At 46.1% G+C, this 115,343-nt stretch carries 111 protein-coding genes (2 of these 111 only partly in view); 84 read left to right on the top strand and 27 right to left on the bottom strand.

Annotated features, from left to right (window positions below; translation table 11 throughout):
- From gyrA to BLA28_RS06595, 15 genes are all read left to right on the top strand, one after another.
- Positions 1 to 932: the 3' end of a DNA gyrase subunit A gene (gene gyrA, locus BLA28_RS06660; RefSeq protein WP_009255039.1), read on the top strand. Its footprint begins 1,636 nt before the window's first position; the window shows 932 of its 2,568 coding nt (coding positions 1,637–2,568); the start codon falls outside the window, past its left edge; it ends in the stop codon at positions 930 to 932.
- Between the two features lie 96 nt (positions 933 to 1,028).
- Positions 1,029 to 1,739, top strand: coding sequence for a response regulator transcription factor (locus BLA28_RS06655; protein WP_044964901.1), 711 nt, complete (start codon positions 1,029 to 1,031; stop codon positions 1,737 to 1,739).
- Entirely contained in the window at positions 1,736 to 2,674 is a 939-nt protein-coding gene (locus tag BLA28_RS06650; RefSeq protein WP_071698911.1) for a sensor histidine kinase, read from the top strand. The genes BLA28_RS06655 and BLA28_RS06650 overlap by 4 nt, the downstream gene beginning before the upstream one ends.
- A 162-nt stretch (positions 2,675 to 2,836) precedes the next feature.
- Positions 2,837 to 3,526: an ABC transporter ATP-binding protein gene (locus BLA28_RS06645; RefSeq protein WP_044964904.1), complete on the top strand. Its 690-nt coding sequence runs from the start codon at positions 2,837 to 2,839 to the stop codon at positions 3,524 to 3,526.
- Positions 3,519 to 6,080: an FtsX-like permease family protein gene (locus BLA28_RS06640; RefSeq protein WP_071698910.1), complete on the top strand. Its 2,562-nt coding sequence runs from the start codon at positions 3,519 to 3,521 to the stop codon at positions 6,078 to 6,080. The genes BLA28_RS06645 and BLA28_RS06640 overlap by 8 nt, the downstream gene beginning before the upstream one ends.
- Before the next feature lie 188 nt (positions 6,081 to 6,268).
- Positions 6,269 to 6,427 (top strand): hypothetical protein, encoded by a 159-nt coding sequence (locus BLA28_RS33655; protein ID WP_009255034.1) that lies wholly within the window; start codon positions 6,269 to 6,271, stop codon positions 6,425 to 6,427.
- On the top strand, positions 6,428 to 7,324 hold the full coding sequence (locus BLA28_RS06635; protein WP_071698909.1) for an SPL family radical SAM protein: 897 nt from the start codon (positions 6,428 to 6,430) through the stop codon (positions 7,322 to 7,324). It abuts the gene before it with no gap.
- A 35-nt stretch (positions 7,325 to 7,359) separates the two neighbouring features.
- Entirely contained in the window at positions 7,360 to 8,232 is an 873-nt protein-coding gene (locus BLA28_RS06630; protein ID WP_069151416.1) for a serine hydrolase domain-containing protein, read from the top strand.
- Positions 8,233 to 8,270: 38 nt separating this feature from the next.
- On the top strand, positions 8,271 to 8,621 hold the full coding sequence (locus BLA28_RS06625) for an arsenate reductase family protein (protein ID WP_009255030.1): 351 nt from the start codon (positions 8,271 to 8,273) through the stop codon (positions 8,619 to 8,621).
- Positions 8,622 to 8,625: 4 nt separating this feature from the next.
- The gene (locus BLA28_RS06620; protein ID WP_071698997.1) at positions 8,626 to 9,363 is read left to right on the top strand and encodes a class I SAM-dependent methyltransferase; all 738 of its coding nucleotides are present in this window, start codon (positions 8,626 to 8,628) and stop codon (positions 9,361 to 9,363) included.
- 236 nt (positions 9,364 to 9,599) lie between these two features.
- Positions 9,600 to 10,406, top strand: a complete 807-nt coding sequence (locus BLA28_RS06615) for a helix-turn-helix domain-containing protein (protein ID WP_071698908.1) — start codon at positions 9,600 to 9,602, stop codon at positions 10,404 to 10,406.
- 102 nt (positions 10,407 to 10,508) lie between these two features.
- The gene (locus tag BLA28_RS06610) at positions 10,509 to 12,032 is read left to right on the top strand and encodes a glycoside hydrolase family 32 protein (protein ID WP_071698907.1); all 1,524 of its coding nucleotides are present in this window, start codon (positions 10,509 to 10,511) and stop codon (positions 12,030 to 12,032) included.
- 205 nt (positions 12,033 to 12,237) lie between these two features.
- A complete protein-coding gene (locus BLA28_RS06605) occupies positions 12,238 to 13,104 on the top strand; it encodes an ATP-binding cassette domain-containing protein (RefSeq protein WP_071698996.1) in 867 nt (288 codons plus the stop codon).
- Positions 13,101 to 15,287: a M1 aminopeptidase family protein gene (locus BLA28_RS06600; protein ID WP_071698906.1), complete on the top strand. Its 2,187-nt coding sequence runs from the start codon at positions 13,101 to 13,103 to the stop codon at positions 15,285 to 15,287. The genes BLA28_RS06605 and BLA28_RS06600 overlap by 4 nt, the downstream gene beginning before the upstream one ends.
- On the top strand, positions 15,280 to 16,005 hold the full coding sequence (locus BLA28_RS06595) for a hypothetical protein (protein ID WP_071698905.1): 726 nt from the start codon (positions 15,280 to 15,282) through the stop codon (positions 16,003 to 16,005). The genes BLA28_RS06600 and BLA28_RS06595 overlap by 8 nt, the downstream gene beginning before the upstream one ends.
- Positions 16,006 to 16,097: 92 nt before the next feature.
- On the opposite strand, the gene BLA28_RS06590 is transcribed toward BLA28_RS06595, so the two are convergent.
- The 3 genes from BLA28_RS06590 to BLA28_RS33650 form a co-directional block, all read right to left on the bottom strand.
- Positions 16,098 to 17,285, bottom strand: a complete 1,188-nt coding sequence (locus BLA28_RS06590) for a hypothetical protein (RefSeq protein ID WP_071698904.1) — start codon at positions 17,283 to 17,285, stop codon at positions 16,098 to 16,100.
- A gap of 11 nt (positions 17,286 to 17,296) precedes the next feature.
- Positions 17,297 to 17,764 carry an RNA polymerase sigma factor gene (locus BLA28_RS06585; RefSeq protein WP_069151432.1) on the bottom strand — a complete coding sequence of 156 codons (468 nt, stop codon included), beginning with the start codon at positions 17,762 to 17,764 and terminating at the stop codon, positions 17,297 to 17,299.
- 541 nt (positions 17,765 to 18,305) lie between these two features.
- Positions 18,306 to 18,461 (bottom strand): hypothetical protein, encoded by a 156-nt coding sequence (locus tag BLA28_RS33650; protein WP_016360057.1) that lies wholly within the window; start codon positions 18,459 to 18,461, stop codon positions 18,306 to 18,308.
- 238 nt (positions 18,462 to 18,699) lie between these two features.
- Between BLA28_RS33650 and BLA28_RS06580 the strand changes: the two genes are divergently transcribed.
- The 14 genes from BLA28_RS06580 to BLA28_RS06515 all read left to right on the top strand — a co-directional run bounded on the left by BLA28_RS06580 (position 18,700) and on the right by BLA28_RS06515 (position 32,022).
- Positions 18,700 to 18,912 (top strand): zinc ribbon domain-containing protein, encoded by a 213-nt coding sequence (locus BLA28_RS06580; protein WP_009255009.1) that lies wholly within the window; start codon positions 18,700 to 18,702, stop codon positions 18,910 to 18,912.
- A 241-nt stretch (positions 18,913 to 19,153) separates the two neighbouring features.
- The gene (locus tag BLA28_RS06575; protein WP_071698903.1) at positions 19,154 to 20,176 is read left to right on the top strand and encodes an ABC transporter substrate-binding protein; all 1,023 of its coding nucleotides are present in this window, start codon (positions 19,154 to 19,156) and stop codon (positions 20,174 to 20,176) included.
- Positions 20,177 to 20,205: 29 nt separating this feature from the next.
- Complete coding sequence (locus BLA28_RS06570; RefSeq protein ID WP_071698902.1) at positions 20,206 to 20,859, top strand: cyclase family protein; 654 nt, start codon at positions 20,206 to 20,208, stop codon at positions 20,857 to 20,859.
- 13 nt (positions 20,860 to 20,872) lie between these two features.
- Positions 20,873 to 21,766, top strand: coding sequence for an agmatinase (gene speB / locus BLA28_RS06565; protein WP_069410138.1), 894 nt, complete (start codon positions 20,873 to 20,875; stop codon positions 21,764 to 21,766).
- 23 nt (positions 21,767 to 21,789) lie between these two features.
- A complete protein-coding gene (locus BLA28_RS06560; protein WP_071698901.1) occupies positions 21,790 to 22,851 on the top strand; it encodes an ABC transporter substrate-binding protein in 1,062 nt (353 codons plus the stop codon).
- A gap of 133 nt (positions 22,852 to 22,984) precedes the next feature.
- Entirely contained in the window at positions 22,985 to 24,214 is a 1,230-nt protein-coding gene (locus tag BLA28_RS06555; protein ID WP_069151441.1) for a PucR family transcriptional regulator, read from the top strand.
- Between the two features lie 160 nt (positions 24,215 to 24,374).
- Positions 24,375 to 24,701, top strand: coding sequence for a P-II family nitrogen regulator (locus tag BLA28_RS06550; RefSeq protein WP_009255003.1), 327 nt, complete (start codon positions 24,375 to 24,377; stop codon positions 24,699 to 24,701).
- Positions 24,702 to 24,710: 9 nt separating this feature from the next.
- A complete protein-coding gene (locus BLA28_RS06545; protein ID WP_009255002.1) occupies positions 24,711 to 25,073 on the top strand; it encodes a P-II family nitrogen regulator in 363 nt (120 codons plus the stop codon).
- A 20-nt stretch (positions 25,074 to 25,093) separates the two neighbouring features.
- Positions 25,094 to 25,885: an ABC transporter permease gene (locus BLA28_RS06540; protein WP_044967398.1), complete on the top strand. Its 792-nt coding sequence runs from the start codon at positions 25,094 to 25,096 to the stop codon at positions 25,883 to 25,885.
- A 12-nt stretch (positions 25,886 to 25,897) separates the two neighbouring features.
- Positions 25,898 to 26,734, top strand: coding sequence for an ABC transporter ATP-binding protein (locus tag BLA28_RS06535; protein ID WP_071698900.1), 837 nt, complete (start codon positions 25,898 to 25,900; stop codon positions 26,732 to 26,734).
- A gap of 16 nt (positions 26,735 to 26,750) precedes the next feature.
- On the top strand, positions 26,751 to 27,914 hold the full coding sequence (locus BLA28_RS06530) for an iron-containing alcohol dehydrogenase family protein (RefSeq protein ID WP_081365578.1): 1,164 nt from the start codon (positions 26,751 to 26,753) through the stop codon (positions 27,912 to 27,914).
- Between the two features lie 37 nt (positions 27,915 to 27,951).
- Positions 27,952 to 29,319 carry an aspartate aminotransferase family protein gene (locus BLA28_RS06525; protein WP_071698899.1) on the top strand — a complete coding sequence of 456 codons (1,368 nt, stop codon included), beginning with the start codon at positions 27,952 to 27,954 and terminating at the stop codon, positions 29,317 to 29,319.
- 13 nt (positions 29,320 to 29,332) lie between these two features.
- A complete protein-coding gene (locus BLA28_RS06520; RefSeq protein ID WP_071698898.1) occupies positions 29,333 to 30,475 on the top strand; it encodes an iron-containing alcohol dehydrogenase in 1,143 nt (380 codons plus the stop codon).
- A gap of 62 nt (positions 30,476 to 30,537) precedes the next feature.
- Entirely contained in the window at positions 30,538 to 32,022 is a 1,485-nt protein-coding gene (locus BLA28_RS06515) for an aldehyde dehydrogenase family protein (protein ID WP_071698897.1), read from the top strand.
- A 6-nt stretch (positions 32,023 to 32,028) separates the two neighbouring features.
- Here the strand turns inward: BLA28_RS06515 and BLA28_RS06510 are convergent, their stop codons facing one another.
- From BLA28_RS06510 to BLA28_RS06505, 3 genes are read right to left on the bottom strand one after another with little or no spacing between them, the layout of a single operon-like run.
- Entirely contained in the window at positions 32,029 to 33,396 is a 1,368-nt protein-coding gene (locus BLA28_RS06510) for an ABC1 kinase family protein (protein ID WP_242880564.1), read from the bottom strand.
- Positions 33,397 to 33,426: 30 nt separating this feature from the next.
- Positions 33,427 to 33,624 (bottom strand): hypothetical protein, encoded by a 198-nt coding sequence (locus tag BLA28_RS34080; RefSeq protein ID WP_242880563.1) that lies wholly within the window; start codon positions 33,622 to 33,624, stop codon positions 33,427 to 33,429.
- Complete coding sequence (locus tag BLA28_RS06505) at positions 33,611 to 34,012, bottom strand: phasin family protein (protein WP_009254994.1); 402 nt, start codon at positions 34,010 to 34,012, stop codon at positions 33,611 to 33,613. Before BLA28_RS06505 ends, BLA28_RS34080 begins: the two co-directional genes overlap by 14 nt.
- Positions 34,013 to 34,216: 204 nt before the next feature.
- On the opposite strand from BLA28_RS06505, the gene BLA28_RS06500 reads away from it, so the two are divergent.
- From BLA28_RS06500 to BLA28_RS06485, 4 genes are all read left to right on the top strand, one after another.
- Positions 34,217 to 35,182 (top strand): carbohydrate kinase family protein, encoded by a 966-nt coding sequence (locus tag BLA28_RS06500; protein ID WP_044967463.1) that lies wholly within the window; start codon positions 34,217 to 34,219, stop codon positions 35,180 to 35,182.
- Between the two features lie 104 nt (positions 35,183 to 35,286).
- Positions 35,287 to 36,489, top strand: coding sequence for a cation:proton antiporter (locus BLA28_RS06495; RefSeq protein ID WP_069156483.1), 1,203 nt, complete (start codon positions 35,287 to 35,289; stop codon positions 36,487 to 36,489).
- A gap of 8 nt (positions 36,490 to 36,497) precedes the next feature.
- Positions 36,498 to 37,958, top strand: a complete 1,461-nt coding sequence (locus BLA28_RS06490) for an MBOAT family O-acyltransferase (protein WP_069156482.1) — start codon at positions 36,498 to 36,500, stop codon at positions 37,956 to 37,958.
- A gap of 48 nt (positions 37,959 to 38,006) precedes the next feature.
- The gene (locus BLA28_RS06485; RefSeq protein ID WP_069156655.1) at positions 38,007 to 39,056 is read left to right on the top strand and encodes a hypothetical protein; all 1,050 of its coding nucleotides are present in this window, start codon (positions 38,007 to 38,009) and stop codon (positions 39,054 to 39,056) included.
- 96 nt (positions 39,057 to 39,152) lie between these two features.
- Here BLA28_RS06485 and BLA28_RS06480 read toward each other — a convergent pair whose 3' ends face one another.
- Positions 39,153 to 39,491: a cyclic-di-AMP receptor gene (locus BLA28_RS06480; protein WP_009254987.1), complete on the bottom strand. Its 339-nt coding sequence runs from the start codon at positions 39,489 to 39,491 to the stop codon at positions 39,153 to 39,155.
- A gap of 177 nt (positions 39,492 to 39,668) precedes the next feature.
- On the opposite strand from BLA28_RS06480, the gene BLA28_RS06475 reads away from it, so the two are divergent.
- A complete protein-coding gene (locus tag BLA28_RS06475; RefSeq protein ID WP_034591210.1) occupies positions 39,669 to 40,418 on the top strand; it encodes a hypothetical protein in 750 nt (249 codons plus the stop codon).
- A gap of 1 nt (position 40,419) precedes the next feature.
- On the top strand, positions 40,420 to 41,568 hold the full coding sequence (locus tag BLA28_RS06470; RefSeq protein ID WP_169897206.1) for a lactonase family protein: 1,149 nt from the start codon (positions 40,420 to 40,422) through the stop codon (positions 41,566 to 41,568).
- Between the two features lie 68 nt (positions 41,569 to 41,636).
- On the opposite strand, the gene BLA28_RS06465 is transcribed toward BLA28_RS06470, so the two are convergent.
- Positions 41,637 to 42,920: an SDR family NAD(P)-dependent oxidoreductase gene (locus BLA28_RS06465; protein ID WP_069156480.1), complete on the bottom strand. Its 1,284-nt coding sequence runs from the start codon at positions 42,918 to 42,920 to the stop codon at positions 41,637 to 41,639.
- A gap of 200 nt (positions 42,921 to 43,120) precedes the next feature.
- Between BLA28_RS06465 and BLA28_RS06460 the strand changes: the two genes are divergently transcribed.
- The 4 genes from BLA28_RS06460 to BLA28_RS06440 all read left to right on the top strand — a co-directional run bounded on the left by BLA28_RS06460 (position 43,121) and on the right by BLA28_RS06440 (position 48,104).
- Positions 43,121 to 43,684, top strand: a complete 564-nt coding sequence (locus BLA28_RS06460) for a TetR/AcrR family transcriptional regulator (RefSeq protein ID WP_050018645.1) — start codon at positions 43,121 to 43,123, stop codon at positions 43,682 to 43,684.
- 229 nt (positions 43,685 to 43,913) lie between these two features.
- The gene (locus BLA28_RS06455; protein ID WP_069156479.1) at positions 43,914 to 45,920 is read left to right on the top strand and encodes an MATE family efflux transporter; all 2,007 of its coding nucleotides are present in this window, start codon (positions 43,914 to 43,916) and stop codon (positions 45,918 to 45,920) included.
- 239 nt (positions 45,921 to 46,159) lie between these two features.
- Entirely contained in the window at positions 46,160 to 47,194 is a 1,035-nt protein-coding gene (locus BLA28_RS06445) for a helix-turn-helix domain-containing protein (RefSeq protein ID WP_071698896.1), read from the top strand.
- A 28-nt stretch (positions 47,195 to 47,222) separates the two neighbouring features.
- Positions 47,223 to 48,104: a CPBP family intramembrane glutamic endopeptidase gene (locus BLA28_RS06440; protein WP_069156477.1), complete on the top strand. Its 882-nt coding sequence runs from the start codon at positions 47,223 to 47,225 to the stop codon at positions 48,102 to 48,104.
- A 7-nt stretch (positions 48,105 to 48,111) separates the two neighbouring features.
- On the opposite strand, the gene BLA28_RS06435 is transcribed toward BLA28_RS06440, so the two are convergent.
- Both BLA28_RS06435 and BLA28_RS06430 read right to left on the bottom strand, forming a co-directional pair.
- Positions 48,112 to 49,230 carry an acyltransferase family protein gene (locus BLA28_RS06435; protein ID WP_009254979.1) on the bottom strand — a complete coding sequence of 373 codons (1,119 nt, stop codon included), beginning with the start codon at positions 49,228 to 49,230 and terminating at the stop codon, positions 48,112 to 48,114.
- A gap of 234 nt (positions 49,231 to 49,464) precedes the next feature.
- Positions 49,465 to 49,995 carry a hypothetical protein gene (locus BLA28_RS06430; protein WP_009254978.1) on the bottom strand — a complete coding sequence of 177 codons (531 nt, stop codon included), beginning with the start codon at positions 49,993 to 49,995 and terminating at the stop codon, positions 49,465 to 49,467.
- Between the two features lie 237 nt (positions 49,996 to 50,232).
- On the opposite strand from BLA28_RS06430, the gene BLA28_RS06425 reads away from it, so the two are divergent.
- The gene (locus BLA28_RS06425) at positions 50,233 to 50,946 is read left to right on the top strand and encodes a hypothetical protein (protein ID WP_069156476.1); all 714 of its coding nucleotides are present in this window, start codon (positions 50,233 to 50,235) and stop codon (positions 50,944 to 50,946) included.
- A 612-nt stretch (positions 50,947 to 51,558) separates the two neighbouring features.
- A complete protein-coding gene (locus BLA28_RS06420; protein WP_009254976.1) occupies positions 51,559 to 52,065 on the top strand; it encodes a GNAT family N-acetyltransferase in 507 nt (168 codons plus the stop codon).
- A 130-nt stretch (positions 52,066 to 52,195) separates the two neighbouring features.
- Here BLA28_RS06420 and BLA28_RS06415 read toward each other — a convergent pair whose 3' ends face one another.
- Positions 52,196 to 53,860 (bottom strand): bifunctional metallophosphatase/5'-nucleotidase, encoded by a 1,665-nt coding sequence (locus BLA28_RS06415; RefSeq protein WP_069156475.1) that lies wholly within the window; start codon positions 53,858 to 53,860, stop codon positions 52,196 to 52,198.
- A gap of 184 nt (positions 53,861 to 54,044) precedes the next feature.
- Here BLA28_RS06415 and BLA28_RS06410 point away from each other — a divergent pair, with 184 nt between their 5' ends.
- The 6 genes from BLA28_RS06410 (at position 54,045) to BLA28_RS06385 (ending at position 58,290) form a co-directional block, all read left to right on the top strand.
- The gene (locus BLA28_RS06410; protein WP_069151456.1) at positions 54,045 to 54,860 is read left to right on the top strand and encodes an SIMPL domain-containing protein; all 816 of its coding nucleotides are present in this window, start codon (positions 54,045 to 54,047) and stop codon (positions 54,858 to 54,860) included.
- 14 nt (positions 54,861 to 54,874) lie between these two features.
- Positions 54,875 to 55,102: a hypothetical protein gene (locus BLA28_RS06405; RefSeq protein ID WP_044967484.1), complete on the top strand. Its 228-nt coding sequence runs from the start codon at positions 54,875 to 54,877 to the stop codon at positions 55,100 to 55,102.
- A 156-nt stretch (positions 55,103 to 55,258) separates the two neighbouring features.
- The gene (locus tag BLA28_RS06400) at positions 55,259 to 55,900 is read left to right on the top strand and encodes a non-canonical purine NTP pyrophosphatase (RefSeq protein WP_069156474.1); all 642 of its coding nucleotides are present in this window, start codon (positions 55,259 to 55,261) and stop codon (positions 55,898 to 55,900) included.
- A gap of 30 nt (positions 55,901 to 55,930) precedes the next feature.
- The gene (locus BLA28_RS06395; protein WP_069156473.1) at positions 55,931 to 57,085 is read left to right on the top strand and encodes an alanyl-tRNA editing protein; all 1,155 of its coding nucleotides are present in this window, start codon (positions 55,931 to 55,933) and stop codon (positions 57,083 to 57,085) included.
- A 271-nt stretch (positions 57,086 to 57,356) separates the two neighbouring features.
- The gene (locus tag BLA28_RS06390) at positions 57,357 to 57,929 is read left to right on the top strand and encodes a manganese efflux pump MntP (RefSeq protein ID WP_009254968.1); all 573 of its coding nucleotides are present in this window, start codon (positions 57,357 to 57,359) and stop codon (positions 57,927 to 57,929) included.
- Between the two features lie 19 nt (positions 57,930 to 57,948).
- Entirely contained in the window at positions 57,949 to 58,290 is a 342-nt protein-coding gene (locus BLA28_RS06385; protein ID WP_069156472.1) for an MmcQ/YjbR family DNA-binding protein, read from the top strand.
- On the opposite strand, the gene BLA28_RS06380 is transcribed toward BLA28_RS06385, so the two are convergent.
- Both BLA28_RS06380 and BLA28_RS06375 read right to left on the bottom strand, forming a co-directional pair.
- Positions 58,268 to 59,041 (bottom strand): sulfite exporter TauE/SafE family protein, encoded by a 774-nt coding sequence (locus BLA28_RS06380; RefSeq protein ID WP_069151460.1) that lies wholly within the window; start codon positions 59,039 to 59,041, stop codon positions 58,268 to 58,270. The two genes, BLA28_RS06385 and BLA28_RS06380, sit on opposite strands and share 23 nt — an antisense overlap.
- 3 nt (positions 59,042 to 59,044) lie before the next feature.
- Positions 59,045 to 59,473 carry a MarR family winged helix-turn-helix transcriptional regulator gene (locus BLA28_RS06375; RefSeq protein ID WP_009254965.1) on the bottom strand — a complete coding sequence of 143 codons (429 nt, stop codon included), beginning with the start codon at positions 59,471 to 59,473 and terminating at the stop codon, positions 59,045 to 59,047.
- Positions 59,474 to 59,978: 505 nt separating this feature from the next.
- On the opposite strand from BLA28_RS06375, the gene BLA28_RS06365 reads away from it, so the two are divergent.
- The 5 genes from BLA28_RS06365 (at position 59,979) to phoU (ending at position 64,555) form a co-directional block, all read left to right on the top strand.
- A complete protein-coding gene (locus tag BLA28_RS06365; protein WP_069156470.1) occupies positions 59,979 to 60,914 on the top strand; it encodes a phosphate ABC transporter substrate-binding protein in 936 nt (311 codons plus the stop codon).
- Between the two features lie 153 nt (positions 60,915 to 61,067).
- On the top strand, positions 61,068 to 62,087 hold the full coding sequence (pstC, locus tag BLA28_RS06360) for a phosphate ABC transporter permease subunit PstC (protein WP_009254963.1): 1,020 nt from the start codon (positions 61,068 to 61,070) through the stop codon (positions 62,085 to 62,087).
- Positions 62,088 to 62,135: 48 nt separating this feature from the next.
- On the top strand, positions 62,136 to 63,008 hold the full coding sequence (gene pstA / locus BLA28_RS06355) for a phosphate ABC transporter permease PstA (RefSeq protein WP_044967490.1): 873 nt from the start codon (positions 62,136 to 62,138) through the stop codon (positions 63,006 to 63,008).
- Positions 63,009 to 63,076: 68 nt separating this feature from the next.
- Positions 63,077 to 63,838 (top strand): phosphate ABC transporter ATP-binding protein PstB, encoded by a 762-nt coding sequence (pstB, locus tag BLA28_RS06350; protein WP_025482008.1) that lies wholly within the window; start codon positions 63,077 to 63,079, stop codon positions 63,836 to 63,838.
- A 54-nt stretch (positions 63,839 to 63,892) separates the two neighbouring features.
- The gene (gene phoU / locus BLA28_RS06345) at positions 63,893 to 64,555 is read left to right on the top strand and encodes a phosphate signaling complex protein PhoU (RefSeq protein WP_044967493.1); all 663 of its coding nucleotides are present in this window, start codon (positions 63,893 to 63,895) and stop codon (positions 64,553 to 64,555) included.
- A gap of 57 nt (positions 64,556 to 64,612) precedes the next feature.
- Here phoU and BLA28_RS06340 read toward each other — a convergent pair whose 3' ends face one another.
- Complete coding sequence (locus BLA28_RS06340) at positions 64,613 to 66,019, bottom strand: MFS transporter (protein WP_242878356.1); 1,407 nt, start codon at positions 66,017 to 66,019, stop codon at positions 64,613 to 64,615.
- Positions 66,020 to 66,250: 231 nt separating this feature from the next.
- Here BLA28_RS06340 and BLA28_RS06335 point away from each other — a divergent pair, with 231 nt between their 5' ends.
- From BLA28_RS06335 to BLA28_RS06295, 9 genes are all read left to right on the top strand, one after another.
- Complete coding sequence (locus tag BLA28_RS06335) at positions 66,251 to 67,186, top strand: ketopantoate reductase family protein (protein ID WP_069156468.1); 936 nt, start codon at positions 66,251 to 66,253, stop codon at positions 67,184 to 67,186.
- 386 nt (positions 67,187 to 67,572) lie between these two features.
- On the top strand, positions 67,573 to 68,016 hold the full coding sequence (locus BLA28_RS06330; protein WP_009254957.1) for a hypothetical protein: 444 nt from the start codon (positions 67,573 to 67,575) through the stop codon (positions 68,014 to 68,016).
- 20 nt (positions 68,017 to 68,036) lie between these two features.
- Entirely contained in the window at positions 68,037 to 68,483 is a 447-nt protein-coding gene (locus tag BLA28_RS06325; RefSeq protein WP_044967510.1) for a DUF2975 domain-containing protein, read from the top strand.
- Between the two features lie 10 nt (positions 68,484 to 68,493).
- Positions 68,494 to 68,730, top strand: a complete 237-nt coding sequence (locus BLA28_RS06320; protein WP_044967496.1) for a helix-turn-helix domain-containing protein — start codon at positions 68,494 to 68,496, stop codon at positions 68,728 to 68,730.
- A 12-nt stretch (positions 68,731 to 68,742) separates the two neighbouring features.
- Positions 68,743 to 70,353, top strand: a complete 1,611-nt coding sequence (locus tag BLA28_RS06315) for a DUF4153 domain-containing protein (protein ID WP_069156466.1) — start codon at positions 68,743 to 68,745, stop codon at positions 70,351 to 70,353.
- Positions 70,354 to 70,461: 108 nt separating this feature from the next.
- Complete coding sequence (locus BLA28_RS06310; protein ID WP_009254952.1) at positions 70,462 to 71,100, top strand: hypothetical protein; 639 nt, start codon at positions 70,462 to 70,464, stop codon at positions 71,098 to 71,100.
- A 114-nt stretch (positions 71,101 to 71,214) separates the two neighbouring features.
- Positions 71,215 to 71,793, top strand: coding sequence for an HD domain-containing protein (locus BLA28_RS06305; RefSeq protein ID WP_069156465.1), 579 nt, complete (start codon positions 71,215 to 71,217; stop codon positions 71,791 to 71,793).
- A gap of 163 nt (positions 71,794 to 71,956) precedes the next feature.
- Positions 71,957 to 72,469, top strand: coding sequence for an RNA polymerase sigma factor (locus tag BLA28_RS06300; RefSeq protein ID WP_044967825.1), 513 nt, complete (start codon positions 71,957 to 71,959; stop codon positions 72,467 to 72,469).
- Positions 72,456 to 73,391 carry an anti-sigma-V factor rsiV gene (locus tag BLA28_RS06295; RefSeq protein WP_069156464.1) on the top strand — a complete coding sequence of 312 codons (936 nt, stop codon included), beginning with the start codon at positions 72,456 to 72,458 and terminating at the stop codon, positions 73,389 to 73,391. Before BLA28_RS06300 ends, BLA28_RS06295 begins: the two co-directional genes overlap by 14 nt.
- A gap of 105 nt (positions 73,392 to 73,496) precedes the next feature.
- On the opposite strand, the gene BLA28_RS06290 is transcribed toward BLA28_RS06295, so the two are convergent.
- Both BLA28_RS06290 and BLA28_RS06285 read right to left on the bottom strand, forming a co-directional pair.
- Positions 73,497 to 74,567, bottom strand: coding sequence for a permease prefix domain 1-containing protein (locus tag BLA28_RS06290; RefSeq protein ID WP_069156463.1), 1,071 nt, complete (start codon positions 74,565 to 74,567; stop codon positions 73,497 to 73,499).
- Between the two features lie 13 nt (positions 74,568 to 74,580).
- A complete protein-coding gene (locus tag BLA28_RS06285) occupies positions 74,581 to 74,904 on the bottom strand; it encodes a PadR family transcriptional regulator (RefSeq protein WP_009254947.1) in 324 nt (107 codons plus the stop codon).
- Between the two features lie 216 nt (positions 74,905 to 75,120).
- Here BLA28_RS06285 and BLA28_RS06280 point away from each other — a divergent pair, with 216 nt between their 5' ends.
- From BLA28_RS06280 to BLA28_RS06255, 6 genes are all read left to right on the top strand, one after another.
- Positions 75,121 to 75,891, top strand: coding sequence for an ABC transporter ATP-binding protein (locus tag BLA28_RS06280; protein ID WP_069156462.1), 771 nt, complete (start codon positions 75,121 to 75,123; stop codon positions 75,889 to 75,891).
- A gap of 11 nt (positions 75,892 to 75,902) precedes the next feature.
- The gene (locus BLA28_RS06275) at positions 75,903 to 77,543 is read left to right on the top strand and encodes an ABC transporter permease subunit (protein WP_069156461.1); all 1,641 of its coding nucleotides are present in this window, start codon (positions 75,903 to 75,905) and stop codon (positions 77,541 to 77,543) included.
- Positions 77,544 to 77,545: 2 nt separating this feature from the next.
- Positions 77,546 to 78,538, top strand: a complete 993-nt coding sequence (locus BLA28_RS06270) for an extracellular solute-binding protein (RefSeq protein ID WP_044967816.1) — start codon at positions 77,546 to 77,548, stop codon at positions 78,536 to 78,538.
- Positions 78,539 to 78,610: 72 nt separating this feature from the next.
- Positions 78,611 to 79,717 carry a 2-aminoethylphosphonate--pyruvate transaminase gene (phnW, locus tag BLA28_RS06265; RefSeq protein WP_069156653.1) on the top strand — a complete coding sequence of 369 codons (1,107 nt, stop codon included), beginning with the start codon at positions 78,611 to 78,613 and terminating at the stop codon, positions 79,715 to 79,717.
- Entirely contained in the window at positions 79,714 to 80,502 is a 789-nt protein-coding gene (gene phnX / locus BLA28_RS06260) for a phosphonoacetaldehyde hydrolase (RefSeq protein WP_069156460.1), read from the top strand. The genes phnW and phnX overlap by 4 nt, the downstream gene beginning before the upstream one ends.
- A gap of 70 nt (positions 80,503 to 80,572) precedes the next feature.
- Positions 80,573 to 81,898, top strand: coding sequence for an MFS transporter (locus BLA28_RS06255; protein WP_141702882.1), 1,326 nt, complete (start codon positions 80,573 to 80,575; stop codon positions 81,896 to 81,898).
- Here BLA28_RS06255 and BLA28_RS06250 read toward each other — a convergent pair.
- Both BLA28_RS06250 and BLA28_RS06245 read right to left on the bottom strand, forming a co-directional pair.
- A complete protein-coding gene (locus BLA28_RS06250) occupies positions 81,834 to 82,706 on the bottom strand; it encodes a CPBP family intramembrane glutamic endopeptidase (protein ID WP_069156458.1) in 873 nt (290 codons plus the stop codon). The two genes, BLA28_RS06255 and BLA28_RS06250, sit on opposite strands and share 65 nt — an antisense overlap.
- Positions 82,703 to 83,299: a TetR/AcrR family transcriptional regulator gene (locus BLA28_RS06245; protein ID WP_069156457.1), complete on the bottom strand. Its 597-nt coding sequence runs from the start codon at positions 83,297 to 83,299 to the stop codon at positions 82,703 to 82,705. Before BLA28_RS06245 ends, BLA28_RS06250 begins: the two co-directional genes overlap by 4 nt.
- 453 nt (positions 83,300 to 83,752) lie before the next feature.
- Between BLA28_RS06245 and BLA28_RS06240 the strand changes: the two genes are divergently transcribed.
- A complete protein-coding gene (locus BLA28_RS06240) occupies positions 83,753 to 84,769 on the top strand; it encodes an RpnC/YadD family protein (RefSeq protein WP_141702881.1) in 1,017 nt (338 codons plus the stop codon).
- A gap of 116 nt (positions 84,770 to 84,885) precedes the next feature.
- On the opposite strand, the gene ilvD is transcribed toward BLA28_RS06240, so the two are convergent.
- From ilvD to BLA28_RS06220, 3 genes are all read right to left on the bottom strand, one after another.
- Positions 84,886 to 86,610 carry a dihydroxy-acid dehydratase gene (gene ilvD / locus BLA28_RS06235; protein ID WP_069156455.1) on the bottom strand — a complete coding sequence of 575 codons (1,725 nt, stop codon included), beginning with the start codon at positions 86,608 to 86,610 and terminating at the stop codon, positions 84,886 to 84,888.
- A gap of 334 nt (positions 86,611 to 86,944) precedes the next feature.
- Entirely contained in the window at positions 86,945 to 87,646 is a 702-nt protein-coding gene (locus BLA28_RS06225) for a FadR/GntR family transcriptional regulator (RefSeq protein WP_069156453.1), read from the bottom strand.
- An 18-nt stretch (positions 87,647 to 87,664) separates the two neighbouring features.
- Positions 87,665 to 90,046 (bottom strand): alpha-L-rhamnosidase-related protein, encoded by a 2,382-nt coding sequence (locus BLA28_RS06220; protein ID WP_069156452.1) that lies wholly within the window; start codon positions 90,044 to 90,046, stop codon positions 87,665 to 87,667.
- A gap of 307 nt (positions 90,047 to 90,353) precedes the next feature.
- Between BLA28_RS06220 and BLA28_RS06215 the strand changes: the two genes are divergently transcribed.
- The 5 genes from BLA28_RS06215 (at position 90,354) to nth (ending at position 93,218) form a co-directional block, all read left to right on the top strand.
- Entirely contained in the window at positions 90,354 to 90,866 is a 513-nt protein-coding gene (locus BLA28_RS06215) for an NUDIX hydrolase (RefSeq protein ID WP_141702880.1), read from the top strand.
- 31 nt (positions 90,867 to 90,897) lie between these two features.
- Positions 90,898 to 91,482: a hypothetical protein gene (locus tag BLA28_RS06210; protein ID WP_069156652.1), complete on the top strand. Its 585-nt coding sequence runs from the start codon at positions 90,898 to 90,900 to the stop codon at positions 91,480 to 91,482.
- 22 nt (positions 91,483 to 91,504) lie between these two features.
- The gene (locus BLA28_RS06205) at positions 91,505 to 92,287 is read left to right on the top strand and encodes an alpha/beta fold hydrolase (protein ID WP_069156451.1); all 783 of its coding nucleotides are present in this window, start codon (positions 91,505 to 91,507) and stop codon (positions 92,285 to 92,287) included.
- A gap of 39 nt (positions 92,288 to 92,326) precedes the next feature.
- Positions 92,327 to 92,473, top strand: coding sequence for a hypothetical protein (locus BLA28_RS33645; RefSeq protein WP_009254932.1), 147 nt, complete (start codon positions 92,327 to 92,329; stop codon positions 92,471 to 92,473).
- Positions 92,474 to 92,585: 112 nt separating this feature from the next.
- Positions 92,586 to 93,218: an endonuclease III gene (gene nth, locus BLA28_RS06200; protein ID WP_044967917.1), complete on the top strand. Its 633-nt coding sequence runs from the start codon at positions 92,586 to 92,588 to the stop codon at positions 93,216 to 93,218.
- On the opposite strand, the gene BLA28_RS06195 is transcribed toward nth, so the two are convergent.
- Positions 93,219 to 94,463 carry a RelA/SpoT domain-containing protein gene (locus BLA28_RS06195; RefSeq protein WP_069151486.1) on the bottom strand — a complete coding sequence of 415 codons (1,245 nt, stop codon included), beginning with the start codon at positions 94,461 to 94,463 and terminating at the stop codon, positions 93,219 to 93,221.
- A gap of 243 nt (positions 94,464 to 94,706) precedes the next feature.
- Between BLA28_RS06195 and BLA28_RS06190 the strand changes: the two genes are divergently transcribed.
- Positions 94,707 to 95,405, top strand: a complete 699-nt coding sequence (locus tag BLA28_RS06190) for a VanZ family protein (protein ID WP_069156450.1) — start codon at positions 94,707 to 94,709, stop codon at positions 95,403 to 95,405.
- 17 nt (positions 95,406 to 95,422) lie between these two features.
- Here the strand turns inward: BLA28_RS06190 and BLA28_RS06185 are convergent, their stop codons facing one another.
- The 4 genes from BLA28_RS06185 to BLA28_RS06170 form a co-directional block, all read right to left on the bottom strand.
- Positions 95,423 to 96,979: an ABC-F family ATP-binding cassette domain-containing protein gene (locus tag BLA28_RS06185; protein WP_069156449.1), complete on the bottom strand. Its 1,557-nt coding sequence runs from the start codon at positions 96,977 to 96,979 to the stop codon at positions 95,423 to 95,425.
- A gap of 103 nt (positions 96,980 to 97,082) precedes the next feature.
- Positions 97,083 to 98,318, bottom strand: coding sequence for an MFS transporter (locus tag BLA28_RS06180; protein WP_069156448.1), 1,236 nt, complete (start codon positions 98,316 to 98,318; stop codon positions 97,083 to 97,085).
- Positions 98,315 to 99,091, bottom strand: coding sequence for an alkaline phosphatase family protein (locus BLA28_RS06175; RefSeq protein WP_069156447.1), 777 nt, complete (start codon positions 99,089 to 99,091; stop codon positions 98,315 to 98,317). The genes BLA28_RS06180 and BLA28_RS06175 overlap by 4 nt, the downstream gene beginning before the upstream one ends.
- Before the next feature lie 67 nt (positions 99,092 to 99,158).
- Entirely contained in the window at positions 99,159 to 99,923 is a 765-nt protein-coding gene (locus tag BLA28_RS06170; protein ID WP_069156446.1) for a DeoR/GlpR family DNA-binding transcription regulator, read from the bottom strand.
- A 233-nt stretch (positions 99,924 to 100,156) separates the two neighbouring features.
- Between BLA28_RS06170 and BLA28_RS06165 the strand changes: the two genes are divergently transcribed.
- On the top strand, positions 100,157 to 101,293 hold the full coding sequence (locus tag BLA28_RS06165) for a metallophosphoesterase family protein (RefSeq protein ID WP_069156445.1): 1,137 nt from the start codon (positions 100,157 to 100,159) through the stop codon (positions 101,291 to 101,293).
- 192 nt (positions 101,294 to 101,485) lie between these two features.
- Here BLA28_RS06165 and BLA28_RS06160 read toward each other — a convergent pair whose 3' ends face one another.
- A complete protein-coding gene (locus tag BLA28_RS06160; protein ID WP_050018669.1) occupies positions 101,486 to 101,749 on the bottom strand; it encodes a helix-turn-helix domain-containing protein in 264 nt (87 codons plus the stop codon).
- A gap of 334 nt (positions 101,750 to 102,083) precedes the next feature.
- On the opposite strand from BLA28_RS06160, the gene BLA28_RS06155 reads away from it, so the two are divergent.
- From BLA28_RS06155 to BLA28_RS06110, 9 genes are all read left to right on the top strand, one after another.
- Positions 102,084 to 103,058 carry an ABC transporter permease gene (locus BLA28_RS06155; protein ID WP_069156444.1) on the top strand — a complete coding sequence of 325 codons (975 nt, stop codon included), beginning with the start codon at positions 102,084 to 102,086 and terminating at the stop codon, positions 103,056 to 103,058.
- A gap of 10 nt (positions 103,059 to 103,068) precedes the next feature.
- Positions 103,069 to 103,986, top strand: a complete 918-nt coding sequence (locus BLA28_RS06150; protein ID WP_044968907.1) for a carbohydrate ABC transporter permease — start codon at positions 103,069 to 103,071, stop codon at positions 103,984 to 103,986.
- A gap of 90 nt (positions 103,987 to 104,076) precedes the next feature.
- A complete protein-coding gene (locus BLA28_RS06145; protein WP_044968909.1) occupies positions 104,077 to 105,789 on the top strand; it encodes an extracellular solute-binding protein in 1,713 nt (570 codons plus the stop codon).
- A 99-nt stretch (positions 105,790 to 105,888) separates the two neighbouring features.
- The gene (locus tag BLA28_RS06140) at positions 105,889 to 108,228 is read left to right on the top strand and encodes a glycosyl hydrolase family 95 catalytic domain-containing protein (RefSeq protein ID WP_069156442.1); all 2,340 of its coding nucleotides are present in this window, start codon (positions 105,889 to 105,891) and stop codon (positions 108,226 to 108,228) included.
- A 228-nt stretch (positions 108,229 to 108,456) separates the two neighbouring features.
- Positions 108,457 to 110,865, top strand: coding sequence for an ABC transporter substrate-binding protein (locus BLA28_RS06135; RefSeq protein ID WP_069156441.1), 2,409 nt, complete (start codon positions 108,457 to 108,459; stop codon positions 110,863 to 110,865).
- Between the two features lie 6 nt (positions 110,866 to 110,871).
- Positions 110,872 to 111,759 (top strand): carbohydrate ABC transporter permease, encoded by an 888-nt coding sequence (locus BLA28_RS06130; RefSeq protein ID WP_069156440.1) that lies wholly within the window; start codon positions 110,872 to 110,874, stop codon positions 111,757 to 111,759.
- Between the two features lie 2 nt (positions 111,760 to 111,761).
- Positions 111,762 to 112,676: a carbohydrate ABC transporter permease gene (locus tag BLA28_RS06125; RefSeq protein WP_081329886.1), complete on the top strand. Its 915-nt coding sequence runs from the start codon at positions 111,762 to 111,764 to the stop codon at positions 112,674 to 112,676.
- 40 nt (positions 112,677 to 112,716) lie between these two features.
- A complete protein-coding gene (locus tag BLA28_RS06120) occupies positions 112,717 to 114,618 on the top strand; it encodes a hypothetical protein (protein WP_069156439.1) in 1,902 nt (633 codons plus the stop codon).
- Positions 114,619 to 115,043: 425 nt separating this feature from the next.
- Positions 115,044 to 115,343, top strand: the beginning of a protein-coding gene (locus BLA28_RS06110) for an endonuclease MutS2 (RefSeq protein WP_069156437.1). 1,671 nt of this gene lie beyond the right edge of the window; only the first 300 of its 1,971 coding nucleotides appear in the window; it begins with the start codon at positions 115,044 to 115,046; the stop codon falls past the right edge of the window.

Genomic DNA, 115,343 nt, shown 5'->3' with positions numbered 1-115,343 from the left:
AGGATTTCATTGCGGATCTGCTTATGACTACCACCCATCATTATGTGATGTTCTTTACCAATTACGGCAGGGTTTACCGGCTTAAAGCCTATGAAATTCCTGAGGCCAGCAGGACGGCCAGAGGAACGGCCATCATCAACCTGCTTCAGCTGAATCCGGGAGAAAAGATATCGGCCATTATTCCGGTAAAGGATTATGAAGATGATAAGAACCTTTTCATGGTAACAAGAAGAGGTATCGTGAAAAAAACTCCTGTCATGGAATACAGCAATGTCCGTAAGAACGGGCTTGCGGCAATTAATCTCCGTGACGATGATGAATTGATAGAAGTAAAGATCACCGATGCGGATACGGATCTTTTCCTGGTGACCAAGCACGGTATGTGTATCCGGTTCAAGGAAACCGATGTAAGGGCGACCGGAAGGATGTCCATGGGCGTTATCGGAATGAACCTGGACGACGGGGATGAAATTGTGGGAATGCAGCTGGACAGCCAGGGAGATTCCCTCCTGATAGTATCTGAAAACGGTATGGGCAAGCGTACTTATCTGGAAGAGTTCAGTGTCCAGAAGAGAGGCGGCAAGGGAGTAAAATGCTATAAGATCACCGAAAAGACCGGTTATGTGGTTGGCGTTAAGGCATGCAACGATGATCATGAAATCATGATGATCACCACGGAAGGAATCATCATCCAGTTAAGAGTGGAGGATATTTCCATATTGGGAAGAATCACTTCCGGTGTGAAGATGATCAACCTGGATAAGGGGATCAAGGTAGCGCAGGTTGCCAAGGTAAGGGAAAGAGTTTCTGACGGCAGCCAGGAATTTGAAAATCCGGATGACGCCATGGAGGATATTCCTGAAGAGGAAAGATATCCGGGGGCGGATGAAGAAGAAAATATTATTTTCCCTACGGAAACTGAGGAAGAATAAAGAGTCCTAAAAGAAAATTCACGGTTCATGAAGCCGTGCGGAATAAGCAGACAGCCGTAAAGGCAGTCTGCTTATTTCCTTACAGGGAGTAAAGATATGAAAAATATATTGATTGTGGAAGATGACAAAGCTCTTGCGGAAGGAATCGTGCTTGTTTTACGTCAGGACGGCTTTTCCTTCCAGTGCTGCCATAATGTAAAAGATGCAAAGAAAGTACTGGAAAAAAACATTTTTGATCTCATTCTTTTGGATATCAATCTTCCCGACGGAAGCGGACTGGATATATGCAGGGGGCTCAGGAAGGAAGAGAGGCTGGATCCTGTTATTTTCCTGACGGCTCTGGATACGGAGCTTCATGAAGTCACCGGTTTCCAGGCAGGAGCGGATGATTATATTACCAAGCCTTTTTCCCTGGCCGTATTAAGGGAACGGGTTATGGCGGCCCTGAGAAGAGGGGAGCGGCGAAGTTCCTCCGGGAAGGCTTCACCGGTACTTAAGGAAGGCCCTTTTACCATCGATTCGGAAAACCAGTCCTTTTTTATGGGAGACAGGGAAATCCTTTTAAGCAGGACGGAACAAAAGCTTTTGATGGTACTGATTAAAAATAAAAACCGGATTCTGGAACGGGATACTTTGATTGAAAAGGTATGGGGAAACGACGGGGAATTCGTGGATGAAAATGCCCTTTCCGTCACCATTAAAAGGCTAAGGGACAAGCTGGAGAAAGATCCCAGGAAGCCGGAGTATATCCAGACTGTTTATGGGATAGGATATCGTTTTCAGATAAATGAGGGAGAGTCACAATGACTGCGTATTTAATAAAGGGTTTCTACGGAAATCTGCCTGTGATTTTAATGTCGGTTACTGTAATTCTGCTTGCCGGGATCCTTATTTATGTGCTTGTCAGGCTTCACAGGGAATATGATATGCTGGATAAGATGCTGGACAGTGCAATCGAAGGAAATTTCCAGGAAAAAAGATTTGATGAATATATGCTCTCCAGGCTGGAAAGCAAATTATATCAATTTTTATCATCCAGTTCTCTGGGAAGAAAAAAGGTGGAGGAAGAAAGAGGGAAGGTGGAAGAGCTTATCGCCAATATATCCCACCAGACTAAAACACCCATCACCACCATACGTCTGTACGCGGGCCTGCTTGAGGAAAAAGATCTGCCGGAGGAAGAACATCTGCTGGCCAGACGGATTGCGGAGCAGAATGACAGAATGGCATTTCTCATTGAAAACCTGGTGAAGATGTCTAGGCTGGAAAACGGAATCGTTGCCGTACATCCTGTGAAGCAGGATATCGCAGTCCTTATGGAAAGCCTGGCCGGGATCTTTGAAAAAAATGAGGAAAGAAGAATCCTTTTTGATCCCTCTTACAGAAGTCAGGAACCAATCATTGCCTGCTATGATTTGAAATGGACGGTGGAAGCTATTTCAAATATCATAGAAAATGCTATAAAATATACGGATCAGAACGGAAAAATAAAGATCTCGGTCATTCCCTACCAGAGCTTTACAGCCATTGAGATAAAGGACAACGGGATCGGAATTGCCGAGGAGGAACAGGCCAGTGTGTTCCTTCGTTTCTTCCGTTCCGAGAAGGTGAATGATAAAAAGGGAGTGGGACTGGGATTATATCTTGCCAGAGAGATCATTACCAAACAGGGAGGCTATATCAGCCTTCAGTCAGAGGAGGGAAAGGGTTCCTGTTTCCGCGTTTTCCTTTCTGAAAGATAAGAAAGATGTGATGCATTTTTTAAGAAATTTCCGTATCTTTTAAGATTTCAGCCCAATTCTTTCAAAACTGTCATTATTCTTTTTTTCATGGAAAGAACATGGAAAGATTTATTTGTTATAGTTTAGTCAGATAAGAAAAACAGATATGCGGAGGAGAGAATAATGAAAATTCTGAAAACGGAAGATCTTAAAAAATATTACGGAAACAAAGAAAATGAGGTTCATGCTCTGAACGGAGTTAATTTTTATGTGGAGGAAGGAGAATTCGTTTCTATCGTAGGGACTTCGGGAAGCGGAAAATCCACGCTGCTTCATATGCTGGGAGGACTGGACCGGCCCACATCGGGTAAGGTTTTTGTAGACGGAAAAGATATTTTCAGCCTGAAGGATGAGGCGCTTACCATTTTCCGGCGCAGGAAAATCGGTTTTGTATTTCAGAGCTATAATCTGGTTCCGGTTCTGAATGTATATGAAAATATAGTCCTTCCCATTGAACTGGATGGAAATAAAGTGGATAAGGCCTATGTGAATGATCTGATTGAAATCCTGGGAATCGGGGAGAAGCTTCAGAATCTTCCGGGCCAGCTTTCAGGAGGACAGCAGCAGAGAGTGGCCATCGCAAGAGCGCTTGCGGCAAAGCCCGCTATTGTCCTGGCGGATGAACCCACAGGAAATCTGGATTCCCGGACCAGCCAGGATGTGCTGGGGCTTCTGAAGGTAACCGGTGAAAAATTCGGCCAGACTATCGTTATGATAACCCACAACCCGGATTTGGCACAGCTTGCGGATCGGATTGTCAGAATTGAAGATGGAATGATTCTGAACCGGAAGGAGTGTGAGGCAAATGCTTAAGGTGAAAAACAATAAGTGTATCAGCCGTCTTGCCGATAAATCCTTCCGTGCAAATAAAACCCGGAATATCATAGCTGTTATTGCCATAGCCCTTACCACCATTCTTTTTACCGCCCTGTTTACCATAGGCAGCGGTGCGGTGGAATCCTTTCAGTACAATACCATGCTTCAGGCAGGGGGGATGGCCCATGGAGCCATCAAATTTGCACCGCCGTCCATTTATGAGGACGTGAAATCCCATCCCCTGGTAAAAGAAACGGGATTTCGGATGGTGACTGCGGACAGCGTAGATAATCCGGAATTTTTGAAACGTCATGTGGAGATGTATTATGAGGATCAGACCTGTATGGATTTGAGCTTTATCTCCCTGAAGGAGGGAAGCATACCCCAGGCGGAAAATGAAATTATAATGGATGTGCCTTCCCTTGATCTGCTGGGTGTTCCCGCCAGAACAGGAGAAAAGGTAACGCTGCTTCTTACAGTAAAGGGAAAGCAGGTGGAACGGGAATTTGTCCTTTCCGGCTACTGGGAACCGATCAATCCTTCCATGAATGTGGGATTTGCCATCTGTTCTAAGGCATATACGGAAAAATATGCGGATGAACTGAAATATATTTATAATGAGGAACCGTATATGAGCGGATCCGTTATGTATGATCTCATGTTCAAAAGTACCCGCGGTATGGATAAAAGTATGGATATGCTGGTTCAGGATTTGGGATATTCCCTGGATGACAGAGATGATAATTATCTGGCTGCAAATGTGAACTGGGCTTATCTGTCCAACAGCATGGGGCAGGATCCTGTGACGATGATGACAATAGCGGCGGCTTTGGCGTTAATCATCCTAACCGGCTATCTGATTATCTATAATATTTTCCAGATTTCGGTTATACGTGACATCCGTTTTTATGGACTGCTGAAAACCATAGGAACCACAGGAAAACAGATCAAAAAGATCATCCGCAGACAGGGGCTGCGTCTTTCCCTCTATGGAATACCTATAGGCCTGGCAGTGGGATTTTTCATAGGAAAAGGGATCGTGCCTTATATTATGGCTATCAGTAATTACAATTCGGGAAAGGTAAGTGTTTCCCTGAATCCTCTCATCTTTGTGGGGGCGGCCCTGTTTTCTCTTTTTACGGTGGCTATCAGTACCAGAAAGCCCGGCAGGATGGCGGCAGCCATTTCTCCTGTGGAGGCGGTGAAATATACGGACAGCAATGCAGATATCCGTAAAAAGAACAAGAAATCCACCGACGGCGGAAAGATATATAAAATGGCTCTCTCCAATCTGGGAAGAAACAGGAAAAGAACGGTTCTGGTTATTGTATCCCTTTCCCTGAGCGTGATCCTCATGAACAGCGTGGTCACCATGACAGAGAGCTTTGATCTGGACAAATACCTTTCAACCTTTGTTGATACGGATTTTCTTGCGGCCCATGCCCAATATTTTAACAACGACTACAGAAGCAATGAGGAACGTGTTTCGGAAAGTATGATTCAGGCAATTGAAGAAGAACCGGGATTTGAAAAGGGAGGAAGGATCTTTTTTTATCAGGACGTTTCCGTGAAAATGCCGGAGCCCAATCCTATTCATCTGAATGAGAATGGCGCGGCAGTAAATGCGGAAGGAGAACACATTAATGTAGATGAGAACCTTTACCCAAGAGCAAATTTATATGGATTGGAGGAGCTTCCTCTCGCCAGAATGGATATTGTTGCCGGTGAAACGGATCCGGATATTTTAAAGGAGAAGCTGGACACAGGCGATTATATTATTGAGGGAGTGGATATAGACGATTATGGTAAGGTTTATGAAGACCGTATTCATTATGCCATAGGGGATAAGGTGACTATCCATAACAGCAATGGGCAGGAAAAAGAAGCGGAAGTGATCGCCCAGATAAAAATCAAATATTATACAAACAGTGTGCGGTACTCTGGTGTGGATTATGTTTTTTATACAAGCAGGGACGGCTATGAAAAGCTGGGCGGAGACATGGACAGTGTGATGAGTTATTTATTTCAGTGTGAAGATGAGAAGGAAGGACAGATGGAACAGTTCCTTGCCTCCTATACGGAAAATCAGGAACCTATGATGTCCTTTGAATCCAAAAGCAGATATCTGGATAATTTCCAGAGCCTGAAAGGGACATTTACACTGGTGGGCGGAGTTCTTTCTCTGATTATCGGGATCATAGGGATACTTAATTTCATAAATGCATGTATTACCAGCATTATTACCCGGAAGAAGGAATTCGCGGCGCTGAAGGCAATCGGCATGACAGAAAAACAGACCCGCAGGATGGTCTGCCTGGAAGGAAGCTATTATGCGGCAGGAGTGGTTTTATTCAGTCTGACGGTGGGAAGTCTCTTTTCTCTGGTGGTGATGGGGAATTTCGTGATATTCTGGTTTACAACGTACCGGTTTATCCTCTGGCCTATGCTTATCGTACTTCCCTTTATGGTAGTGATGGGATTAGTAGTCCCTTATCTGACTATCAGGGTTACTGACAAGGACAGCGTGGTGGAAATGCTCAGGGAAGAATAATGACTGACAGAAAGGGCGGATTTGATTCTGCTCTTTCTTTTTTTTACAGGAGCGCCGTATCAGCGGAGGGAGTATGTGATATAATATTTGGAATAACTTTCTAAAAAAGAATAGACAAAAACAGGAAAAAAGATTATAAAGGATATATTGAGGAGAATCCGTTTTAAGAATATTATGAGGAGAAATTTATGGAAAAGAAAAAGGCACTGCTTTGCGGCAGTGTATTAGTGTTATTTGCGGCTTTAATGGCTTTTGGATTTATGACTGCAGGAGAAAATGGTTCCTTTGGCGGCGATCTGCTTGAAGATGCCGTGGGTTTCTGCATGCAGTATGTGGGAGTGGCTTAATTGGAATATATACCTGCAAAAACAATTGTAACAAAGGCAAAATCCTCCCACTGGTTCGGAATCGACTACAACATGAATATATACAGGGGCTGCTGTCATGGGTGTATTTATTGTGACAGCCGTTCCGACTGTTACAGAATTACGGATTTCGATAAGGTGAGGGCTAAAGAGGATGCCCTGCGTATAATCCGGGATGATCTGCGTCGCAAGGTAAAAACAGGAGTGGTCGGTACCGGCGCTATGAGTGATCCCTATAACCCCTTCGAAAAAACAGAGGAGCTGACAAGGCATGCCCTGGAATTGGTGGATGCCTTTGGGTTCGGGACGGCAATCGCCACAAAAAGCGATTTAATTACACGGGATATTGATATTCTTTCGGAAATAAAGGAGCATTCCCCCGTTCTGTGCAAGATTACGGTCACCGCAGCGGAGGACTCCCTTTCTTCCCTGGTGGAACCGGGGGTATGTCCCTCCTCCGCCCGGTTTGAGGCCGTGAGAAGACTGAGTGAAGCGGGGATATTCGCAGGAATCCTTCTGATGCCTGTCCTGCCTTTCCTGGAGGATAATAAGGAAAATATAACGGCTATTGTCCGAAAAGCCCATGAGGCAGGAGCAAGATTTATTTATGCCGAATTCGGAATGACTCTGAGGGAGAATCAGCGGATCTGGTATTATGATAAGCTGAAGGAGATTTTCCCCGAAGAGGATTATGTTTCCCGGTATCAGAAAAGATATGGCTCCCGTTACCGATGCGGCAGTCCCAGGGCGGCGCAGTTATGGAAGCTTTTTCAGGCGGAATGTGAAAAATACGGTATCCTGTATGATATGAAAAGTATTATAAGGGCCTATAAAAGAGGTTATGAATGTACACAGCTGAGTCTGTTTGACGGGATATAAAAAAATAAGCTTTCAGCAAAAAGGAGAGGATAGATATGGATATCGGAATAATCCAGCAGAAAGCGGAAGAAATGCGGATACTGAATCTTGCGGTAATGAAGGATGGAGAACTCCTTTTAAAGAAAGACTGGGATGAAGAAATAAGAAGGAACCAGTATTCGGCAAGCAAGAGCTTCACCGGCATTGCAGTGGGAATTGCGCAGAAAGAAGGTCTTCTTGAGCTCAATGAAAAGCTGTGTGATATTTTCCGGGAGGAAATGCCTGAAAACCCTTCTGAAAATCTGTGCAGTGCCACGGTAAAGGATTTGCTGACCATGTGCCTGGGACAGGATTCGGGTTATTTAATGGGAGTACAAAGACCTCTCATGAAAGAGATGGACTGGGTACGCTATACGCTGTCCCGTCCTTTCACACAGAAGCCCGGAACCAGTTTTTTATATAATAATGCAGGGCCCTATCTTGCAGGTATTCTTGTTCAGAGAAGGTCGGGCTGTGATCTTGTAAATTACCTTATGCCCAGGCTTTTTGAACCCATGGGAATCAGAAGGCCTGTGTGGGAAACGGACCCTTACGGATATACTTTTGGGGCAGGAGGTCTGTTTTTATGCGTGACTGAGCTTTTGAAATTCGGACAGCTTCTCCTGCAGGAAGGAAACTGGGAGGGAAAACAGATAGTTCCTTCTGCTTATATCAGGGAAGCATCAAAGAAATATATTGATAACGAGAAGGATGGCTATGGTTATCTTTTTTGGCGCGGTCCTTATAATTCTTATCGTGCGGATGGCAAATACGGGCAGTTTTCCATTGTTCTTCCGGATAAAAATGCTGTGATTGCCATCAATGCGGAGTCCAGGGATGCGGATGCGATGATGGAATGCTGCATGGATATTATTGTCCCGCAATTATAACAGATGTAATTTATGATAATAAAAAAGGAGTAAAGAAAATGCTTTTTATAGAATACCCCAAATGCTCTACCTGTCAAAAAGCCAGGAAGTGGCTGGATGAAAGAAAAATAAGCTATGAAGACAGACATATAGCGGAGAAAAATCCTACGGTGGAGGAGCTTACGGAATGGTATGGCAGAAGCGGCCTCCCTCTTAAGAAGTTTTTTAATACAAGCGGCTTAAAATATAAGGAATTGGGCCTGAAGGACAAGCTGAAGGATATGAGTGAGGAAGAACAGATTAAACTGCTTGCCACAGACGGAATGCTGGTGAAGCGTCCTCTGATTGTTGCGGATGATTTTATCCTGACAGGGTTCAGGGAAAATGAGTGGAAAGAAAAAATGGAGTGATGCTATGAAAGAAAACAAATACGATGATCCGTTATTTTTTGAGAAATACAGCCAAATGGATCGTTCCAAAAAAGGGCTGGATGGTGCTGGGGAATGGAAGACATTGGAAAATATGCTTCCTGATTTTCAGGGAAAGAAGGTTCTTGATCTGGGCTGCGGTTATGGATGGCACTGTGAATATGCCGCTGACCATGGAGCCGCAGAAGTGACGGGAGTGGACATTTCTGAAAAAATGCTGGAAGAAGCCCGGAAATCCCATAAAAAAGGCAATACCACCTATATCTGCTGTCCCATAGAGGATATTGATTTTGAAGAGGCTTCCTTTGATATCATTTTAAGTTCCCTCGCCTTTCATTACATTGAAAATTATGAAGAGATTGTGGATAAGATCCATAAATTACTCAAGCCCGGTGGATATCTTGTTTTTTCTGCAGAACATCCGGTATTCACTGCGGAAGGGAGCCAGGACTGGTATTATGATGAAAACGGAAAGATTCTTCACTTCCCGGTAGATAATTATTACTACGAAGGAAAAAGAAATGCGGTGTTCCTGGGAGAACCGGTTACCAAGTATCACAGGACATTCACCACATATATTTCCGTTCTGTTAAAGAAAGGGTTCCGGCTCGTGGATGTAGAGGAGCCTCAGCCGCCGGAGGAAATGCTGGATACCGTTCCCGGAATGAAGGACGAAATGCGCCGGCCCATGATGTTTCTTGTATCGGCACAGAAAGAAAAATAAAGAAAAAAAGGGTACCTTCGCCGGAGGGTGCCTTTTTTGTAATGCAAGCTTCGCATATGCCATGATGCCTTCCGAAGATCAAATTTATAAATAGGATCCCCCGGAACACGCTGTTTTACGGGATTGCAACCTGTGGGTGACAAATTGCAATACGCTGATTTCTTGTAAAAAAGCAGATTATATGGAAAAATGAAGCTATAGAAAACAGAGCTACATTGTGGCAGACAGGAGATTATATGAAAAAATTTTGTGATAAGCTGATTCAGCTTCGCAGAGAAAAGGGCTACTCCCAGGAGCAGCTGGCAGAATATTTGGAGGTATCAAGGCAGTCGGTGAGTAAATGGGAGGCGGATAAAACCATGCCGGAAATAAGCAAGCTGATTGCAATATCCCAGCTTTTCCACGTATCGCTGGATTATCTTCTGATTGACAGCTGTGAAGACAGAGGAGATAAAAAATGGGAGCCTGCCAGTGAAACGGAAGAAATAAGGCGGACCATTAATGAAGTAAAAGATTATATAGGCTATCAGAAAGGATTTGAATATAAAAGCAGGGTAACGGTAGCCGGGATCCCCCTGATACACATTAAATTCGGCCGGTATACGGGCCGAATACGGATGAAGGATGCCGCGAAGGGGATTATTGCCGTCGGGAATATTGCAATTGGCGTGGTAAGCGCAGGTTTTTTTTCCATCGGTATTTTCAGCATAGGTATGTTATCTCTTGGCCTTCTGGTTTCACTGGGGATCGTTTCCATAGGATTATTAGCCATGGGAGTGGCTGCTATTGGAATCGTGGCAGGAGGCGTAACAAGCCTGGGTATTTATGCCACAGGTGTTGCAGCTGTAGGTAAGAATATAGCGACAGGAGTATCTGCTGTAGGCAGAACTGCCGTTGCCCGGCAGGGAGAAAAATTGTGGGGGTATAATATGACTGCTGTGGATGATGGGGTTACCAGGGAATGGGTTAAAAGCTTTCTTGTTACTTATAATCCCAAAGTACCCAAGTGGATTCTTGATTTTCTTACTCTTATGTATAAATAAAACAGCGAATGTGATATACTTTTTTTAACAGATGCTTGTTGGAAATCATTTTTTTAAGTTACAATTCGTGGCTCCATTGTAACTTTTTTTAGGAGGCAGGAAATGAAAAAGTATATTACAATTGATAAGAAATATCTTCTGATCCCTGTTTGTGCGGAAAAAGAACTGAAGACGATCAGCATCTCCTGCCAGGGAGAAAAAATATATGAATTTAATGTTCCGGTAAAGGAAAAGCCGGACGGACATTATGGTTTTCACTACTATGCTCCCGTTAATATGGAAGAATATAAGGGAAAAACTTTATTGATAGAGGGAAGTATTCCGAAAGCGTTTATGGACGCCATATCCCTTTCCGATACCGTACCGGAAAATCTCCAGTCCCGTCCCCTTCTTCATTTTGCACCCCGCACGGGCTGGATGAATGATCCCAACGGGCTGCTGTATAAGGACGGCGTCTATCATTTATATTTCCAGTACAATCCATTTGATACCCGCTGGGAAAATATGTGCTGGGGACATGCGGTGAGTAAGGATCTGCTTCACTGGGAGCAGAAGGAGACTGCGCTTTATCCGGACAGTGACGGCGTCATGTATTCCGGGAGCGGAATTGTTAATGAACAGGGACTTCTGGGCCTCCCTGAGGATGCTCATATCTATTTTTATACATGTGCGGGAAATAAATCAAAATGGAGCCTGGGGAAAACCTTTAATCAGAGAATCGCTTACAGTACAGACGGGGGAAATACCCTTGTAAAGCTGGAAGGAAACGCAGTAAAGCATATTTCCGGGGAAAACCGGGATCCCAAGGTCTATTGGCATGAAGAGAGCAAAGCTTATATCATGGTTTTGTATCTGAAAGACAACGAGTTCATGATTCTTCGTTCCAAGGATCTGAAAAACTGGAAAAAGACCCAGATTCTGACTCTGAAGGATTCCTGGGAATGTCCGGATCTCAGAAGGATTCCCGTGGAAGGCGGCGGAGAAAAATGGGTGTTCTGGAGCGCGGACGGTTATTATTTTCTGGGAGAATTTGACGGCTATGAATTTAAGACGGATGGTGTGAAGCTGGAGGCTTACCGGACTAAAATTCCCTATGCCGCACAAACCTTCTGGGGAACAGAGGATGTGATTACGATTCCCTGGCTGAGAACGAAAAATAAAGGAAAATTATATACGGGTGTAATGGGGATTCCAAGGAAACTGATCCTTGCCGAAACACCTGAGGGATTGAGGCTTAGACAGAATCCAGTTGAGGAATTCCGTAAAGCAAGGGTGAGTGTGTCAGTTTCCCAGGGTGAGGGAAAAGTTTTTTATATGATGCAGAAGGCAGGTGTTGTTGAAATAACCGTTCATATGCAAAGTCCCTGCGATTTTGTTGTCAATCTCTACGGTACCTCCATCACTTATATCCCTTCCTGCGGGAAAATGAATGTGGGGAAGGAAACGGTACAGTTCGGTAAGGAGCTGAATGATTTTTCTATTATTGCGGATGGGGAAATTGTGGAGATTACCGCGGACAACGGACTTGTCTATGCCGTATTTGAGATGGAATCGGACAGTAAATCAGGGAATGTGACGGTGGATATCGGCGGTAAGGCCTATGTCGATATTTACAGGGTGGAATGATAATAAATAAAACGGGAGCGTATCAGTCTGAAGATTTATTCATGCTGGCAGCTCCTTTTTTGTTTTGGATAGATTGTTTGATTTTGTTAAGAAATTCCGTTATATCTTTTTAAGAAATAGCAGCTATACTTGTAAGCAGAACAAAAGGAAATACAAATTTGCAGATAACAGCTTTGTCAGAATAAAAATATCAGAAAGGAATTTTATGAAAATTCATTTGAATCACTTAAGCATGACCTATCCCACCGGCAAACAGGCTTTGAAGGATATAAACCTGACGCTGGAAAGTCCGAGTCTCATAGGCCTGGTGGGGCCAAACGGCGCGGGAAAATCCACACTGATGAAGCTGCTTGTTGCAGGGCTTCTTCCTACAGGCGGTGATATTGCCATTGATGATAAGCCGCTGACGAAATGTGAAAAAGAGCTGAAGAAGAAGCTGGGCTATTTACCGCAGGACTTCGGTCTGTATGATGAACTGACGATATGGGAATTTCTGGACTATATGGCAGCGTTAAAGGGGATACGTAACAGCAGGCCCGTTATAGAAGAAGTTATTTTGGCCACTGGTCTGGAAGAAAAGAAAAAGGCGCGCATAAAAACGCTGTCCGGCGGACAGCGGCAGAGAGTAGGAATTGCACAGGCGCTGCTGGGGGAACCGGAATTCCTGATTTTTGACGAGCCTACTGTGGGTCTGGATCCGGAAGAACGTATCCGTTTCCGTAATTTTTTCTCTCAGACGGCACAGGATAAACTGGTACTGCTGTCCACTCATATCATTGAAGATATACAGTCTGTTTGTGACAGGCTTATTGTAATTGACCACGGGGAGATCCTGTTTATAGGCAAACCTGAAGAATTGATCCTGCAGGCCAGGGGACATGTAGGTGTTCTGCTGGAACACAACGGAGATAAAAAGGAGTCTGACCTGCGTATCATCTCCCGGGTGAATACAGCGGAGGGTGTGTTATGCCGGGGAGTGGCGGATGAGCTGCCAAAGGAGGCCCAAAGTGTGGAACCTACGCTGGAAGATGCCTATTTATATCTCATTACGCAGGAGGGTAAAACACAATGAAATTTTCTTCTCTCTTTCGTGTGGAGCTGGGACGGCTTTTTCGCAGCCGGCTGACATGGGCGGTGCTTGGTATTACCGTGGCGGCGCCGGCAGTGGGATTTACGTTCTATTGCCCTCTTTCCGGATCGCTGAACAGTACGGCTCTTGCCAATCCTGCACTGGGCGGTTCACTGGCAGGCGCTCTGATTTTTGCATTGCTTACCGTATTGGAACTGGATCGTGTTCACAGCAGCCATACTGATGTACTTACGGATTCTATGATTTCTCCTCTTGCAGCGGAAGTATGTCGGACTCTGGCATTGCTGACAGCCGCATCTGCAGCCGCTGCGGCAGCAATGATAATCTGGATGCCGGTCACGGCCTCATTAACCGGCGCTGTATTCCGGCCCGGACTGTGTGCGGCGGTATATCTGCTGGTGATGCTTCCCTCACTCTGGTTTTCCATCCTTTTCACAGCCGCTGTTTATCAGCTTGTACAAAGACTGGATATAACATTGGCAGCGTTCGTTGGCTTTTTTCTCTTAAGCCTGTCGGCCTGGAGAGAAAACTGGCTGCTGCGCTGGGTAAATCCCGCGCTGGCTTATCTTTCCGATGATTTCGGCAATAACCGCAGACTCATGTCCCTGGGATGGAACAGGCTGTTCTGGCTGTTGCTGCTGGGAGGGATCTGGTGCCTGTGCCTGCTGTGTACCCGCCGGTACGGCAGAGGAGCCTTCGGTTCTCTGCTTCGTAATGCGCGGATGATTTATCTTCCTGTCATCGGAATTATGCTGACGATAACAGGTGTACTGGTTTATGTAAAGCAGCCTTTTTTGGATCATAGTAAGAAGGAAATTGACTATGATGCACATTATAATTTTGACTATAATGAACATGTGACCTATTCCGCAATATCGGTAGATGCGCGTCCATCCCTTTTTACAGGTTTTTTTGAGGCAACGGCTTCCTATACTCTGCATAATGATTCCGGGCAGCCCCAGACCATTTCATTCTGGCTGAATCCCGGCTATAAGGTGAAGTCTGTTACGGCCGGCGGAAAGCCTGTTCCGTTCCGTGATCTTCAAAATGATGATATTAATAAGAAAACGATTGAACTGGATATTCCCGCCGATGAAAATATGGAATTATCGGTAGAATACGGGGGTTTTCCTCAGGAATGGAATATAATGTCTCTGTTTCAGGGGGAGTGTGAAATCAGCAGAGACTACATTTATCTGGCTCATCAGGATTTTTCACCCATGCCTCGTGATTTTTTTGAAAATACTTCAGAAGAGCCTCCTCTTACAGCCAAAATAACGCTGCCTGATGGATTGAAGCCGGTTTTATTCAGTACAGATACGGTGGAAGCGGGGAAGAGCGAAGCCGGATCTACCCAATGGATATTACATGCTTCGGGATGGAGCCTGATTCTTTATGCCGGTGATTATATTTCGGAGCATATTGATGCTGCCGGACTGAATGTGGAATTTTTCTACAGTGCCAAACATCGGAGGGTTATGGAAGAATGCAATGTCAATGATACGCTGAAGCAGGTATTTGAATACTGTACGGATCATTATGGATCTCTTTTCTTCTATGGAGAGGAAGGCATGCGCCTTATTGAGATCGGTGCTACAGGCGGCGGTTATGCTGCCGGAGGAGCCAGTGTCATGGGCGAGGACAGCTTCAGTGAAGCAGGGCTTAAGGATCCCCTGAAAGGTGCCGGCGGCAGTGAAGTTATGGCCCATGAAATCATTCACCAGTGGTGGGGGCTTGGCAATATGATCGAATCTTCCTATACCGGAGATCCCTGGTCCAGCGAAGGGCTGACGGTCTATACCACCTATCGGATGATGAAGGAACTTCACGGCGCAGACTACGCACAAAAGTATTATGTAGATGTGTGGCAGTCCCGGACAGATGATTATTATCAGGATTTTTACGTCCGGAATCCGCAGTTTCTGTCGGCTCTGCCGGAAAAGTATAAAGCCGATATAGCCAACAGCCAGTCTACCGTCCGGCAGTACTGCGAAATGCCTCTGAAAATACTGAAAGCGGAAAAGCTGGTGGGCGGAGAGGAAGCTATGGATCGAATCCTGGCAGGATTGTTTACCGGTGAGACGAATCCGTCCTATCCTTACCTGACCTGGCAGGACTTTCTTCAGGCCTGTAATCTTACGGAGGAGGATTTGAATCTTGAATAAAATATATCAATACGAATTGCGCAGGATCCTGCGCAGCAAATTCTTCTGGGGCCTGCTGGCGGTATGCTTGTTTTTTGGCTGGAATATTCTGCAGACATCCACTATAAAGGGTGTTGCACATACTGCCCCGTTCTCTCCATGGAGCTTCGGGGCATATATGGCGCGGATTATGCCTCTTCTGGGAGTGGCGCTGCTGTTTTTTCAATGGAACCAGTGCAATGAGAAATCCAGGCAGTTTGGGAGGCTTACTGATGCTGCTCCTGTAGAACAGGGAAAATATCTATTGGTAAAATGTGCTGCTGCGGTTACTGCGTGGCTGCTGCTGGCGCTGATCCTCACGGCCCTGGGTCTGGGCTTCCTGGTAATAATGTTCGGGAGAAATGTTCCTGTGGGAATGCTTTTGCTGACTGCTGTTATTACTCTTTTGCCTGCGCTTTTGTTGCTGGCAGGTATGGGACTTCTTGCAGGCAGGATACATTCCGGTCTTTTGTTTGGCTTGATGGCGCTTGCGCTGGGGGCAGGATTTATTCCTCTGCCGATGAATTTTGATCTCTATGGTTATTCTTTTTTTACGGAATATCCGTTAACTATGGAACTGCTGGATCCGGCATTTTCAATGCCGGGAGGTATGATTGTGTCAAGGGTTATCTTTCTTTTAGCAGGGATTGGTTTTCTTGTTTTTGCTGTATGGCGGAACAAAAAAGCTGTATCATTTTAAATTTAGTCATTAAATAAAAAGGGAGCAGCCCAAATAGGCAGCTCCCTTTTTCGGAATGATGAAAATAGTAATTTATTAATAAACCGTGTGAATTAAAACTTATAGCTTGCAGCATTTACAAAGGAAGTATCATCATCTTCCTGTACTTCTTCGTCTTTATAATCCTCAAATAAAGCAACATCCGCAGATACAAGTTCCACCGCATTTCTGATTTCAGGAGAACACCTCACAACGGCAATGTCCTCAAGACGGAGCCGGCTGCGGATGAGTTCCGGGGGAACATCTTCCGAAATTTCAGCTACGGCGCAATCAACGACATGCAGTCCGCCCGGCGTCTGCTCAAGCAGCTGTTTATCAATTCTTATATTACTTCTGTCAGAGATCATGGTACCTTTAATGACAAATATACTTCCGTATTCCACAGGAAATTCCGACAAATTACTGCTGTACTTTTCCGGTATATAAAGGGTGCCGGTAACCTTCAGATATTCCAGTTCGGGGAGTGCTTCCATGGACTGATCCGTCAGCGTGAGATCTCCGTTTTTATAGAGCTTTTTTCCAAACAGGCTGACTGTCCCGGAATCTAACTCGGTATTATCAGGAAGTATCCGGCATTCATCGGGTATAATCTGGATTTCCGTGTGCTCATCAAATAAAGACAGGCTCTGTTCAAACAGACATTCCATTACCATGGCTTTTTTACATAAAAAAGTTACGTTTTTTTGAATTAATGCGGCGAGATCGAGGGAAGCGTCCAGCAGCTTTACCATACCATTGATGAAATATGGGGTATCCTGGCGGGCCCGGAGAATAAAATATTTGTCGACGTCAACATCCTTCAGCAGGCATATGGCATTATCAGGATAGCTTTTCTGTGTACCGTTTACCTGAATTTTTGATACGGCATCAGAAAGTCCTTCAGGATAAATGAGTGATCCGTTTACCATTATTTTTTCATAGCTTTCCAAAGCTTTTCCGGCAGCAGGATGGATAAAAAGACTTCCTGAAACAAACAGGAAAGAATGCTCAGCCGCAAAGGCTTTTTCATTCATTTCAATGGAACCATTTTTTATTATTAAATTGATTCCATCGGGAACCTTAATTACGCAGGCTGTATTTATTTCCACCGGATATTTGGAGATAAGGACGGCTGATTTTTCAGACTGGATCACTGCAGCGGCATTAATTGCAATGGCAGAATACTGCGACAGCCTTTCCTCGGTAATTTCAGTCATATCACAAAGAGCCGTATTTACTGACAGTTTTTTCGTTTTTTCCATAATTGCACCTCTTATTTTTTTTGATTTTCCAGTTCGGGGTAATACATGCGCAGCTTCCGCCTTGCGCTGGCAAGGCGTGAGCGAATGGTGGAGGGCGGCAGCTTGTACATGGCGGACAGCTGTGTGGAGTCAAAACCCTCAAAATATCTTTTTATGAATAGAATCCGTTCTTCTTCCGGTAATTTTTCACACAGCTGCCGGACTTCAATCTGGGACAAATCGTCCTGTGTTTCCGTTTTTTCTTCTGCTTCCGGGCATGCCGACTCTCGTCTCACTTTATCAATAAAAATGTTGCGGGATGTTTTATACAGCCATGACCGGCATTGACGTTCATCCATGTCATCCAGGATTACAGCATGCTCCATGGCCCGAAGGAAGGTTTCCTGCACAATGTCTTCCGCCGCGGCTTTGTCGCAGGTCATTTTGGTGACATATCGAATCAGTTCCTGAAAAAACAGCTGATAAATTTTGGCTATCATAGGAGTCTCCTGACTGCGTTTGCTGTTGTATTAATATCATTGTAACTGATGTCAGAGAAAAAATGGTAAGTTTTTTAAAATGGCCAGGAAACACAGCAAAGATACAGGAAGGTAATGATGTTTTCTTTTCTTGAAATTCATATCCCTGATTTCTGTATTCCTTCTGCTGTGTTCGGCCTGCCGGGCAGAAGTAAAAAGGTAGTATTCATAAAATAGTTCAGGATTCATATCCGCCGCTCCTTTCACATAAAAGCTTGCTTATGATTGGTTACATATATATAACGAATGGGAAGGGGGAAGTGTTGATGTAAAATCTGAAATTTTGAAAAATTAGTGGAATAGACAGAAAGTCCTGGAATGGATCCCGATTGCACAGGGAAAAAGCATAGGCCATAAAAGGATCATACCGATCGGACATTTACGGGGATATGCTTTCAGGGTCAGAATTTTGAAATCATTTGACGGTGCTGTTTTGAAGAGTTTCCGTATTTTCGGAAAGAAAGTGTCAATGGAATATCATGAACATATGAATATATAGCCTTCATTCATTTCTGTCTGATTCTCCATGCCATTCCTCTAATGCATCAAGAACACCTTCTTTAACGGCCTTTTTTATAATAAAAAATAAAAAGCCTCCTATTACTGCGGCGATTAAAAGATAAATCAGGATAGTATATAAAACTGCAACTATTGACATATCTGTTTCCTCCTTTGTTAAAAATGAAAATTCCTGTTTTATTTATTAAGTAAAATTATAAAGGAAAACCATTGAAAAATATACGTTTTTAGAGAAAAATAAGAATTATTTAAGATTACTTTTCAGAGACTTCTGCTATAATATAAAAGGTTCCGAAGCCGGTACGGCATTGCATGGATATTGCAGCACTGCTTTACTGGCTGATAACAGACGACAATAAAATCTGAGAGGTATGAACATGGAGAAGAAACAATACATATGTCCCAAATGCGGCTGCCAGCAGTATGAAAGTGATCAGTTTCAGGCCACAGGAGGAAATTTTGCCAAGATTTTTGATGTGCAGAATAAGAAATTCATAACAATAAGCTGCCGTCAGTGCGGTTATACCGAGCTTTATAAAGGACAGGGTTCCGACGGATGGGATATTCTGGATTTCCTTATCGGTAACTGAAAGTAAGTATCCGATAAATAAAGAGGCCGTCAGTATGAAAAGAGACAGGAGGTGTATGCTGTTTCGGATCATGCTGACGGCTTCTTGTGCCTTCTGCACAAAATTTCATGTTCAGCGGCCATATTTACATTTTCTTATATGCAGGCTAGTATTTCATTAAATCAACAGAAAAAAGAAAACGGCAACGGCGCTTAAATGAATTCATTTAGGCGTCATTTTTTATTTCATGAGGAGAAAGCATATGATAAAAAAAGTTATGGCAATGGTTCTCATACTGATGCTGGCTGTTTCTATGACAGCCTGCGGAAACAGCAATATCACAGCGGCAGGAGCGGAAAGCAGAGAGAAAATTACGCTGGGAATCAATGACTGGCCGGGAAGCTACTGGTGGCTGGCAGTTGATAAGTTAGGATATTTTAAGGAACAGGGCATAGATGTGGAGGTACAGCTTTTCTCAAATTATACGGATGGATTAAATGCCTTGATGTCCGGAAAAATTGATATGTTCGTTCCGGCTCTTGCAGATATTATTCCGGGATATGTAAATGGGGCGGATATCAAAGTTATTATGGTGCAGGATTTCTCTGCAGGTGCGGATGGCCTGGTTGCATCCCCAAATATCTCATCAGTAGAAGAGCTGAAAGGCAGAAATATTGCAATTGAATTCGGCGGGAGTGATCATTTATTTCTTCTGAAGGCTCTTGAAAATGCAGGCTTAAGCGAAAAGGATGTCAATCTTGTCAATATGTCAACAGGAGATGCCTCTAATGCTTTTATAGCAGGGCAGGTGGACGCGGCGGCAGTCTGGGAGCCATCTTTATCCATGGCGCAGCAGGAAACCGGAGGAAATATTCTGGCGACCTCAGGAGATAAAGAATTTGAGGGCTTAATACCGGCCATTCTGGCAGTAAATGGTGATTCACTCAAGACAAAGAGGGAAGAAATGAAATCCGTAATGAAGGCATGGTACAGTGCAAGAGATGCCTATGATATAGATCCGGAGAAATTTGCGGAAGCGGTTGCAGGCGGAGCGGAAGTGACGGCAGAGGAATTTCTGGAATTGATGAAGGGCTGCGATGTCAGGACTATGGAGGACAATGCGGAAGCCTTTGCAGCCGGAGATACCTATGTGAGTTTACCATACTGTGCCAAGATGCTGGCCGGATTTTTACAATACAATGGTTTGATCGATTCTATGCCGGATAATTTTAATGATTTGTTTGACAGCTCTTTATTTGAAGAAGTTTATGAAGAAATGAAATAACGGGTCGAAGCGGAAAGGCTGGTGGAAGGATGCAGAAAATAAAAAAGATTGTAGATTTATCTCATGAACTAAAAAACGGTACCGTGGTGTATCCCGGAGATCCTGTTGTGGATATTACGGTGGCAACTGTAAAAGAAAAAGACGGGTATAACCTGTCAAATGTACATATAGGATCCCAGTCCGGTTCCCATGTAGATGCTCCCTATCATTTCAAAAATGATGGATTAACCGTAGATCGGATGGAACTCAGTTACTTTATGGGGAATGCCCTTGTCATAGATGCATCTGATAAAGGAGAATTTGAGGAGATTACACTGGAAGATGTAAAAAAGTATGACAGACAGATGGAAAAAGCAGATATTGTGCTGTTTCGGACAGACTGGTATCGATATGAGGGGCAGGATAAATTTTTCAGACACCCTTACTTATCGGCGGAGGCAGGAGCTTATCTGCTGGATCGGGGAATTCAGACATTGGCCATAGATGCCATCAATCTGGACAGAACCGGCGGAACTAAATTTCCGGTACATGAGATGTATGCGGAAGCAGGCGGCCTGATCGCGGAGAATCTGGCACATTTTGATAAGATAGAATTTGATGAACCATTTGTTATCTTTCTGCCGTTAAAGCTGACGGGAGTGGATGGTTCCCCGGTTCGGGCAGCAGCAGTTTCATTTGAATGAGGAGGTTACAAAAATGGAATACGAGGTACAGAAACATTTGCACTATGGAGGCATTCCCAGCTTTAATGCCTATCCCGTGACAAGAGAGCTGAAAAATGTAGATATAGCGGTTATGGGGGTGCCCTTTGACAGCGGAGTCACCAATCGTCCGGGGGCAAGACTGGGGCCGCGTGCTATCCGGAATATGAGCCAGCTTGCATGCTGCTTTTCCTATCCATGGAATTACAAAATAAGTGAAAAAGCCAATATTATCGATTATGGAGATGTGGGCTATTATGTAGGTCCGAAGACAACAGAGGTCATGCTGGAGGAGACTCACGATCATGCAAAGAAGATTTTAGATGCGGGCTGTAAACTGCTGACACTCGGCGGCGATCATACCATTCCCTATGGCATGGTGAGGGCGGCGAGCGAAAAATATGGCAGACTCGCGCTTCTGCATTTTGATTCACACCAGGACAGTACGCCAAGTACCGATGGAAATGTGTCCCATGCTAATTTTGCATACGATTTGCAGGCGGAGGGCTGTATTGATCCAAAGCATTCCGCCCAGGTATTTATCCGAACGGAAATGACGGAATGCGGCTATCATATTTTCTACGCTCAGGAGGCTGTATTTATGGATATGGAAACGCTGGCGGAGAAAATAAAGGCAGTTATTGGGGATATGCCGGTCTATCTTACCTTTGACATTGATGCGTTAGACCCTTCGGCAGCGCCTGGAACCGGTACTCCTGTCATTGGCGGCCCTTCCGCAGCACAGGTGAGGAAGCTTCTTTATTTATTAAAGGGGATTCATGTTGTGGCAGCAGATTTGGTAGAGGTGCTGCCGGCGTATGATCAGAGTGAGATTACGGCGTTGGCAGCTGCAGCTATAGCACAGGATTTAATGTATCTGATGGATTAGTCATCGAAGAATGGGAGGCTATTATGAAAAAGAAAATTGTGAGTTTGGCATTGGCAGTGGTATTGGCACTATCTTTATGTGCATGTGCAAATAAGGAGGCGGGAAACACGGCGGCGGCAGCGGATACATCAACTGCGGCAGGCAGCAGTGCTGCGGCTGAAGAAAATACCTCAAAGGAACTGACAAAGCTGTCGTTAGGAACCTCTCCATGGCCCACTAACATGTTCTTTTATCTGGCAAAGGAGAAAGGAATTTTTGAAAAGAATGGTCTTGATGTGACTATCCAGGAATTTGCGTCAACAACGGAAAGCTCCAATGCCTTCGTCGGCGGGCAGATAGATTTCTGTACCTATGCCTCATCCGAAACAATTGCGCCGTTTGCTCAGGGAGCGGAGTTTTCCGTCGTACTGGAAACGGATAAATCGAACGGCTGTGAGGGACTGGTTGCAACCTCTGATATCAAGAATATTACTGACTTAAAGGGAAAAACGATAGCAACCCAGCTGTACAGTGTGGATCACATGTTCCTGCTTACCTTATTGGAAGAAAACGGAATGAGTGAGAAGGACATCAAGATAGTGGATATGTCCATACAGGAATCAGGCAACGCTTTCGTAGCAGGCCAGTGTGATGCGGCATGTATCTGGGATCCCTATTTTTCACAGGCAAAGGAAGCCGGAGGTACAGAACTGTTTTCTTCAGCGGATAACCCGGATTTGATTACGGATGTATTGCTTGCATCAAAGTCACTCTGCACGGAAAATCCCGATGCCGTAACCGCAGTCATTAAAAGCTATTTTGATGCCGTTGCTTACTGGAAAGATAATCCCGACGAAGCCAATGCTTATATGGGAGAAAAGCTGGGAGTGGATGCGGAGGAATTTGCAAGTGAGATGAATGGCCTTCTTCTCCCGGATGCAAAGCAGGTTGTGGAAGCCTTTACGGAAGCGGATGATTTTACTTACTGGGGCTATACACAGAATACGGTCAGAGATTTTATGTACGAATTGGGTGTATTGGATAACAAAGACTTCAACTGTGGGGATATGATCGATGTAAGCTTTGTAGAAAAGCTTGCAGAATAGCAATAACTGGATAATTATAGGTTTTTCTTGACCTGTTTTCCGAAAAGTGGTACAAATAAGGAAAATGAAAGAAAAACCAAAGGCGGTTTTACCATCAGGTAGAATCGCCTTTTTGTGTTGATTGGATGATGATATGAACTGTGAAGATTTAATGAATATGGAATCCATCCGAAAAGGAATGAAGCTGATTGCAGGCGAAAAGGGAATAGACCGCACCATACGCTGGATATATTTTGCGGATTGTGTCCAGTGTCTTTCTGCTGATTTTAATGTGGCAGAACTGATACATGGGGAAGAGCTGGTTATCATTACAAATGAGAGTCTGACGGAGAATGACAGCAGGCTCATTGATATGATACGCGTCATGCAGGAAAAGAACATTGCCGCGCTGGCCGTTAATGAAGGACAGATATCAAAAGGCCTGGCCTCGTACTGCAATGAGGTGGAATTGCCATTATTTGAACTTTCGGTCAGTCTTCATCTGATTGATTTGTCTCAAATAGTGTGTAAGGCTCTGGTGGAGGAAGAGAGCTTTACCAATTCCAGGGAGAGAATATTGTCCACCATCCTTTATTCGGATAACCTGAATGTGGAAGAACTGCTGGAGCAGGCAAATTATCTCGGAATCAATCTTTCCGGAAAATACCGCTGCTTCCTGCTGCAGCTGCATCAGAGAGAAAAACTGCCCAATGATACCAGCCGCCTGGATGAAGGCTATATGATGGAAATGCGGGGAAGTATCAAGAAAATGGTTAAAAAGGAATTCCGTTCCCACGGGCTGGAACGGCTGATGGTATTGCCGCAGCTGGATTCAGTCATCGGGCTGATTCCGGGAGAATTTTTCAGCCATGATCTGCTGCAGATTATTCTGGAGAAAATTATCGGCAGGGTGGAAAGCAGCTATCATATTGATGTGAAAGCGGGCATCGGAACAAGCTATGAATATATTGAAGATTTTCGAAAGAGCTATCAGGAGGCAAAAAATACGCTGGCAATATCCAAAATTTCTGCTGATGAAAAAAAGGTGTATTTCTATGAAAAGCTGGGTATTTATTCTCTGATTGCCCAGATATCAAACGGAAAATTCCTGGATGATTATGTGGAAAGCAGGATCGGTGAGCTGATAAAAGCGGATCAGATGCAGGAAGGCGGTCTGTGTGAGACACTTGAGACCTATCTTGCCCATAACTGTAATGCAAACGCCGCAGCCGAATATTTGTTTATCCACCGGAATACCATGCGCTACCGGATGGATAAAATCAAGAGGATTCTGGATGATGACATCAATGATATGGAGGTTTTTCTGGAATTAAAGCTTGCCTTTGCGATCAAACGCTACAGGGAAAACAGGACAGTAAGGTAACATTGTGCGCAGCGCACAAGAATGATTATGAAGGAGTTCCATTGTAAATATAAATAGGGAAACATATAATAGGCTCATAAATAAAATATTTTTATGGGCGAAGGCGTCGGGATATGAATTCCGACGCCTTTTATTTTGGCTGAAAGGAAGGCGGAGAAGTATGAAGATGATAAAAGCGGTGGTCAGGCCGGAAAAATGTGATCAGGTGTTAAATGAGCTTTGTGGGGCAGGCTACAGGGCGGTAACGAGGTTTGGAATATTAGGAAGAGGGAAACAGCGCGGTCTGAAGGTAGAAGACGTGTATTATGATGAAATTCCGAAGGAAATGCTGATGCTTGTGGTGGAGGATGGGGATGTGAAAAAGGCGACGGATATCATAATTAAATTTTCGAGAACAAGTGATGAGGGTTCCTTTGGAGACGGAAAGATTTTCATTCTGCCGGTTGAGAAAGCAATTACCGTAAGCTCCGGTAAAAATGAATTATAGGAGGCGTGTATGAAGCAGGTAATGATTATAGTAAGGCCGGGCTGTTATTTTAAGACAAAGCAGGCGCTCAGCGATAACCGCTTCTTTGCGATGAGTACGAAGGAGGTTCTGGGGCGCGGGAAAGCGTTTGTCCATTTTACTTCAGGAGAAGGTAAGGAAACCTCTGCGGTAAATGAGGTATATGAGAACGCTCTTGTCGCCAAAAAATTAATTGAAATGGTGGTGCCGGATGAAGCGGTGGATTCGCTGATACAGCTTGTGCTTTCCGTAAACAGCCATGGGACGGAGGGCGACGGCAAGATATTTGTTCTTCCGGTTGAGGAAAGTATCCGTATTCATACGGGTGAGACAGGGGAAGATGCACTGGTATAAGAGGAAGGGCATGATTTTATATGAAAAGAGATAAAGGAGATTTCCGGTTAAGAAAAGAAATATCGCAGAGACGGTTTATCCTTTCGGCAATACTGACCTTTATAATTATTTTTGCAGGCTGGTGGGCGCTGTGTGCGAGCGGGAATGTCAGGGAACTGTTTCTTCCATCGCCGATAAAGGTCATCGGAGATATAGTGGCAGGGGCAAAGAACGGTTCGCTTTGGGTAAATATGGGATATAGTATTTTCCGAATTACCATGGGCTTTTTATTATCCGTTGCAATTGGGGTCCCTCTGGGAATACTGGCAGGAAGCTTCAAACCGTTAGAAGCAATTATTGCTCCCATCTGTGAGTTTATCCGTTATATGCCGGTGCCTGCGTTTGTACCGCTGGTCATGGTGTGGTGCGGAATCGGAGAGGCGGCTAAGATCACGATTGTATTTCTGGGATGTTTTTTCCAGCTGGTGCTGATGATCGCGGATGATGCTAGAAGTGTGTCGGATGATCTTCTTTCCTCGAGCTATACGCTGGGAACAACGAGATGGACCACGGTTACTAAGGTGCTGATTCCTGCAATGGCGCCTAAAATGATGCTGACGCTGAGAATGATGATCGGATGGGGCTGGACCTATCTGACCGTTGCGGAGCTGGTGGCATCAAGCTCGGGGCTTGGATATTCCATATTAAAGGCACAGAGATTTTTACATACGGAAAGTATATTTTCAGGTATTCTTGTGATCGGGATTTTAGGATTGATTACAGACCGTTTATTTGCATTCGCAATCAAAAAAATGTTCCCATGGGCTGAATAAAAAGGAGACGGTATGGCAGGAAAGAAAATAGAAAACAATACGGCAGGTTCTCCGCTTGAGGCACATGTGGCCAGCAGTAAGATTCGTGCGGAGCATATAGATAAGGTATACAAAACCGGAAAAAAGAGCGTTGCGGCAATCGAGGATGTATCAATCGATATTCAGGATAATGATTTTGTCTGTATCGTAGGTCCGTCGGGCTGCGGTAAATCCACATTGCTCAGGATGCTGGCGGGACTGGATTTTCCCAGTGCGGGCAATATTATTGTCAATGACAGAAAAGTGACCGGTCCCGGCCCGGACAGGGGGATGGTGTTCCAGACTTATACTTTGTTTCCGTGGATGAATGTGGAGGATAATATTAAGTTCGGTCTGAAAATAAAGAAGCTGCCAAAGGCGGAGCAGCAGGAAATTGCGGATCGTTATCTGAAAATTATAGGTCTGGAAAAGTTTGCGAAGTCCTATTCCAAGGAGCTGTCCGGCGGAATGAAACAGAGGGTGGCCATCGCGAGAGCATTGGCTAACCAGCCGGAGGTGCTTTTGATGGATGAGCCGTTTGGAGCCCTCGATCCTCATACCAAGTCCATGATGCAGCTTCTGATGCGGGAAATATGGGTGAAGGAGCATCCCACAGTGGTGTTCATCACCCATGATATTGATGAGGCGGTTTTTCTGGCAGATAAGATCTATGTGATGTCTGCGAGGCCGGGAAAAATGATTAAAAGGGTTAATGTCTATCTGCCCCATAAGCGGACGCTGGATTTAAAGGATTCACCGGAATTCATTAAAATCAGAAAAGGGATTAATGATCTGCTGTATATGGCAAATACGGAGGAAGACATGGAATAACCGGAAAGGAAAGCGGATGAGCATCAGCAGGATGGTATACACCGGCACCTCTTATTTTGGAGAGTATGCCAGAGAAAAAATTGCGGAAGAGGTAAGCAAATGTCATTTCAGGAAGGCCTTGCTGATATCCGATAAGGCGCTGGAAGCATGCGGCATAACCGGCAAAATAGAAGAAGTGTTAAAGAAAAACGGGATACCTTATACATTGTTTGACGAGGTGAAGCCAAATCCTACCATTGAAAATGTCAGGGCAGGGCTTGCCTGCTATAAAAACAGCGGAAGTGATTTTATTCTGGCTGTTGGGGGCGGTTCCGTTATCGATACGGCAAAGGCGGTGGCTGTGACAGCGAATAATCCGGAAAATGAGGATATTGTTTCACTGGAAGGAATGGATAAAAGTAAAAATCCGGCGGTGCCGTTGATTGCAGTTCCCACCACAGCAGGAACCGGCTCGGAAACAACCATGGATTACGTTATTACCAACACGCAGGAAAAGCGGAAAATGGCGTGTATGGACTCGAAAGTGGTGCCTGCGGCGGCAATTCTGGACACGGAGATCATGGCATCCCTTCCTCTTTCCCTTACGGCGGCAACAGCAATGGATGCCCTGACACACGCAGTGGAATCCTATCTTTCAAAAGGGGCATTCTCTTTTTCTGAAATGCTGTCGCTGAAAGCGGTAAGCCTGATATCGGAGAATTTTATCAGGGTGATAAAGGAACCCGGAAATTATGAGGTACGGAAGGAGCTTGCGATCGCCCAATATCTTGCCGGTATGAGTTTTACGAATGTCGGGTTGGGAATTGTACATTCCATGGCTCATCCGCTGAGCGCATTTTATGATATCCCGCATGGAACGGCGAACGCGTTGATTCTTCCCTATGTACTGGAATTTAATGCGGCGGCATGTCCTGAAAAAATAAGGCAGCTTGCGGCAGCCTTCGATCCTTCCTTCGATACATCGAAGAGCGCGGAGGAGGCAGCGGCGCATTGTGTGGAGATCATCCGGAGCTTTCTGACCGCTTCCGGGCTGCCGCAGCATTTGTCTGAACTAGGCGTCAGGGAATCGGATTTTGAAGCGCTTGCGCAGTCTGCCTGTGAAGATGCGGCTACACCGGATAATCCGCGCGAAGCGGACGAGAATACAATAAAGCAGCTTTATCAGAGTATGTATAAATAAGATAATTAGCGACAGAGGCGCAGAAAAGAGGAAAAAGATGTTAAGAGATGCGTTGCCTGAGATTATTACGGAGAAAGTGCCGGGGCCAAAGGCGGAGGCACTGTTAAAGAAACGGAATGCCGCATTGCCGAAGGCCTTATGCACAGCCACCTATCCCATCTGTATAAGCAGAGGAGAAGGCGCGGTGCTGGAGGATGTGGACGGAAATAAATTCCTGGATTTTATAGGAGGGGTCGGCGTGCTGAATATCGGCTATTCCCGGCCGGAGATCATAGAAGCGGTAAAGGAACAGGCAGAAAAATATTTCCACTGCATCTTTAATGTGGTGGCGCATGAAGGATATATTGAACTGGCGGAAAAATTCAATGAGCTGATGCCCTGCCGCGGTGAAAGGAAAAAGACATTTTTCGCCAACAGCGGCGCAGAGGCGGATGAAAATGCGGTTAAAGTGGCAAAAGCGTATACCGGAAGGAAGGGCATTATCTGCTTTTCAGGGGCATTTCACGGGAGAACCAATCTGACAATGGCTCTAACTGCAAAAAAATCCTATGCGCTTGGCATGGGCCCGTTTCCGTCGGATATTTACCGGGCGGAATTCCCGTATCTGTACCGTGCTCCCAAAGGTTATTCAGAGGATGAGGCGATTTCCTATTATATTGAAAAGCTGTCCAGACTATTCGATGAGTCGGCACCGGCTTCCGACGTGGCGGCTGTTTTGGTTGAACCCATTCAGGGAGAGGGAGGCTTTATCCCGGCCCCGATTCCATGGGTGAAGGCGATCCGTCAGATATGTGATGAAAATGGAATTCTTCTGATTGCGGATGAGGTACAGTGCGGAAACTGCAGAAGCGGCCGTTATTTTGCATCGGAGTACTGGAAAGAGGCCGGCGCGGCCCCGGATATTATTGCCACGGCAAAGTCCATGGGCGCAGGCCTGCCAATCAGTGCGATCACGGCGAGTGCGGAGATTATGGACAGTGTGCCGGCGGGGACAATCGGCGGAACCTACTGCGGCAATCCTCTCGCATGCGCGTCGGCATTAAAGGCCATGGAGATCATGAAGCGGGAGGACTATGTGGGAAAAGCACGGGCAATCGGAGAAAAGGTGACAGAGCGTTATCTGGATTTTAAAGCAAAATATGAAGAGGCCGGTGATGTACGCGGTCTTGGGGCGATGATAGGCATCGAATTCGTGAAGACGAAGGAGGGAAAGGAACCCTATCCTGAGTTTGCCGCAAAGGTGATTCAGACAGCGCTGCAAAAGGGCCTTATGCTGGAAAATGCGGGAACCTACGGGAATGTCATTCGTTTTCTTGCTCCGCTGTGTATCACAGACAGCCAGCTTGCAAGGGGACTTGATATCTTTGAAGAAGCCATTACCGAGGCAAAAAATAGTTGCAGATAAGGGGATTTGATGGATGGAATTTCAATATAACCTGCCGGTTAATCTGATATTCGGCAGGGGAAGTGTCAGCAGAATAGGAGATATTGCCGTAGATTATGGAAGCAGGGCATGTATTGTTACGGGCCGCAGCAGTACCAGAAAATCAGGTCTGCTGAACCGGGTAGCTGAATATTTGGAAAAAGCGGGAGTGGAAAGTGTTGTTTTTGACAGGGTGGAGCAGAATCCGCTGACCACAACGGCAATGGAAGCCGCTGCATTTATCAGACAGGAAAAATGCGATACCGTCATTGGCCTTGGCGGCGGAAGTATCATGGATTGTGCGAAGGCGGCGGCATTTTTAAGTGTGAATGACGGAGACATCAATGATTACATATTCGGACGGAGAAAGAGCAGCCTTGCTCTGCCGATTATCCTGGTCCCGACGACCTGCGGGACCGGAAGCGAGGGTAACGGTTTTGCGGTGCTGACAAACCCGCTTAACGGCGATAAAAAATCCCTGCGCTGCAACGCTATTGTTGCAAAAGCTTCCATTATAGATTCGGAATGTATGATGACCATGCCGAAAAGTATTCTGGCAAGCGTGGGTTTTGACGCATTCTGTCATTGTATGGAAGCATTTATCAGTAAATTCGGGCAGCCGCTCACCGATATGATGAGCCTGCAGGGGATGAAGCTTATCGGAAAATATCTGGTGCCCCTCTACGAGGGACAATACAGCCTGGAGGCGTGGGATGCCCTGAGCTGGGCGAGTACACTGGGAGGAATGGTCATCCATTCGGCGGGTGTGACCCTGCCCCATGGAATGGAGCATCCTGCCAGCGGGCTTCGCAATATTGTGCATGGCAGAGGCCTTGCGGCGCTGACACCGGTAATTATGGAGGAGACAATCAGCTGCTGTGCGGAGGAAGACAGGAAAAAATTTGCTGAGATCTCCCGATGTATCGGCGGCACGGATGAGACGGACTGTGCGGCAGAGATCCGCGGGCTTCTGGAGCGGCTGCAGCTGTCGGAAACACTGACAGGGCTGGGCATACGGGAAGAGGATGTGGACTGGATGACAGAAAACTGTATAAAAGTTTCTGCGGCCGGAATTTCCTGCCATCCTGTCAGTTTCAGCAGATCTCAGATCAGGGAGCTGTATCGCAGAGCATTGTAAAAGCATGACAGTTCAGAATTGTCTGAATTGTTATGCAGAAGCAGAGGAACAGAGGAATACTTATGGAGCATAAGAAAACATTTATTAACGGAGAATGGATGGACGGCACCTCCGGCAGGATCCTTCAGTCCGTCAATCCGTCAACCGGCGAAGTAATTGCAGAAGTAAGGGAGAACAGTATTTTTGATGTAAAGGCGGCTGTTACCGCAGCGAAAACAGCGTTTTATGAAGAACGGACATGGCGGGATATGGATGTACAGACGAGGAGTGATATTCTGCTGCACATTGCATCACTGGTGGAGGAAAATCTGGAGAATATCGCGGAAACCGAAGCGATGGATAATGGAAAACCTCTTCGGGAAGCGGAAGCGGATGTGGATGACGCGGTTCACTGTTTCCGATATTATGCCGGGCTGATCCGTACGCCGAAGGAAGGTGTTTATGAGGTCAACGGCAATTTCGGAAGGATGCATTCCATGGAAGTACGGGAACCCATAGGAGTATGTGCACTCATTACGCCGTGGAACTTTCCGTTTTTGATGGGAGTCTGGAAGCTGGCGCCGGCACTGGCGGCGGGAAACTGCATCATTTTCAAACCCAGCTCGGAAACAGTATTATCCACTATCCTGATGTTTGAAATCTTTGAAAAAGCAGGGCTGCCGAAAGGAACGGTAAATCTGGTCATAGGCCCGGGCGGAAGTATCGGAAATTTTCTGGCAGAGAGCGCGGATGTGGATATGGTGACTTTTACCGGAAGTACGGCGGTTGGACAGAGTATTATGCGGGCGGCGGCGGGAAATGTCAAGAAGCTTGGCCTGGAGCTGGGCGGGAAATCCCCCAACATTATTTTTGCGGATACGGATTTGGATGCGGCTGTGGAATGGGCTATGCTGGGAATCTTTTTTAATCAGGGAGAAGTGTGCTGCGCCGGTTCCAGGATTATTATCGAGCGTTCCGTGAAAGATGAATTTGTCAGACGCTTTGCAGAACGCGCGGAAAGGATGACGCTTGGGAATGCACTGGATAATCCGGATATGGGGCCGTTAGTATCGGAAAAGCATATGAATGACGTCCTGTCTTATATTGAACTTGGAAAGCAGGAGGGAGCCAGGCTGATATGCGGCGGAACAAGATATACGGAAGGGAAATGTGCGGAAGGATATTTTGTAAAACCGGCGATCTTCGATGGATGTACGGCAGATATGAGAATAGTCAGGGAGGAAATTTTCGGCCCGGTGGCAACGATTCAGACCTTCGAAACGGAGGAGGAGGCAGTCCGGCTTGCAAATGATACGGTATATGGCCTGGCAGGTGCCGTATTTACCAACGATGTAGCAAGGGCGATCCGCGTCATCAAAGAGATCCGCGCGGGAATTACCTGGATTAACTGCTATAACCCGGCATTCACCGAGGGTCCCTGGGGCGGTTATAAAATGAGCGGGATCGGGCGGGAACTGGGAACCCATGGACTTGAGGAGTATCAGGAAATCAAGCAGATTAACATGAACCTGACTCCGGGGGAGCCAGGATGGTATCAGAAACGGTAACAGGGTTTATTTCCTGCGGAAAAAGATACGCAGGAGCAGACAGATAAAAAGAACGCCAGCTATGCAGAATCCCACAAATGCAGGCCAGGGAATTCCCAGAAGAAGGGGTTTCACAGGAGCCAGGCATAAAAGAGAGGATCCGATAAATAAGGAGGCCGTCAGTATGGAAAGAGACAGAAAGTGTACGCTGTTTTGGAGCATGCTGCCGGCTTCTTCCACATTTGTAAGCTCCAGGTTCAGCTTGGTCTGTCCGTTTTTGGTGATGCTGAGCAAATCGGACAGCTGGGCAGGAATTTCCAGGGATTTGGCAAGGGAAGAATAGGCCAGGCGCGCGTTGTGCTTCAGCTCGTGGCGGAGATCAAAATCGTCAAGGAGTATGGAGGTCATATGCCCGGAAAGGATCTGGAACATATTTACCTCCGGAGAACAGGCGGAGAGCATGCCTTCCATAGTCACCATGCTCCGGCCCAGGAGAGTGATATCGGGCGGAATGGCAATATTGTGGGATTTTATCATATCCAGAAGCTTTTCAATCAAATCTCCCACGTCCATGTTTCCGAAGCCAGTGGTAAGGAATTTGCTTACAATATCGTCTATATCCGTGTATAAACGGGCATGATTAATACGCCCTTTGGCATCCCCGAGGGCGAGAAGCACGTTTTTTAAATCATAGATGTCATTTTTCAGGACTGCGGATACCGCTCGTTTAAAGAGAGCGCGGTAACGGGAGGAAAGGGTTCCCATCATACCCAAATCCAGCCAGGCGATCTGCCCGCCGGAAATACGGATATTGCCGGGATGGGGATCCGCATGGAAAAAACCGTCTTCCAGTATCTGCTTACAGTAATTTTCTGCGGCCTTCCGGCCGATTTCCGTCATATCATAGCCCTGCTCTTCCAGTTCCCCGATGTGGTCAAGCTGAATTCCCTCTATATAACTCATAACCATAATGTGGGAGGTGGTCAGTTCATGATAAACCTTAGGGCAGGTCACATACTTAATTTCCCTGTGATTTTCCCAAAAGGTATCGCAGTTAGCGGCTTCCTTCAGAAAATCCATTTCCTCCTGGGAGGTCTTCCACAGTTCATCAATAACCGTGCGGAAATCGATGAGTTCTCCTGTCCCCATGGTAAATTTAAGGAGAGAAACCGCGCGGCGCATCAGTTTGATGTCTTCCTCCATGATTTCATGGATCTGTGGCCTCTGAACCTTGATAACGACCTGATCTCCGTTGCTGAGGACCGCCGGATGAACCTGGGCGATGGACGCGGAACCCAGCGGTTCAGGGGATATTTCTTTAAAAAATACATCCGCAGGCTTTCCCAGTTCCTTTTCTATTTCTGACTGGATGACATCAAAAGGAAGGGGCTTCACATCGGTTCTTAACCGTTCAAGCTCCTTACATTAAGACTCCGGCAGCATATCGGAACGCATGGACATAATCTGGCCCAGTTTCACATAGGTAGGGCCCAGGTCCTCCAATATCTGCCGGAGTTTCTCCGGTTGAATACCGGACGTAATATGATGCTTTTTCAGAACCCCCAGTATCTCTTTAAGGCGGATACCGGAGGCGTCATTTTGCTGCTTGTTATTTGTTGTCACAATTTTCCCCGTCACAGGTTTCGGTTTTTTCTTCACAAGAGCATTCTTCTTCACAGCCGCAGTCTTCTTTGGCTTCTTCTTCCTCTGCAGGAGCGGCATCCTTAAGTGATTCCAGCTTCTCCTTCAGGGCTTCCAGCTCTTCCCTGGACATCTTGTCCACTGCAGAAAAAACATCCTTGAATTCATTTACCACATTTACGGTTACATGCTTATTGATTTTTTCTTTGGTATTGCGTTTGAGCTCTTCATTGAGAACCTTGCCCTGCTCAACGGTAAGCTCTCCTTTTTCCACCAGATTGTCGATCAGGTTTTTAGCGGCTTCGCCGGTGGTGGCTACGGCACCAACGCCTGCCAAAAATATTTTTTTGATTCCTTCTGTAATGTCCATTTTACTATTTCCTTTCTTTAAAAAAAGAGGGGTTATTTTGTGATACCCATAGTATAACATATTGTCAGAAAATATCTTGAGTTTCAGAAAGGATTTAGAAAAAATTAAGATTATGATAAGGGTTCCCATTTTTTATAAAAACTGTTAGAATAAATCTAAAAGATCAGCTGCATTTAGCTGTATAATGAGGAAAGGCGAACATATATGAAAAAATTTGATGTAACGGCATTAGGCGAACTTTTAATTGACTTTACAGATAATGGAAAAAGCGCACAGGGAAATACTCTTTTTGAAGCAAATCCGGGAGGAGCGCCCTGCAATGTCCTGGCGATGCTGAACAAATGCGGACATCCTACCGCTTTCATCGGTAAGGTGGGAAAGGATATCTTCGGCCTGAAGCTGAAGTCTACCCTGGAGGAGGTGGGGATCAATACCTCCAATCTTATTGTGGACGAAAATGCAAGGACAACCCTCGCTTTTGTACAGACCTTTGAGGATGGTGACAGGGATTTCTCTTTCTTCCGGAATCCCGGAGCGGACATGCTGCTCACGGCACAGGAGGTGGATGAGGAATTGATAAAGGATTCCAGGATATTCCACTTCGGTACGCTCAGCATGACCCATGACGGGGTGAGGGAAGCGACCAAGAGGGCCATTGCGGTGGCAAAAGAAAGCGGTGCGGTCATTTCCTTTGATCCCAATCTTCGTCCCCCTCTGTGGAATTCCCTGGAGGATGCCAAGGTCCAGGTCGCTTACGGACTCGGACAGTGTGATGTGCTGAAGATCTCTGATAATGAAATCCAGTGGTTCACAGGGGAAGAGGATTTCGATGCGGGCATTGCGAAGCTGAGAAAAGAATATGATATCCCTTTGATTCTCCTTTCCATGGGAAGGGACGGCAGCAGGGCTTATTATAAGGATCTGAAGGTGGAGGCAGCCCCGTTCCTCCAGGAAAGCACCATTGAAACCACGGGGGCGGGAGATACCTTCGGAGGAAGCTGTCTGCACTACATATTAAAGTACGGACTTGATGATCTGGATGAAAGCAGACTGAAAGAGATGCTTACCTTTGCCAATGCGGCAGCATCCATTGTAACGACCAGAAAGGGAGCGCTTCGCGTTATGCCGGAGATTGAGGAAGTGGAAAGCTTTATCCAGTCCCGAAACTGATACTATTTAAGGGAACGCAGGTGTTCGCCGTACCCCACAAGGGGTCAGCAGCACCTGCGTACATTGTGTACAGGTAATTCAAGTTTTATGAGGGAGAAAATATTATGGAAGCGTACAGTGTGTTCAGAGATTTAGCTATCATTATTGTTGCAGCAAAGATATTTGCAATTCTGGCAAGGAAATGCAAGGCTCCCCAGGTAGTCGGGGAAATCGTGGCGGGCCTGATACTGGGGCCCAGTGTACTGGGGCTGGTACAGCAGTCCAACTTTATCCTGCAGATGGCGGAAATAGGCGTCATTCTGCTGATGTTTTCCGCAGGTCTGGGAACCAATCTGCGTGAGCTGATGAAAACCGGGCCAATCGCGCTGCTCATTGCCCTTTGCGGAGTGGGAGTGCCGCTTGTGGGAGGCGCTCTTTTATATATGGGATTTTATGGTATGATGCCATGGGGATCGGAAGAGTTTTATAAGGCGGTATTTATAGGAGTTGTTCTCACAGCCACATCCGTCAGCATTACGGTGGAATCCCTGAAGGAAATGGGAAAACTGAAGGGGAAGGTGGGAACCACCATTCTCAGCGCCGCAATTATTGACGATGTTATCGGTATTATCGTGCTTACCTTTGTTATCGGCTTTAAAAATCCGGAATCCAATCCGGGAACCGTAATTATGGATACCGTTCTCTTTTTCCTGTTTGCCATCGGTGTTGGTTTTGTCTGCTACATTGCGTTTAAATGGATGGATAAAAGATATCCCCATACGAGGAGAATTCCTATTTTGGGGCTGGCGCTGTGTTTTGCAATGGCCTATATTGCAGAGAGATATTTTGGGATTGCGGACATTACGGGCGCCTATGTGGCAGGCCTGATCCTGTGTTCCATTCAGGATTCGGATTATATTGCCCGGAAGATGGATATTAATTCCTATATGATTTTCGGCCCTATTTTCTTTGTCAGCATCGGATTAAAGACAAATATCGGCGAAATGAATATGTCAATCCTGCTCTTTGCCGTATGCTTTGTACTGGTAGGGCTTATAACTAAAATTGTGGGCTGCGGCATCATGGCCAAGGTATGCCGCTTCAGCAACGCGGATTCCCTGAAAATCGGTGTAGGCATGATGACCAGGGGTGAGGTTGCCCTTATTGTGGCGCAGAAGGGGCTCAATGTGGGATTGCTGAATTCCGTATATTTTACGGCAGTCATTCTGCTCATTGTTTTTTCTTCCATTCTTACCCCTATTATTCTGAAAATTTTGTATTCGAAGGATAAGATGCCGAAGGAACCGGATTCAGCGTTGGCTTCTTAGGAGGAACCATGCTTTTTAATTCATATATATTTTTGTTTTTATTTCTGCCTCTTGCGCTGGCAGGCTGGTACCTGCTGAACCGCTTCAGGCAGTATAAGCTGGCGCAGGGATATCTGATCGGGATGTCTCTGTGGTTTTATGCTTATTATAATGTAAGCTTTCTTTGGGTGATTACCGGAAGCTGTCTTTTTAATTATGGTATCAGCTTTTTGCTGCATCGGAAAAATACGCCGCAGATGCGGAGGATAGCCCTGGTCGTTGGATGCATAGGGAACCTGGGTGCATTGGGTTATTTCAAGTACTGCAATTTCTTCCTGGAAAATATCAATTCCCTTTTCCACGCAGATTTTCAGCTGAAAAATATCCTGCTTCCCCTGGGGATCAGCTTTTTTACCTTTCAGCAGCTGTCCTATCTCATTGACAGGTGCAGGGGGGAGGCGCCTCATTATGGGCTGCTGGATTATCTGAGCTTTGTTACCTTCTTCCCGTCCCTGATATCCGGGCCGATCGTTCTCCATGCGGGGACGGTTTCCCAGTTCCGGGATTCTTCCCTCCGCAGCTTCGATACGGAAAGCTTCGCAAAAGGTGTGATGCAGTTCACGCTTGGACTGGGAAAAAAGGTGCTGCTTGCGGATACCCTGGCACTTGCGGTAAACTATGGCTATGAAAATATATCGTCTCTGGACAGTCTTTCCGGGATTGCTGTCGCCTGTTTTTATACGCTGGAGCTGTATTTTGATTTCAGCGGCTATTCGGATATGGCGATTGGTATCGGGAAAATGTTCCGGATTACCATACCGGAAAATTTCCGTTCTCCCTATAAGGCAGAATCGGTTAAGGATTTCTGGAAAAGATGGCATATCACTCTCAGCAGCTTTCTGCAGACCTATGTTTATTTTCCGTTGGGAGGCAGCAGGAAAGGAAAAGCAAGAACGATCGTAAATACACTGATCACTTTTCTGGTCAGCGGTCTGTGGCATGGAGCGAACTGGACGTTTGTCTTCTGGGGGCTTCTCCATGGAATCGGCGTGGCCTTTAACAGCCTGGAACTGGTTAAGGTGAGAAAAAAGTGGCTTGCAAGAGCTTTTACCTTTGCCTATATCTGTATGGCCTTTGTTTTTTTCCGGGCGGACAGCCTGGGAGACGGCTTCCGGATTATGGGCAGAATATTTTCCTTCCAATATAACGGAAGTATTACGGCTCTGGCAGCGGCAATGGAGCCGGCTGAGATTTATATTGTAACCAAGGCGCTTTCCATGATTGCTCCGGGGCTGGTAAGTATGGTGCAGCTGGCGGTCATGCTTGTAATTGCGGTGATCTGTGTTGCTGTGCTGGCGCAGAAAACCACACAGCAGCAGGTGGAAAGAGAAAAAATAACACCTGCTTTCACCTTTGCGGCGGCATTCCTTTTTGTCTGGTCCGTCCTTTCCCTTTCAGGGGTGAGTACCTTTGTTTATTTTAATTTCTAGTGAGGATAAACGGGATTGATCGGATATCCTCCGAACGGCGGAGAAACTATGTATCGGAAATTTCTTAAAAATTTTGCGGCAGTGTCGGTAATCCTGCTTATTCTGGCGGCAGGTCTGGTAGTGCTGTTTGACCCCTTTTTTCATTATCATGAACCGGTGGGGCCTTTAAAAGCAGTACTGACCAAAAAAGAATATCAGAGTATAGGAACTATCCGTAATTTCTCCTACGACAGCCTGATTATGGGTTCCTCCACTGCGGAGAATTTCAATAACAGGTGGTTTGACGATGCCTTTGGAGTTACTGCGGTGAAAGCAATTAAAAGCTCCGGGGTGACCGCACAGCTGGACTATTATATGGAGCAGGCCTTTGAAAGCCGGAACATAAAAATGGTTTTTTACAGCCTGGATTTGTTTGCGCTTGGCGGGGATCCGGATATTGAATTTCCGGATGAGTCCATGCCCTTGTACCTGTATGACAGAAATCCCTTTACCGATGTCAATTATGTGCTGAATAAGGATGTTATTTTTGAAGATATTCCGTACATGCTGGCGGAGACGTTTCTGGATGATTATGATGAGGGGACTTCCTATAACTGGGCCCAGTACAAAACCTTCAGCAAGGAAGAGGCATTGAGCCATTATGACCGGCCGGAGGAGATTGCACCCATGAAGGCGGAAGAAGAATATAAGGAATTTGTGGACGGGAATGTGGAGCTTCTGGTTAAGCGTGTGGATCAGCACCCGGATACGATGTTTTACTTTTTTTACCCGCCCTATTCCATGCTGTGGTGGGACAATATGTACAGGAGCGGGGAGCTGGAGCAGGTTATGTATGCGGCCGGGACTTCTGCAGAAAGGCTGCTGGGCTATGAGAATGTAAGGATGTATTATTTTCAGAATGACAGGGATATCATTCTGGATCTGGATAAATATATGGATCCGGTTCATTTTACGGCGGAAATCAACCAGTATATGGTGGAACAGATGAAGGAAGATAATTACCGGCTTACTGAGGAAAATTACCGGGAAGAGCTTGATAAAATGCGGAAACTGGCTGAAGAAATCCGGGAAAAGGAAATTAAGAAGTATTTCCCATAGTATTTCTGTGCATAAAAAACCACAGACTTTTCCGCATGTCTGCAGAAGAGCTGTGGTTTTGTTGAAATGACAGGACAGCCGGGATGAAAAGAACGGTTATACCTTTCTGAAATCGTCAACAGGCATAATAAAGATAGTTGCTCCGCCCACTTCCACATTTACGGGTACGCTGGAAACAGCGTTGGGATATACATTACAATTGGAAGGAGCCGGAGGGGTATACATGATCTGCTGACGCTTGCCGGAATGCTGCTTAATGATTTCGCATACCGCATCCACTTTCTCGTCCTCGATACCAAGAAGAAGTGTGGTATTGCCTTTTTTCAGAAAGCCGCCTGTTGTGGCAAGTTTGGTAACAAAATACTTCTTTTCATTCAGTTCATTGATAAGTAAAGGTGCATCTTCATTATGCACGATGGCTAAGAGCATTTTCATAGGCTACTCCCTTCCGCCGCTTTTTATGCGACACAAGTTTTCTTTCTATTAGTATAAGTATTTTCTCGGAAAATAGCAATTTATTTTGCAGGAATTTAACAAAAATTGTGCAAATTCACAATAAAAAGGTTATTATATATGTGATAAAGTCTCTGTAATGGGAAAGGAAAGACGGACGTGACCGATAAGGAACGCTTTGATTGGGCCAGAGATAAGATAGTGGGTACCGTACGTGAGAGGCAGGGTATCGGAACTCTGTCGGAAAAAACGGTCCATGCGGTTTTGAAAAATTATTATGCTCCGGATGAGGATATGCATGAGATACCCATCGAAGGAAGTGTGGCGGATATCTATACAGGGACAGAAATCGTGGAAATACAGACACGCAGCTTTGATCGGATGAGGGATAAGCTGAGAAAATTCCTCCCTTTATATCCGGTCACGATTATCTACCCCATTCCCTACGAAAAGTGGCTGATATGGATTGATGAGGAAACCGGGGAATTCAGCAGCCGGAGGAAATCTCCGGTTAAGGGAAATGCATATGCAGCCTTCAGGGAGCTGTATAAGATAAAAAATTTTCTGTTGGAAGAGAACCTTCATTTTAAATTTGTTTTTTTGAATATGGAGGAATACCGGCTTTTGAACGGATGGAGCAGGGATAAGAAAAAAGGCTCCTCCAGATTTGACAGGATTCCCCTGGAAATGGTGGATGTCATGGAAATTGACTGCCCCAGGGATTATCTCCAGCTGGTCCCCTATGGGATTCCGGAGCCCTTTACGGTAAAGGAGTTTGCGAAGGAGGTTCATATCCGGGCGAATCTCGCCCAGACAGTGCTGAACATATTGACATATACAGAGGTTGTGGAGAGGGTGGGCAAAAAGGGTAATGCCTATCTGTATCAGGTATTGGAAGGAGACGAATGAGGTGAAGACACAGGAAAACAGTAAAACGGTAAAGCTGTATACGGGCAGCTATAATGCGCCGGTACTGACAGGAGACGGAAGCGCATATCAGGGAAATGGGGAGGGTATATGCCTGTGGAGCTTCGATGAAGAAACGGGCGGACTGGAAAAGCAGGAAAGCTATGGACAGGCCTTAAATGCATCCTGGCTTACTTTTTCACCGGACTGCCGCCTTCTGTATGCGGTAAATGAGCTGGATGATTATCAGGGGACGCATGGAGGGGCGCTGAGCGCCTATAAGATTGAGGATGACGGGAGGCTGGCTATGATAAATATACTGCCTGTCATGGGTGCGGCGCCCTGTCATGTAAGCTGCGATGAGCAGCGAAGGTTTATCTATACCGCTAACTATAACGGCGGGAGCCTGAGCTGTTTCAGGCTGGCGGAAGACGGAAGCCTCTCAGAGATGTACTGGCAGCTGGTCCATCAGTTCGGAGAAAAAGAAAACAGGGATGGAAGGGACAGGCTGCGTAATCCTGTCCGTCAGGAAAAGCCACATGTGCACAGTGCCGCCATAAAGGGGGATACCCTCTGGATTGCGGATCTGGGGACGGATGAGGTTTCCTGCATGGCTCCCGGCAAATGCGGAGGGGAGATGGAACGTGTGGCATCTGTTTTTCTTCCTGTGGGAAGCGGGCCCAGGAGCATTGCTTTTTCGAACGATGGAAGCCATGTCTATGTGACCTGTGAGCTGAGCAATGAAATTGCGGTTCTGCAGTGGGAAAAGGAAGAGAAAAGGATATCTGTGCAGCAGATGATATCCAGCCTGCCGGAGAATGACGGGAACGGAGAGAAAACACAGAGCAGCACCGTGGGCGGAATTGTTCTGTCTCCTGACGGCAGGTATCTTTATGTGGGTAATCGCGGAGATGACAGCATAGGTGTTTATCATGTGGATAACCAGGGCAGTTTGAGCGGGGTCCAGTGGATATCTTCGGATGGGAGGAATCCCAGGGGATTTCAGATTTCTCCTTCCGGCCGGTGGCTGCTGGCGGCAAACCAGGACAGCGATAACCTGGTGGTGTTTGAACGTGACGGAGAAACGGGAAAATTGGAGAAGAGATGGGTTTATGAAGCCGGGGCGGTGGTGTGCCTGCAGTTTCTGAAGTGATCTGAAAATGGAAATGTCTTCCGCGAAAATACGGAAGACATTTTCTATTTCAAAGGTATGGCAATAACTTAAATCCTATCCGCCACATAAGCAACAGAAGTCCCGATAGGAAGTTTGATTTCTCCTACAAGTTTACTGTCTTCCAATCTGCCTGTTACCTTAACTTTAACCTTACCCATGGGGGATTTCATTTTAAACAGGAATGTAATCCCATCATCGGCTGCCTGCCCCTTTTCTATATCTGCAGAATTTCCGGCAAGTGATACCGTTCCGTCCAGTTTGTTTCCGTTAACTTTCAAATCAAACTCGATTGTATTTTTTCCCATAGGGGTATCCATAGCAGAGGACCATTTTCCCTCTATAGATGCATCGATGGAATTGGATGAGATTTCATCCGGCTCATCATTTTCAATTTGCGAGAGTGGCTCTGCTCCTCCGCCCTGAATTCGGTTCATCATCGCGCCCATCGGATTTTGTATGCTTTGAGCGCCGTCTACGGTAATGTTCTGTCCAGTGATATACTCCGCCATATCAGATGCTAAAAATAATACCGCTTTGGCCAAATCATCCGGAAATCCTGTTCGGCCCATTGGCATGGCCTGTTCCAAGAGACCGGAAAGCATGGAAGGATTGAGGCTGCTGACATTTTCGGTAAAGTTAAGTCCTGCATTGCCGGATTGTTTTATAAATTGCTGCATTTGCTCTCCATTGCCGGAAAAGGCTGCGATCCGTTCTTCCGTCATGGTAGCTCCGGGTGTTGCTGCGTTGACAGTAATTTTATATGGAGCAAATTCCTGTGCCATAGTTTTTGTTACATACCATACCGCTTGTTTTGCTGCGCCATATGCGATCAAGGGTCCTGTCGGGTTCAATGCAGCTGTGGACATAAAGTTAATGATTCTTCCTCCATGTCCTTCCTTAATCATCTCTTTTGCCGCTGCCTGGGACATGAAGAATGTACCTTTAGCGTCGGTATCAAAACATTTATTCCAGGTTTCTTCAGTCATGGACAGTGCATCGCAGAATGGAAAAGAAGCGGCATTATTTACAAGGATATCCAGTCTCCCGTATTTTTTCACTGTGAAGTCAATTGTTTTATAAGAATCTTCAACAGATGATATATCTGCCTGGAAGCAGGCAACATCAAAACCTTTGTCTTTAAATTCTTTTTCGACTGCCTGCAGAGCTTCAAGACTTCTGCCGGTAAAGACTACTTTACAGCCTGCTTCTGTAAACCTTGTAAGAATCTGCTTACCTATTCCGCGGCTTCCTCCTGTAATAACAGCGGTTTTTCCCTGCAGGGATAATAGTTTATCCAATGCTTTTGGTTGTGGTGCATGTAAATCAAACATATAAATACCTCCTGGTTTTGCAGTAACTGATAAGCAGAACAGGCGGACGAAGACCGGTCTGCTTATCAGTTACATTCTATTGTTATTATACTTTTGTTGAATCATCCAACATGTTGTTGTATAATTTGCATTATACTATCATGAATTTATACCATCAACCAACAATTCGCTTCTGTTTTGTTGGACTATAGGGAGAGCATATGAAAAAGCAGCCGCAAGTCAGGGAAAGAACCCGTGAAAAGATGTTTGACGCATTTTTTAAGGAATATAAAGAAAACACTCTCAGAGGGGTTACTGTGGGAGCTGTTTCAAGAAGAGCGAATGTGAACCGAAGCACTTTCTATGAGTATTTTACCGATATATATGATCTGATTGATCAGGCGGAAGACTCTTTGCTTACGGAAATGCTGAGTCGAATAATGCAGCTGCAGAAAGAAGGTTTTAATGAACAGCGGCAGCAACTCATGGTTTATGGGGAGGAAATAATAAACGAGTACGGGGAAAGGCTTGCCATACTCCTGGGGCATGGAGATACCGGATTTTCCCAAAAGATGATTGCTGCTATGAAACCGGTAACGACTGAAATCTTTCAGATAGATATCACGGATCCCAAAGCTGAATTATTAATTTCTTTCATACTATCCGGAATAACCGGCTATATTACAGTCTGGTATAATAATGGAAAACCTGTTGCAATCCATGATATGGTAGCAGCACTGCAATCCATAATGGCGTATTCTGTTAGCATCTTAAAAAATCAATGAATATTTATTGGAAATGGATATAAGGAAAGGAATACTGATTTTCCAAATATTTTTAAAATTCCTTTCTTGATTTTCCTGAAAAATTATGCTAATTTTATTAAGTTGGGCAGCTGAGTGCGTAGAATTCCGAGCGAATTCTACGCACTTATTTTTTTGCCCTTCGCAGTTTTTAGGTAGCTTTTCTCTGATAAAGACTCCAACTAAAATATTTATAATCAGGAGGAAGATCATGGAACAGACAAATCAAAATCATATACTTGGGGAGGAGAAAATATCAAAATTACTGGTGAAATTTTCGATTCCCTGTATCCTTTCGCTGCTCATCAGCGCACTTTACAATATCGTTGATCAGATATTTGTAGGAAACAGCGAATTGGGGTATCTCGGAAACGCAGCCACAGGTATAGTCTTTCCCATTCTTATCATTGCACAGGCTTTCGCCTGGTGTATCGGTGATGGCTGCGCTGCCTATCTCAGCATTTGCCAAGGGAAAAAAGACACCCAAAATGCACATCGATGTATTGGAACCGGAATCACAGTTACGCTGATACTCAGTGTCATTATGCTGGTACTATGCGCAATGTGGAGGGAACCCCTGCTGCGGCTGTTCGGTGCTTCTGATCAAACCGTTGGAATGGCGGTGGATTATTTCACAATAGTACTCTGTTTCTTACCGGCTTTTATGCTGATGAATATGATGAATGCCGTCATAAGGGCAGATGGAAGTCCTGCAGTATCAATGGCGTCCATGTCACTTGGCGCTATACTGAACATCATCCTTGATCCTGTGTTTATTTTTGTTTTTAAATGGGGTATTGCAGGCGCTGCATGGGCAACGGTTATCGGTCAAACGGTATCATTTATTGTAAGCACACTTTATTTTTTCAAAACGAAGAGCTTCCATCTGAAGAAGGCAAGCTTTGTTCCGCAATTTAAAATATTCAATAATGCTTTGAAATTAGGAGCGTCTTCGTTTATCACACAGATGTCTATAGTAGTCATTTCTCTGGTCTGCAACATTATGCTTGCAAAATATGGCTCTTTGTCGATTTACGGTCAGGATATTCCCATCTCTGTCATCAGTATTGAAACAAAGGTGTTTACAATTGTCATCAATATTGTTGTCGGTATCGTTCTCGGAGGACAGCCGATTCTCGGTTATAATATCGGCGCAGGAAAAATGAATCGGGTCAGGGATACCTATCGTATGATTCTGACTGCAACGTTGGCGGTTGGTATTGTTTCCACATTAGTTTTTGAAATTTGTCCGCAGGTTATCATCAATATATTTGGATCCGGTAACAATGCACTTTATACTGAATATGCGCAGCGTACCTTCCGTATTTTTCTTTCACTGGTCATCTTTACCTGTGTGATCAAAATGTCCTCTATATTTTTTCAGGCTGTAGGTAAGCCGGTTATGGCGGTCGTAGCATCCCTGACGCGTGATATTGTCTGCTTTGTACCGCTTGTAATACTGATACCCTATGTTTGTGAGATAAATCAGGCAGGCAGCGGCATAAATGGCATCTTATTCGCCGCACCGGCTGCGGATTTAATTGGTATGATTGTTGCCGTATCCCTCACCATGCACTATTTCAGGACATGGGAAGCCGGTGAAAGCAATATTCCGCTCCCGGTGAGTGCAGGGATCCGTCCTTCGCGTAAAGGAGTTATTGTCACCATAGCCCGTGAGCACGGTTCCTGCGGTAAGCGGATTGGGCAGCTTGTGGCGGAACAGATAGGAGTTGCCTGCTATTATAAGGAGATGACCGCTCTGGCAGCACAGGAAAGTGGTTTGGCTCAAAGGTTTATATCGGATATCAATGAAAATTCTCCGGAGCTGCTGCGTTCCGTGTATCTGAGTACAAATGTTGTGCAGCAGGCGATTACCGCGCAGGAGCAGATTATCCGTAAAATTGCGGACAACGGGTCCTGTGTCATCGTAGGCCGTGCCGCTGATTATGTCTTAAATGAATATACGGATGTAATTCGTGTTTTTATTTATGCGCCCCGTGAATACCGCATAAAAAGGGTTATGGAAATGTATGGTGATACAATGGATGAAGGGCGGAAAAATATTGCGCGTTCGGATGCCGCCCGTGCCGCATATTACAGGAATATTTCAGGCCGTACATGGGGAGAGCCCCATGGCTATCATCTTTGTATTGACAGTTCATGCGGTGTGGATGCCGCTGCCAATATAATCTGTGATTATATTAACCAGAAGATCTGACCATAAAAACATCTGCATTCTTATGACAGGCATAACAGGCTTACATATAACAAAATATCTTCTTCGAAAAACCGGAGTATATTTTTTTCTGCAAATGCCCGGAAACAGGGGCTGGCTTGACGGTCGAGTCCCTGTTTCCCGCGAATTCGTTGACTTTAATATGAGAAAAGGGTATAAGAAAAGAAAAAGAAAATTTATACTCCGGGAGGACAGACGGGGAAAGAGAGGAAATCTGGAAAATGGAAGAGAAGGATACATTTGGTAAGTTCCTTAGAAGAAAGAGAGAGGAATGCGGCCTGACGCAGAAGGAGATGGCCCGAAGATTATATGTGACGGAGTCTGCCGTTTCGAAATGGGAAAGAGGAATTTCTTATCCCGACATTTCACTGGTGTCTCAGATCTGCGGTGTACTTAATATCAGTGAACATGAGCTGATTACGGCAAGTGAGGATATGGAACAGAAAAAGCTGGAAAAACAGGCGGCATCCTATCAGAAAATGGTTCATGTCTATTCCATAACAATGCTGGTTGTTTACGGAATTGCACTGATTTCATGTTTTATTACCAATCTGGCTGTGGAACACAGGCTTTCCTGGTTTTTTATTGTACTGAGCGGAATCCTTACGGCATTTACGCTGTTATCCCTTCCTTTATATTTGCAAAAGTACAGGGCGGCGATTACCTTGGCAAGCTTCTGGATTTCATTGCTTCTGCTTTTATTTATCTGTGCGGTTTATACGGGCGGAGGCTGGTTTTTTGTGGCCATGTGGTCGGTGACCCTGGGATTCTCCGTAGTTTTTCTGCCCTTTATACTTCCCAGCCTGCCGCTTCCGGGAAGTCTGTATCAGCATAAAGCGCTGCTGTGTATTACTGCTGATACCATTCTTTTGTTTATCCTGCTGGCATCGGCCCTGCATTTTACCGGAAATATGGGAGCCTACTTTACAGTAGCCTGCCCTGTGGCTCTGGCAGGGCTTTTATACGTGTGGGTGCTTTTGGCGGTTATCCGTTATCTGAAAATCCACCCCTACTTCCGGACTGCCATGGTACTGGGATTCAGCGGGATTTATACTCTTTTTATCAACAGTATTCTGCATGTGATTATAGACAGAGTGCCCTTCCAAATGCAGCCATGTGATTTCCGGATATGGAACGGGGATTATATTAATGGAAATACAACCATGATTCTGTTTCTTATTTGTATCCTGCTGGCAGCTGCCTTTACCGTGGGGGGAATTATTATTACTGTAAAAAAACGAAGTGCGGAATCATAGAGCAAGATAGAAAAGGGACAGAAATGAAATGGGAACGGATGGAAATGTAATTCGGAATCAGAATAAACGGCGTATAATGATTTTCAGTATTTTTACCCTTATTTTTTTAGGCCTTCTGGGCACGGCATATATCAGGAGCAGGGAGGATAACATTCTGCTTCTGCTTCTGCTGACACCGGGGCTGAGCGCTCTTGCTGCCAGGCTGATCACAAAGGAGGGGACAAAGGATTTATTTCTGCGCCCTTATTTCAGGAAAAACGGGAAGTGGTATTTGGCTGCATGGATTTTAACACCGCTTTTTGCTTTTATGGGGGCAGCTATTTATTTTTTTATATTCCAGGAAGACTTCCAGCCGCTTTCCTCTCTGTGTGCCAGGGAGGAAGGGATAAAAACTACCATGGATTATTTCCGCTATCTGGGAACCATGCTTCCGCTTGCAGTTCTGGTGAACCCTTTGATGGGACTGGTACAGTGTCTGGGGGAAGAAGCGGGCTGGCGAGGGTATCTTCTTCCCAAACTGCTGGAATTTATGAAACCATGGAAAGCGGTTCTGCTTACCGGGGTGATTTGGGGACTATGGCATGCACCGGTGATCGCCTGTGGTTTTAACTACGGAACCGCTCATCCGATTGCGGGAATTTTTGCTATGGTGGTGTTCAGCACGGTGCTGGGATGTATCCAGGGATGGCTTTTTTTCAAAACCGGATCCATATGGAGCTGCGTGGTATTCCATGCGGCGCTTAATGGCATGGACCTTTTTTCTCCCTCGGCTCTTTTTATGGGTGCGCAGGTAAATCCGTTCCTCGGACCGGATCCGACGGGGATACTGGGAGGCATTATTTTTGCAGGGCTGGCGGCAGCCGCATTTTGGGATATCTGCCGGAAGGGCTCCGAACAGATTCCGGTTTGATAACTGCTCAGCTGTACAGCTGAAGGCTGTATTCCTCCAATTTCCTGGAGATCATCTTGAAGGGATAGTACATAAGGGAAGCACAGCCCAAAGATAATACAAGAACTGCCGCGGTGTATAAAAAATCACTTTGAATATAAAACCTGTCGCTTCGGAATACCTCCAGAAACAGCCCGTGGATCAGATAAATTTCAAAGGATCTGGTTCCCAGGAAGGAAAGAAATTTATTGGAAAACCGTATTTTCAAGGTGAGCAGGAAAACAAAAATCATAAAGTTAATCACAGCAATTGTCTGCCATATAAAGCAGATCCAGTTACCAATCATTTCCTTTACAAAAATATGTTCATTCGTTAACAATGGTTCGATTTGATCCAACACCTGGACAGATTTTGGGAAAAAGTAGAGAAAGGTCCCGGCAGAGAGCAGAAGGAGCCAATAGTACCATTTCCGGGTAAATTTCATAATGGGCTTTTCAAATTGTGCCATGAGGATGCCTATAAAAAACAGACTGCTGGAATTAAACCACCACTCACCCTGAAACCAGTAAATACCGGGGCCTTTTGCCATACAATAGGTGGGAAACACAATCTGGAAAATACCCAATAAAAGGAAACTGATTCCCTTTTTTCTGATAAAACGGAAGGACAGAAAAAATACGAAATAAAACAGGGCAATTACAATAATATACCAGGACTGGGGATTGATCAGCTGTATGCCGCTTAAATATTCAAGGGACAGCTTCAGGCCATAGCGGTCTCCCGTCAGATAATAAACAAAAAGATACAGGGCATTGCAGATAAAAAAGGGAACAAAAATTTTAATGTATCTGCGCAGAAAAAAGTGATGAAAATAGTTCTTGTTGGTAAGAACGCTTTTCATCAGGCCATATCCGGAATAAAAGAAAAATGCAGCCACACAGAGGATCCCCACCTCCAGAAAGACCCGGAAAGGACCGGGGTTGTCCAGATATTGGGAAAGGTGGTGGTAAACGATAACTAATGTGAAAAAACCTCGGAGCGGCAGTTCAAAGTTTTTTGTAAAATGTTCCTCCTGGAAATGTTCCGGTCCGGAGGAGCTTACCTGAAAAAGCAGGATAAACAACAGAATAAGTATAAAAAAATACATGTAAAACTCCCTTATTAAAGAATATGCTCCATACAGGGTTAGTATTCTTCCTGTTATGGAAAAACATGTAATATATCTTACACTATAATTCAAAAATGAAAAGCCTTATGGAATATACCTTTAAAAATTTCTTAATATTAGTATGGATAGTAATAAAAAAGACACCATAAAAAAACGTCTATGGATTTTCCCATAGACGCATTTTCCAATATTTTCTATAAATACTTCAGTGAGTTATTCTTCATAATCACCCCATATTACAGTATATAAATCACAAATAATGACGGTATCAACCTTATTGTCATCAGATACTATGATACCGGCATCAAATCCTTCCTGAAATTCAAAATCTCTTGCCTGTTCCGCACTGTCTATTTTTTCATATTTGCCATTTACCTTTTGAAACAGAAGATCCGTGTTTACATGCTGTCCGTCCAACTGGAATCCATATTTTTCGTAATCAGTACTGCCGATTCCTAATCCGTTCAGAAGTTTCGTTTTGGAATCGTTCGAAAAAGAGATATAGGATAACAGGCCGTCTGTATATCCCAGTGTGACAAAACCATAGTTATACTTCTTAAGCATTACTTCGTAATCGTAACTGCTCATGAGCTCTTCCACTTTATCACGGCTCATGTATAATTCCAGTTTTTCTCCTGACGGAAGCTTTACCCCGGTCATTTTATCCGGTGAGTCTCCGGAGCATGAGCACAGAAGCATTCCCAATATCAGCATAAATACAAGTAACAACCCTTTCTTTTTCATAATGCCCTCCTATATGTATTTTCTTTTATTATAAACATTATCGGACAGCAAACCAAGGTAATTTACAATTTATTTTATAAAAGACAAACCGGTTTCCTAAACTTTTATTAATTATTGTGCTGATGAATTGAATGGATATACGGCCTGTGCTATAATCAGCCCGTATGCAGAGAACGTATCTTTGCAGGCGCTGTAAAAAGAAGCTGTTAAAAATAAAAGAAAGTAGAGAGGTGTCATATGAATAGGATTAAAAAATTGCTTGCTTTTTGTCTTTCACTCACGATGATCTGCGGTGCGGCACTGTCTGTTAATGCTGCGAACTCAGTTGGCCTGGTAACCGTAAGGACTGATTTCAGTGAAGTTTCTGTTCCGGCGGCAGTTCCTGTACTTCAATATGCCGGCAGCGGTAACAGTTCCATTCTCAATACGGCGCTTCCTAAGGGAACGGCCTACAAGGTTACCTTTACCTATGGGGGAAAAGGAAATTTTATTGTAAATTTTATTACGGATGAACGTACCGAGCTTCTCGTAAACAGTATTGGTTCCTATGCCGGCACAACCCTTTTGTCAGACGGCAGTGATGCGGTGCCGCTGGGGATTTTCGATATTCGAGCCGAAGGAAACTGGACGATTACGGTATCCACAGTTACCAATCTGTCTACAAATTCAGTAACGAGTATAGGAGATAAAGTTTCAGGTGTATTTAATCTGCCGGACACAGGGACAACAGTATCCATAAACAACACCGGAAAAGGTAATTTTATTGTGTGGGCTCATTATTCCGACGGAACCAGCCAGCTTCTCGTCAATAATATCGGCGCCTATTCCGGACAGGCAGTCTTAAATAATCCTAAAAAAACAAACTGCTATCTGGAAGTAAAATCAGACGGGCAGTGGACGGTTGATATGGGATATGGAGGTGCGCTTTCCTTAGTGCCCGATATTAATTAATTTTAAAAATATGCTGTTATGAGTTGATTTTTACATCCGACTTTGTTACACTGATACAAAATGGTAAAGATTTCACGGTACAGGAGTTATTTATGGCAGAGAAAATGATCAAAACTGCAGATTTCATGATGCCCGCAGTCATGTCCATGAACTTCCGGTGCTTGTAGCTGTATAATGCAGATGCAAGTACGCAGAGGCTTGTATCTGTGTGGTCTGAATAGATTGAATTTTACCGCATGGATTCCAGATTTATATTTCTGATAATCCATGCGGTTTTTGTCTGCGGTTAATTCCTGCGGGCAGCAATGTTTTAAATTGGATATTCCGTTGTCTGCGGCGGGACAATTGACTCTTTATAATAGGAATTCGAAGAGCGGCGCCGTGAGTACGGTTCCGGTAAAGAAAGGATTTTGGGTTATGTTTAAATCCAGAGGATGGAAAAAGAAAAATGAATGGATTTCCAGGGGCCCTATAGTCATGTTGGGGCCGCTGTCTTCTTGCGTATGAGGACGCGGCATAAAACAGCTGTCACTAAGGGTGGGGGAACCGGAATCGAAGAGAAAAACCCCGGTTTCCGTCAGAAAACAGGAAATCAGATATCGGAGGATTGACATGGACTTTATATTGGAAGAGTGGAAAGAGGATCACATTGCTGGAGTTGCCAAATATGCAAATAATGAAAAAATAGCGGGGAGGCTGAGAGATTCCTTCCCCTATCCCTATACAAAAGAGGATGCGCAGTGGTTTGTGGGGGACTGTATGGAGAAAGAAGGAAAAACGCAGCTGTCCAGGGCGATTGTAGTGGATGGGGAAGCTGTGGGGAGTATTGCGGTTATGCTGAAGGATGATGTGTACTGCAAATCCGCGGAGCTTGGCTACTGGCTTGGGGAGCCCTTCTGGAGAAAAGGGATTATGACCAGAGCGGTGCAGCAGATGTGCGAGGAAGCCTTCCGGCGCTATAAGCTGGTGAGGATTTATGCGGAGCCTTTTTCCACGAACCTGGCTTCCAGAGGAGTTCTGGAAAAAGCTGGTTTTCAGCTGGAGGGAATAAAAAGAAAAAGTATCTTTAAAAACGGGTGCATACAGGATTCCTATTTATATGCGGTTATTCATGTATGACGGAGCAGAGGAACGGATAAAGGAAAAGACAGCCGGAGCCATATACATAAAATATGGCCCGGCTGTCTTTTGGCCTGCAGGTAAAATCAGGCTGTTGATATTTCGGAACGAAAAACGTAAAAGAAGGATATTATGCGGCATTTCCAGCGGCGGAAGCGCTGTATATATTGGAAATCCGTCCCTCACCGTAAGGCATGGCATATTCTTTTCCTACAATGCCTTTAAGCTGTTTTGTGATGTAATCAATCAATACCTGATTATCCAGCATAGTGCAGTCCTGGAGAAGCTTATTATCACGGAACATAGTAAAGCCGTCTCCGCCGTTTTTAATCATATAATTATGGGAGGCCACGGTATAGGTTTTGGCCGGATCCAGAGGAATGCCGTCAACAAGCACATGGGATACCCGGTATTCCCCGTCAACCCGGAGGAATTCACCTTCATCATTCCTGATTACGGAAGAAGGGATGGAAGGATCTATGGAATAGGTAAGCCCGGATACCTGGAGGAAACCGCCGTTTTCTTCCGGGTAAAGAGAAGCGCCAAGCTCCAGCGCATCCAGTATCTCCTGCCCTGTGGCTTCCACAACACACATTTCATTTCCGTAAGGATGGACATTTATGATATCTTCATAGGTAATATTTCCTGCCTTGATATCCGCCCGGATACCTCCGCCGTTAACAATGCCGATATCAGCGCCCATAACGGAACGGTAGGCATCTGCACACAGGTCGCCCAGATTGGTTTCTCCGTTTCGGATCAGACGTTCATTTCCGGAAGGATCCTTTGTGGTAAGCGTTACATCGGATTTCGCCACTACCTGGCCGAGAACGTCAGCAAAGCCATCCTTCAGCGCATGGATAAAAGTATCCATAACCGGATCTTTATCCGTATAATTTTCTATCAGTTCGGCTGTTATAGTCCCGTTTTTGGGATCCAATACTATTTTCCCCACAGCATTTAATTTGGTTCCTGTCTGAGCGAGGACAACTTCCTTACCGTCCTTGTTTTTAACCTTTTTATCATAGGCTTCATGGGAATGTCCGTCGATAAATGCATCAATTCCGTTTGTATTTGCAATAACCGCTTCCGACTGCCACTGTGGCGTACTTCCTTCCAAGCCAAGGTGCCCGATGGCAATGACATAATCGGCGCCCATGGCAATGGCGGTATCCACGGAATTCTGCACGTTATCATATAAATCCTGTCCATTGTTCCCCTGACAGAAGCCATAGATATAATTCCCCTCATCATCCTGGAAGTACAAAGGGGTGGATTTGGTAAAGCTTTCCGGTGTATCAATTCCCACATAAGCCACATCCACATCCCCGTAAGAAAGAATTTTAAAGGGAAGAAAAACAGAGGATCCGGTTTTCAGATTTATGAAATTGGAGCAGACATAGGTGTATTCGGCTCTTTCTTCTGCCAGCCTGAGAAAGTTGTCCATACCGTAGTCAAACTCATGGTTTCCGGGCACGGCAATATCGTAGCCGGCCTGATTCATGATATCCACAGGAAATGCGCCATCTGACAGTGTGCCGATGGCTCCGCCCTGGATGGCATCTCCTGCATCCACCAGAGTAACATTTTCCCTGCCGTACACCTGCTCCATCTGTGCCTTGCAGGAGACAAGGCCGGCATAACCGATATTGTCATCAATTCCGCAGTGGACGTCATTTGTATGCAGAATGATAATTTTATCGGGAATATTTCCTTCCTGTGCCATGACAGGGATGGAAAGGGTGAGGGCCGTGATTAAAGACAGTATCAGGGCCAGTGGCTTTTTGTGTTTCATACTCTTTTCCTCCTTTTCTTATTTATTGTTATGTAGGAATATCAATTCCCCGCATACTTTTATACTATCAAACAAAGGAATAAAATACAAGAATTAAGAAAATATTCCTTGTTTTTCACTGCGCCACTGCTATACTGAATACATAACAGCAGTACTGAGTATAAGAAAAAAGGAGGGGATGCCGATGGATGAGAAAAAGGAAACGGTGAGTCAGCAGACGGAATATGAGCGTGACAGGAGAAAAGGCGGACTGGGAGACTGGAAAGCGATTATTATTGCATTAATTGCTGGAATTACGGCTATAATCTGTGTCATAATTTTTTCGGGAAACCTAATGAATTATAAGAAGACCGCCGGAGCCGGAGGGCTTACGGCAACAGGTTCGGCAAACCTGGATTTTGAGTCCGATTTGATCGTATGGAGAGGAAATTTTTCCACCTATGGGGCTACTCCAAAAGAGGCATATGCCGTTATAAAGAGAGATTCGGAAATTGTAAAGGATTATCTGCTGGAAAACGGGGTTTCTGAAGATGAGCTGGTATTCAGCTCCGTGGATATTTCCCAGCGTTATCGTACGGAATATGATGAGAACGGGAATTATATCAGGGATTATCCGGATGGATATGATCTGTACCAGAGTCTGTCCGTAACCTCAGTGGATATTGACAAGGTGGAGAATATTTCCCGGGATATAACCAAACTGATTGAATCCGGGGTGGAATTTGTATCCAATTCACCTGAATATTACTGTACCAAACTGGATGAGGTAAAGCTGGAGCTCATTGAAAAGGCCACGGATAACGCCAAGCAAAGGATTGATATTATGGCGGCTGGTACCGGAAGCCGGACGGGAGAGCTTCTGAGTGCGAACCTGGGGGTTTTCCAGATTACCGCCAAGAATTCCGGCTCCGGAGAGTACAGCTACGACGGCGCCTTTGACACCAGTTCCCGATATAAAACGGCAATGATTACGGTGAAGCTGAACTATGCGGTGGAATAGGGGATGAGAATCCGGTGATTCTTTTCAAAAGGAAAAAAGAAAATACATACCCGGAATTTGACAGGGAAAAACAGATTCCGGTTTTAAAATGCAGTATCTGTACGGGTGAGAAGGTGGCGTGCTTCAGGGATAAAAGAACGGGGCACACGGAAGAAATCATGTATATCCGAAGCCAGGGTGATATGCAGGATTTTCTCAGCCGGTACGGACTGTCGGAACAGGAAATAAAAAAAGAGTGGTAGAGAAATCGGGAAAGCAGCGCGGCGGATTGGGAGCCGGGCTGCTTTTACCATGGGAATAATCCCGCTGCTTCAGGCGGCATTCACTTTTTTATCTGTACTTCTATCTGTATTTCATTGAAAAGTAAGGGCTCCCGAAAGAGAGTTAGGTGTGATAAAATGGAATTGATTTTTGGAACAGGGAATCATGGGAAATTTATGATGATGAAGGATTTCCTGGAAGAACTGAATGTGGATCTGATAGGTCTGGATGATTTGGCGGGAGTGGAGGAAAGTCCGGAAGAGTCAGGAAGTACCCCTTTGGAAAATGCCAGAATGAAGGCGGAATATTATTACCGGATTTTTCAGAAGCCGGTTTTTTCCTGTGACAGCGGATTTTATATCCATGGTCTTCCGGAGGAAGAACAGCCGGGAGTCCATGTGCGCAATGTGGGAGGGCGACGGCTGTCCGATGAGGAGATGACGGCTTATTATTCGGGTATCGCCCACAGGCTGGGAGGAAAATGCCTGGCAGAATACAGGAATGCCATCTGTCTGATCATGAACAGCAGGGAGCGGTACGAATATGAGGGGGCTGACATCGGCGGAGGAAGCTTCTATCTGGTTGACAGGGCAAAAGAGCAGAAGGAGGAAGGTTTTCCTCTGGATTGTATATCCGTTGATATTATCACAGGCAATTATTTCGTGGAGGGCGGACAACTGCAGTGCTTTGATTCACAGAAAGAGGGATTGCTCCGTTTTTTCCGGGAAGCCATGCAGAAGACGGAAGAGAGTTTACAGAACGGAAGGCCGGAGAAATGAGCCGGAAGAGGAAGCAAAGGAGAGAGAAGGATGTTTACAAAGAGACTTTATTTTGAAAATGCCTATATAAAAGAGTTTGATGCCAGGGTATTGAGCTGCGAGGAAGGAAAGAACGGATATGAAATCGTTTTGGATGAAACCGCTTTTTTTCCGGAAGGCGGAGGACAGCCCGCAGATCAGGGGTATCTGGAGGATGGGGAAGTGACGGATGTGAGGGATAAAAAAGATTATGTCCTGCATATCTGCACTAAATACCTGGAGCCGGGAACTATGGTGCACGGAAAGCTCGATTGGAACCGGCGGTTCCTTCATATGCAGCAGCATTCCGGGGAACATATTCTTTCAGGGATTATTCACAGGACTCACGGATACGATAATATTGGCTTTCATATGGGTAAAGATTTTGTGACTGTGGATTTCAGCGGTCTTCTGACTGAGGATGAGATAGCAGAAGCGGAAAAAATGGCTAATACAGTGGTATTTGCAGATGAACGCATACTTGCGGAATATCCCGGAAAGAAAGAACTGGAGAAGCTGGAATACCGCAGCAAAAAGGAGCTTGACGGGGATATCCGCATCGTCACAGTACCCGGAGCGGATGTATGCGCCTGCTGCGGAACACATGTGAAGCGCACCGGTGAAATAGGGCCGATTAAGGTAACCTCCTCGGAACACTATAAATCAGGGATCCGTCTTACCCTTCAGATCGGATGGATGGCCCTCGGTGATTACGACAGGAAGCAGAGGAATGTGAAGGCCGTATCCAATCTGCTATCCGCGAAGCCGGAAGAAATCGGGGAAGCGGTGCAGAAACAGCTGGAACAGATGCAGGAACTCAAACAGGAAAATATAATGCTGAAACAGCGTATTTTTGATATGCTCCTGAAGGAAACGCCGGAGGGGCAGGAGAAGGCGGTTCTTTTTGAAAAAGGACTGAATTCGGTAGAAGTGCGCAGGCTTGCGGACATGCTGTCTTCCCGGGCCGGGCTGGCCGCAGTTTTTTCAGGAAGTGACAGCGAGGGTTATAAATATGTGGTATGCAGCGGGGATAAGGATGTGGCCGCTTTGGGAAAACTCATGAATCAGGAGCTGAATGGCAGGGGCGGCGGTAAAAATCCCATGATACAGGGCTCTGTCCAGGCAGAGGAACGAATGATCCGCAAATTTTTTGAAGAACTTTATTGACATGTTTTTATCAAAATGATATGATAAATTTCACGATAAGGGAGTAGTTAGCACTTGACGGTGTAGTGAAGTCAACATACTGATAACACGGTTATCTGGCTTTGCTTTAAATGATGAGACTTATCTGCCCAAAGAGCAGATAGGTCTTTTTTTATTCTTAAGAAAAAAGACGTTCCTGGCCGGAGGGGTAAAAAACAGGTATCGGAGAACGCCGGAAAAAGAACGGCTGTATTTTGGCCATATAAAAGGGTCAAACGAGGAGGAAAAGGATATGAGTCTTTGGGAGCTTTTGATAATTGCGGTGGGTTTGTCCATGGATGCTTTTGCGGTATCTATCTGCAAGGGTCTTTCCATGAAAAAAATGAGTTGGAAAAATGCGCTGATCGCGGGTTTGTATTTCGGCGGTTTCCAGGCGGGAATGCCGTTAATCGGTTATCTGCTGGGCACCCAGTTCAAGGATCTGATCACCAGTATTGATCACTGGATTGCGTTTGTCCTCCTTGGCCTTATCGGATTGAATATGATAAAGGAATCCAGGGAAAAAGCGGAAGAGGGAGAATGCCAGAATGATTCCTTCGGCATAAAGACCATGGTCCCTCTGGCAGTTGCCACCAGTATTGATGCACTTGCGGTGGGAGTCACCTTTGCTTTTCTCAATGTGGACATTGTACCGGCCGTATCCTTTATTGGTACGATAACCTTTTTCTTAAGTGTCCTCGGAATTAAAATCGGAAATGTATTCGGCACGAAATTCAAAGCAAAGGCAGAATTGGCGGGCGGTATTATTCTGATCCTGATGGGAACCAAAATACTTCTGGAGCATCTGGGATTTTTAAGCTTTTGATAAAAGAGGGGGAAGAAGGATGAAAACAAGAAAAGAAATGATAGCCTTTTGCCTCACATTCAAGGGCGTTTACGAAGATTATCCCTTTCATGATGACAACTGGACGGTAATGCGGTGTAAAGGCAATAAAAAAACCTTTGCTTATATATATGAAAGAAACGGCCTTGTCCAGGTAAATGTGAAATGCAATCCCGAATGGATCCAATTCTGGAGGGATGCTTATCCCGGCGTACTGCCGGGGTATCATATGAATAAACGGTATTGGAATACGGTGATCCTTGACGGCTCTGTGCCGGACAGGGATGTCCGGCGCATGATAAAAGAAAGCTACGAGCTTATCAGGCCGGCAGAAAATTCATGACGATCATTACCAGACCCAGGAGGGTAAGCACACCTCCCGTAGCCCGGTTCAGAGTTTTGGCAGATGCCTTATTGGCAAACCGGGCGGCCAGCCTTGCCCCTATAAGCGTGAAAAGGATACAGAGCAGCAGGGCAGGAATATCAGGAATCCCTCCGATGGTAAAGTGGGAAACCGCGCCGGTAAATGCCGTGAAGGCCATGATAAAGACGCTGGTTCCTACTGCCGTTTTCAGTTCATAGCCCAGAACGCTGGTGAGGATAAGAAGCATCATCATTCCGCCGCCGGCTCCGATAAAGCCGCAGATAAATCCGATCAGGGCTCCGCAGAGAAGTGACTGGATGATTTTGGTGCGCGTATCCTTATCGGCCTGCGTCTCTTTGGTAGTCATGACGGGCTTTACCAGGAATTTGATACCCAGCAGAAATGTCATGACTACGGAAAAGCTTCCCATGGACCGGTTGGGGACTTTGGAGGCGACGAAGCTTCCGACGAGAGTAAAAACAAGGACGGAAATGAGCATGATAATTCCGTTTTTCACATCCAGGTTTTTGTGCTTCCCATAGGTATAGGCGGAAATTGCGGAGGCCAGAACATCGGAAGCAAGGGCGATGCCTACGGCTTCATAAGCGGGAAAACCCAGAAAGGTTATGAGCATGGGTGAAATAACGGCAGCAGCGGACATTCCCGCAAACCCTGTGCCGATACCGGCTCCCAGGCCGGCAACAATACATACGATTAATTTTTCCAACATCTTTTAATTCTCCTTCAGGTTTTGGGATATAACGGATATAACGTGATCCACTACCTTCATTTCTTCTTTTGTAACCCCTCTGCAAATATATTGAAGAAAATCCTCCTGACATTTCCTGGCCGCCCTGACAGCGTCAAGAGCAGGAGGGCATATCCGCAGATGTATGATCCGGCGGTCTTCCTTATCTGTAATTCCTTCCAGGTAATTACGCCCTGTCAGAACATCAACAGCCTTGGATACATTGGATTTGGGAAAGGAACGCAGTTCCACAATATCCGAAGCCGTATCGTAGCCGGGATTATTATACAGAAATAAAAGGACGTTGATTTCCATCCGGTTCAGGCCGTAAATCTCACTGACCTCACCCAGGTATCTGTTGTACGTTTTATTCAGCTTTCTCCCTATAATCAGATATTCAATGATACGATTCATATACACCACCTCGCATAGTTCTTTTTAGAACTAACTGGATTCATAATACCATGTACTCCGTAAAAGTCAAGCTTTGTATAAAGGGTGCAGATAAAAAATATTGCCCCTGCCTTCCGCCTGCGTGTCTCCCTGGTCCGTGCCTGGTGATGCCCCGCTGTCTCCCTGTGCGGCCGCTGCCCTGCAAGGTTCCTGTGCAGGCACGCTCTCGCTCGGATAAATGCGCAGCGGTACTAAGGCTGCAAAGGACGCAGCCTAAGGACCGGCGTATTTATACGGCCTTTACAGGAATCCTTGCAGGGCAGCGGCCGCACAGGGAAGACAGCGGGGCATCACCAGGCACGGGCCAGGGAGACACGCAGGCGGAAGGCAGGGGCAATATTTTTTATCTGCACCCTTTACACAAAGCTTACAAACTCATAACCATATCCTGCTTTTTTCTTTTGGACAAAACGGGTATCATTGCAATTGCAAACGAGATAAAACAGATGTAAAGGAGAAAATTATTATGAAAAAGAAATTTGTAGCAATTGCGGCAGCAGCCACTCTTGTGATGGGGGTACTCGCAGGCTGCGGTTCCACAGACACTTCAAACGTTAATGCAGCGACTGCTGCATCAGAAGCTCCCGGCAGTGAGGCAGCTCCGGAAGCGGCATCCTCGGAAGCAGTAAGCAGCGAAGCGCCCTCTTCAGAGGCGGCAGCAGATTTGAGCGGAAGTATTTCCATGGCTGGTTCCACTTCTATGGAAAAGTTCGCGAATGCCCTGGCTGAAAGCTTTATGGCTAAATATCCCGGCGTAACCGTAACTGCTGAATTTACCGGTTCGGGAGCAGGTGTTGAAGCGGTTACCGCGGGCAGCGTTGATATAGGAAATTCTTCCAGAAATCTGACCGATGATGAAAAAGCGGCAGGCGTGGCAGAAAATATTGTAGCTATCGATGGTATTGCAGTTGTTACGGATCCGGCTAATACTGCAGCAGGTCTGACTAAGGAACAGCTTTCAAGGATCTATACCGGAGAAATCAAGAACTGGAAGGATGCAGGCGGTGAGGATCAGGCTATCGTAGTAGTCGGCAGAGAAGCTGGTTCCGGCACCAGAGGGGCATTTGAAGAGCTGCTTGATATCGAAGATAAATGTGCATATGCTAATGAACTGGACAGCACAGGCGCTGTTATGGCAAAGGTTGCAGCAACTCCCGGAGCAATCGGCTATGTATCGCTGGATGTTATTGATGATACGGTAAAAACCCTTGCAGTGGACGATGTTGAGCCTACCGTTGAAAATATCAAAGGCGGCAGCTATCTGTTAAGCAGACCTTTCGTAATGGCTACCAAAGGAGAAATCTCCGAGCAGACGGAAGCCGTACAGGAAATGTTCTCTTATCTGGCATCAGACGAAGGAAAAGCCCTGGTGGAAAGCGTCGGACTGATTACCGTAGACTAATCCCATAAGAACAAAATACCAGCAATATTCAAACCCTGCGAAAGCAGGGTTTACCTTGCGAAAGCAGGGTTTACCTTGCGAAAGCAGGGTTTACCTTGCGAAAGCAGGGTTTACCTTGCGAAAGCAGGTCCCTATAAGGATAAGGAAAATCATATGAAACAATCTTTTTCAATCATAGGAAGCAGACAATCAAAAACGGCAGTGGAAAAAACTGCTCAGCTAATTTTTATCGTTTGTGCTTTTTTTGCCGTACTTGCAGTTTTCTCCATTACCATATATATGTTGATAAACGGTACCCCTGCACTGTTTAAGGTAGGGTTAAAGGATATTCTGTTCGGGACCGTGTGGAAACCGACAGCCAAGGATCCCAGCTTCGGTATTCTGTATATTATTCTCACTTCCATAGTAGGCACCACTTTGGCTATTCTGATCGGAGTGCCGATAGGTGTTCTTACAGCCATTTTTCTTGCCGAGGTGGCTCCTAAAAAGCTGGCGGCGGTGGTGAAGCCTGCGGTAGAGCTGCTTGCCGGTATTCCGTCCGTTATTTACGGTCTTTTAGGGATTATGATATTGAATCCCTTGATGTATAAGGTTGAAACGGCGCTTTTTAAAGGTTCGGAAACCCATCAGTTTACCGGCGGCGCCAACCTGATTTCCGCAGTTATCGTATTGGCTATTATGATTCTGCCTACGGTCATTAATATCAGTGAATCGGCTCTGAGGGCAGTTCCTGCCCAATATAAGGCCGCTTCCCTGGCATTGGGCGGTTCCCATATACAGACCATATTCAAGGTGATCCTTCCGGCGGCAAAATCCGGCATTGCCACAGCGATTGTATTGGGCGTGGGGCGTGCCATCGGTGAGGCAATGGCCATTACCCTGGTATCCGGAAGCTCGGTAAACATTCCGCTTCCCTTTAATTCCGTGCGTTTTCTTACAACCGCAATTGTAAGCGAGATGGGTTATGCATCCGGCCTTCACAGAGAAGTTCTGTTTACCATCGGACTGGTATTGTTCGCCTTCATCATGATTATCAATACCTGCCTCACAAAGATTCTCAAGCCTAAAAATGTGGAAGAGAAAGAAAAAAGGGTGAAAAGCAGAAAAAGCCAGGTGGTAAAGGCAGAGATTCCTGACAGCAGCGTGGGAGTAGCGGCTCAGAGCAAAGCCTGAAATAACCGGTTATCCGGAATATGCCGCCTGCGGCACGGAGGAATAAGAATGGATCAAAGTATATTGATAAAAAGAGTCAGGATATCTGACTATATTATAACAGCACTGATTTATGCGGCGGCATCTCTGTCCATATTATTGCTGGCTGGAATTGTGTGCTATACCTTTGTAAAAGGGGTATCCAGCATCAGCTGGCAGTTCCTGACAACGGTGCCCAGCACGATTAAAGGAACCTTCGGTATTGCGGGAAATCTGCTGAATACCTTATATATTGTTATTATTACCCTGCTGATCGCCACGCCTGTTGGCGTAGGATCCGCGATCTATCTGAATGAATATGCCAAACCGGGAAAAATAGTGAGTACGATTGAATTTACCACAGAAATTCTTTCCGGAATCCCTTCTATTATTTTCGGCCTTTTCGGTATGGTATTTTTCGGAACGACCCTGGGTTTTGGATATTCTATTTTGACCGGTGCACTTACACTCACACTGATGGTGCTGCCCCTGATCACCCGGAATACCCAGGAGGCATTGAAAACCGTGCCTGAAAGCTACCGTAGCGGTGCGTTGGGAATGGGCGCTACCAAATGGTATATGATACGTACCATTCTTCTGCCTTCCGCCATGCCCGGTATTATTACAGGTATCATTCTGGCTGTGGGAAGGATAGTGGGAGAGTCTGCCGCCCTTCTGTTTACTGCCGGAAGCGGCTATCTGCTTCCTAAGAGCGGCATGGGATTCCTGCATAAAATCCTGGAATCCGGCGGGACTCTGACGATACAGCTGTATCTGTGTATGTCCAAAGCGCAGTACGGAGAGGCCTTCGGCATTGCCGTGGTACTCCTTGTTCTCGTGCTTGGCATCAATATGCTGACCAAGTATTTGTCCGGAAAGTTTAATGTGGAGACGAGAGAATAGTAAGGGTGGAATTCCCTGATGGATACACACGTAACTCATATGCCCGGCAAAGCGGGCAGACAGGAGCAATGATGGAAAACGCAAAAATCAGTACAAGAAAATTGAATTTATATTATGGTACGAACCATGCGCTGAAGGATGTGGATATGGATATCAGCCCGAATGCCATTACCGCTTTTATCGGTCCCTCCGGCTGCGGGAAATCCACTTTTCTGAAGACCCTGAACCGCATGAACGATCTGGTGGACGGAGTGAAAATAAACGGGGAAGTCACGCTGGACGGTGAAAATATATATGATGAAAAGGTGGATACCACACTGCTTCGTAAAAAGGTGGGTATGGTATTCCAGCAGCCGAATCCGTTTCCCATGAGTATTTATGATAATATTGCCTATGGCCCCAGGATCCATGGAATAAAAAATAAATCACAGTTGGATGAAATTGTGGAGGAAAGCCTGAAGGGCGCGGCTATTTTTGATGAGGTGAAGGATCGGCTGAAGAAATCCGCGCTGGGACTTTCCGGCGGTCAGCAGCAGAGACTGTGTATCGCAAGAGCTCTTGCCGTACAGCCGGAGGTGCTTTTAATGGATGAACCGACGTCGGCGTTGGATCCGATCTCCACATTAAAGATAGAGGATCTGATGGAAGACCTTAAGAAAAAATATACGGTTGTGGTAGTAACCCATAACATGCAGCAGGCGGCCAGGGTTTCCGATGAAACCGCATTTTTCCTGGTGGGTGAGGTTGTGGAAAAGGATTTGACCGGAAATATTTTTTCAAGGCCAAAGGACAAGAGGACAGAGGATTATATTACAGGCCGTTTTGGATGATTGCAGGTGAAACGATATATAATTGGCTAATAAGGAAATGCGAGGAGCAGGATTATGACAGTACGAACCATTTATCTGGAGGAGTTAAACAGCCTGCGCAAAAGCGTGGCTGAAATGGGGGAAGCCGTTGAGGCTTCTTTTGATATGCTGCTGACGGCTGTGGACAGTAAGGATGAGGATCTGGAGATGCAGATTATCCGGGGGGATCGGGTGATCAATGACATGGAAAGAAGCATTGAATCAAAATGCCTTTCCCTGATAACCCGGCAGCAGCCTATTGCAGGGGATCTGCGTATGATATCGGCTGCCCTGAAGGTGGTAACGGATATTGAGCGTATCGGAGATCAGACTGCGGATATTGCCGAACTTCTTCTGCGGCTGAAGGGATGTGATCTGGATGCTTATTCCAGGCATATAACCGGTATGCTTCAGGTGTCGAAGGAAATCGTCCATGATGCGGTCCATGCCTTTGTAACCCGAAACAGTGATGCGGCAAACGAGGTAATACGCCATGATGACGTAGTGGATTCCCTTTTTGCCAAGGTTAAGGACGATCTGGTTTACATGCTTCAGGAAGGCGTAGACAATATCGACGCCTGTGTGGATGTGCTGATGATAGCCAAATATCTGGAACGAATCGGGGATCATGCGGTTAATATTGCGGAATGGGAAATTTTCCAGGAAAGCGGATCCATCAAGGACATCCGTCTCATGTAAAACAAGAAGAGAACAAAGCTGAGGGCAGTACAGACTGCCCTGCCGGAAAGCTGCCTATTAACGCCGCAGCTCCTGTTCTCTTTTTTGTACGATGAATTTGACATATAAAATCAGGGCGATCAGAAAGACGACACCCAGGCTGTTTGTAACCTGCTGGGCATACAGGGTCTTTCCTCCGATACTCCAGCCAGCCTGCTGAAGAAAAGAAAGAAATCTGCCGGCCACAAAAGACACCAGAAACCCATAAACGCCTCCAATGGAGGAGAGGATGGAAAGCTGCAGAGTCCTTTTTTCTTCGTTCAGAAGCTCCAGCTGGATGCCGAACAGTCCGATACCGGCAAAGCTCCAGCCCACCGCCGAAAAAATGGTGGCGGCAATGGTCATGGGATAGGCGTTGGAGGGAACGGAAACAGCCATAAAGGCAAAATTCAGCAGGATGCCGATCAGGGAATATTTATACATATAAGCCATGCCAAAACGATCCCCCATCCGTCCCACAACAGGAGTGATGACGATCCGGACCAAATTTCCGAAAAAACCAACCAGCATGATAAATGTGAAGGGAAGGTTCAGTTCTTTAATCTGGTAGCTGGTATTAAAGGGAGAGGATGTATAAAAAGCGGTGAGCCATAACAGGTTGGTAAAAAAAGCTTTGCGGAAATCAGAATTCCGGAAGGCTTCTTTTATTTCTGCCTTCAATACGCCCTTTTGTTTTTTTGCCTGGTTTTCCATATACTTTTTTGCCAGGTTGCCGTGAAGCTCCTGCCCGGCGGCATTCAGTATGGCGTAACGGGGCTCTTTCATACGGCTGAAGGCGCAGAAATTAATGAGGACAAGGATGAAAATCAGCATCCCGTTCAGGAGAAAGCCTATATGCTGGCGTTCTCCGGCAGTACTGTCCATAATCACGCCGGCGCCCAGCATAACAGTAACTGTGACAAATACGGCCACAGCGTCTTTTTTGGAGAAATAGCTTCCCCTCAGTTCCATGGGGACAAGGCTCGCTATCCAGTCCTGTGTGGCGGGAGTCCCGATTTGAGACCAGGCCTGGGCAAGAAAATACCCTGCAACGATAAGGAACTGCTGAATATGAAACGGCAGCGGAAGCAGGGGGACAAAAAAGATCAAAGAAAAGAACAGCTTCTGCAGTACGGTGATACAGACAAAAAGCTTTCTTTTTTTCAGTTTATTAATCGGCTGCATGGTAAAGAGCTGAAACAGGGCAGCCAAGCTTCCCATGGATGTGATAACACCGATGGACGCATCAGGAATATGTACGGACAGCATTAAGGAAACCAGAAAGGTTCCGCCTGCCAGCTGGGCAATCGTCTGATTGGCGGAATCACCCGCAATGAAGTTTTTCCGGCTTTTTTCATAGTCCCCTTCATTTTCGGGAAGGGCCATAAAATAAATCCTGCGCAGCCGCCCCAGCAGCCAGGTGAAATCAAGCATAATTTTGCTCATAAAATACCCCATTTCCGCGTCCTGCGCGGCCTTCCCAAGTACTACCCTCAGCCTGATATTACAATAAGGAAGGCCGGAAAAAAATGTATTATCTTAGTCAAATTGATGTATTTTATTGCTGTGCGGAAGAAAAAACCAGAGGCTGTTTTCGGAAATTGACAGGGAACCGGATACGAATTAAACTGATAGGAAAAGGAAGAAATGATTTAAGTTCTTCAGGAGGAAAGGTATATGGAAAAAATGAAATCGGCGGCGTTAATTGGGCTTGGCGCTATGGGAGCTTATTTTGCGCCCCGGCTTTATGAGGAATACGGCGAAAACTTCAGGGTTATTGCCGGGGGTGAGCGGAAGAAGAGGCTTATGGAACAGGGGGTGTCCATTAACGGCGTAAATTATCATTTTCCTGTTGCCGATCCGGAACAGGCCGGAGAGCCCGCCGATCTGGTGATTATCGCGGTAAAGGGCTATGGCCTGGATCAGGCGGTAAAGGATATCAGAGGCTTTGTTGGTGAAAAGACGGTTATTCTTTCGGTGCTAAACGGGGTTGACAGTGAGAAGAAGGTGATTGATGCATATGGCGAAGCTCATGTGCTTTATTCCTATATGAGGGTTTCCATAGTGATGAAGGATGGCTGCACGAATTATGATCCTGCGCTGGGAAGCATTCATTTCGGAGAAAAAGAGAACCGGGAAGGCCATTATTCGGAACGTGTTATGGCCGTAAAGGAGGTTTTTGACAGATGTGGAATTACCGGAATTATCGATCCGGATATGATAAAGGGCATCTGGTTTAAGTTCATGTGCAATGTGGGAGAAAATCTGACCTGCGCCCTTCTGGGAATTCCGTTCGGAGCCTTTCAGAGAAGCAGCCACGCCAATGCCATACGAAAGCAGGCTATGCGGGAAGTGATGCAGATTGCCGTAAAACAGGGAATTGATTTGAGTGAAGAGGATATGGAAAAGCAGGAGGAAACCCTGCGCGGGCTCCCTTTCCTGAATAAGCCGTCCACACTGCAGGATCTGGAAGCGGGGAAGAAGACGGAGATTGCCATGTTTGCGGGAACGGTAATGGAGTACGGAAACAGACTGGGAGTTGCCACACCGGTGAATGAGCTGCTTTACCATGGTATCTGCGTGCTGGAGGAGAAAAACGAAGGTTTGTTTTAAGGGAGGGATGGGGGGAACATCCGGTAAATACTAAAAAGAGTATGTTTGAGGCAGGACGGGAAAAATTTCGTGACAGGAAGAAGTCACGTTATTTTTCCGTCCTGCCTTTTTAGTGCTTTTACATATATGAACCGGAGAACAGGATTGTATGCTGCTGTCCGCTTTTAAAATCCCGCTCTCGGGCTGCTATTTACCTTTAAAATCCCGCTCACCCCCTCTCACTATTGTAAAATAATAAATATTTATTGTAAATCAATAAAAATATATTGACTTTCAATGAGAATGATGCTATTTTATGGAAAAGAGGCATTAACAGTTTTGCATGCTCACTTTCATGGCACAGGGCCGCTGGGGCACATATGAAAGGCTTCGGGAGAAATAAAAAAATGAAGACAAAAGGCAAAGTGGTTTTTCTTCTTGGTATGCTGGCTTTAACCGCAGGGCTGCTGCTGGCGTACCGGATTAGCGAAAGAAATTCCTATCTCAGGATAATACGGGCCAACTGGCAGACAGACCTGCCTTATGGCTGCAGACAGCTGTACGAGATTGACAGCGGAAAAAGCTTTCATGGAGACGGGGAACGTTATCATGTGTTCCTGTATGATGAAAGAAAGGAACAGCCTGTTCTGGAGGACGGGAGTCTTTTGTCCGGAGCTTCAAAGGAGCGGGTGATTGAAATACTGGACAGTCTGGGCGCCGATAAAGACTGGTACCCGTATTTTGAAAAAGTGACAGGGAAAAAAATTTACAGGAAGCAGGACGGTTCTGTCATGTACCTTCTCTATGAAGGCGGGGAAAGAAAGCTGTATGTGGTTGAATATTTTTTATGAGCAGGAGGAAAGAAGAAATTATGGGAAATAAGCTCACACGCTTTACCAAATTAATGCTGGATGTCATGTTTTACGCGGGGATAGTGGTGACATTGACGCTTCCGGTTTCCGTTAAAATTTATGGGCAGATCAATTCCTATTTTGCCCAGTATTATGTCCATATGATTATTATGTTTGGGATTTCCGGGATATTGGCCGAATTGATCCTGTATGAGCTGCGCCGGATTTTCCGTACCGTTCTGGAAAATGACTGTTTTGTCCAGGCCAATGTGAAGAGCCTGAACCGGATGGGGACCTACAGCTTTCTGATTGCCCTCGTTACGGCCGGCAGATTGTTCCTTTATCTGACACCCGCGGTGATGATCATCATCCTGGTTTTTGTGATTGCGGGGCTGTTCAGCAAGGTACTGAGTCAGGTATTCGATCGGGCTGTGGCTTATAAGATTGAAAATGACCTGACAATATAGGAGGTGGAAAATGTCCATAATTATTAACCTGGATGTAATGATGGCCAAAAGGAAAAAAGGACTGACGGAGCTGGCCGGAGAGGTGGATATTACACTGGCCAATCTGTCTATTCTGAAAAATAACAAGGCAAAAGCGGTCCGGCTTTCCACCTTAAATGCAATTTGCAAAGCCCTGGAATGTCAGCCCGGTGATATCCTTCAGTATGTGGAGGATGAGGAAGAAGACAGTGGGAGCAACAGCCTGTAGGAGGTATATATCATGGATTATGGCAGAATGGATTCGGTAAACGGGAATTATACGGCGGAGAACAGTCATATGGCGGAGAATAATCCGGCGTGGGCGGAGCAGGAAAGAAGAAGGGCGGAGGAAAGAAAAAAGGAGGAGGAAAGAAGGCTGGAGGCGGACCGGAAAGCGGCGGTTATGCGGGGAGCCTTTCCATTTTTCGGATGGGCCAGCGCGGTTTATGCCCTTTTTTATACGTTCTGTCTGTACAAAAATGCTTCTGGGATTACCTACCCTTTTTTCGTCGCAGGAACCCTTGCTTATTTTGGCTTATGTACCAGAAAGTCAGGGGTTCCATTAAAAAAAGACAGTATCTTTACCGTTGTGAGCATGATACTGCTGGGCATATCCGTGTTTCTCACAGACAATGTAAGTATACAGCTCATAACAAAAACAGGAATTTTTCTCCTTACCCTGAGCCTGATGCTTCACCAGTATATAAATGACAGTCAGTGGAATTTTTCCAAATACCTGCTTTCCATCTGTCAGTGTCTGCTGGAAACGATTGCCTGTGTGGGACGCCCTTTCAGTGACGGCGCTGTCTGGAGGCAGAAAAGGATTCAGGAGGGAAAAAAGGATGGCAAGGGACGTTATGTCGCATTGGGGCTTCTTGTGGCAGTCCCCCTCGGGCTTTTTATTCTCGCCCTTCTGGTGAGCGCGGACGCGGTATTCCGGGATCTGTTCGTACGCCTTTTCCGTCATATCAATATAGGGAACATTCTTCTGGTTCTTTGTATGCTTGTGCTGGGTTTCTTTGCTTCCTACGGCTTCATGGCTATGCTAAACAGCCGGGTTATTAAGGAAGAATGCAGGGAAAACAGGAATCAGGAGCCGGTGCTGGCTATTACCTTTACCTCTGTACTCGCCGTTATGTATCTGATTTTCTGCAGCATCCAGGTGGTTTACTTATTTATGGGACAGATGAGACTGCCGGAGGGCTATACCTATTCCTCTTATGCCAGACAGGGCTTTTTCCAACTCCTCGCGGTATGTATCATAAACCTGATCATAGTGCTTGTATGCCTGGGATTTTTCAGGGAAAGCAGGGTGCTGAAGGGGATACTCACTGTTATTTCCCTTTGTACCTATATTATGGTGGCATCCAGCGCATACCGGATGATTTTATATATTCAGATCTGTCAGCTTACTTTTCTTCGTATTATTGTATTATGGGCCTTAGCGGTTACGGCTCTGGTATTGGGCGGCATTATTGTCACAATTTTCAGGCCGGGTTTCCGCCTTTTCCGATACTGTGTTACTATAGTCACGGTGTTTTACATCCTCCTGGCATTTGCGAAGCCGGATTACTGGATCGCAAGGTATAATATGCAGTTTGTGGATTTTACCGCCGTCAGTGAAGAGCCGGCGGAGGACAGCTACAGGGACTTCTATTACCTGAGCCATCTGTCAGCGGATGCGGCGCCCATACTGGCAGCCCCGGAAAATTATGAATTCCTGAAAAATAAATCCTATTCCATGGAGGAATATTTTTCCCGTATGGAAAGAAAATCAGAGGGAATGGGACTCCGCGGTTTTAATGTCTCCCGTTACCTTGCCGGGAAAGCAATCGATAATACAAAGAAATAATTGTTTAAATTTTTCTTAAATAGTATATACTCCATTGACACCTGACCGTTTAGAGCGTAATATAATTAGGACACAGAATTTTCACATTTGGGAGGAAATAAAGATATTATGCGTATGAAAAGAATGGCAGCAGCAGTTGTGGCAATGGTTACCGCACTGGCACTTACGGCATGTGCAGGTGGATTTGATGCCAGCAAGTACGTGAACGGCGTACTTAACAATATTTATCTGGGAGATTCCACGGGATATATGGAATTGGTAGACATAACGGCAGATGAGGCCAAGGAAGAATACGAGCAGGGAATTGGCGTAGAAGCAGACTTTTTCCTGCAGTATTACGGCCTCGACAGTGTATCTGATGATGTATATCAGCAGATCGTAGACATGTATAAGCAGATTTACAGCAAGTCCAAGTTTGAAGTAAAGGATGCTGTAAAGAACGGTGATGATTTCAACGTTGAGGTTGTTGTCAGCCCTATCGATGTTATTGTGAACAGCGAAGATGCTATCAGCACAGCAGTGGATGATTTTGTAGCCAATGCCAATCCGGATGATTATACCGATGATCAGGTGCTGAACGATGACCTTGCTAAGCTGGTTATAAAGGTTATCAACGATAACATGTCTAATCTGGGATATCAGGCAGAGAAGTCCATCATTGTTAAGGTGGAAAAAGATGCACAGGGCTATTACGGACTCAGTGATGATGCCATCAGCCTTCTGGATCAGGATATGATCGCTTACTAAGAAGAATTATTAATTACATAAAGAAAGCTAACGTAACCGTACTCTTTTTTTAAGGGCACGGTTACTTTTCTATAGAGAAAACAGAGCGCCGGACGGCGCAGAGAAGGAGCGGATATGGAGAAATTCAGCGCGGAACAGTTCATTGATTTTTTAGGCAGGATAGAAAAATTGAAATCAGTACCCAGGCATTGTGTGACGGCGGACGGTGTTGTGGAAAATGTGGCGGCCCACAGCTGGCGCACGGCCGTAATGGCTTATCTGATGAAGGATGAGCTGGAGGATATAGATACGGATAAGGTCATCCGCATGTGCCTGCTGCATGATATCGGTGAAGCGGTGACGGGTGATATCCCTACGTTTGAAAAAACAGAGGAACATGAAGAGGTGGAGAAACGTGCCGTGGATGAGCTTTTGCAAAGCCTGCCCGGGCCTCTGTATCAGGAAATTACAGCCTTGTTTGAGGAAATGGATGCGCAGGAAACAAAGGAAGCCAGAGTCTATAAGGCACTGGACAAGCTGGAAGCTGTCATTCAGCATAATCAAAGCGATATCCGTACCTGGCTGCCTCTGGAATACGATTTGCAGAAAACCTATGCAGCCGAGGTTGTAAAAGGTTTTTCTTTTCTGGAACAGCTCCAGGAGGAATCCGTAAAAGAGACAGAAAGAAAAATAGAAGAATATTCCACAAAATAAATGAATCAATATCCAAACTTTTTTCAGGCACTGTCCATCTATAGTATGAAAGGAAACGTTGTACAACGGTCCAATCGTAAAAGCCGCCGTTCATCCGGGCTTTGACGATAATGATAAGGGTAATCCAATCAGGATATATGCCCGCATACAGGAGGATATAACAATGAAGCAGGATATTTATGACCTGACAGTGGCCTATATCCTGGAAAACCAGGAAAAATGTTATCGGCTGGCCTACAGTTATGTACAGGACAGGGACAGTGCTTTGGATGTGGTGCAGAATTCCATATGCCAGGCATTGGAAAAGTGCTGGGGACTCAGGAACCCGGCGGCAATGAAAACATGGTTTTACCGGATTGTGGTGAATGAGGCGCTGCAGTACCTTCGCAAAAATAAAAAGGAAATCAGCACCGAACCGTCGGAAATAAGAGAAGAGCCCTATCAGGAATATGGCTTTGAAAAAGCAGATATGGACTCAAATGAGGTCTATGAAGAAATACAGAAGCTTCCGGAGGATATGAAGACAGTGATCATCCTTCGTTTCTATGAGGAGCTGAGCCTTCAGGAAATTTCCGAAGTGACGAAAACCAATTTAAGTACGGTAAAGTCACGGTTGTATGCCGCTCTTAAAAAACTGCAGAAAGGTTTGGAGGAGATCAATTATGAGAAAGCCTGAAGATGGAAAAAAAGTATATGATAATATAGAAATACCGGAAGAATTAAATAATGTAGTAAAGGATGCCATCCATTCTATGGACAAGGGAAAATCCATAAAAAAGCATCGTACGCACAATGCCGTAAGGATCTTCAGGTATTGTGGCACAGCCGCGGCCGCGCTGCTCGTATGCATGACAATAGGCCTGAACACAAATGAGGTTTTCGCAAGGGAAATGGGCGAACTTCCCATTATCGGTTCCCTCGCCAGAGTGCTGACTATACGTTCCTATCACGAAAAAGATGAAGGCCATGATATTACCGTAAACGTACCGGAAATACAGCTGGACGAAACACAGACCGGTGATGCGGATGCGGGGAAGGAAACCTTTGTAGGAGATATCAATCAGGAAATACAGACAATCGTGGACGATTATGTGGCCGACGCAAAGCAGAAATTTGCAGAATACAAAGAAGCCTTCTTTGCCACAGGCGGAACCGAAGAAGAATGGGGAAACAGGGACATTGCGGTTAATGTGGATTATGAAGTTAAATATCAGCAGGGAAACATCCTGTCCATGGTATTGATCACAGATGAAGCCTGGGTATCCGCATACGGAGTCCGTTATTATTACAATCTGGATTTGTCTCAGAACAGACAGCTTACCCTTCAGGATCTCCTGGGTGATAACTATGTGGAAATCGCCAACGAAAGCATCATCCGTCAGATGAAGGAAAGAGATGCGGCAGACGAGAATGCGGTTTACTGGGGAATCGGAAAAGCAGCAGATGACGGTATGATAGATGGTTTTCAGACCGTAGACGAAAATACCAGCTTCTATATCAATGCAGACGGCAACCCCGTAGTGTGCTTTGAAAAATACGAAGTAGCGCCCGGATACATGGGATTTCAGGAATTTGAAATACAGAAGCCTGCCAAATAAACAAGCCTGCTTAATCAAATAAACAAGCCGGATGCTGTGTCCGGCGTCCTCCGATGGAAAGGACGCCGGACCATAACATCCGGCTTTTTGTCTCCGTCCGTAATCCTACGCGTTCTTGTTCTTTTTTGCCTTCTTCTGTTCTTTTTCTATAGTATCCAGAACAGAATAGAGCAGATGCCTTACAACAGAAGCCAGCGGCCATATCAGCCAGCTGGTGGACCAGGAATGGAACAGAAAGCTCCATATAAAATAAATACAGGTAATGAGCGGCCAGTAAACGGAAAGAATCAGGGAAATCGTCTGACCGGCCTGGCTGGAAGAAACAGAAGCTTTCTTTTTCTTTTTTCCCTCTTTTTTCTTTTCCTGCAGAAGTATTTTGTAAATATCCTCTTCCGATCCTGCGGTAATAAAGAGATAAACGGCGATGGAAATAAATAAAAACAGGAAGAAAATACCTATGGTACCGCCGTATTCCTCTCCGAGGGAAGTGCTTTCCCCAAGTTGTGACAGGGCTATGAGAGTAAAGGGAGCTAATACACACAGCACAATGCCCACTGTGGTAATTACTGCGCACTGGGGCTGGAAATTTGCCTGCATATCGGCTACAGAGGCCTGAAGAGAGGGACTTAAAATCAGGTTGGAGTGTTTCAGGAACTTATACTGTTCAAGCCGGCTGCTTCCGTAAATGAGCATGCCAAGACCCGCAGCCAGACAGAGAAAAAGAGGAAAGAGAGTAAAAACAGCCTCCAGTCTGGATAAGCGGGCAAGCTCCGGCCTGACGGAAGAAAACAGGCCGTTTATTAAAATCATTAATGCCGGCCCCATGATACATAAAGAGGTTCCCGCCCCTGTCAGACGGCTATATCTCCGGGTATCCGAAATAACCTGTTCCACCTGCTCTCCGGATAAAAAAACGGCTCCGGAATTATTATCTTCATAGCTTTCTTTTTCTGTATTTTGGGCCGTCTTCAGTCCCAGCTCTTCTAGCAGTTCATCTATATTGCCGAATTCGGAAATAACGATTCCGATGGCTTCATTTTCTGATTTTCCCTCGCTTTTCAGCTCTTCGTATTTATCCTCCATGGTGTGGAGCATATCATTCTGCAGCTTCATGATCTCAGGGGTCCCGGGAAGCCGGGCGAACATATTTTCAAGATAAATTCGTATGGTATCCATAAATCGTCCTTTCTTACAGTCTTATGAACTGTTCTACTACTTCCTTGGTCACTTTCCACTCTTCACATTTTTCCCGGTAATAATTCCGGCCGTTCTCCGTTATCTGGTAGTAGGTACGCCGCTTTCCGTTGGTTTCGTCTCCGTAAAAGGATTCGATATAGCCGTTTCTTTCCAGCCGGGTAAAGGCGGAATACAGGGTCGTTTCTTTAATAATGTACTTGTCTCCCGAGCGCTCTCTTATGTGTTTGGATATTTCATATCCATAGGAGGGACCGTCCAGAAGATGAAAAAGAATGAAGGTATCATTGTAGCCGCGGATGATATCACTGCTTATCAATTCATCAGCTCCTTTTTATTCCGACGGATAAGGAAAGACTACTCCGTCTGACGTACTATGTCTGTCGTAGTAATTACAGTATAGCAGATTATCATACGATGTCAATCATTTACAAGCCTTTTACAAAATTTTGAATTTGGTGTGATAGTTGCCGGAGAAGGGGGTTGTTATAATTTGAGTGCTTAAGAAAAGACAGCAGAAGAAAGGAAGGGCGGCATGCTCAGTTTACAGCATATTAAAAAATCTTATGATGGTGTTCCTGTACTGCAGGATATTACGTTGGATATTAAGGATGGGGAAATTGTATCCATATTGGGGCCCAGCGGATGTGGAAAAACTACGCTGCTCAATGTGATCCTGGGGATAACTGACGCGGATGAGGGAAAAATCCTTTTCCATGAGGAGGATATCACCCATGAACCCATGGAAAAGCGGGGTTTTAATATTGTTTTCCAGGATTATGCCCTGTTTCCCAATCTGAATGTATATCAGAATATTACATACGGCCTGCGCAACAAGCCGGGCATCTCCTCTGATGAAGAGGTGAAGGAGCTGATCCGCCTTCTGGGACTGGAAGAACACCTGGATAAGAAAATCGATCAGCTTTCCGGCGGGCAGAAGCAGAGAGCGGCGTTGGCGAGGACGATGGTGATGAAGCCCCGTATTCTGCTGCTTGATGAACCGTTAAGTGCGCTGGATGGTGTGATAAAGGAGTCCATCAAGGATCGGATAAAGACGATAGCCAGGGAATACCATCTGACAACAATCATCGTAACCCATGATCCGGAGGAAGCGCTCACGATTTCTGATCGTGTGCTTATTATTAATGAGGGCGGTATTTCCCAGTATGATGAGCCTGCGGAAATCATCCATCAGCCCCAAAACAGTTTTGTCCGTAAATTCATACTGAATCAGCTGGAAATCAAGAGGAACAATATCTATTCCCTTTTTAAAGAAAACCCGAAAGAAAGCTATCTGGCTATTTGAGGGAGCGGGGAATGAAAAAGAAAAATAAAGAGAGTAAGATTATTTTCCTGATTTTACTCATTCTATTCACGGTGTTCCTGATTCTTCCGGTTTTCCGGCTTCTGCTGAAATCATTTTGGGGAGAGGAAGGGCCTACGCTTGCCCATTACAGCGGCGTAATTTTTTCCGGCGGATTCGGGAAGGCGCTGGGAAACAGTTTTCTTGCGGCATCGGTCAGCGCGCTGATAACCACAGTCCTGGCTTTTTTTCTGGCCTATACGATCAATTATACCAATATTCCCCGTTGGATGAAGGGGATGATCAGGGCGGCGGCCCTTCTTCCCATGTTTCTTCCTACGATTACCTATGGATTTGCGATCATATATTCCTTCGGTAAGCAGGGGCTTCTTACCAGGCTGTTCGGCAGGCAGCTGTTTAACATATACGGCCTTAACGGGCTGCTTGTGGGTTATGTGATTTATACCCTGCCCATAGCGTTCATGCTGATTCATAACACGATGGGATACATAGATAAAAAATTCATGATTGTATCCCGTGTCATGGGAGACAATGGTTTTTCCACCTTTATGATGACCATCGTAAGGCCTCTTCTGGGAACGCTGGCCGCTTCTTTTATCCAGGCCTTCTTCCTGTGTTTCACGGACTTCGGGATTCCGGCCTCTGTAGGGGGTAAATATGAGGTGATAGCCTCTGTCCTTTATAATCAGATGCTGGGAAGCATTCCCGATTTTGCAAGGGGAGCGGTGGTGGCCATGGTGATGCTGGTGCCTTCCGTAATAAGCATAGCGGTGCTGCAGTTCCTGGAAAAATACAATGTGAGATACAGCAGGATATCCACTATAGAAATCAGCTGCCACAGGCTGCGGGACATAGCCTGCGGTGGTGTGAGCGCCGCTATAATCCTGTGTGTATTGTCTGTTTTTGCGGTTATTTTCATTGTTCCCTTTATATCGGAATGGCCCTATGATATCCGGTTTACCATGGATCATGCAGTCAGTGTTTTGGAGGATGACGCTCTGTCCGGGGTGGTGAGGAATTCACTTGTGGCAGCCCTTTTTACGGCAGTGGCGGGAACCCTGGTGGCTTATGGAAGCGCTTTGGTAACGGCAAGGAGTACTGTGAGTAAAAGGCTGAAGAATGTGATTGAAGGAATCGCTCTTGTGACGAACACCATTCCCGGAATGGTAATCGGCCTGGCCTTTCTTTTCAGCTTTTCCGGCACTCCGGTCCAGAATACTTTTTTTCTTATTGTTGTGTGTAATGTGGTGCACTTTTTTTCCACACCGTATCTGATGATGAAAAACTCCCTGGCTAAAATGAACGCATCCTGGGAGACAACTGCAATGCTGATGGGGGATTCATGGATAAAAACTATCATCCGTGTGGTAACGCCAAATGCGGTTTCCACCATACTGGAAGTATTCAGCTATTATTTCATCAACGCCATGGTAACGGTCAGCGCCGTGATTTTCATTGCGGGTGCAAGGACCATGGTCATGACGACAAAAATAAAAGAACTGCAGTATTTTAATAAGTTCAATGAAGTTTTTGTGTTGTCATTAATGATTTTGTTTATCAACCTGATTGCCAGGGTTCTTTTTCAGGCCCTGGCAAACGGCAGGATAAAAATAAAGCAGAAAATGAGGGAGTAAAGATGAAAAAATGCAAGAGACTTGCGGCAGTGGGATTGGCTGCGGCTGTGGCGCTGTGCACTTTTACAGGCTGCGGAAAAAGTGCGGCGGATGAAAAGGTGATTATTTATTCCAATGCGGACGACGAAGCGGTTACGGCCATGAAGAACGCGCTGGATAACAATGGTTTCCGGGATCAGTATATTTTCCAGTCCTTCGGAACCTCCGAGCTGGGAGGAAAGCTTTTGGCAGAAGGAAGCAATATTGAGGCGGATCTGATAACGATGAGTACGTTTTATATCAACAGCGCTCAGGAACAGAACAAGATGTTTAAAAACCTTACCTTTTCGGTAAATACACTGGACGAGTTTCCTTCCTATTGTGCGCCGATTACCGCTCAGGAAGGGGCAATTATCCTGAATACGGAAATGATGAAGGAAAATAATCTTCCTGTCCCTGCATCCATAAAGGATCTGGCGAATCCGGAATATGCGGGCATGATTTCTGTGACGGATATCAATTCCTCCTCCACAGCATGGCTGCTGATTCAGGCTCTGGTATCCGAATATGGGGAAGATGGGGCGAAGGAAGTATTGACCGGAATTTATGCCAACGCGGGGGATCATATTGAGGATTCCGGTTCTGCTCCTTTAAAGAAGGCGAGAGCGGGAGAGGTCGCCATCGGTTTCGGATTACGGCATCAGGCGGTGGCGGATAAAGCCTCCGGCCTTCCCATTGATTTTGTGGACCCGGCGGAAGGAAATTTTTCCCTTACGGAATCGGCAGCCGTAGTGGACAAGGGAACACAGAGCAACCCCAAAGCTATGGAAATGGCAGAATGTATTATTAATAACGGCAGGGCGGAGCTGCAGGCAACCTATCCGATCCCCCTTTATGAGGGAGAAGCGGAGGATACGGAAAATAAATCAGGCAATCCCAGGGTTTTTGGAGAGACGCTGACCTTTGAACTGCTGAAAAAACATCAGGAACTGTCTGACAGCTGTAAACAGAAATAATCCGTATTTGTTAAGGTACGGAATATCACAATAACTCTACATATTAGTAGTAAAATGGAAATGGAGAAATATATGAATCACTATAAATTATTAACCCCGGGCCCCCTTACCACGACGGATACGGTAAAACAGGAGATGCTGTTTGACCATTGTACCTGGGACGATGACTATAAAAAAATAACCCAGGAGATCAGGGCAAAGCTGTTAACGCTTGCCGGAGTATCCGATAAGGATTATACAGCGGTGCTTATGCAGGGAAGCGGAACCTTTGGCGTGGAATCCGTGCTTACCAGTGTGATTGGCAGGGAGGATAAGCTGCTCATTGTCTCAAACGGCGCTTATGGGGAAAGGATGGGAGACATTGCGGAGCATGCTTCCATTTCCCGCCTGATATATAAGCAGGCTTATGATAAGGTTCCCGATCCGGAGGTCATCGGTATGCTGCTGGAAGAAAACCCGGATATCACACATGTTTCCATGGTCCACAGTGAGACAACCTCAGGGATTCTCAATGATATTGCGGCGGTGGCCGGTGTGGTAAAAAAAGCGGGAAAGACTTTCATTGTGGATGCCATGAGCAGCTTCGGAGGCGTGGATATTCCTGTGGGAGAGCTGGGAATAGATTTCCTTATCAGCAGCGCAAATAAATGCATCCAAGGAGTTCCCGGGTTTTCCTTCATTATTGCAAACCGTGAAAAGCTGATGGAGAGTAAAGGCAAGGCCAGAAGCCTTTCCCTGGATCTGTATGATCAGTGGGAGACTATGGAAAAGGATGGAAAGTGGAGATTCACTTCACCCACCCATGTGGTGCTGGCCTTTGCCAGGGCATTGGAGGAAATGGAGGAGGAAGGCGGCATTGAGGCCAGAAACCGCCGGTATACGGATAATAACCGTCTGCTTATCCGAAGAATGAAGGAGATGGGGATTTCCCCTTATATCGGAGAAGAATATCAGGGCCCGATTATTACCACCTTTTTTTATCCGGAAAATCATTCCTTCACCTTTTCTGAAATGTATGAATACATCAAGGAAAGAGGCTATGCCATCTATCCCGGAAAGGTGACGGAGGCGGAAACCTTCCGGATTGGAAATATCGGGGAAATCTATGAAGAGGATATCAATAAACTATGTGATATCCTGGGAGAATTTCTTCAGACAAAGGAGAAAAGAGCGGTATGAAGAAGCTGGAAGCGGTAATTTTTGACTGGGCGGGAACTACGGTGGATTATGGGTGTTTCGCCCCTGTACAGGCTTTCGCGGAGGTGTTTAAAGCATTCGGAATCGAGCCGACCATGGAGGAAGTCAGAGAGCCCATGGGAATGCTTAAGCGTGACCATATAAAGACTATGCTTGCCATGCCCAGAATCCGTACTTTATGGGAAGAAAAATACGGAAGACCATCTGGGGAGACGGATATTGACAGCCTTTATCAGATGTTTGAAGGAAAATTAATGAGTATCCTGGAGAATTTTACCGATATTAAGCCCGGCGTATTGGAAACGGTGAAGATTCTCCGCGAAAAAGGAATTTCCATTGGTTCCACAACCGGCTATACGGACGGAATGATGGAAATTGTTGTGAAAAAGGCGGAGGAACACGGCTATAAACCGGATGCCTGGTTTTCGCCCGACAGTACCAATAAGCTGGGGAGGCCTTACCCGTACATGATATACAGAAACATGGAGGCCTTTGCGGTTTCCTCCGCGGACGGAGTCGTAAAAGTGGGGGATACGGTTTCCGATATCAAGGAAGGAAAAAGTGCAGGTGTATTCTCCATAGGAATTATCGAAGGAAGTTCGGAAATGGGACTGAGCAGGGAGGAGTATGACAGCCTTACCGGAGAAGAAAAATCCCGCAGGGCGGTACTGGTCACTGCGAAATATGCAGAGGCGGGAGCGGATGCAGTCATTCACAATATGTGGGATCTGATTCCGCTGCTTAAAAATATATTTATTATCGAATAAGAAGATACAGGCTGAAAGGAAAAACTTCAGCCGCCCTGATTTGAATGCGCCAAGCGCGGATGGGAGCGAAATGGATTATAAAAGAACGATTCTGGTTAGTCTGCCCTTTATGGCTTTTATGACGTTCTGGTCTGCCTATGACGGGATTATTCCCCTGATGCTGAAAAATACCTTCCACATCGGAGATACGGTAAGCGGTGTGGTTATGGCACTTGACAATATTCTGGCGGTACTGCTGCTTCCCATATTCGGAAGCCTGAGCGATAAAACAAAGAGCAGGTATGGAAGACGTATGCCCTATATCCTGCTGGGGACGCTTTTTGCGGTGCTGGGTATGCCGCTGATTCCATTGGGAGATTATTTATATAATTTCCCGATGTTTATCATAGGGCTTGGTGTGGTTTTACTGGCTTTGTCCAGCTACAGAAGCGCGGAAGTGGCGCTGATGCCGGATGTGACACCGAGCCCATACAGAAGTAAGGCCGATGCATTGAATTCGCTGAGTGCCACGGCGGGAACCATGGTAATACTTGCCTGTATTTCCCTTCTTGTCCCGGCGGTGAAGCATCCTGATTATATGGCTGTTTTTGCAGTAATTATGGTTCTTATGACGGCATCCGCGCTCATCCTTTTCTTCACGGTGAAAGAGCCGGAGGCGGTGGCACGCATGCAGGAGGAAAGCCGGAAGCTGGGTGTGGTCTATCAGGAAGATACCGTTAGTTTCGGGGGAAAGGAAACGCTTCCTGCAGATGTGAAACGTTCTCTTCTTGGAGTGCTGGCCTGTGTTTTCTTCTTCTTTTTTGCCTATAATGCCACGTCCAGTGCATTGAGCAAATATGCGAATGTGATGTGGGGAATGGAGGGAGGAAGTTACGCTACGCTGCAGCTCGTTCCGGTTATCGTAACGCTGTTCGCTTATCTGCCGATGGCAGGACTGGCAGTCCGAATCGGCAGAAAAAAGACGGTGATAGCCGGAGGCCTGTTATTGATCATAGCTTATGGAGCTTTGTTTTCTTCAGGGAAGTTCTCTCCCGTTTTATATGTATATATGTCCATGATAGGTATTGGCATGGCGGCAGTATCCATCAATGTTTATCCTATGATTATGGAAATCAGCACGCCGGAGACAACAGGGAAGTATACCGGCTATTATTATACGGCAAGTATGACGGCCCAGATACTAACACCTGTTTTATCCGGGGCTGTCATGGAATTTATCGGTTATCGCTACCTGTTTTTATACGCTTTTATTTTCGGGGTAATCACTTTAATTCCTCTGCTTTTTGTTCATCACGGCGATGTGATGAAAATGGAAGAGACGGCACCGCAGCCTACCGGCCAGATGTCCGGCGGCCTTCAGGAGAACGGCGTTTCCTCTTCTTACTCCGCTTCATGAGAAACAGCACCAGAAGAAGGGAAAGAATATTGGAAAGGACAATTCGGAGTATCTGAAGCTCGTCAGCTCCGGTATCTGTGACAACATGTAAAGAATTACTGATAAAATTGTTGAAAAAATGTTCAAAGATCCCGGTCCAGATTGTTCCGGTGAGAGTGACGCAGAGACCCCATTCAAAACCGAGAATTCCGGCCAGTATGATATAACCGACGCCCATGAGGAAGGCGGCCCCCAGCGTGAGGCTGCCTTCTTTGAACCATACTGCAACGATAACAAGGTGCCAGATACCAAAGAGCAGAGCCTGAATGAAGTTGGCGCTCCGGGTGGAAAAAGCCCTCCGGCCCAGCTTGAAGATCAATCCGCGGAAAAGTCCTTCCTCCGCCGTCACATTGATCACATTTCCAAGGATACAGATGAGAAGTGCGGAAAGGGAGATGCCGGTGACTGTTTGATCGGAAAGAGCGAAGTTGGAAATATAAAAGGAAAGCCGTGGTGATTTTCCCATGAAAAACAGTATGAGGAATTCGGCTAGATAGGATATCGCAAAGGTACTGAGCCCTAAGGAAAATCCGAGAATAAGCCCTTTTTTTATGCCCTTTAGACGGAAACCGATGCTTCGCCAGGAGAGCTTTCGCTCCACAAGACATTGGGAAATGACAAGGATGGCAAAAATTTTGCAGAAGATATTTTCCGCCAGGAAGGTTTCATCCGTTTTGAGCACAAGGAATTCAAAATCCTTGGCGGCGGAGCACAATATAAATACGAATAAAATATAGAGGATTGAGCGCTTTTGTTTTCTGGTTATCATACCGGCTCCTGTTCCGATACTCCTAACAGCTTCTTTATCTGATGATAAATACCTGTGAGCATCTCTTCTGTAATTGGCATCACTTCGCTGCACATTTTCACCCCTTCTACCATAAAAAGGACAGCAGAAGCGGCTTCTCCCGGCTCTTCCAAATGGAATTCTCCTGTCTGGATTCCATAAGCAAGAAGCTTAAGGAGGAGTTCTTTTCCCCGTTCATACTGGGCTGACATAAAGGAAGGGGATTGCGTTTCCCGGTTTTCCAGGCAGTATTCATAAATAGCGCCGCAGAGTCCCGGTTTCCTGTCCTGTACTTCTCCCAGTTCAGAAAGCAGGTAATCCTTCAGCAGCCTTCCGGCAGAGGTATTTGACTCCATGCCTTCCTTATGGTGAAGCCTTCTGTCCTCCTGGAAGCTTTGCAGCAGATCGGAAAAAAGGGAGGACTTATCCTTATAATGGCGGTAAAGACCGCCTTTGCTTAAACCGCTGGCCCGGCAGATATCCTGCATAGTGACGGCTTTGTACCCATGCCGGATAAACAGGGGACAGGCGCTGTCCAGGATATGCCTGCGGGTCATGGTACCTTTTTCACCCATGGGCAACACTCCTTTTTAAAAAGCGACTATGTGGTCGCTTTTCTTTTATTATAGATGCCGGAAACATAAAAGTCAACCTGGAATAAAAAGTTCTTTGACATGCAGAAATGCAGTGTTTACAGGGATTTGCAGATGTTTTGCGGGAAAATGTTATCTGTAAATCGTCATTTTGCCGATTGCCAGCCAGCAAAAGGTCCGTTACTATAAGAGAAAAGGAAGTTCTTTTCCAGCAGGCCTGATTTGTATATTTTTATTTTCGGTGCAGAATCTGCTGCGCCATTGATTCTATTTGCTGCCAGGGGGAGTTCCCTGCAGGGCAGTGATCTTAATTGCCGGTTCGGCTGCTTTCCGTCATCCGTATGCACAGCTCCTTTTTGGGTGGTGTTCTGCTTTGAAGGATGGCAGATATGCAGAAGGTATTCTGTGCCGGTATCTGTTAAAGGAGGCATATCTGTGCAAAAAAAGAAGGGTATGAATGTGAAGGGAAAACAGCTGCTCAGGAAGCCGGCTTTTTTCTGTGACTTGATAAACGGAGGCCTTTTTAACGGCAGACAGCGTATTTTGCCGCATATGCTGAGGGGAATGCCTGAAGTATTAGGGTACAGTTCTGATGACAGAGGAAAAAAGCAGGTCCATCTGGAAAGAATACCGGATGTTATTTACGCTGCAGGGAATGAAGAGGATTATCTTCTGCTTATGGATGAGAACCAGCAGCAGACGGATTTTTCCATGCCCTTAAGAAATATGCTTAATACTGCCCTTGCCTATATGCAGCAGAAAAAGCAGATAGAGGAGCTTCACAGACAAAGGCATGATTTAAAAAGCGGAAGTGAATATCTGAGCGGGTTTGCAGAGCAGGACAGACTGCATCCTGTGATATGTATTATTTTTTACCATGGGGAAATCCCGTGGGAGGGAGGCACGAGCCTTTATGACATCCTTCGGTTTCCGGCTGGGTTTGATGATATGAAGCGGTTATGTCCGGATTTTCCCATGAACCTGATTCATGCATGGAATGTGGAGCCGGAACACTTCAGAACGGAGCTGAGGGTCGTTTTTGAGCTGCTGCCCTATGCGGCGGATAAGGAAAGGCTTCAGGAATATGTACGGAGCCATCCGCAGCATTTCAGAAATCTGACGGCAGAGGAATGCGACATGCTGGAGGTATTTATCGGAATGAAAAATCTGGGGGAAACAGAGCGGGAAGGATACAGGAATGACGAAGGAGGTTACGATATGTGCACAGCATTGGTGGAATTAAGGCAGGAAGGCCGGGAAGAAGGCAAACTGGAAGGGGAAATAGTAAAAATAATATCCATAGTCAGGAAAAAACTCCGGAAGGGTAAATCGCTTTCTGTCATTGCGGAGGAATTGGAGGAAACGGAGGAGACAATTGCACCGGTTTTTGAATTGGTAAAGGCTTATCCGGATACTTCCGATGATGATATATATGCGATGTTAGGAAAATAGTGCTGAAAACGGTGCACAGGCCCTGATCCACTCCGGATGTAATTCTGATCCGGTTTTGCCTGTGGGTAAAGGGTCTGTGCAGACAGGTATAGGTCATGGAGAGTGGCGGCAGCAGTCTATTCCATATAACCGCCCCTCATGGGGGAAACGGCATGCTCCGAATAAATTTTCAGTACGCCCTTTTTATATTTGGGCTCTCTTGGCTGCAGCTTTTTCCTGCGTTCTTCCAGGATCTGCTCCACCTCTTTGGCAGAAAGCTCCTGACCTTTTATACCGATGATTTCCAGAATCCGTGCCGGGATATCAATATGGATGAGATCGCCTTCTTCCACAAGGGCGATAGGGCCTCCCTGGGCGGCTTCCGGAGAAACATGGCCGATAGCGGGACCCTTGGAGGCTCCGGAAAAGCGGCCGTCTGTTATCAGGGCAATGGATTTTCCCAGCTCCGGATCGGAAGAAATGGCTTCCGTGGTATAGAACATTTCCGGCATTCCGGAGCCTTTAGGACCTTCATAACGGATGAATACGGCGTCACCCGGATGAATGCTGCCTGACAGTACGGCGGCAATCGCATCCTCTTCACAGTCAAAGGGCTTTGCCTTAAGCACTGCCTGGAACATTTCCCTGGGTACGGCGGAATGCTTTACCACGGAGCCTTCCGGTGCCAGGTTGCCGCGCAGGACAGCCACGGTGCCGTCGGTCCCGATGGGAGTGTCAAAGCTGCGGATGACATCAGCAGGTTTTAAATTCCACTTTTCCAAATAGGAATGACATGTTTCATAAAATCCATTGTGTTTCAGTTCTTCCAGATTTTCTCCCAGCGTTTTTCCAGTAACAGTCATGACATCCAGGTGCAGCATGGATTTGATTTCTTCCATGACGGCAGGAACGCCTCCGGCATAGTAGAAGAACTGGGCCGGCCATTTACCGGCCGGGCGGATATCCAGCAGATAATGGGCTCCCCGGTGCATGCGGTCGAAGGTGTCGCCGTCAATTTCAAAGCCCAGTTCATGGGCCATTGCCGGAATATGCAGCAGGGAATTGGTGGAACCGGATATGGCGGCATGTACCATGATGGCGTTTTCAAAGGACTTCATGGTCACGATATCGCTTACCTTAAGTCCCTGTTTGGCAAGCTCAATTACCTGTAATCCCGCTTTATAAGCCATTTCCTTTAATTCCGGACAGACAGCGGGCATCAGAGCGGAGCCGGGAAGCATCAGGCCAAGTGCTTCCGCCATGATCTGCATGGTGGAAGCGGTGCCCATAAAGGAGCAGGCGCCGCAGGAGGGGCAGGCATTGTGCTTATAATAGGTCAGCTTTTCTTCGGAAATCTCACCTCGCTGGTACATGGCGGAGTAAGCGCCTATCTGTTCCAGGGTGAGCAGATCCGGTCCGGCATCCATGACACCTCCGGTGATCACGATGGAAGGCATGTCAAGCCTCGCCAGGCCCATCAGACAGGCGGGAACGGACTTATCACAGCTTGCAATGAAAACCCCGCCGTCGAAGCCCGTGGAATTTCCGTGTATTTCGATCATATTGGCGATCATGTCACGGTGTGCCAGAGAATAGTTAATTCCGTCATGTCCCTGAGCGATTCCATCGCAGATGTCGGTAGTATAATACCTGGCACCTCTTCCTCCCGCGTCTTTTATCCCGCGCATGGCCTCTTCCACAAACTGGTTCAGATGGGCACTTCCCGGATGGCTGTCGCCGAAGGTGCTTTCCACCATGATTTGGGGCTTCTCCAGATCGGCTGCCGTCCAGCCCATACCGAGCTTTAGCGGATCATTTTCAGGGGCCAGGGCCCTGACACGCTGGCTGTTCCATTCCTTCATAAATTATTCCTCCCATTTAGTTGTTCTTTTGTTATTCGCTATATGCTGATTCTGACAGAATCAAGACATCAGATGTCTTACTGTATTTATCCTATCATTTCCCTGAAAACAGAACAAGTCATCCTATGTACATTCTACTTTTTGCTATTATTATATAAATCCGGCTGGATGAATTTCACAATTTATTATATTCTTCAGCCGAGAAGAGGAGAAATTTCTTTGAATGATAAACAAAGAAGAACAAAGTCATCAGATGATTTCGGCTTTGTTCTCCTTGTCCACAGCATATTTTGTGTTTCGCATCCATACCGGTTTGAAAATGGAAGAAATATTCTTACGTTTCTTCTCTAATCAGCCTTTTAATCAGCTCCCGATTATAGGTCAGATGCATCATCATTGCGGTTTTTGCCCCTATGGTATCATGCTCTGCAATGGCATCAGCAATAGCCCGGTGTGTGCGTACGGTTTCATCGGTAAGCTTTTGATGGGTTATATTTACGAACATCAGGACGGCAGTGTCAATAATGGGCACCAGCTGTTTTACCACTACATTGCGGGAGCATTCGGCCACGCAGGAGTGAAAAGCAATGTCCTCGTCAATATAACTTTCTCCGTCATTGATCCGTTTCTCTATCTTCCTGCACAGGAGATCAAGCTTTTTCACATCCTCCGGGGAGGCATGAAGCGCTGCCATTTCTGCAATTCCCGGCTCAAGCATGATACGTACGTCAACCAGATCGAGCGCCAGCGCCATTTTATCCTCCACAGCCCGCAGGCCCAGAGGATCCAGATCTGCGGGTGTGGTACTGATTACATAGGTTCCCGAACCCTGCCGTACCTCCAGGACTTTTCTGGAAACAAGAAGTTTTACCGCTTCCCGTATAGTACTGCGCCCTACGCCGAATTTTTGTCCCAGTTCGAATTCGTTGGGAAGCTTGTTTCCCACAGGGACAGGGGTACTCAGGATATAACGGAAAAGCTGATCCTGTACCTGCTCTGCCAGAAGTTTGCTTTTTAAGTTGGAAAATTCGTCCATGTTCTTATTCCCTCTGTATCATTTATGCTTTTCCCGACTGGAAGAATGCTGGCTCAGCATCTGTATCCGGGTCTGCAGCTGCAGTCCGTCGGAACAGGAGGCCTGTATCCGGCAGCCTTCCGGAGCCTGGATACAGGCTGTAAGAGTACTGCCGCTGCGGGTCCAGCGGATGGACAGGAGACCTCCTGAAACAGGAAGGGTACCCTGACATTCCGTGAGGGGGAGGTCATGGAAGACCAGTCGGATTCTATTATTTTCTATACCGGCAACACCCAGAATATCACGATAGAAGCAATGAAGGATATGAGAAGCAAATCCGTGGTTGCAGCTGGCGTAATCTCCGGTATTTTCCCATAAAGTGCCTGTTTTCAAAGCCATGTAGTCAAAGTATTCCCGGGACTCCTTTAAAAGCTGGGCAGGCCTTCCCGCCCTTGAGAGGAGTTCCATGCGCAGATAATTGCCGATAAAAGCATTTGCGGGCCAGATTTGGGGATGGAGTCCCCGGGCTGTCCGATCAGGTCCGAAATCTTCCAGAAGACGGTTAAAAAGATCCGGGTAATCTTCTTGTTCGGCTGTCCCGAAAAAGAACGCATAATATTGACAGACCTCCGTTGCATCAGACTGTCTGACCAGCCTGCCGTCTGCACGCAGCGCATGATCACAGAACCATTGGCCGTCAAAGGACTGCTCCCGGATTTTACAGCGGATCCGTAAACCTTTTTGGCGGTATTCCTCCTTTTTATACAGCCTGGAGGCCGCAAGAAGGGTGGCGCTGTAAAGCATATTGGAGGGATAATTGACTCCGTCCGTGAGTTCATTGGCTTTGGACCATTCTACAAAGACCCAGCCGGGGATGTTTTCCAGCAGGCCGTCTTCATTTTCATAGCGGGCCATGAAAGCCAATATACCGTCCACACGATTTTTTAAGGCAGGGATCAGGGAGCTTTGGGGACTTCTGCCCTGGTACTCGTATAGTTCAAGGATAAACCAAAGCGCCCAGTTGGCGATATATACACCATCGGGATGGTCGGAGGGATAACACATGGGTATCATCCCTTCCGGAAGATATGGGAACTGTTCCGGAAGCAGATAGTTTTCCAGGAAATTATCTTCCACAAGATGGTTTCCGGTCAGATCCATTTCCACCCGTGCGGTAAAAAAGCTGTCACACAGCCAGCCGGCCCGTTCTCTGGAAGGGCAGTCCATGTAAAGATCGGGGGCATTTTGTGCAAAGGTTTCCCTGCCTGCCTCAAAAATCCGGTTAAGGGAATCGTCGCAGGCTGAAAAAGATGCCTGGGAAACTGCAGGGTTTTTCAATTCACGGATATAGATATCCCGGATGTTAACGCTACCGGAAAGGACCATAGGTTTGAGATAACGGCAGGTATATGGCTGGATGGTTTCCAGACAGTATTTTCCGGGTTTCAGTTCCAGGCTGACGGCATTGACGCAGGACATCCGGTTATAGGAGACGTCTCCGTTGAGGAGGACCTCATCAAAGGTGATATATACCCTGGATGCCTGTGTGCATTCCAGACAGATACCGATAAAACCGGTAGTATTGCGTCCTGCGTCGGCAATGAAGAAGCAATGCTCAGAGAGCAGCCCTCCGTCATCAAGGGAGGATGGAGACTGTCCGGAGGTGAGAGTACAGGTTACACAGCCGTCCATGACAAGGGATACCTTTTCCTCCAGTTCATCCAGGGGAAAACCATGAAGAGTATCTCCGATTTCAAATAAAGAACGATCCTGCCAGACGGGAAGATCTGCCTTTCCGGAATCAAAGGTACCTTCAGCGATAATTTTGTTTATTTGAAGTACCGGGAAATCAGGCCAGGGAACCCTCCTTTCCAGAAGCTGTTTATCCTCCTGTCTGCAAAGAGGCTCTCCGGATCCGCAGGTACCTTTTTTCCAGTCATCGAAACCCTCTTCCAGACGGAAAGCTTCAATAAAAGGACGCTGGAAGCTGTAACGCTGTACCTTCTGAAGACGTTCCTTTAATGTATGGGCCCTGAAATCACCATCTGCGTCTGTAAACCTGATTACTTTATCATCACACTGAAGCTCTGCCTGCAGAAAACCCGGCTGCTCCACTATATAAAAGCTGTTTACATAAAAACTGATCACCTCAATGGTCAGAATATTATTCTCCTGCAGCAGGTCGGAAGGGATTGCTATGCGATCCACCCGGAAATAACCATGTGCAGCCCTGGCGGGACCATGACCAAGGAAACTTCCGTTCAGGCAGGCCCGGTATATACCGGATGAAGCTATGGACAGCACTAAGTTATTGCCGGAAAGCTCCCGGGAGTTAAAACAGCATATAAAACCAACTCCGCAGTTCTTTTCTTTTTCCCTGCCGGTCAGCCAGACCGGTCTTGCATTTTTAAAATATGTCATATCATAACTCTCCTGTCTGTATCCGGCATGTGCCGGGATCGCTTTGTATGTATGCAATGGGCGGATTGTCCGCTGCATGGTATGGGATCAGTATAGCATATAGTACGGAGACATTTAATCAGTAATTTGGTTTCCCTGCCAATATATTTTTCCTTTTCTTATTGTAACTTTTATCATCATATTATGCTATAATCTAGGAAAGCTTTTGTAAGGAAAGAATTCCGGAACTGCTGAATTGTCAGGAGGGGAAATATATATTTTTTATAATACTGAAGGGAATATAAAAAAGGTTTCTCAGGGGGCTGAAATGAGACTGCTGAAAAAAATAACAGACATGGAAATATTAAATAAAGAAGGGATAACGGAAGCAGAACCTAGATTTGCCGCAAGGGCTGTCATGGTTAATGACAATAATGAAATCGCGGTTATGTATTCACCTGTTTTCCATTTGTATTCTCTGCCGGGAGGCGGAATTCAGGATGGAGAGAACAGACGGGAAGCTGTGAAGCGTGAGGTATTGGAAGAAACCGGCTACTTGTGCGAAATAGTCCAGGAATTGGGATATGTATATGAAAACCGGGCACATTGTGATTTTGTACAGTACTCATATTACTATGTTGTTAAAACAGCGGGACTGCAGGGGCAGACTAATCTGGAGGAAGATGAAAGAAAAAGCGGAATGCATGTACAGTGGCACAGTCTGGAAGAAACGATCAGATTGATAACCGATCCGGTACATGATACCGTTCAGAAAAAATTTATTCAGGCTAAAGATAGAGCCGCATTGGAGGAATTCCTCCGAGTAAGAAAGACTGATTAAAAGCTGCTGTCATGAAAAGGGGGAAATGATTATGCCATGTCCTGAAAAGTTCAGAGAATCACTTGTAAAATTCAATGTGGATGCATCCATTATTGATCAGATCAATGCCGGTTTTGAACAGGTAGTAAGCAGTACTCCGAAAAAAATTAAGGCATCCTATTTTAAACGTGCCATAGATATTATGGATGAAAAAGTGGATGCCGGTAAAAAGAGGGATATGCTGGACTGGAATGCGTGCTGTAAAAGCGGCGCCAGGGAAAAAGCATCCAAAGCCTTTGCCCGTGAAAATAAGGAGCTTCCGTGGAAGGAAAGACTGGCAAAAATAAGGGAAGAGGACTATATGGGAACCCCCATATTAAATGAGGACGGTACGATCACCGTTCATGCGGTATATTACAGGGATGGAGACAAATATGCATGCTCCTGCCCTAATTTCAATAAGTTGAAAAGGGATTATCCTGTCTCAAAGACCTATTGTTTTTGCTGCGGAGGGCATTTCCGTTTCCATTATGAAATCATGCTGGGTTTGAAACTGAGAGTGAAAGAGGTGGTTTCCTCACCATTGGACAGCGAAGGGGAAAAGCCCTGTGTTTTTATTATGGAAATAATAGGATAAATGATACGGAAGGGAAAATAAAATGAAATTTCATGAGTTCGGCAGTAAAAAAAATCCCCACATTATGCTGATACACGGAGGGGGAAACGCATGGTGGAATTATCTGCGTCAGGCGCGGGCGTTATCAGATCGTTATCATGTGATACTTCCGACTCTGGATGGACACGGGGAGGAATATGCCCTCACTTACAAATCCACGGAGGATTCTGCGGATAAGCTGATGGCTTATATTGAAGAAAACTGCGGCGGACATCTTTTTGCGTTGGGAGGAGTATCGCTTGGAGGGCAAATCGTGATGGAGCTGTTATCCAGAAAAGCGGATATAACCCGGAAGGCCATCATAGACGGAAGCCTGTGTTTCCCACAGCCGGGCATGGCGCGTTACTGTATGGCTGTTATCCGGTTCGGCAGCAGGTTTATGTTCAGTGAAAAGGCCTGCCGCCGTCAGATCAGGTGGATGCCGAAGCTCCTTCCGGCCAAAATGCAGTATCCTGAGGAAATACAGGCATATTATATCCAGGACATGCCCCGTGTCAGAATGGAATCTCTGGAAAATATGTACCGTACTTATATGGCTGAGTACAGGCTGAAGGAAAGTGTCAGGGATACGACTGCGGAGGTTATGTACTGGTATGGGGAAAAGGAAATGAAGTGTGTAAAGGAATCGGCGCGATTATTCCAATCCTTTGTGCCGTCCTGCAGAATATATGAAGCGAAAGGTTATAATCATGGTTATCTTGCCATTTATCTGCCGCAGGAATGGCTGGCTGTGGCAGAACCTTTTTTTAATGAGGTTAAAGAATAGTTTCTGTTGGTTTGCCTATACTATTCCTGAGGTGAGAAAATGGATAAAGACAAGCAGGAAAAAATAAACCAGAAGAAAAACAATGAGAAATTCAACAGCATAACACAAAAGGTGAAGCCGGAGAACCAGAACCAGTCGCATAATGTGCGTTCCGAAGCGGTGGAGCCCAAAATCCGGCAGGTATAAGCATCCTTAAGAGGATGCTTTTTCTGTGTCCTTTTATGGAGGAAAGTGGATATCCGCCTGAAAACATAGTATAATGCCTGTATGGAAAAAAGATTTTTAAAGGGGAATACATATGACAAAAAAGGAAAAAGTAACCCACGTTTTAAATATGCTGGATAAGACATATGGAACAACGAAGGAGGGCTTTTACCATAACCATGACTGGCAGCTGCTGACAGCTATTATGCTCAGTGCCCAGAGTACGGATAAGCAGGTGGATGAGGCGCTGCCGGAACTGTTCGGGCATTTTCAGACCGCGCAGGCTGTAGCGGAGGCGCCGGCGGAAGAAATCGAGCAGTATATCCGTTCGGTAGGTTTGTATAAGAATAAAGCTAAAAATATCAAAAAATGCTGTGAGCAGATCGTCAGTGAATATGGCGGAAAGGTGCCGGATAAGCTGGATGAGGTGCTGAAGCTTGCAGGAGTCGGAAGAAAGACAGCCACTCTGTTTCTGGCTGATGCCTATGGGATTCCGGGGGTGACAGTGGACACACACGTTTTCCGTATTTCCCGCAGACTGGGCTGGGCGGAGGGAAAAAATCCGCAGCAGGTGGAGCAGGAGCTGATGAAGGTGCTTCCAAAGGAGCACTGGAACCGGATAAATTTTCAGCTTATCTATCTGGGACGGGCAATCTGTACGGCCCGGAAGGCACGGTGTCAGGATTGCCCGCTGCAGGAATGGTGTGAAAAGAAGGAAGTCGATTAATTATGTATTCTGGGGGGCGTCGGAAAGCTGGGAAAGAATGGAACGAACATCGTCCCCCATTTTAATCATAGCTGCGGTGGTGGGATATTCGATGCCGTGGACCAGCCCGTTTCGGGCGTTCCGGAGAGCCACCACCTTATCCAGGCTTTCTTTGCTGAGTACTTTCATCCGTTTCAGGCTGTTGACATTAAAGGTGCCTCTCGCCTTGGGATTGCTTTTCAGAGTGAGACGGCCCAGTACGGTTTCCAGGCTGATCCAGGGCTTCATGAAATATTCCATAGCCTGGAACTGATCCTTTGCCAGTTTCTCTCCGGGAGCGCGAAGCTCGCGGTAGAGGTGATAGCGTTTTTCATTTCCGCAGATTATCTGGTCAATGAGCTGCTCCGTGATGGTGCGTTTGTCGTTAACCAGCTTTGTGGATTTCAGAATCGGTTCCAGTTCCTTTACGTTGGCTATTTTCAGCCGTCCCATCAGACGCAGCAGAAGTTCCACATTCCCCATACGGGGTTCGATATCAAATCTTTTGTATCTTGTACTCAGATAGTTATACAGGTAAGCCGCCAGATCGTATTGGTTATTGAATGCGGTATTTTTACTCTGAATTCTCTCGTTTCCGGCGGCCTGAAGGCGTTCCAGGGCGATTTCACCGCTCAGGACCAGCCCGTTCAGCTCATCCAGGATAGAAAGCTCCTCATCGGAAAGAGTACCCTGGAGCGGCTTATAAACCAGATCATGCTCCACCTCCGACCAGGCATGCATCAGGACGGACGCCACCTGTATTTCAAGACGGACCGGCGCATATTTCAGCTTGCTTTTTTCCAGGGATTCTTCTTTCATGCTGGCCCGATAGTGTGTGGCCCAATAACCGGAAAAACGTTTGTTATAGGAAGGCTGTTTGGACTGGACAGGAAACTTTTTCGTCTCCGCCACTGCAAAAAGGTTGTTGATGACTCTGTCCGCTTTTGCCCGGTCACCGGGGAAATAAAGGGAGACGCGCACGCCGGAAAGATCGGCGATGTCAGCATAAATTTCACCCATATTCTTATAGGGAGTTTCTCGTTTTTCATTCCGCTGGGAGACCTTGATTTTCAGCCTTCCGGGGCTTTTGGCACGGGATGTCACCATGGCGCGGATACCGGAAGAACGCAGGGAATCTTCCAGCATATCGGCCGCAATCCGTCCGGCCGTTTCATAAAATTTTATTTTTTTCTTGTAGTTTTCAATAAATTGATTAATCAGATCCATTTCTGTTTGCCTCTTATTCTTTTGGCAGGGTATTCCGAAAAGTATTATATATAGCTGAATTGTGGGAAACTGCCCCTTCATCCTATCACAAATATAAAAAAAAGTATACGATCGAAACGTTCTTATACAGATCTTTATAGAATCTTAATGGGAACTAAATAAAGTTTTATTTTTCATGGGGTATGATTAGAATACAGATAATAAAATATGTATGTTTGAAGCTTTAGGCGGGAGGATATTTTTATGCTGTTTTTGATGGATTTGGCGATTGGCGCCGGCAGCGGGCTGGTGCTTTCGGTTCCGGTTCTTTTATGGCTGGAGAAAAAAATACAGAAGAAAGAGGAAAAGAAGCCCTGGCATACGGCAGGCGTGCTGCTGTTTGCGTTTTTGCTGGCCGGAATCATTACGGTAACAGGGGTTCCTGCCATATACCATTTTCAGTTTGATGCGAACATCAATATGATTCCCATGGTTGATATTTTTACTGATTTCAGCCAGTATTTTAAAAACATGCTTCTGTTCGTGCCTTTTGGTTTTTTGCTTCCGCTGCTTTGGAAGAGGGAACGGCTGGTGGAAAAGACAGTGAGTATCGGGTTCCTTTTTTCGCTGTTCATTGAACTGATACAACTGTTTTCTTTCCGGGCCACCGATATAGATGATTTGCTTATGAATACCCTGGGGACATGGGTGGGATATCTGTTATTTAAAGTGATTTTGAAGATAATGCCCGGGCTGTGTGAACGGTTCGGGGCAGGAGAAAAGCCGGAAGAAGGCAGCTTATGGGGGGAAGAGGACGGGCAGAATGGTAAAGGTGCGGAGGAACGGGAGGAATCCCCCGCCGCCCGCTATGAAATGGAGCTTTGCTTCGGAATTATCCTTTTTCTTATGCTGACCCTGCAGCCCCTGCTGTCAGGGGCTTTATGGGAGCTTTTGTATCATTGAGCTGAAAGCTTCCGGAATTAAAATACCCGGGTAGTCCATTTGGTGCAGTCCCATACATCGGTGACCAGATCTTCATAAAATTCCGGTTCATGGCATACCATGAGAATGCTGCCTTTATAGGCCAGTAGAGCCCGCTTCAGTTCTGCCTTGGCATCCACATCCAGATGATTGGTAGGCTCGTCCAGCAGCAGGATATTGGTTTCCTTGTTGATGAGCTTGCACAGCCGGACCTTTGCCTGCTCACCGCCGCTTAATACTTTTACCATGCTCTCGATATGCTTTGTGGTCAGGCCGCATTTTGCCAGGGCGGAACGGACCTCGTACTGGGTAAAGCCGGGAAATTCCTGCCAGATTTCCTCGATACAGCTTGTGGAGATATCAGGGGGCATTTCCTGCTCAAAGTAACCGATGCTCAGATAATCTCCCTGTTCCACATTCCCGGAGAGGGGAGGGATAAGGCCAAGGATACTTTTCAGGAGAGTTGTCTTTCCGATTCCATTGGCTCCGATCAGGGCAATTTTCTGTCCTCTTTCCATGGACAGGTTCAGCGGCGAGGATAACGGCTCATCATAACCGATGACCAAATCCGAGGTGGTGAAAATATAGCGGCCCGGGGTACGTGCTTCTTTGAAATGGAATTCCGGCTTCGGTTTTTCTCCGGATAATTCAATCACATCCATTTTATCCAGTTTTTTCTGACGGGACATGGCCATGTTCCTTGTGGCTACACGTGCCTTATTACGGGCCACAAAATCCTTCAGATCGGCAATTTCCTTCTGCTGCTTGTTATAAGCGGCTTCCAGCTGGGATTTTTTCATGGCATAGACTTCCTGGAATTTGTCATAATCCCCCACATAACGGGTCAGAGCCTGGTTATCCATATGGTAAATTAGGTTGATGACGCTGTTCAGGAAGGGGATATCATGGGAAATGAGGATGAATGCATTTTCATACTCATTCAGGTAGCGTTTCAGCCATTCGATATGTTCCGCATCCAGATAGTTGGTAGGCTCGTCCAGCAGCAGGATATCCGGCTTTTCCAGCAGCAGCTTGCCGAGAAGGACCTTGGTGCGCTGGCCGCCGCTCAGCTCGGAAACGTCACGATCCAGCCCGATATCGGACAGCCCCAGGGCGCGTCCCACTTCCTCCACTTTGGAGTCTATCATATAAAAATCATGCATGGTGAGCATATCCTGTATGGTTCCCAGCTCTTCCATATACACGTCCAGTTCTTCCGGGGAAGCCTCTCCCATTTTCTCACAGATTTCATTCATATGAGCTTCCATTTCAAAAAGGAAGGAAAAGGCGGAAGCCAGTGTTTCACGGATTGAGGTGCCTTTTTCCAGCACCGTATGCTGATCCAGGTAGCCTACCCGTACATTTTTAGCCCACTCCACTTTCCCTTCGTCAGGCTGAAGCTTTCCGGTGATTATATTCATAAAAGTGGATTTTCCTTCTCCGTTGGCGCCGATAAGGCCGATATGCTCTCCCTTGAGCAAACGGAAGGATACATCATGAAAAATAGCCCTGTCCCCAAAACCATGGGAAAGGTTTTCAACATTTAATATGCTCATGCAGGTTCTCCTATTGCCGGGGTATCTTGGTTACGGCCGGCAGAAAGCCAGCCGACGCAAGTATACCATAAGAACACCGCATTTTCCAGATCTTTTATACATTCTAATCCGGATTGGAAAAGCGTTCCCATTTACGGAAGGTGAAGAAGCACAGGAGGGCTCCTCCCAGTGCGACCAGTACCCAGACTGCGATGGTGTAAAACCAGCCGAAGCGTTCGGAGATAGCGCCGAAGGCATAGGTGGAGAGAGAGCTTCCTATGTAAGTGGAGGCGTTCAGTATGCCGGATATGGTAGCAACCCGGCCGAATCTGGCAAAATGCCGGGGAACCCGGCTGATGAGCAGCAGATTAATGCCGTACATGCAGCCTGTGATGAGGGTCATCATCGTGATACTGAACACGGGCAGGGACTGGTAAAAAGGAAGCAAAAGGAGAGAGGAAAGCGTTCCTATTACAAAAAGGATACCCGCGGTAAAAAGCTCATTATGCAGTTTCTGCAGCAGCCATGAGGCGATGGTGATGCTGAAAATACTGAAAATCGGAAGTACCGCCGTTGTGAGGATGGACAGGGAAGTACTGAGTCCGAAGGTTTCCGTAATATAAGCGGGCATCCAGGTGGTAATCCCGTCCCGGAGGATCCCATGAAGGATAATGGCCAGAAGGATGGGAATGAGGGATGCCTGGAGAAACAGGGCAGGCAGTTTTATTGTATAGTCCGTATCCATTTCCACATTTAAGGCGGAAACCGTGTTGGTTCCGTCAGACTGCAGTCTGGTAAAGCTCAGCAGCCAGAAAAAGGCCGTGGCGATACCTAAAAGGCCGGGGAAAATAAAAGCCAGCCTCCAGCCGGAAATAAATATGCAGACAGGCGCGAGGACATATACGGCAATCATTCCTGCGGAAGAGGCAACGGATACCTGTACGCAGCATTTTTTATAATGCTCTTCATCCAGACCTTCTGCCATCACACGTACGAGCGGAGGCCAGAGCATGGACTGAAAAAAGCCGTTAAAGCACCAGATAGGGATGATGACTTCTATCCGGGGAAAAAGAGCGGCCAGCAGATTGCAGACAGAGGTGGCCGTCAGGCCGGTAAAAATCATATCCCGGGGGTGGAAACGGTCTCCCATAAAGCCGCAGAGAAGCTGGCCGATTCCATAGGTGATAAAACAGCCGGTAACCGGAAGTCCGGCCAGGCTTTTGCTGATATTCAGGGAACGCTGGACCTCAGCAAGGCAGGCAGCGTAATTTAGACGGGTGAGGTAGCTGACAAAATAAACCAGGCAGCAGAGAAAGCTTAAAAAGCGGATATCACGCCTGGAGGTTAAACGATTGATCATATCAGGCTTTTTCCCTCCCATTCCCTGGCGGGCGAGGCTCCTGAAAGCCGGGTTATTGTGGGTGCAATATCACAGATTCCGGCCTGTTCGAAACGGGAACCGGGGCAGAAATCCGGACCGATGCAGATAAGGGGGATAAGCATATCTTCTTTTTCCAGGGAACCATGTGTACGGTCGTGCCCTCCGTGATCTGCCGTGATTATAATTGTGTATTCATCCATAAAGCTTTCCGTAAGCATTTGTATTTCATCCAGGGACTGGCGGCAGGCCTGTAGGTATTCTTCGCCCATCCAGCCATACTGATGTCCTGCGCTGTCGGTAAGCCCCAGGTAAACGAATGCGAAATCCGGTTTTTCTTCCCTGATAAAGGAAAGGGCGTTGGCCGTTACCATTTCATTTGCCTTTTCATAAGTATAGACACCGCCCGATACAAAATAGCTGTAAGCGAGTGAGGAAGGACGGCTTAAGTCCCGCAGCTCTTCCCAATTATAGAAAAAAGCACAGGTTTTACCGGCGGCGTTCAGCTGCTCACAAAGCCCGTTCACCGGACGTACCTGGGGAACATAGGTGTTAGTGAGGATGCCGTGACGGCCGGGATCAACACTGTGGAAGAGGGACATATGGCAGGGGAGTGTAACAGAAGGATAAACCGTTTCTGTTTCCAGGCAACAGCAGCCAAGCTCGGTAAGACGGATTCCGTAAGGATGGCCGCAGGCCGCCAGAGCATCGGGACGCAGTCCGTCAGCCAGGATGAGGAGTACTTTTTTATTCATGGTTCGACCTTTCCGCCTGCGTACCGCAGGACTTTTATAATATGTATCGGCCCTGATGAAAGGGGCGTCAGCATTTCGTAATCTGAAGTCCTGCTTTTCTGTAGGCTTCGGCTATTTCGTCCGGCAGACCTGAATCGGTGAAATAGAGGAAACGGGGATTGAGATCGCAAACCTTCAGGGCTGCACAGGTCTCAAATTTTGAACTGTCCGCCTGGACAATGATCTGATCGGAAATAGCAATCAGTGCTCTCTGTACCGCTATCATTTCATGAATATGATCACTTATGCCGAAATCCAGGGAGACAGCGGAAGGGGCCAGAAAAAATTTGGATACATGCAGCTGCTTTATCATGTCCAGCGCCAGATGCCCGTAGAAGGTTTTTTCACCGGGCATATAAAAGCCGCCGGTCAGGATGGTCTGAAAGCCTTCTTTGCCGGATAAAATCTGGAATACCTCCAGGGAATTGGTGACGATGGTGAGTCTGGAAAAGCGTTCACACAGCAGGGAAGCCAGCTCAAAGGAGGTGGAACCGGTATCGAGGGCAATTCTGTCTTCCTCCTGAATAAAGGGAAGGGAAGCCAGAGCAAGTTTTCTTTTTTCCTCCCGGTGCTCTGAAACACGGAAGGAAAGGCTGGTATAATTCTGCATTTTATGAACGGTGACGGCTCCGCCGTGCACTCTCTTTAAGGCCCCTTGTTTTTCCAGATATTCCAAATCCCTTCGTATGGTTTCAAGGGATACCCGGAAGGTATCGGTAAGCTCATTAACGGTTACGGAAGAGCGGCGGTTGAGCATTTCCGTAATTTGTATTCTTCTTTCATTTGCAAACATATACAATCATCTCCACATAAACACAACTGTTTCCACATAAATGTATCATCCTTCCACAAAACTGTCAAGATGTCATGTTAATTCTAAGTGAAACTTTCTTTAAGATTTTATGTATTTTATTGTAATAAGAAGAATATGCGTTTATTATGAGTGGAAGCTGGAAAGTCAGACATAAGAAAAAGCGCTGGAATGTGGGAAATACAGGATTTAAGCAGAGATAGAAAGGAGCAGATATGAAATTCAGAGAAGACGGAACCTTTCATATATTACATATAACCGATATTCAGGAAATACCGGAGGTGGCGGAAGATACATTAACCCTGATGCGCAGGGCGCTGGATGCGGCGAAGCCGGATCTGGTGGTGTTCACCGGAGATCAATTAAAGGGATACAGCAAAAAATTCCGTAAAAAACCCGGGCAGGTGGAAAAAACCATTAACAGGATCATGGAGCCTGTTGTCAGCCGGGGAATCCCCTTTGCGGTAACCTTTGGAAACCATGACGAACAAAGCGGGATGACCAATGACGAACAGATGGAGATTTACCGGAACATTCCCGGATGTGTGGACTGGCTGAACAGCCGCGGACAGGAAATCCTTCATGGGACGGAGGAGGGGACTTTTGCCGTCGGAATCCGGAATTTTGAAGAAACGCAGACTGTTATGGCGGTTTATCTCATGGATTCCAGGGGAGACGCTCCCGGGGGCGGATACCAGACGCTGAATCCCAGGCAGGTATTCTGGTATAAGGGCGCTAGAGATACCTTTGAGCAGGAACATGGCAGACTGATTCCGGGGATTGTATTCCAGCATATTCCCATGCCGGAATATTACCGGCTGCTGAAGAAGACTGATAAGAAGACAAAAGGGGCGGTACGTACCTACCGTACCCATGCCAATGAATATTATGTGCTGGATCCGGAAAAGTACCAGAGCGGCAGCTTCAAGGAAGCGGTGAGCATTCCTGATAATAACGCAAGGGAATTCGAGAGTTTCCGGGAAAAAGGGGATATTTTTGCAGTATACTGCGGTCATGATCACAGGAACAGCTTTGTGGGAAACTGCGGCGGCCTGGATTTGGGCTATACACCGTCCTGTGGTTTCAATGAATACGGCGACGGTGTGAACCGGGCGGCCAGGGAGTTTATTTTCCATGAAGAGGATCCTGCCGCATATGAAACAAGACTGCTTACCTATAAAGATCTGGTTGGAGGGAAGCCTTCCCGTCCCTTTCGGGATTTCGCGTACAGCCACATCCCTGCGACGAAAGAGGAGGCTGTGGCAAAAATAAAAAAGTATCTGCTTTTCACCGGACTGGCTATAGCAGGGGTTCAGGCGGTGAGGAGCGTATATAAGAGAAGGAAAAAATAGTCAGAAGGAAAGGAATTATAAGGTAATAATATAAAACTGCTTAAAATATAAAGGGTATTATGGTAAAAATACTTTAAACAATACGGAATATTGACATTTTGATTGTTGCCTTATAATTCTCTAATCCTTCCCAAACACATATTTCCATAAGCTTTTCGGACTTATTCTTACAATTCATTTTCCATTCTATTTTTATTCAAAAATATTGACGTCTCCAACCAGCCACTCCATGGATACATTCAAAGCCTTTGCAAGGATACGCAATTCAGCATCACAAACATGACGCTGATTTTTTTCAATTCTCGAGATAATCAATTTGGTCATATCTTCAAAGCCCAGCAGCTGGATTCTCATGGCAAGTTCCTCCTGCGTTATTGGCGGCTGCTGGAGTGCCCGTCCCAGTCTGACGCGATCTGCACATATATTTCCTTTAATTACAAACATGCTTTTTGTCAATTATGTCACCTCCGGAGTATCTAGTCTATATATTTTATATATTTTTATTTGATTTTATTTCAAAATAAGATATAATACTGAATAGACACGATACAAAATATCTAGTTTAGATATTTTGTTAAAATTTTTTTGTTGCAATAGTTACAAGACAAATCGTTTGAGATAAGGGAGGATAGATAGGAAGTTAACATAAATATCATACCCATACCCTTTGGCGGATATGTATTGGGTCAGGGAGCCTTGGAACAGAGGTATGGGGAATATGCACACGGATATGTGAAAAATGTTGAAGTAAGACATTAAATTAATTATGTAAAGGGAGGAGGAATTGTTTATGGCGGTGAGAACAACCGGGGAAAAGGGAAGGGTTATGAAAAACCAGCCGAATGCTAAGAAAAGTATGGGGAAAAGGATATCTGTGGAGGTGAAAAGGCACTGGCAGTTATATCTGATGCTGGTTTTGCCTGTGACCTATCTGATTATTTTTGCCTATCTCCCCATGGGAGGGGCAGTTATCGCGTTTAAGGATTATTCCATCCGTGGAGGAATCTGGGGGAGCGAATGGGTGGGCTTAAAACACTTCAAAAATTTCTTTACCACACCGGATTTCAAGAATTTAATGACAAATACACTTGCTCTCAGCCTGTACAGCCTTATAATCAGTTTTCCCATGCCTATCCTGCTTGCGTTGGCAATCAATGAAATGCGGGGGAGGCATTATAAGAAAGTAGTTCAGATGGTTACATATCTGCCTTATTTCATATCGACAGTAGTATTGGTCGGGATTATGCAGAATATTTTTTCGGTCCGGACAGGGCTGGTCAACAATATTATCATGCTGTTCGGAGGGAAAGCAATTGATTTCATGGGAAAGCCGGGGCTTTTCAGAAGCCTGTATGTATGGTCGGGCGTCTGGCAGGGAATGGGGTACAGCGCTGTTATATACATTGCGGCACTTGCGAGCGTGGATATTTCTCAGACAGAGGCAGCCATTATTGACGGTGCAGGCCGTTTTGCAAGAGTGTGGAATGTAGATATTCCGGCGATTATGCCGACGATTGTAATTCAGCTGATTCTGGCGGTAGGCAGTATTATGAGCCTGGGTTTTGAAAAGGTATATCTGATGCAGAATCCGGTGAATATGCAGACTTCTGAGATAATTTCCACCTTTGTGTATAAACGGGGACTTATTAATTTCCAGTATTCTTATGCAACGGCAGTGGGACTGTTTAATTCTGTATGTAACATGGTTCTGATAGTGCTTGCAAATATGTTTTCCAAAAGGGTAAATGAGACCAGCTTGTGGTAAGGAGGCGGCTATGGCAAAGACAATAAAAAAGAAAAATGCAACTGTCCGGTATTATACAAAACCGAAGGATTACTTATATATGGCGCTTGTCCACATATTATGCGCCGTATCTGTAATCTGTATTATGATTCCATTGATTTATGTTGTGGCGGCTTCCTTTTCATCACCAAAAGCGCTTCTTTCCGGCCAGGTTTTTCTGCTGCCTGTAGATTTTACCTTGCGCGGTTATAAAATGCTTCTGCATCATGAACTGCTTGTAACCGGATTCTGTAACTCCCTTTTATATACAGTGGTGGGTACTGTGATTAATCTGGTTATGACGGTGCTGGCGGCCTATCCGCTTTCACGTAAGGATCTGGCTATCCGGAATCCGATCATGCTTTTATTCACTTTTACCATGCTTTTTAACGGCGGGATGATTCCCACTTATATTCTGATTAAAAATCTGGGAATGCTGGACAGTATCTGGGCACTGGTGGTACCGACCTCTATTTCGGTCTGGAACCTGATTATTACCCGTACCTATTTCCAGTCAACAATTCCCGGGGAAGTACAGGAAAGCGCCAGCGTGGATGGCTGTGATGATTTTACCTTCCTGATTAAGATTGCCATTCCTCTTGCAAAGCCGATCCTGGCAGTTAATGTCCTGCTGTATGCGGTAGGCCACTGGAATTCTTATTTTAATGAAATGATGTATCTGAGTACAAATACCAAATTCCCTCTGCAGCTGGTTCTGCGGGAGATTCTGGTTAATATGGGCACGGCAGGCATGACGCTTGATGTAACGAAACAGCTTGAGATGCAGGAAACGAAATACCTGCTGCAATATTCAAGTATTATTGTGGGTTCTGTGCCGGTTATGCTGCTTTATCCCTTTGTTCAAAAATATTTTGTAAAAGGAATTATGGTAGGGGCGATTAAGGGATAGGACAAACGGGGGTTATTATTGGAACGTTTCATTTTTAATTACGGGAATGGAATGTTTCAAAAAAAAATATAACAAGGAGGATTTGTAACTATGAAAAAAAGAGTATTGGCCTTGCTGTTATCTGCGTGTATGGTATTGGGTATGGCAGGATGTTCGTCCGGGAAAGCAGAAACCGCTTCGGACAGCGGGGGAGGTGGAGCCTCAGATGCGGCGTCCGAAGCTGCTGCGGATGCTTCGGGACCGGAAGGGTTTAACGCTACCGGCATGCCGATCATGGATGAGAAAATTACGCTGAAGGTATGGATTGAAGGAGGGGCGGATATTGACTGGGAACAGAACCGGTTTGTAAAAGAGATTGAAGAAAAATCGAATATCAAGATGGATATTATTTCAACGCCTTTGTCTGATGCACTCCAGAAGAGAAACCTGATGCTTGCCAGCGGGGATTATCCGGATCTTATTCTGACTGACTGGCCAACGGTATTTACAAAGTCGGATGTTATGCAGTATGGGGTTAAGGAAGGGGTTTTGCTTCCTATTACAGATTACGTTGATAAGTATGGCAAAAATATAAAGCGTATTTTTGATGAGAATCCAAACTATAAGAACAGTTGTATTGCGCCGGATGGGGAAATTTATGGATTTGCGCGTTTCTCAGAGTGCTATCACTGCAGTGCGTATCCTAAGATTTACCTGCGTCAGGACTGGATGGATGCCCTGGGACTGGATATGCCTGAAACTACGGAAGAATTGAGGGAAGTATTAAGGGCTTTCGTTAACGATGATCCCAATGGAAACGGAAAGAAAGATGAAATCGGAATGATCGGAGCTACTACCTGGAATACGATGGTTGAATATGCATTAATGGGTATGTCTTTCCAGACCGTAAAACCGGACTTCTGGCTCAGCCTTGGCGCTGATGGAAAAACGGTGGAATTTTCCCCATCGACAGATGCTTACCGTGAAGGGCTGCGTTATATTAAGAGTCTTTATGATGAAGGACTGATTGATGGTACTTCCTTTACCCAGAAGGATGACCAGATGGCACAGACAATCAGGACAGAACCACATGTGGTTGGAATGTATGTCTGTGATCATGCGGGTATGGGTTATGACAATAAGGATCCCAAAGAAGCGGAGAATTATCAGATTCTGATTCCTGTGGCAGGGCCGGATGGTTTCAGGCGCCAGGGCCAGAATGCGTTTGAGGGTGAGATACAAGGCTTCCATGCGGCAATTACAGATGCCTGTCAGTATCCGGAAGCGGCTTTCCGCCTGATTGATGAGTTCTTCTATGATGATGATTATAACATGGAACGTATGTATGGAGAACGAGGGATTGGCTGGGATTATGCCCCGGAGGGAACCAAGAACGTATTTGGCGGAGAAGCCAGATATGTTGTAAATTCTGTTTCTGAGGATCAGAGTGCAGAGATTAAGAAGGGCACGATGGGTGTGGGGCCGCAGGCGGATCTTGCTTCTTTCCGTCTTTCCATGCTTCCGGAGGCGGAAGATATTTATCAGTCCGGAAATTATGAGCAGCGTATTACTCTTGATACCCAGAAAGTAGAGCAGTATATTCCGGAAGAAAGACTGGATTATACCGTATACATTCCTCTGGATATGGCGGATGAGTATGCGGAAATCCAGACGAATCTTAATAACTTTGTCCGTATGGCTACCGTTCAGTTTATTACAGGTGATCGTGACATCGAATCCGGCTGGGATCAGTATCTGAGTGAACTTGATTCTTACAGAGTGGATCGCTATATTGAAATATATAAGACGGCTGCCGGCAGATAAATACAGATAAATCGATCAGGCTTCCGGAACCTTCCGGGGCCTGATTGTTTTTTGCGGCAGCAGACATTCTTATGCTTGGGAAAAGGAAGGAACAGTATTATGGAATTATGGTACAAAGAACCGGCATCCTATTGGGAAGAGGCTCTTCCGCTGGGGAACGGAAGGCTGGGGGCAATGGTATGGTCGGGGACGGCTCAGGAAAAAATCTCATTAAACGAGGATTCCCTGTGGTCTGGTTATCCCCAGAGCCATGATATATCCGGAGCGGCGGAATACTATTTACAGGCGCGCCGGCTGTCCATGGAAAAGAAATATGAGGAGGCACAGGCGCTCCTTGAACAGAATGTGCTTGGGGAATATACGCAGAGCTATCTGCCGTTAGGGGAACTGACGTTGGATATGGCACATCCTGAAGGAGAGATACGGAATTACAAAAGGGCATTGGAGCTTGAGAAGGCGCTTTCCAGACTGGAATATTCAGCAGGGGAGATTAATTACACGCGGGAAATGTTTATCAGTGCGCCGGATCAGGTTATGGTGATGCATATTTCAGCCGACAGGCCGGGTATGGTTTCCCTGAAAGCTGGTTTTTCCTGTCAGCTTCGCACAAAAGTGTCCATAGAAGAAAACAGGATGATCCTGGATGGAATCGCTCCTTCACAGGTGGATCCTTCCTATATTGATTCTCCGGATCCTGTTATTTATGAGGATGCTCCGGATAAGAAGGGAATGCAGTTTTGTGCAGTGCTGGAGATTGATTCTGAGGGCGGGGAAATGAAAAGGCTGCCGGAGGGACTGGAGGTAATCCATGCGGACAGTGTTACCCTGTTTCTGGCTGCCCGGACAAGCTTTAACGGTCCGTTCCGGCATCCGTTTCTGGAAGGAAGGCCTTATAAAGAACCCTGCTTCGCCGAACTTCAGGCTGCCCGGGAAAAGGGATATGACAGGCTTCTTGAACGGCATATAGAAGAATATCAGCAATATTTTAACCGGGTTTCCATGGATCTGGGACCGGGAAGAGAGGAATTGCCTGTTCCGGAACGGCTTGCTGACTGGGATAAGGATGTGGATCCGGCACGGTTCACCCTGCTGTTCCAGTACGGGCGTTACCTTCTAATCTCCAGCTCCCGTCCGGGAACGCAGCCGGCTAATCTTCAGGGAATCTGGAATCAGCATCTTCGCGCCCCATGGAGCTCTAATTATACAGTCAACATCAATACGGAGATGAACTATTGGGGAGCGGAAACGGTGAATCTGCCGGAAATGCATGAACCTTTATTCGATCTGATTCGTAATCTGAGGATCAGCGGAGGGAATACAGCCCGTATCCATTATAATGCCGGAGGCTTTGTATCGCATCATAACAGTGATATATGGTGCCTTTCCACTCCGGTGGGAAACCGCGGCAAGGGTACGGCAGTGTATGCTTTCTGGCCGCTTTCAGCCGGCTGGTTAAGTGCGCATGTTTACGATCATTATCTTTTCTCAGGGGATTTGGATTTCCTGCGTCAGACAGGTTATCCTGTCATTCATGATGCGGCACGCTTTTTCCTGGATGTCCTTACTGAAAATGAGGATGGCGAGCTTATTTTTGCACCGTCTACCTCTCCGGAGAATCAGTTTATTTATCATGGCAAAGTATGTGCAGTCAGTCAGACGACCACGATGACGATGGCGATTGTCCGTGAAGTATTGGAGAATGCTGCGGCCTGCTGCAGGGTACTGGGAATCGATCAGGAATTTCTTGCAGAAGCGGAAGAGGCGCTTGGACGTCTTCCTTCTTACCGGATCGGCTCAAGGGGCGAACTGCTCGAGTGGAATGAAGAGCTGGAGGAAAACGAACCGACGCACAGACATACTTCCCATCTCTATCCTCTATATCCGGGCAGACAGATTTCTTTGGAGGAAACACCTGAATTGGCGGAGGCCTGCCGCCGGACACTCGAACTGAGAGGAGAGGAAAGCACCGGTTGGGCGCTTGCCTGGAGAATCTGTTTGTGGGCCCGTCTGCATGACGGAGAAAAGGCTTATGGGATGCTGAAAAAGCAAATGCGCCCTGTGAACGGCAGCAATCCCATGAACTATCAGCAGGGGGGAGGCTGTTATCCCAATATGTTCGGCGCACACCCTCCCTTCCAGATTGATTCCAATTTCGGATCCTGCGCAGGTATCGCGGAAATGCTGATGCAAAGCACGGAAGAAGTGATCGATCTGCTTCCGGCGCTTCCGCGGGCTTTTGGAACAGGTATGGTTTCCGGACTGCGTACACGTGCAGGAGCGACGGTCGCTGTCAGCTTCCGGGACGGCAGGCTTGAAAAAGCGGAGCTGAAGGGGACGATGCCGCAGGAAAGGGAACTGACTGTCTGTTATAAAGGCAGGAAGAAAAAAATAATCCTCGGAAAGGGAATGCCGGTCAGCTTAACGGAGGCGGATTTCTGACAATTATGCGTAAAATTTTCCTGTGAATCTCCTGTGGCGGGGCAAAGGAAATTTATACAATTGTGTCAGAGGAATTGGGGAAAAGAGTATAGATTTAAGGCGCTGCGTGAAGAAATTCCGCAGTGTCTTTTTTTTATTTGTAAGAAACTTGTAAGAGTTTTGATGGAATTTTAAAAAGATTTGTCCGTTAACATGAAGTAACAACAAAAAAGAAAGGACAATCAATTTATGAAAAAAACAGCCGTGAGTAAAACATTGGCGCTTTTTCTGTCGGCCGCGCTGCTTTTTGCGGGCTGCGGCAAAACGGGCGGAGAGCAGGAAAGCGTGGGAGATATGGCCGGAGGCGGCGATAAAACCATGGGAAGATATGTGGAGGAAGAAATAGGCAGACCGGAAGAAATGGAGAGAAATGGAGGAATAGTCCGGCTTGCGGATGGTACCCTTCAGATTTTTGACTTTAATCAGGGCCCCTTTGTGTCTCAGGATGAAGGAAAGACCTGGACCAAAAAGTATGATGACTGGTCAGGTATGGTGGGTGAAGGCTATTTTATGAATGCTGCTGCTGCAAAGGATGGAAGCCTTTTCCTGGTATACAGTACTTATGATGCGGTGTCTTCTGAGGAAGGGGAAGAAGCATCTCAGGAAGAGGTGTCTGATGCGGAGCGCTCCGAACAGCCGGACACGGAGCCGACGGAGACAGAAGATACCGAAGTACAGGTGGAAGAGTCCGACATGTTTACAATAGACTGCCATTATATGTTTGTTTCTCCGGAAGGAGAGACTCGTGAGATTATGCTCCCTTTTGATATGGATAACTATGAGCTTATTACAAACTGCTGGTATACACCGGACGGCAGACTGCTTGCCAGCCAGGGAGGGGCCATTTATGAGATAAACCAGGAGGATGGTTCTCTGACCGTGCTTTTTGAAACAGATGGGGATGCGGATACAGCATGCTTCTCCGACACACAGATGGTGGCCTTTACAAATACGAAAGCCTATCGGTTTGATTTGGTAAAGGGGGAGCTGATGGAACAGGATGAGGAGCTTGATAAATTTATCAGCGGCCTGACGAACAACGGTGAAAAAGGGGTTTACTGGACCAGCGGCAATTATAGCTTCCTTGTAGCGATGGATAAAGATAATACACTTTATCTGGCCTGTCAGGACGGCCTGTATCAGTGTACGGCAGGAGAAAGCCCGAAGCAGCTTCTTCAGGGAACCCTCTGTTCCATGGGAGATCCTTCCAATGGAAAATACGGAATGCTTGTGGAAGACGGTCCGGTATTCCTGGTTCTTTTCTCCTCAGGGTTATCCCGTTTTACCTATGACGAGACAATGCCCGCCACCCCGGACAAAGAGCTGAAGGTTTACAGTCTTAAGAAGGATCAGACTCTGCAGCAGGCTGTTTCCGCTTATCAGAAGGCTCACCAGGATGTTTTTGTAAAATATGAAGTGGGTATGTCGGGAGAAAACGGGCTTACAGCAGAGGATGCTATTAAGGCATTGAATACGGAGATTATGGCAGGAAACGGGCCGGATGTAATTATGCTGGACGGCCTTCCCATAGAATCCTATCTTGCCAAAGGAATGCTGGCAGACTTAAGTGAAAACCTGAAGGCAGTAGAAGAAAAAGAGGAATTTTTTGATAACATTACCCGGGTATACGAGGAGGATGGGAAAATATATGCCATACCTACCAGATTCCGGATTCCTCTTCTCATGGGAAATGAGGAGTTTGTGTCAAACATACAGGATCTGTCTTCCCTGTCAGCCGTTATGGAAGAAATGAGAGAGAAAAATCCGGAAGGAAGCATTTTATCGGCATATACGCCGGAAATTCTGCTGAAAATGCTGGCAATCGCGAGTGAACCGACCTGGAGTAAGGAGGATGGAAATCTTCAGGAAGAGACGGTTAAGGAATTCCTTACACAGGCCAAAAAAATTTATGATAATGAAATCAGCGGTATTTCTGATTCGGAAAAGGAAGAATTCCTGAATTCCGTCAGAGGTTCGGATGACAGTTCGGGTACGGCGGAGGAAACAGCGCTGGATATTTCCTGGAGTATCCTGAATTTCCTGACCAAGTCCCAGGCACAGCTTGCTATCGGGGCATCACAGCAGGTAAGCCTGGACTTTACCAATGTAATTTCCGTTCCCAGGGTTAAGCCTGAGGTAGTATATAAACCGCTCTCTCTTCAGGCTGAGAATGTATTTCAGGCTGAGTCCATAGTCGGCGTGTCCGCTAAGGCTGCGGAGCCGGAAATGGCCAGGGAATTTGTGGAAATGCTTTTATCCTATAATGTGATGTCTATGCAGCAGGAACCATATCCGGTGAACGCAGCCAGCTTTGACAGTCTCTTTGATACGGATATGGAAGGGGATGGCGCATTTGGCTCTATGGGCATCAGCAAGGATGACGGCAGTGTTGCAACTCTGGATTTATATTGGCCAAATGAGGAAGAGCAGAAGGGACTGGAACAGATGGTGAGAAGCCTTAAAACCCCCTACCTTCCCGGCAGCCCTATAGAACAGGCGATTCTGGAAGCAGGTGTATCCGTACTGGAAGGAAATATGAGTGTAGATGAAGGAGTGGCGCAGATAAAACAGAAGATACAGTTGTATCTGTCTGAATAAAAGAAAATGAGAAAAAGAAGAAAGAAAAGAAAATCCGCATATCTTTTTTTCCTGCTGCCCAGCTTCCTGGGAGTGACCCTGTTTGTATTGGCGCCCTTTGCAGATGTGGTCAGACGATCCTTTGTTACGGCAGTAACCGGAGAATTCAGAGGCTTTGAGAACTATAAAATGGTCTTTGAGACAAGGGCCTTCCGGATGGCGGCAGGAAATACGGCGCGGTTTATTCTGGTATGCCTGCCGCTGCTGATAGGGCTGGGACTTATCATTGCTTATTTTTTAAGCCGTTTTCCCCGGATCCGCTTCCTTAAATCCGCTTTTTTGTTCCCCATGGCCATACCGGCGGCTACGGTAGTACTCATCTGGAAGCTTGTATTTGATAAACAGGGTTTTCTTAACCTTGCGCTGACCAGTCTTTCCGAAAGGCTGGCCGGCATGGGTCTTGTGGAAGCAGCAACGGTTTTTCAGACAGACTATATGGGGACAGCTGCCGCCTTCTGGGTGTTGGTTTTCAGCTACATATGGAAAAACCTTGGATATACGGTTGTGCTGTGGCTGACAGGCATTCTTTCCATATCTGAGGAAGTGCGGGAAGCGGCACGGGTGGACGGTGCGGGAGAATGGAAATGCTTTATAAGAATTATTATGCCTAACCTGAAGCCGGTTTTATATACCATAACAGTGCTCTCCTTTTTGAATACGTTTAAGGCATTCCGGGAGGCGTATCTGGTAGCGGGCTCCTATCCGGATGAAAGCATGTATCTGCTTCAGCATTTGTTTAACAACTGGTTTACCAAGATGGATTTTGACAAAATGGCGGCAGCGGCGGTATGTATGGGGCTGCTGTTATTTGCCGCAATTATGCTGCTGCAGAAGCTGTGGGATGAAGGAGATTGACGATGACGGGATTTTTATATGGACATCAGGGAAAAAGAAGGAAGCTGAAACGTGCAGCGGGCCGTATCTTCAGGAAAATGCGGGAAATAGTTATTTATGCATTGCTTGTCCTGATCGGGCTTTTTCTCTGTTCCCCTGTTTTGCTGCTGTTATCCGGTTCCATAACCGGAGATTATGAATTGACCCAGGCGCTGAAACCGGCCCTCCTGGAAGGAAGCGGATTTATATCATGGGACTTCATTCCGGAGTTCCCCACGTTTGCATCATTTCGGAAACTCTTATTTTATTCTCCTCAGTTTTTTATGCTTTTCTGGAACTCAATAAAAATGGTGCTTCTGATTCTGGCAGGACAGCTTTTGGTTTCGGTTCCGGCAGCCTGGGCCTTTGCAGTATATAAGTTTCCATTCCGGAAAATTTTGTTTACGCTCTATATTGTACTTATGCTGATGCCTTTTCAGGTGACCATGCTTTCCTCCTACCTGGTACTGGACAGACTGCATATGCTTGACACCCAGGGGGCGGTGATCCTTCCGGCGATATTTTCCACGTTTCCCGTATTCCTTATCTACCGGGGGTTCCGAGGTGTTCATCCGGGTCTGCTGGAGGCGGGGAGAATGGATGGAGCGGGGGAACTCAGGCTGTTTGTAATGATAGGACTGCCCCTGGGTTCATCGGGAATTCTGTCCGCGTTCGTCCTGGGATTTTTGGAATATTGGAATATGATTGAACAGCCGCTTACCTTTCTGAAAAACAAGGCGCTCTGGCCTCTCTCCCTGTATCTTCCTGAAATAGGGCTGAACCAGGCCGGATTTGCTTTCGCGGCATCAGTGGTCACTCTGATTCCTGCCCTTTTTATTTTCCTCCTGGGACAGGATTATCTGGAGCAGGGAATTGCGATGAGCGGGCTGAAGGAATAGATTTTCCGGACGGAGATGAAAGAGGAACAGGAGAAATATCATGGATTTTATACGGAAAAAGAAAAAAATTCTTATTGCAGGCTGCATATTCTTTGGAATTATGTTTTTATGCACCCTGCTTTCCAAAGGGATATATGGGGCCAGCCTTCCGCAGGTGGAAACGGCTGTTCCGGAAAAAAGAGCCATCGGGCATACGGTGGAAGCGGCGGGAAATATCACTGCGGGCAGAGAGCTTGCGGTAGATGCGGTGAGCGGACTGAAAGTAAATCAAATTTACGTCGATCTCGGAGACAGTGTTTCCGAGAATACACTGTTGTTTGATGTGGATCAGGAGGATCTCAAGGAGAAGATAGCCGAGCAGGAACTTGCCATTAAAAAACTGGAAATGAGTAATGAACAGGCACGGCAGCAAAAAGAACTCGATGCGCAAAAGGATCTGCTGAACCAGAACCGTTCCCTTGAGGATTATGCGCTCGCAGATACGGAAGAAAACCGTAAAATCGAACAGGCAGGGGATTCCGTGGCAAAGGCGGAGGAAAAGCTGAATGATCATCTAAACAACCAGCCGAAACAGACCTCCGATGAGGACAGAAATAATAAAAAACAGGAATATACGGATTGGGAAAGCCGAATGAAGGATCTGCAGAAGCAGCAGATTAGTGCATCTTCTGAACTGGAGTCTGCAAAATCTGCGGAAGAGGCGGCACAGAAAGCTTTGGATGACTATATTGCGGCCCATGGCAGCAGCGGCAATACGGGATCCGGGACAGATGGGGGCCAGGCGGCGCCCGAAGAAAGTCAGCAGCAGGAGAGCAGTGCCGCTCCGGCTGCGGAAGGGGATGTAAGCGGTAATGATACCGGAGGCAGTACAGACAATGAAAACTCAGATGATAATTCTTCCGGAGGAAATCAGGGCAGCGGACAGTCCCAGGATTCCGGTGACAATAATTCCGGAAATAATGGAAATAACAATGACCCGGAAAGGGAAAAACTGGAGGAAGCGCTGAAAGCGGCCGTATCCAGAAGAGAAAACGCGCAGAAAAGGCTGAAAGAAATAGAGGATGAGCTTGCAAAAGGCGATGTGGATGCGAAGACAAAGCCGGATTATACAGGGGAAGATTCTGCCTGGGATAACTGGAAGAGCACCAAAAAAAGCCTGGAGGATTCTGTGGACAGTGCCAAACAGGATCAGGAGAACAGTGTCTGGGATAAGCTGGATGCCATGCTGGAAGCAAAGCGTAAGGTGGAGGATTCCAATCTCAATGGGGATCCTGATCTGACGATAGAAATGAATCAGATGGAGATCACCTACAGGAAAGAAATTCTGAAAAAGTATACACAGCTGGAAAATAACGGGGGACAGGTTTTCGGGGAAGATAATGGTATTGTAACTAAAATTAAAATTTCACCCGGAGAAATCATACCCCAGGGAGCATCAATTGTGCTGGCGGATTTGGATGAAAGTCTGAAATTCCGTGTTATCCTTACCAAAGAAGAAAAAAAGTATGTGGATATAGAAGATACGGTAACGCTTAAGCTGGGAAACAGCGGAAAAACAGTACAGGCGCAGGTTGCTTTCATTGCGGAAAGTGAAAGCATGCCGGGAAGCTATGAGGCTGTTGTTTACCTTCCCGAAGGTGTTGGAACAGTAGGGCAAAGCGGAACTCTTGTGGCGTCCTCCCAGTCGGAAAGCTATCCGATAACCATACCGGCAAAAGCACTTCACAGTGAAAATGAACGATATTATATTTATGTGCTTAGAAAGCAGCAGGGAATCCTGGGAGAGGAACTGGCGGTAAGCCGGGTGGATGTGAATGTGCGGGATAAGAATAATAAATATGCTTCCATTGAAGAAGGAGCCATAGATGCGGAAACGGAGATTGTGGTGGATTCTACGAAGGAGCTTTCGGAAGGGAAGGTGGTGAGGTATGGGAAACAATAAGTTATTGGTAAAAAAATCTTTTGACAAATCCCTTTCCCCTTGTTATTATTAGTGCAGTAAAAGAAAGAGAGGTATTTTTGTGTTAATTGCAGTCAATGTGAGGAAGATAAGCAAATAGCGATCAGGCAGAAGCGGAGAGATGGTTTCGGCTTTCCTTCTGTAAGTCTGCCCTGATGGATTTCCGAACAGGCTGCGTTTACAGATACTGTTATCTTTATGACGGCATAATCCTGCTTGCGGGATTATGCCCTTTTTGTTATATGCCGTGCGGACGGCATATGGCAACAGGCTCCCGGACAGGATTAATATCCGGGTTATTATGGAGATCCACAGGGTAAGTCTGACCCTGTGGATTTTTACGTTTATGGCTTCCTCAGTAAGGAACAATGAAAATGAAAATTATAAATCTGGAGAGAATAGAATAAATGAATGATATGAATGAAATGCTGGAATTTCAGCAGATAAAAGAAATGTTAAAGGCGTATGCCATGACGGAAAAGGCAAGAGAACGACTGGAAGCGCTGAAACCTTATCTGGATCAGACAAGAGCGGAGGCGGCTGTACGTGAAACCACGGAGGGAAGACGAGTTCTGGATGCTTTTGGAAATCCTCCTTTTTCAGAAACCGAGGGTATACGGAAAACAATACAGGAGGCACAGGCGGGCATCCTGCTCAATCCGGATCAGCTGGAGGAAATCCGCCAATTTGCAGTGATGTCCATACGC

The sequence above is a fragment of the Eisenbergiella tayi genome, assembly GCF_001881565.1.
Lineage (GTDB): Bacteria > Bacillota > Clostridia > Lachnospirales > Lachnospiraceae > Eisenbergiella > Eisenbergiella tayi.
This window is presented reverse-complemented; position numbering and strand designations above follow the sequence as displayed.

Excerpts from the sequence above, each read along its gene's own strand:
- BLA28_RS06300 (WP_044967825.1), top strand. The coding sequence starts at position 71,957 with ATGAAGCAGGATATTTATGACCTGACAGTGGCCTATATCCTGGAAAAC.
- BLA28_RS06190 (WP_069156450.1), top strand. The coding sequence starts at position 94,707 with ATGCTGTTTTTGATGGATTTGGCGATTGGCGCCGGCAGCGGGCTGGTG.
- BLA28_RS06155 (WP_069156444.1), top strand. The coding sequence starts at position 102,084 with ATGGCGGTGAGAACAACCGGGGAAAAGGGAAGGGTTATGAAAAACCAG.
- BLA28_RS06505 (WP_009254994.1), bottom strand. The coding sequence starts at position 34,012 with ATGGACATTACAGAAGGAATCAAAAAAATATTTTTGGCAGGCGTTGGT.
- BLA28_RS06365 (WP_069156470.1), top strand. The coding sequence starts at position 59,979 with ATGAAAAAGAAATTTGTAGCAATTGCGGCAGCAGCCACTCTTGTGATG.
- BLA28_RS06460 (WP_050018645.1), top strand. The coding sequence starts at position 43,121 with ATGAAAAAGCAGCCGCAAGTCAGGGAAAGAACCCGTGAAAAGATGTTT.
- BLA28_RS33645 (WP_009254932.1), top strand. The coding sequence starts at position 92,327 with ATGGATAAAGACAAGCAGGAAAAAATAAACCAGAAGAAAAACAATGAG.
- BLA28_RS06125 (WP_081329886.1), top strand. The coding sequence starts at position 111,762 with ATGACGGGATTTTTATATGGACATCAGGGAAAAAGAAGGAAGCTGAAA.
- BLA28_RS06320 (WP_044967496.1), top strand. The coding sequence starts at position 68,494 with ATGTCCATAATTATTAACCTGGATGTAATGATGGCCAAAAGGAAAAAA.
- BLA28_RS06650 (WP_071698911.1), top strand. The coding sequence starts at position 1,736 with ATGACTGCGTATTTAATAAAGGGTTTCTACGGAAATCTGCCTGTGATT.
- nth (WP_044967917.1), top strand. The coding sequence starts at position 92,586 with ATGACAAAAAAGGAAAAAGTAACCCACGTTTTAAATATGCTGGATAAG.
- BLA28_RS06145 (WP_044968909.1), top strand. The coding sequence starts at position 104,077 with ATGAAAAAAAGAGTATTGGCCTTGCTGTTATCTGCGTGTATGGTATTG.
- BLA28_RS06440 (WP_069156477.1), top strand. The coding sequence starts at position 47,223 with ATGGGAACGGATGGAAATGTAATTCGGAATCAGAATAAACGGCGTATA.
- BLA28_RS06150 (WP_044968907.1), top strand. The coding sequence starts at position 103,069 with ATGGCAAAGACAATAAAAAAGAAAAATGCAACTGTCCGGTATTATACA.
- BLA28_RS06580 (WP_009255009.1), top strand. The coding sequence starts at position 18,700 with ATGGAGAAGAAACAATACATATGTCCCAAATGCGGCTGCCAGCAGTAT.
- BLA28_RS06445 (WP_071698896.1), top strand. The coding sequence starts at position 46,160 with ATGGAAGAGAAGGATACATTTGGTAAGTTCCTTAGAAGAAAGAGAGAG.
- BLA28_RS06245 (WP_069156457.1), bottom strand. The coding sequence starts at position 83,299 with ATGGGTGAAAAAGGTACCATGACCCGCAGGCATATCCTGGACAGCGCC.
- BLA28_RS06395 (WP_069156473.1), top strand. The coding sequence starts at position 55,931 with ATGTTTACAAAGAGACTTTATTTTGAAAATGCCTATATAAAAGAGTTT.
- BLA28_RS06540 (WP_044967398.1), top strand. The coding sequence starts at position 25,094 with ATGAAAAGAGATAAAGGAGATTTCCGGTTAAGAAAAGAAATATCGCAG.
- BLA28_RS06490 (WP_069156482.1), top strand. The coding sequence starts at position 36,498 with ATGCTTTTTAATTCATATATATTTTTGTTTTTATTTCTGCCTCTTGCG.
- BLA28_RS06560 (WP_071698901.1), top strand. The coding sequence starts at position 21,790 with ATGAAAAAGAAAATTGTGAGTTTGGCATTGGCAGTGGTATTGGCACTA.
- BLA28_RS06645 (WP_044964904.1), top strand. The coding sequence starts at position 2,837 with ATGAAAATTCTGAAAACGGAAGATCTTAAAAAATATTACGGAAACAAA.
- BLA28_RS06615 (WP_071698908.1), top strand. The coding sequence starts at position 9,600 with ATGAAAAAATTTTGTGATAAGCTGATTCAGCTTCGCAGAGAAAAGGGC.
- BLA28_RS06610 (WP_071698907.1), top strand. The coding sequence starts at position 10,509 with ATGAAAAAGTATATTACAATTGATAAGAAATATCTTCTGATCCCTGTT.
- BLA28_RS06500 (WP_044967463.1), top strand. The coding sequence starts at position 34,217 with ATGAAAAAATTTGATGTAACGGCATTAGGCGAACTTTTAATTGACTTT.
- BLA28_RS06480 (WP_009254987.1), bottom strand. The coding sequence starts at position 39,491 with ATGAAAATGCTCTTAGCCATCGTGCATAATGAAGATGCACCTTTACTT.
- phoU (WP_044967493.1), top strand. The coding sequence starts at position 63,893 with ATGACAGTACGAACCATTTATCTGGAGGAGTTAAACAGCCTGCGCAAA.
- BLA28_RS06430 (WP_009254978.1), bottom strand. The coding sequence starts at position 49,995 with ATGAAAAAGAAAGGGTTGTTACTTGTATTTATGCTGATATTGGGAATG.
- BLA28_RS06420 (WP_009254976.1), top strand. The coding sequence starts at position 51,559 with ATGGACTTTATATTGGAAGAGTGGAAAGAGGATCACATTGCTGGAGTT.
- BLA28_RS06215 (WP_141702880.1), top strand. The coding sequence starts at position 90,354 with ATGAGACTGCTGAAAAAAATAACAGACATGGAAATATTAAATAAAGAA.
- BLA28_RS06570 (WP_071698902.1), top strand. The coding sequence starts at position 20,206 with ATGCAGAAAATAAAAAAGATTGTAGATTTATCTCATGAACTAAAAAAC.
- phnW (WP_069156653.1), top strand. The coding sequence starts at position 78,611 with ATGAATCACTATAAATTATTAACCCCGGGCCCCCTTACCACGACGGAT.
- BLA28_RS06170 (WP_069156446.1), bottom strand. The coding sequence starts at position 99,923 with ATGTTTGCAAATGAAAGAAGAATACAAATTACGGAAATGCTCAACCGC.
- BLA28_RS06550 (WP_009255003.1), top strand. The coding sequence starts at position 24,375 with ATGAAGATGATAAAAGCGGTGGTCAGGCCGGAAAAATGTGATCAGGTG.
- BLA28_RS06330 (WP_009254957.1), top strand. The coding sequence starts at position 67,573 with ATGAAGACAAAAGGCAAAGTGGTTTTTCTTCTTGGTATGCTGGCTTTA.
- phnX (WP_069156460.1), top strand. The coding sequence starts at position 79,714 with ATGAAGAAGCTGGAAGCGGTAATTTTTGACTGGGCGGGAACTACGGTG.
- BLA28_RS06225 (WP_069156453.1), bottom strand. The coding sequence starts at position 87,646 with ATGGACGAATTTTCCAACTTAAAAAGCAAACTTCTGGCAGAGCAGGTA.
- BLA28_RS06600 (WP_071698906.1), top strand. The coding sequence starts at position 13,101 with ATGAAATTTTCTTCTCTCTTTCGTGTGGAGCTGGGACGGCTTTTTCGC.
- BLA28_RS06630 (WP_069151416.1), top strand. The coding sequence starts at position 7,360 with ATGGATATCGGAATAATCCAGCAGAAAGCGGAAGAAATGCGGATACTG.
- BLA28_RS06315 (WP_069156466.1), top strand. The coding sequence starts at position 68,743 with ATGGATTATGGCAGAATGGATTCGGTAAACGGGAATTATACGGCGGAG.
- BLA28_RS06120 (WP_069156439.1), top strand. The coding sequence starts at position 112,717 with ATGGATTTTATACGGAAAAAGAAAAAAATTCTTATTGCAGGCTGCATA.
- BLA28_RS33655 (WP_009255034.1), top strand. The coding sequence starts at position 6,269 with ATGGAAAAGAAAAAGGCACTGCTTTGCGGCAGTGTATTAGTGTTATTT.
- BLA28_RS06325 (WP_044967510.1), top strand. The coding sequence starts at position 68,037 with ATGGGAAATAAGCTCACACGCTTTACCAAATTAATGCTGGATGTCATG.
- BLA28_RS06140 (WP_069156442.1), top strand. The coding sequence starts at position 105,889 with ATGGAATTATGGTACAAAGAACCGGCATCCTATTGGGAAGAGGCTCTT.
- BLA28_RS06525 (WP_071698899.1), top strand. The coding sequence starts at position 27,952 with ATGTTAAGAGATGCGTTGCCTGAGATTATTACGGAGAAAGTGCCGGGG.
- BLA28_RS06620 (WP_071698997.1), top strand. The coding sequence starts at position 8,626 with ATGAAAGAAAACAAATACGATGATCCGTTATTTTTTGAGAAATACAGC.
- BLA28_RS06425 (WP_069156476.1), top strand. The coding sequence starts at position 50,233 with ATGAATAGGATTAAAAAATTGCTTGCTTTTTGTCTTTCACTCACGATG.
- BLA28_RS06485 (WP_069156655.1), top strand. The coding sequence starts at position 38,007 with ATGTATCGGAAATTTCTTAAAAATTTTGCGGCAGTGTCGGTAATCCTG.
- pstA (WP_044967490.1), top strand. The coding sequence starts at position 62,136 with ATGGATCAAAGTATATTGATAAAAAGAGTCAGGATATCTGACTATATT.
- BLA28_RS06130 (WP_069156440.1), top strand. The coding sequence starts at position 110,872 with ATGAGAAAAAGAAGAAAGAAAAGAAAATCCGCATATCTTTTTTTCCTG.
- speB (WP_069410138.1), top strand. The coding sequence starts at position 20,873 with ATGGAATACGAGGTACAGAAACATTTGCACTATGGAGGCATTCCCAGC.
- BLA28_RS06275 (WP_069156461.1), top strand. The coding sequence starts at position 75,903 with ATGAAAAAGAAAAATAAAGAGAGTAAGATTATTTTCCTGATTTTACTC.
- BLA28_RS06310 (WP_009254952.1), top strand. The coding sequence starts at position 70,462 with ATGCGTATGAAAAGAATGGCAGCAGCAGTTGTGGCAATGGTTACCGCA.
- BLA28_RS06375 (WP_009254965.1), bottom strand. The coding sequence starts at position 59,473 with ATGAATCGTATCATTGAATATCTGATTATAGGGAGAAAGCTGAATAAA.
- BLA28_RS06415 (WP_069156475.1), bottom strand. The coding sequence starts at position 53,860 with ATGAAACACAAAAAGCCACTGGCCCTGATACTGTCTTTAATCACGGCC.
- BLA28_RS06640 (WP_071698910.1), top strand. The coding sequence starts at position 3,519 with ATGCTTAAGGTGAAAAACAATAAGTGTATCAGCCGTCTTGCCGATAAA.
- BLA28_RS06605 (WP_071698996.1), top strand. The coding sequence starts at position 12,238 with ATGAAAATTCATTTGAATCACTTAAGCATGACCTATCCCACCGGCAAA.
- BLA28_RS06465 (WP_069156480.1), bottom strand. The coding sequence starts at position 42,920 with ATGTTTGATTTACATGCACCACAACCAAAAGCATTGGATAAACTATTA.
- BLA28_RS06250 (WP_069156458.1), bottom strand. The coding sequence starts at position 82,706 with ATGATAACCAGAAAACAAAAGCGCTCAATCCTCTATATTTTATTCGTA.
- BLA28_RS06255 (WP_141702882.1), top strand. The coding sequence starts at position 80,573 with ATGGATTATAAAAGAACGATTCTGGTTAGTCTGCCCTTTATGGCTTTT.
- BLA28_RS06625 (WP_009255030.1), top strand. The coding sequence starts at position 8,271 with ATGCTTTTTATAGAATACCCCAAATGCTCTACCTGTCAAAAAGCCAGG.
- ilvD (WP_069156455.1), bottom strand. The coding sequence starts at position 86,610 with ATGAAGGAATGGAACAGCCAGCGTGTCAGGGCCCTGGCCCCTGAAAAT.
- BLA28_RS06385 (WP_069156472.1), top strand. The coding sequence starts at position 57,949 with ATGAAAACAAGAAAAGAAATGATAGCCTTTTGCCTCACATTCAAGGGC.
- pstC (WP_009254963.1), top strand. The coding sequence starts at position 61,068 with ATGAAACAATCTTTTTCAATCATAGGAAGCAGACAATCAAAAACGGCA.
- BLA28_RS06270 (WP_044967816.1), top strand. The coding sequence starts at position 77,546 with ATGAAAAAATGCAAGAGACTTGCGGCAGTGGGATTGGCTGCGGCTGTG.
- BLA28_RS06195 (WP_069151486.1), bottom strand. The coding sequence starts at position 94,463 with ATGGATCTGATTAATCAATTTATTGAAAACTACAAGAAAAAAATAAAA.
- BLA28_RS06655 (WP_044964901.1), top strand. The coding sequence starts at position 1,029 with ATGAAAAATATATTGATTGTGGAAGATGACAAAGCTCTTGCGGAAGGA.
- BLA28_RS06520 (WP_071698898.1), top strand. The coding sequence starts at position 29,333 with ATGGAATTTCAATATAACCTGCCGGTTAATCTGATATTCGGCAGGGGA.
- BLA28_RS06545 (WP_009255002.1), top strand. The coding sequence starts at position 24,711 with ATGAAGCAGGTAATGATTATAGTAAGGCCGGGCTGTTATTTTAAGACA.
- BLA28_RS06180 (WP_069156448.1), bottom strand. The coding sequence starts at position 98,318 with ATGATCAATCGTTTAACCTCCAGGCGTGATATCCGCTTTTTAAGCTTT.
- BLA28_RS06280 (WP_069156462.1), top strand. The coding sequence starts at position 75,121 with ATGCTCAGTTTACAGCATATTAAAAAATCTTATGATGGTGTTCCTGTA.
- BLA28_RS06530 (WP_081365578.1), top strand. The coding sequence starts at position 26,751 with ATGAGCATCAGCAGGATGGTATACACCGGCACCTCTTATTTTGGAGAG.
- BLA28_RS06455 (WP_069156479.1), top strand. The coding sequence starts at position 43,914 with ATGGAACAGACAAATCAAAATCATATACTTGGGGAGGAGAAAATATCA.
- BLA28_RS06495 (WP_069156483.1), top strand. The coding sequence starts at position 35,287 with ATGGAAGCGTACAGTGTGTTCAGAGATTTAGCTATCATTATTGTTGCA.
- BLA28_RS06165 (WP_069156445.1), top strand. The coding sequence starts at position 100,157 with ATGAAATTCAGAGAAGACGGAACCTTTCATATATTACATATAACCGAT.
- BLA28_RS06575 (WP_071698903.1), top strand. The coding sequence starts at position 19,154 with ATGATAAAAAAAGTTATGGCAATGGTTCTCATACTGATGCTGGCTGTT.
- BLA28_RS06205 (WP_069156451.1), top strand. The coding sequence starts at position 91,505 with ATGAAATTTCATGAGTTCGGCAGTAAAAAAAATCCCCACATTATGCTG.
- BLA28_RS06290 (WP_069156463.1), bottom strand. The coding sequence starts at position 74,567 with ATGGATACCATACGAATTTATCTTGAAAATATGTTCGCCCGGCTTCCC.
- BLA28_RS06555 (WP_069151441.1), top strand. The coding sequence starts at position 22,985 with ATGAACTGTGAAGATTTAATGAATATGGAATCCATCCGAAAAGGAATG.
- BLA28_RS06335 (WP_069156468.1), top strand. The coding sequence starts at position 66,251 with ATGGAAAAAATGAAATCGGCGGCGTTAATTGGGCTTGGCGCTATGGGA.
- BLA28_RS06295 (WP_069156464.1), top strand. The coding sequence starts at position 72,456 with ATGAGAAAGCCTGAAGATGGAAAAAAAGTATATGATAATATAGAAATA.
- BLA28_RS06590 (WP_071698904.1), bottom strand. The coding sequence starts at position 17,285 with ATGGAAAAAACGAAAAAACTGTCAGTAAATACGGCTCTTTGTGATATG.
- BLA28_RS06175 (WP_069156447.1), bottom strand. The coding sequence starts at position 99,091 with ATGAATAAAAAAGTACTCCTCATCCTGGCTGACGGACTGCGTCCCGAT.
- BLA28_RS06305 (WP_069156465.1), top strand. The coding sequence starts at position 71,215 with ATGGAGAAATTCAGCGCGGAACAGTTCATTGATTTTTTAGGCAGGATA.
- BLA28_RS06410 (WP_069151456.1), top strand. The coding sequence starts at position 54,045 with ATGGATGAGAAAAAGGAAACGGTGAGTCAGCAGACGGAATATGAGCGT.
- BLA28_RS06380 (WP_069151460.1), bottom strand. The coding sequence starts at position 59,041 with ATGTTGGAAAAATTAATCGTATGTATTGTTGCCGGCCTGGGAGCCGGT.
- BLA28_RS06435 (WP_009254979.1), bottom strand. The coding sequence starts at position 49,230 with ATGTATTTTTTTATACTTATTCTGTTGTTTATCCTGCTTTTTCAGGTA.
- BLA28_RS06220 (WP_069156452.1), bottom strand. The coding sequence starts at position 90,046 with ATGACATATTTTAAAAATGCAAGACCGGTCTGGCTGACCGGCAGGGAA.
- BLA28_RS06390 (WP_009254968.1), top strand. The coding sequence starts at position 57,357 with ATGAGTCTTTGGGAGCTTTTGATAATTGCGGTGGGTTTGTCCATGGAT.
- BLA28_RS06400 (WP_069156474.1), top strand. The coding sequence starts at position 55,259 with ATGGAATTGATTTTTGGAACAGGGAATCATGGGAAATTTATGATGATG.
- BLA28_RS06535 (WP_071698900.1), top strand. The coding sequence starts at position 25,898 with ATGGCAGGAAAGAAAATAGAAAACAATACGGCAGGTTCTCCGCTTGAG.
- BLA28_RS06210 (WP_069156652.1), top strand. The coding sequence starts at position 90,898 with ATGCCATGTCCTGAAAAGTTCAGAGAATCACTTGTAAAATTCAATGTG.
- BLA28_RS06185 (WP_069156449.1), bottom strand. The coding sequence starts at position 96,979 with ATGAGCATATTAAATGTTGAAAACCTTTCCCATGGTTTTGGGGACAGG.
- BLA28_RS06515 (WP_071698897.1), top strand. The coding sequence starts at position 30,538 with ATGGAGCATAAGAAAACATTTATTAACGGAGAATGGATGGACGGCACC.
- pstB (WP_025482008.1), top strand. The coding sequence starts at position 63,077 with ATGATGGAAAACGCAAAAATCAGTACAAGAAAATTGAATTTATATTAT.
- BLA28_RS06585 (WP_069151432.1), bottom strand. The coding sequence starts at position 17,764 with ATGATAGCCAAAATTTATCAGCTGTTTTTTCAGGAACTGATTCGATAT.
- BLA28_RS06135 (WP_069156441.1), top strand. The coding sequence starts at position 108,457 with ATGAAAAAAACAGCCGTGAGTAAAACATTGGCGCTTTTTCTGTCGGCC.
- BLA28_RS06340 (WP_242878356.1), bottom strand. The coding sequence starts at position 66,019 with ATGAGCAAAATTATGCTTGATTTCACCTGGCTGCTGGGGCGGCTGCGC.
- BLA28_RS33650 (WP_016360057.1), bottom strand. The coding sequence starts at position 18,461 with ATGTCAATAGTTGCAGTTTTATATACTATCCTGATTTATCTTTTAATC.